Genomic DNA, 115,343 nt, shown 5'->3' on the forward strand with positions numbered 1-115,343 from the left:
TCTGCCTCTTCCAACAGGGAGTTAAAGTCAAGCCATTCGCCGGCATCAAAATAAGTATCACAAAAAGAGCACGCCAAATTGCATTTAGCTAATCGAATAAAATAGGCAGGATGCCCCCGAAATGGTCCTTCTCCCTGTAAGGTAAAAAAGCGACTGGTAACAAAGAGCTCATCGGATTTCGCGTCCTTAAAAAAAGATTTGCCTACTTTGTCATTCAATCCGAACATTAATTCACTTTTCCTGTATAAAATTTTTTCATATTATACTCTATTGCGTTTTAAATGGTAGACCGGATTCGCATGTGATGTAGGTTGAGCTTGGCCCAACTTACTCGATACAGGATTGTGATTAAGATAAAGTTGATTTTACCTCGTTTCATTTTTTAAAGATTGAATCAACGCGAAACGTTCAATTAAATTGATTTTTTCTGATGCTAATTGATATATTTTTGTAATTGTTTCCTGGCTAAGTTGATGAAATATCTGTTTTATTTCATTTTGTTGTGGCTGGGGTATGGGAGCATAACGATGTGAGCCAAGAATTTTTTTCATTGAATTTAAATCAATAGAATCAAAACAATAAAAATTATTGCGCGTATAAATTTTAAGAGGAAATGAGGCTTTTTTTATTTCAGAATTAAAATTCAATTTACGAAAAGACGGTTTATTCAAGTCAGGGCAATTTAATTCTTTATACCGTTTTATGAAGTTGATGCGATTGACATAGAAGAAATCTTTTGAAATTCCGCTGAGTTTCCTGTTTATGATAGAACAGTTAATCAAGGGAAGGCCAAAACCTACATAATTAATAAACAACAATTCAAATACACTTTCAATGTAATGCTCCATTTTGCGCTCATGATGGCTGAGCAATGCTTCATGAATAAAATGAAAGTCTAGCCCCTTCCAGGGTGCGGTATCATAATGTAGATACCAAAGGATATAATAAATTCCATCCCATGGTGAGGTGTAGTATCGCTCCGCTATTTTATTTTGTAACTTCCGAACCTCATGAACCAGAGAAGGGGTAATTATATATGGAATTCTTGGCTTTAAACAAACCGCCATGCCATTTGTTTTGTTATCACGAATGGCGAGTAACTCAATATTATGCACAGCAATCCTTATAAAATAGAGTAAAAATATCTTAAATAAGGGAATAACATTTTGAAGTTTAGTAAAGAAAATAGTGTTTTTCAAAAATTAAACACTTTTTTTATAAAATCCTTGTTTTTATGTTGCTCTTTTGACCCCCAATGATTTGCGTTTGGGGTATCAAAACACAAAAAGCAAAATGAGATAAGCTCATGTTGTCGACCTGGGTTACGATGGGAGATCCCTTACCCCACCTGGGGTGACGGCTAACTATTTTTGATAGCTGGAAACCAGTCGTATATTTATTAAATTGGGAATATGCTTCAATTGATCGCACAGCTTGGGTAGTTCTTCTTTGGGACCTGATATATCAATAAGGTTCACGGCAATTGGTCCACGGGATTTATTTTCCATTTGTTCAATATTGTATCCAAGTTTTGATATGTGCTGAGTGATCTTACCCATAGCCCCAGGGGTATTTTCATTAATCGCCAGTAAGCGGTAACAATTAGATACTTGAGTCGTAGAGAGGGATATATTGGGAAAGTTGATCGAATATTCAATGATTCCATATTCTAAATAATTGCAGATATTGCGGATCACCATTTCAGCCGCACTTTGCTCCGCTTCCTGAGTACTTGCTCCCAGATGGGGAAAGCATAAGACATTAGGGTGTCCTGCCAAATTAATGGTTGGAAAATCGGTGATATAGCCCATGAGACGCTTACTGGTCAATTGTTGTAAAATTGCTGCTTCACTTACTATTTGTTCGCGTGAAAAATTAAGTAGAAGTGTATGAGGTTTTACGAGGGCAATATTTTCCTCGTTGATTAAATGAGTGGTCGCAGAATTTAAAGGGATATGTAAAGTAATAATATCTGAATGAATAAGCAACTCATTCATATCCATTACTTTTTCAACTCCAGGCATCAATGCAAGTGCATTAGTTAGGGTCATATTGGTATCAAAACCTAATACGTTCATTCCTAAAGCCAGTCCAGCATTAGCTACTTTAACACCGATATTACCTAATCCTATGACGCCTAGCGTTTTACCTGAAATCTCATGCCCAATAAATTTCTTCTTTTTAGTTTCTATTTCTCGATTTAATAATTGATTGTCCTCTTTTGACAATTCGGTAATAAAAGTGCGGGTTTCATCTAAATGCCTATAGCCCATTATCATGGCAGCCATCACCAGTTCTTTGACGGCGTTGGCGTTTGCTCCAGGAGCATAAAATACTGGAATACCCAACTGGGTAAGAGCCTCGACAGGAATATTATCCGTGCCTGTGCCAGCGCGGGCTACTGCTTTTAAATTTTTGTCAAACTGATGATCATGCAATTTATGGGAACGCACAAGAATAACATCAGGATCAATGGGGTTAAGACCTAATTGATAAAGGTCAGGATGAAATAAACTTAAGCCTTGCGGCGATATATTATCAAGAACCTGAATAGTAAACATGGTCATTCCCCTTGATCAAAACAACAGAATTGTAAATATCTGTAAGTCCTTTTTCATAATAAGCATAGTCTTGTGACGATAATTGATTCAACTCGTTTTGCGTCAGCCCCAAAGGAATTATTGGGTAAAAGCTTGTAGAGCAAATATAAAAATTGGAATGCTTTTTCACCCACTCTTTGGGGCTTAGTCCAGCAAAACCAATAAATCGGGTAACTGTTTCTCGAGCCTCCCAGTCACTGACTCCATCCCCTACTAACAAGGAGTGTTCACCAGGCTTCAGTACGGAGGCGATTTCTACAGTTTTACCATTGCCTTGGGTCATATTGCTTTGTTCATCAAATCCTTGATAGTTCCCTTTTTCATCAAAATAAACGTCTACGGCCAGCACATGACTTGGAGGAATTCCTAACGTTTGGGCAAATGGAACCACTGCCGCTTTGATCCCTGCGGAAATAATATAAATTTTTTTATGTAAACGAAGCAATAATTGAATGAGATCCTGGGCTCCAGGAGCTGTATGTCGTTTATAGCATTCTGCCAGTTCCTCTACTTGTTTTTTTGTGGGTTGAACATAGGTCAATCGCTGTCGATAATCATCGAGTGTCATCCCGGTTTTTCCCATGCATCGTGCTGTAATTTGGTGTACTTCTTTGGCGACGCCATTCATCGTTGCCAGCACATTAATCCCCTCAATAAGGGAGAGGGTACCATCACAGTCAAAGAAAAAAGCATCAATAGGGACGTTTAAAGCCCAGGGATTTCTATTATCCATGAATAAGTTCCCCTTATTTTTAAACGTTAATTCAATTACTTAATAGTGACATAGATGTACTATAATCCATTTATTAAGGAGATTTCAATTTAGTTGATACGCGCCAATGCCTGGAACGTGTTTTGAACCTATAAAATAGACCCAGGGAAGAGTGCTTTATGTTAGAGATACTTACATCATTTATCATATCGCTTTTGATTGGTTTTCTGATCGGTATTGAGCGTGAGCGCAGCCATCCGGAAGGCGCGCAATTTATTGGTGTCAGAACATTCACCTTATTATCAATTCTCGGAACTTTAATTGCCACCCTTAACCAACCCGGGCTTACGGTGACTGCAAGTGCTTTTGTGTTTGCCATCTTACTGCTCAATTATTTTCAAATCAGCGCGAATCAGCGAAAGAACAGTAATATTGGTGCTTTAACAGAAATTACGGCAGGACTGATTTTTTGTCTTGGTTATATGGTGCCTCGCTTGCCTTTAGTAGCAATAACCCTGAGTGCTATTATCTTACTCATACTGATTGAACGAAAAAGACTTCATCTCTTGGCGCGGAAAAAATTCAAGCCCCATGAAATGGAAACGGTCATTGTATTGGTTATTTTTACTTTGGGTATTTTGCCGCTTCTTCCTGATCGTACGATTGATCCCTGGCAATTTTTTAATCCAAGAGCTTTTGGTTTATTGATTGCAACGGTCGGCGGGATTCAACTGTGTGGCTATGTGGCCATTCACCTATTTGGTGAACGTCTTGGTATCCCCTTAAGTGGTTTTCTGGGCGGACTAGTTTCGAGTACTGCTGTTTTTGCCCAAGTTCACAAGACCTTAAAGCGATACCCTCAGTCAGAACACGCTATTTTAGCTTCTGGTTTGCTTGCTACAGCGGCAATGCTTGTCGATGTGATTATTATCATTTTTGTCGCATCACCTGTCTTACTGGTTTCAATTCTTGGACCGCTCATTGCAATGATAAGCACAGGAATCCTATTTGCAGTCATTTTGCTTCATCATCAAAAAGAGGAAAAACATAATGTTATCTTATTAGAATCTCCCTTGAATTTATTATCTATTCTACGTACTTCAATTCTTATTGGGCTATTGTTAGTACTTGTAGCGATGGCGAAACGTATCATTTCCATCAATGGAGTTTTCTTGATTTCATTTCTGGGAGGGCTGCTTGAAATTCACGGTATTTCTTTAGCAACGGCCTTACTTTACTTGGGGGGAAAAGTGCAAATCGATCAAGCATGTTGGATGCTGTATGCTGCGATCGGAGCGAGTTTTATATCTAAAATAGTGCTTTTATGGAGCTTAACACCAAAGCGCTTTGCCTTACAATCTACGCTATTATTACTCGGAATGGTTCTCAGCGGTAGCCTCGTCTTTTGGTTTATATCCTGAGTACAAAAAGTCCCATTTTCCCTTTTTTAAGATTTTGAGTTTTCTGTACATCCTAAGCTCATTGACTAACAAATCATTGAACAAGTCTATACTTGAAATAATGATAGGTGCAGGAAAAGGAATACTCATGAATACCTATACCGCAGACATTCAACATCCGGTGACAATTCCCAGTAAAAATGTGTACCTGAATGGATTTTTATTTATCCCTGAAGAAGCTCAGGGACTGGTGATTTTTGTGCATGGAAGCGGAAGCAGTCGATTCAGTAGTCGTAATCAGTATGTGGCAAGTACCTTGAATGAGGGAAAATACGCGACCTTGCTCTTTGATCTGCTTACATCACAAGAGGACATCATTGATAATGTAACTCGTGAATTTCGTTTTGATATTCATTTATTAGCCTCTCGGCTTATTGATGTCATTCATTGGTGTACCAATGAATTAGCAGCATACCATTTTCCTATCGGTTTATTCGGGTCAAGCACAGGAGGTGGGGCAGCACTTGTCGCGGCAGCACAGGAGCCTAAGTGGATCCATGCGATAGTATCCCGAGGTGGCAGGCCTGATTTAGCCAGAAATTATTTACCTCAAGTCAAAACACCCACTTTACTTATTGTAGGGGGGTATGATGATGAGGTTATTGAATTGAATCAACAAGCGGTGTCCCAGATGAATTGCACTACCGAATTGAAAATAGTTCCTGAGGCAACCCATTTATTTGAAGAACCTGGAAAATTAAGCGAGGTAGCGGATCTGGCAAAAAAATGGTTTGACCAGTATTGTGTTGGATAAAATAACGTCATACTGCTCCGCAATCCCGAGCACGTTACGATGGAGATTTCTTGTGACGCTGAGATGCGTGATTTGAGGAGGCTTTTATGAATAGGGACGCGTTACAAAAGTTAATTGATACACTGGATAATTCAGTAATCCCTCTGGAAGCCCAAAACGAAAACTATGATGCGGTGCTAGAGCAATTAGCAAATGCTCGTTTTGTGATGATTGGTGAGTCAACCCACGGAACGCAAGAGTTTTATCAAGCACGCATTAAAATATCTCAACGTCTTATTAAAGAGCATGGTTTTATGGCAGTTGCGATTGAAGGGGATTGGCCTGATGTGCATCGTGTCCATCGTTATTTACAAGGTGAGGGAAGCGTCACTTCCAGTGAGCGGGCTCTGGATAATTTTCAGCGTTTCCCGGTTTGGATGTGGCGAAATACTACTCTTCCGCCCTTTTTGAGTTGGTTGCGTCAATACAATGACCAGTTACCAGCCGCTCAAAAAATTGGATTTTATGGCCTTGATTTGTACAGTTTAAATTCCTCCATGCAAGCAGTCATTGATTTCCTAAACAAAATCGACCCTGACGCAGCACAACGTGCAAAGCAGCGTTATGCGTGTTTTGATCATTTGAATCAGGATCCGCAAATGTATGGTTATTTAATCAATGCTGGAATCAAAAAGGCTTGCATCCATGAAGCAGTAGCCCAGTTAGTTGAATTACAGCATCGTGCGTTTGAATACCTGCACCGTGATGGGATAGCGGTTGAAGATGCCTACTTTTTTGCAACTCAAAATGCCCGGTTGGTGAAAAATGCAGAAAATTATTATCGCTCCATGTTAGAAGGAAGGGTTTCTACCTGGAATATCCGCGATCAACATATGGCAGAAACACTTAATGTGTTAGCTGATCATTTAGAAACCCGATTCAATCAACCGGCTAAAATCATTATCTGGGCACATAACTCACATGTGGGTGATTCACGGGCCACTGAGATGGGGGAGCGTCAGGAGTTTAACCTGGGGCAATTAGTACGAGAACAATATGATACGCATTCTTATTCTCTTGGGTTTTCGACTTATGAAGGCACGGTTATGGCTGCATCGGATTGGGGGCTGCCCGGAGAGAAAAAACAAGTACAGCCTGGGTTACCTGGAAGTTATGAGGAATTATTTCATCATCTAAAATACAAGAGTTTTTTCTTAAATTTATTAGATAATGAGAAACTCGAGCATTATTTAAACATTCCTCGTTTACAACGTGCTATAGGTGTGGTTTATCTGCCGAAGTCTGAACGTTACAGCCATTATTTTTTTACACAATTGCCTTATCAGTTTGATGGATTAATTCATTTTGATAAAACGAGTGCGTTACATCCTTTAAGCCAGGAACAGTTGATGACGCAATGAATGTTGCAGTTAAAAATCCCCTCACCCATTTGTGGGAGAGGGGTAGGGGTGAGGGTTCATTAATTGTGATTAATATCCTCATCCGCCTTGACGGACACCTTCTTCCCGTGGAGAGAGTGTTTCATGATAGGGGTTTTGTGCTGTAGCAAGGCTTCTATTCAATTTTCCTTAATATTCAATGCAACTAAATCCTCTTCATTCAATGTTTCTTTTTGCAATAACAAGGTTGCTCCTTTCTCTAAAATCTTGATGCGTTTTTTTATGATGGCCACGGCATTATCAAATGCAGATTGGATAATTTTGCGAACGGCGGTATCAATCTCACACGCAGTTTCTTCGCTAAATTCACGCTCGTTATGGGCTATAGGTGATTCCAGGAAGGTCGTGTGTTCTTTCTGATAGGTTACCGGTCCAAGTTCTTTATCCATCCCATAACGCATCACCATGCTGCGGGCAATATCCGTTGCTTTGGCGAGATCATCTGCTGCTCCAGTTGAATAGTGGCCAAAAATTACAAATTCAGCTGCTCTGCCTCCAAGAAGAACCATCATCTTATTTTTTAATTCTTCTTCGGTCATGAGATAGCGATCTTCAGTAGGGCGTTGAATGGTATAACCCAAACTGCCTATTCCGCGCGGAATAATTGAAACTTTATGCACTTGATCGACATTGGGTAAGGAGAGTGCGATTAACGTGTGGCCCATTTCATGATATGCCACCGCCTTACGTTCCTCAGGATTGAGCAAGCGGTTCTTTTTTTCTAAACCGGCTACAATGCGTTCTACAGCGTTAGTAAAATCATCCATACTCACCGAGTCGGCATTATGACGCGTGGCAAGTAAAGCCGCTTCATTAACCAGATTTGCTAAATCAGCACCAGAAAAACCAGGGGTTAAGGCTGCAATTTTTTCAGGATCAACATCCGGGGCTTGTTTTATTTTCTTCAGATGGACATTCAAAATCTCTATGCGGCCTTTTTTTTCAGGACGATCCACCAGTACATGACGATCAAAACGTCCGGCGCGTAATAATGCCGGATCAAGAATTTCCGGACGATTGGTTGCGGCAAGTAGAATTAATCCTTCACTGGCGTCGAAACCATCCATTTCGGACAACAACTGATTTAACGTCTGTTCCTTTTCATCATGCCCCCCAGTAACATAAGCACCACGAGCTCTCCCCAAAGCATCCAGTTCATCGATAAAAATAATTGCAGGGGCTGTTTCTCGGGCATGCGTGAAAAGATCCCGCACTCGCGCTGCTCCAACGCCAACAAACATTTCTACAAATTCGGATCCATTAATTGAAAAAAATGGCACTCCAGCTTCACCTGCTACGGCGCGTGCAAGCAGTGTTTTCCCTGTTCCGGGGGGCCAACTAAAAGCACTCCTTTAGGGATGTGAGCCCCTATACGGGTATAATGTTGTGGATTTTTGAGAAATTCGACCACTTCCATAAGCTCGGCTTTGGCTTCATCTACTCCTGCAACATCTTCAAAGGTCACATGCGTTTCTTTTTCCATATACACTTTGGCTTTACTTTTCCCAACATCTAAGACCCCACCAGCAGCTGAGCCCATACGTTTTAACAAAAAACTCCATAGTGCAAAAAAAAGCAGTGCAGGAATAATCCAAGATAACAGCAGGGTTATCCATTTATTTTCAGCTTGCCCATTAAATTTTACCTTTGCAGCTTCCAGAGTGGATACCAGAGAGGGATCATTAATACGTACGGTCGTGATTTGTGGTTCTTGACCACCATATTTTTTTATTTCATTTAATTTATCTTCAGGGAGTAAGCCTACCAAACCTTCAGTTTTCACATTTGCGGTAATGTAGCTTTCATCCAGTAGGACATTATCTAACTTATCTGCTTTTAAAAGAGTGATAAAATCGCTGTAAGCAATATTGACAGGATGTGAGGCGAAAAAAAAGTTCTGGAACAGGATGAACATCCAGAAAATCATCAGCACATACCAGAGCGACTGCCATTGTTTGTTTTCCACACGCCCCCCTGATTTAAGACTATTATTAACTCTTGCTAAATGAGTAGGAAAAACAACTGGTTTCATATAAGTATATACTAATGGAGAAATGATCATATTCTCATTGATATTAACAATTTCGTATTTTCTTATGCGGTCATGATTTCAAAAATTGATCAATCTCATTTTATCCCACCACTGTTTCATGCATCTTAATGCTTAATTATATAAAATACTCTTTATGTTGAATATATGATCTAATAGAATTATAATTAATCTAATGGGTTTTTATTTGGGCATCAATTATGGAAGGAAAAGTAGATGATAAGGTCGTTCCACCGAGTACGCCGAAGTATGTTCTAGATTATCCTAATAAAGATGATATTTCTGTCTTTTTCAATTACGTGAAGAACGAAAGCGCGATGGCAGAAATTTATTTTGAAAATGAAGATGTGGAAAAATTAGAGGATGATACGGTTGAGCTATTTAACAAAAATGGAAAATTGCTCCATAAAGATGGCAAGAGATGTGATTTAATGCTTGTTTTGCGAGATAATGGCAAGGTTATTGGTTTTATCGAATTAAGGCTAATCCAAAATTCAGAAGATATGTCCCAATTATATAGTCTATTTGTAAGTAAAGATTATCGCTGTAAAGGACTTGCTAACTTCATGATGGTGCTGGCTTTTAATTTTTTCGTAAATACAAGGCAGACGCAAATGTCCGTCAGTCCAACAGCAGACTCCCTTGCCGTTTATAATAAATTTGCTTTTTATCCACCAGATCTTGATGATATTGGGATAAGCGACTGGTTTCAAAAAACAGAGAAGGAAAGGCTTGATGAGTTAGAAGACTCACCTTCCAAGTATCTTCTATTGGATTTAGGAAAAGAATCCTGTAAGCACGCTTTTAAAAATCATTGTGCCAAAGCTTTGCAAAATGTTCTCAAATTTGAGATGTCGAAAAATTTAAAAGAAGATTTAAACATTAATGTATTGGGCTGGAGAAAAAAAGCAAGTGCCCCCACTTTATTATCGAAAAGTGATTTGGCAGTTTTAAGTACCCCGGAAGCTAATAAAAAAAGAAAAGCCGAAGTCGAAGTTGTAGTTGAAGAGGATATTCAATCTGAAGCGGCATTAGCTTCAGGATCTGACAAGAAAATCCGGTGAAAAAAATAGGTCATCAGTAATGCCTCAATTTGATATTTTTTTCGGGTGATGTCTATTGTCAGTATAGACCTGTAATTATTCCAGCCCTTAGAACATCCCAATACCATATTTGAATAAATAACTGTGCCGAGGTTGCAAGCAACGTTGCTGATAAGGCTATCCCATAAGCTGCTGCCAGATTATCTGATTTTCCAAATCCAATAGTAAGACCCACTGTTGTTCTTATAAGAAGCCAGTTAGCAATCCCCGATATCGATTTGTCCTGATCTTTCAGATGAGGTCTGTATAATGCGTAATCTGGGTAGCTATCTAACTGAATTGCCTGACGGGCTTTTCCAATGCCTAATCAAGTAATCTGGTGTATTCGGTCCTCGTTAATACTTGGAGTTGAGGAGTCTATAGTACTTGTAATTCCTTCAGTAACAATGGAGATTAACGGTACTAAATTTTTTTCAGCACAACACGCTAATTTTTTTCTTGTTTTTTTATATTCTTCCGAGTAAAAAACTGCGGCATCATTATGTTCATAACAGTCAAGTAACCATTGCAGGTCATGTCGCGTTATTGAAGAAAAGAAAAGCAGATTTGGCCAAGATGATGTTCCTAATAAATCAATTTGTTCCTTTAGATGAACTGCAATTTTTGCCCTTAATTGATTGACCAGTGAGACAGGCGTTTTTTTTTCTTGAGCAATTTTATAGAGGATAATGCATTGATTCTGGTTCATTAACGTAATTAATCTATTTTGCAAGTGCTCATTCAAACTAAAAAATAATGTTTGATATTTTTTCTCGGTTAACCAACGCTCCTCTTTGGCCGCTACACAAAGACGCAAGAGATAACGCCCTTTATCTTCATCCGCAGTGAGTGGGTCATATTCATCGAGTAGGAGCAATTGCCTTAATGCAGTAAAGAACTCAAGTACTGCATCGGGTGAGGGTCGATTTTCCTTGTTCTTTTCGCCCATTTGCAGAATAAATTTTTTTATCAGCTCACAAATAAATGGGCTCGGTTTGTTATCAAAATGCTCAAAGAGACCTTCGCTACAAAAACCAAGCTCCCGAAATGCCCTAATGAGTTTATCTGACTTCATATGTGGATTATTATTTCTGAATTCAATTATTTTTTTTAGGGGATTTTTCGCACCAAAGACACTCAATAAAAGCGGTGCTAATGCAAAAAAATCACTCGATTCAGAATAGTCGCCTTGAAGTATTTCACAGGCGATATGTTCAGGAGTCCCTTGAGGGATTTGCGGTCTTCGAATTATGGGTTTGGCATAATCGAGATCCAAGTAAGACACCTCAAATTTATATCTTTTTTCTTCAGCATCCATGATGGCATTCATTTTTATTTTGACATTCTCACCATGGATGTCACCATGAACAATGGGAGGGCCGCTGGTATTGTTATAATGAAGGTGGTTCAGTCTTAGAATTAATTGCCAAGACACATCGACCGCTTGAAAAAAAGTTAATTGATTTAGTTCCGGATTGTCGCTGGAATCTGGGTAAATATGAAACCCATCAATATAATCCATGATAAGCACATCCCGGCCTTCGATATTTAAGAGCGCTTTCTGTGACGCATAAAATTGAAAAGGAGACGGATGTTGTCTGTCGTCATAAAGCTTTATTGATACCGGCTTTTTTTCATCAATGATAAGCTCTTCTTTATTAACGCGCCGCGGTTTGAAATCAATAGGCTCATTGTGGATCAATGTACATTGATGTCCCATATAAACCGAATGGCCTAACTCCTGGGAAAAATCACAGGCATAATACACCACCGTTCCATTGAGTTGTGTCACTGGAAATAAGGTAAAGGATGATGATTTTTTATCTTTTCCTTTATTGGTCATTAATCAATATGCCTTTTAGAATGTGGATGAATCAGGCGCTTTTGCCATTCGCCATTTTGGTTCAATCTTATTTATAAACCGTCTCCATTTAACCATGATATTTTAGTTTGTTCATGAAATAAATCGAACTTATTGTCTATAATAATGTTTAGATGATTATTATTTGGTCTTGTGTACTATACTTTACCTATTCCTGGATCAAAAAAATAGTCATTTTTCTCATTTTATGCAATATGCGGTTGCATTATTTTTACAAACCGCTTAATAGTTCGTTAACTATAAAGGGGTATGATTAAAGTATGATCTAATCGAGTGCATGTCAAACACCTGTTTTGAACATGTACTTCTATCATAAATCCTTAGGGGGAGATGATATGTTTTCTAAAAGTACTGAACCAAATCAACGAAAATCACTCATAAAAACAAATCACTTCGCAAAGGCGTACACTGAAATCAGTAATCAATTGAATGGACTCGAAGTGGGTACTTCACGAGAAAACAGTTTAAAGAGACTGAATCAAGAAATAATCAAAATAAAGAAGGATGAAACATTATCTGATGATGCCAAAATTGTTGCACTCCTGGATGTTTTTGTGAGTGAATATGCTCTGATTTCAAAATCTTTTGGTGGCTCAAATAGTGGCTTAGGTAAGTTTATTAGACAATTTTGTGCACAAAATTTTGGTGTCAAGTTAGGTCCTGAATCAACTATTTATATCAAATCAGATGGTTTGATAATGCAAATCTTAAATGCTCAAGGTATAAAATCTTCAGAGAAAGACAGTTTATTACCACCTATTCGAAGGAGAGCAACTGAAGTGGGTCATGTCTCGAAAAGTGCTCCAGTGCTAGGAAAATACGAAGAACCAAAGCCTAGAGTCAGTCCTTCGTTAGATCATGTCGAAACGTCCCGAGAGCAAATAGGCCAATTTACCTTACGTAAAAATGCTGAATTTACTCGATTAGGCAGTATGTTTGGCGACAAACAATTCTGCTATGCAGAAAAACCGAGTGGAGTAGAGCCAGGATTTAGGGCAATTGATATAGATGAATTATTTTTTCTAGAACTGGATAAACTTTTATCTCATGATCGTTTGCCATCTATTCAACAAGTTCCAGATGTGCAAAAACTCGAAGACTTGAAGGAACTTTTGAGTAAAGAAAAGGATTTGCACCAAAAGCAAATTATTTTTTCAATTTTTATCAGCAGTCACATAAAAGGACCTCATGCTAAGGGAGTAATGACTCCTTGTATCCAATGGCTTTGCGGTGAAGTGAAAACGGCTGTTGCTAAGAACAATCAGTTAAGCGCCTGGATGTATAAACTGGATTATGCAGAGGGGCAAAAAGACAGAATCAAAGCGAATAAAGAAGCTCTGAGAGAATTTGTTGGTACTCGTTTTGCGGGAATTTTTAGTGCCCAAAATCAAAGGCAGGAAATTGTTTGGATCAATAAAGGTAAAGGCGAAGTTCATGCTGTATTGGCTTGTGGCTGGAAAAATGGATTAAAAGAACTAACTCACTTTCTATATGGCGGTTCTGAGCCTGATTACAATGGTGTATTGGTTGAGGATAAGAATGCAGCAGTTAAGTACTCTAAATATATTTTGGGCTTAGCTAAGAATTTGATTTTTGGTATTGGCGTTGGCGATCGCGATGGTATAGGTAAGGAAGCACAAAATAAAGGTTTTGCAGATGAGGCTTTTTATGGTTTTGACTATGGTAAACCTTATGAAGGAGAGGGCGTAGCAGCAAGTTTAAGTGATGATTTTTCATTTGAAGACAAATTTGCTAAAGCTCCTGCACTATTTAGAAGCTCTTCAACGATTGGTTTTGCCCGTCATTTTATGTATCGAAACTACAGCGTTTTCTATGACACTGCCTTGTCTGAACGCATGGAGGGAGTTCATTTACTCAGAAAAATGATTACTGGAGAAAATCCCAGTGAAGAAGTAATAAATAGTTATCCTGGGCTAAGGGAAGAATTAAAACGAATTCAAGAAAAAACTCCTTCCCCTGAAGAATTGTTAAGTTCCTTAGGAAGGCTTAGAGAGCAAAGCCAGGAGGGGAGCCATTTACAGGCTTTAATCGATGCACAAATTATAGAACTATGCTCAGGGAAACTATCTACTTTTGATTTATATTTTAGTCAAATAAAAATAGATTTAATTGACATGGGGATCAAAAACGAGATGCATGATGCAGAACTTGCTGATTACCTTGAGTTTATTGATGGAATGGCAGCAACTGCGAGGAACAGCAACCAACATATATTAGCCACGTTCCAACAACGAATATTATTAACTGCCCAGGAAATTGATCTGCTTGATCATCTAGAGAAATATTTTTCCCCTGCTTCGGTGATGTCTCATGATGGTGAAGTTTTTCTAAATACGATGCGTTTTGATCCCCCAAGTAGCAGAATTCCCTTTCAATTAAAAAAGGAAGCCAATGGGACTTATACCCTAACTACAACCAATAAAAATATTGCCGGCCAATTCAAGGATGAGTTTGGGCTTGAGTGCAAACAAAGTGACGAGGGATTAAGTTGTAATATCAATGCTGATGCACTGAGTCAACTCATAAAAAATGCAGAGGTAAAGTACCATCAAAAAAGGGATGAATTGTTGATTAGACCCACCTATAAATTCATAACCTTACCTAATTTGCGCGCTGTCCTGAGCCAAGATAATAGGCCTCGAGATCCTAAAGTCGATCTGAGTTATTTATGGCGTGAGGATAACAGTTTGTCTCTGAAGGTCATTGCAAAAACAAAGCAACAAGCAGAGCAAGTATACGATTTATTTGGAATAAGAGTTGCGGTGAATGAAGCACAACTGATTGAAGTTCCAGCTGCGAATCATGCTGAATTTCAAAGACGGATTGAAAAACACTGCGAGCAATTGACGAAAGTTTCACAAGAGATTGAGCTGAGAGATATAGGGTCAAGAGATTCTGTAATTTCCGCGCTATCCCAATCTAAAAAGGAAAGTGTTCCAGCTGCATCGGATAAGTGGAAGGAGCTCCACGGAAAAGAAGAGATGACAATTCCAGAAACTTTATCGCCAACAGAACTATTAATCAAACGTATACAGGAGCTTGAGCTTGAAGAGGGAACCAGGGAAAAAGTTATCAATGTCATTGAGGAAGTCACTGAGCCCAAAATAATTCAACAATTGCTGTCCTACAATAATCAAACTTTATCCGCACCTGCTAATCTCGAAGCGATTAAGAGCGAACGATTTTCAGAGGTGAGAAAGATCGAAGATGAAGATAAAGAGATTGGAATAAGGGCTTCCCAAGCGAGAGTGAGACAAAATTTAAATTAATGATAGGGCTGCTTGCACCAGGTCATAGCTCATAATAATGGTTTGAAAAAAGTGGTTGAAAACCAATACGTTGATACAGATTTAGACCTGCTTTTGATGCTTCTAAAAAGCAGTTTTGTACTTTCAACGCTAAAGCATTTTTTAACGCATAAGCCATCATGGCACTTGCAAAGCCACGCTTTTGAAAGTTAGGAAGTGTGGCTAGATCATCGATGCGGGCAAGATGCCCCTTGACGGTTAATGTCATGGATACAACCGCTTCGCCTGCGAGGAATCCCGAAAAATGGTAAATACCTTTGCATTTTTTCAATGCCTCGGCATGTCTTAGAGTATAAATCTGAGTAATTTCCGGGGTTGATTGAAAACCATGAATCAGGGGAATACTCCAGGTATCTAAATCGTCATTCATTAATTTAAATTCAAGTTCGACGTCAGCAGCTTGCAGATTATTCGACAAAAGATCAAATACCATCCCCACACCGGTATCGACTAATTTATAATCTGGAGGTAATCGACATTCGTTCTTTGATAAACCAGGTGTTTTTTCAGGAATGATCAGTGCCCAAGGTATATTTTTTTGGGTGAAGTATGATTTACATTGCTCCAAATCTTTTAAAAAGTGCTCATTGATTTGGATGACAAAAGCAGGATTAAGCCCTGATGCAAGTACTCCGGTTTCAAATGCAGCTATTGTTTGATAATCAAGATAACTTAAGCTTACGAGAGAAAAAAAGTGCTTTTCAATTTCATGAAAATCATTAATCAGTTGCATTAAAATAGGCCCAAGCAGTAATTTTTGCTGCATTATAACAAACTATCAACAGGATACTATGCATCATTGGGTCTTAATTTTTTGTAATCATTTCGCTGACTGTCTGCTGCGAATAAGCAGGACAGGTATGGACGCATTGCGAATAACTCCTTCTGCAACGCTGCCTAATAACAAATGCTGAAAACCTCGTCGACCATGAGTTCCAACGACAATCAAATCGGCTGGCCATTTTTTTGCTGCTGCAATAATTTTATCTGCAACTGTTTCTTGCGCTGAATCAATTTCAAGTAATTGTGCATCACAATCTGCACTGCGCTCCCGGGCAATTGTTTGCATCTTGCTCAAAAATTTGTGGCCGTATTCTTTAAATGAAGCTTCCAGTTTTTCATAATCTACTCCGGTTCCTACAAATGGGGCATAAAACTCATTGGTTATATGCACAATGAGTAATTTTGCATGATGTATTTTGCTTAACTCAATGGCTTCATTGAAGGCATGCATTGATGTATCACTGTCATCAATCGCAACTAAAATTTTTTGATACATTTCTATTTCCTTATAAAAGTAATAAGTTCTACTCAACTAAGCTATCTTACCTATAATCTAGAGTGAAACATAGATAGAATGATTTTATTATAACCTGAGTTTTTCTGTCCTTTATGAAAAGGCTATTCTATATATAAAGAAATAAAATGAATTATTTTTTGAATAAAAACGGCATGAGGCAATAATGACTACGAATTCCGAAATTCTGTTTACCCCATTTAAATTGAGAGACCTTACTGTAAAAAACCGTATCGTCATGGCTCCACTCACACGAAATCGTTCAATACATGGAATTGATACTCCTTCAGAACTGAATGCCACCTACTATGCACAACGTGCAGACGCAGGTTTAATCATTGCTGAGGCAACACAAATTTCTCCTACTGGCAAAGGATACGCTTGGACGCCTGGAATCTATTCTCAGGAACAAATTGCTGGATGGAAATTGGTAACGGATGCGGTTCATGCACGTGGCGGGGCAATTTATTTGCAACTTTGGCATGTAGGAAGAATTTCACATCCTTCTCTTCAACCAGGAGGTATTGCTCCCGTTGCTCCTTCTGCTATTCCAGCAACCGGACAACGCACATTTATTGAAAATGGCACCTTTGTCGAGGTTGGCGCACCACGTGCATTAAAGCTAAGTGAAATTCCAGGTATTATCGAAGATTATCGAATTGCTGCAAGGAATGCAATTTTAGCTGGGTTTGATGGGGTTGAAATTCATGCTGCGAATGGATATCTCATTCATCAATTTTTGTGTGATGGTACCAATCTTCGGACTGACCAATATGGCGGTTCGATTACGAATCGACTGCGTTTTGCATTGGAGGTGACCAGTGCGGTTGTTTCTGAAATTGGTGCCCATCGAACAGGAATACGCATTGCACCAGTAAGTCATGCCAATGGCGTTACCGATACGTCACCTGGAGCCGTTTTTTTTCCCCTTGTCCAGGAGCTGAGCCGATTCAATTTGGCTTATGTCCATGTTATTGAAGGAGAAACTCAAGGACCACGCGACTTTTATGGTTTTGATTTCCATGCATTACGAAAAGCATTTGATGGTCCCTGGATGGTGAATAATGGGTATAATTTAGAAATGGCAGTTGAAGCGATTGCAAGTGGTTACGCTGATCTCATTGCTTTTGGACGGTATTTTATTTCCAATCCTGATCTGGTAGCGCGATTTAAAAGGAATGCACCATTGAATGAATTGGACCGCACGACTTTATATGGAGGTAGTGGAAAAGGATATACTGATTATCCCTTTTTGCAGTGAAACTCAATCAATGAAGATGAAATAAGATGATGCTCAAACAATTGCTACTGATTCTCTTTATTTTTATTTTAATTTTCGTATTGTCTTTTTCATTACAGCGTTATTTCATTTATTTTCCATCCTCGGAGCAGCCTGATCGGAACGCTTTTGAAGCAGAAGATATGCAACTCATTGAAATTCCTGTTGCCCATGGATTGACTTTAAATTCTTGGTACAAACCTTCTGTGGATAAGAAACCGACGATACTTTATTTCCATGGCAATGCAGGTCATATTGGTTATCGTATGTATTTGGTTCGCCAATTTTTATCAGAAGGTTTTGGCGTGTTATTGCTCGAATACCGCGGATATGGTGGCAATCCTGGAAAACCAACCGAATCCGGTTTGTACCAGGATGGTCGAGCAGCCATGAAGTTTTTACAGCACCAGGGAATCGAGACCGAGAATATCGTGCTTTATGGCGAATCATTAGGAACTGGGGTTGCGACACAAATGGCAACAGAATTTCCGGTATGTGCTCTGGTTTTACAGTCTCCTTATACGTCTTTCACCGCGCTGGCTCGATTTCATTATCCTTGGTTATTCATGCCATTAAGGGATAAGTATGATTCTTTATCACGTATTCAAAAAATTCATACCCCTGTTTTAATGTTGCATGGGAAATTGGATCAAATTGTGCCTTATGAGCAAGGTGTTGTTCTCTTTAATCATGCCAATCAACCTAAAAAATGGATTGAATTTTCCGATAAAGGACATCAGGATTTATGGAGTCCCCATTTCGCCCACAGTGTAATGCATTTTATTAATTCTTATTGTGTTCCTACAAAATAAGGGTTATTTCCGTATATATGTGTGTCCATGACCGTGTCCGAAGAAAATAGTAATTATGTATGGTGCGAATTTTTCGGGTTGCACCATTACAAAAGTATCAGTGGTCCTTCCCTCTCAATTAATGAACAAAATATTTACAAGAATCCGTTTATCGATTAAGATCTCCTATAGGCTTCATGGGACGCCTATACCCACGAAAGAGGATCTCACCCTGGTTATTAATTGATTTATAATTATTCATTAACCTTTTTGTTGCTAGAAAAGTGGGTGTCTGGCAGAGAGCAAAGGGGATTCACATGAATAAACCACATACTTCATTTCGCGTTGAAGAGTATAAAATTCAAGCGTCTATTTTATTAAAATCGTTGTATTCTACAAATCACACAATCGCTCAAAAAGCGGCTCAACGTTTTCAAAATTTGCCTGAGTTTGGCAATTTTTCTCTTGAGGAACTAAGAAACGCGAATGTGAAGCGTAAACATGCACTTACAGTGATTGCAATGGGAACGGGTTTTAAATCCTGGAGTGATTTGAAGTGCCAATTGCCTTTTATTCGTGGCGGATTTTTGAATCATTGGTTTGCCCATTATGCGGAAGCTAAAATATATCAGCGCTCACAAGGAGGCTTTTTATTGCCATTTAAAAATCAATTTTTTATTTGTGATGCAGACTACATCCGCAATCTTGGTTTTAATCCCGAGGATCAGGATTGGAACTCTATTGGCTATGACTGGGTGAACCCGGAAAGTAAGGCAGCATGGCAACGATTGTATAAAAAATGGATGGTCATCCAGCAACAAGGATAAAATATACGAAAAATCCCCTCGCCCACTTGTGGAAGAGGGGAAGGAGTGAGGGTTCATTAACCACAATCTATAACCTAATCCGCCCAAAGGGCATCTTCTTCCCCAGGGAGAAAAGATATTACACTTCACTGAATATCAGGGGCCCCTCTTGCAGTAGGAAAAAAAATTAACATAGAATGGATTTATGTTTCCCTAATTGGAGGTTATGGATGAGCCTGAAGCACCTAATCGCTTCTTTTATCACCTTTTCGTTGACTCAAGGATTGGCTTTCGCACAACCAGAAACTAAGGTATGTGATGGCAGTATCCATAATCCTTGTATTGTAGAAGATAGTGAGTTTTCCTTTTCTCCATTAAAATGGTTTCGTGATGCCTCCATGATCGCCGCCGCATACCAGGGAAACACGCTAGGTATTAGAGATTTAGCGATTTCTGGTAGTGAGGAGCCAAGTGAAAAGGGGTGGAAAGATATCTCTGAGTATATTGCCAGGCAAGGGAGGACAAAAGTGTTGGTACTGGATTTACGTCAGGAAAGCCATGGTTATATTAATGGAAGAGCGATTACCTTAGTGAGTGAGTACGATTGGATAAATCGAGGAAAAAGTAACGCCCAAAGCCTTACAGATCAAGAAGATTGGCTAAAGTCATTAAGAGCTCAGAAAAAGATAAATGGCGTTTTATCCTCACAACAGTTTGCAGCTAAGGAATACTCCAGCGGCAAAACCATTCCTGTTAAAGTAGTAAAAAATGAAGCGGATTTGGTTTCTCGATTAGGTTTTGATTATCGCCGTTTATATGTTACTGATCATGCTGCACCATCTGATTCAGAGGTTGATACGTTTTTGGAAATAATAAAAAATGCTTCTAAAGATACCTGGTTTCATCTACATTGTCGCGGAGGAAAGGGGAGGACCTCGACTTTTTTTGTAATGTTTGACATGTTAAAAAATGCAGATAAAGTAAGTTTTGAAGAAATTATTGCACGACACGCCTCAATACCTCCCTATTATAATTTGTCTGAAGTGCATCGGGGCGATCCTTTCCTAACCCCTTATTACGAGCAAAGAATTACTTTCCTCTCTCGTTTTTATCAGTTTGCACAACAGTTCTTAAAAGGATATCAAGGAACATGGAGCCAGTGGAATTCAGAAAGTGCTGATTCTGATAAGGTTTAGCCAATTGAACATATCGGCCCTCATCCGCCCTAACGGGCACCTTCTCCCCAGAGGAGAAGGGAAATTGGGGGCAAAAAAATATCCTCTCTCCCGTTCCGGGAGAGGGGTAGGGTTGAGGGAAAAAATGTGCCTAAGCCTTTTGGGTGGAAGTTGTATACCATTTTTCCCCTAGGATGATTTGCTCCCACCACACGTTCATTTGAGCTGCGTTCATTTCTTGCCATGGAACAGGGTGCAATACTAAAGCATCCGCCATTCGTTTTGATAACGCATACATAGCCAGGCGTTTGGGGAGAGAATCTTTTTCCCATGCAGAAATTGCTTGTTGGAAATCTTCGGATTGCTTAAGGTGTTCACTAAGACTCAGTGCATCCTGAATCGCTAAGGAAGCACCATTTCCCACATGAGGCCGTAACACCGCACTTGCATCACCCAATAAAAGTGCTCTTTGGGTGATAAGGCGATTGACACAGACATCCACAATTTTTTGCATAAAAGGACTAGGGGTATCGAAAATAACTTGTGCTGCAATCTCAGGCAATTGGTCTCGGGCTAATTGATGTAGATGGTGTTTCGCTTGTATAGAAAAGTCATTTAAAGTGGTTGAACCTAAATTTTCCAGGTCTTTATGCGTTAATTTTTCATAAAATACCCAGTTTAATTTATTGGTTTGATGGTGATATACCGGATAAGTTAATAAGTGACCCTTATCAAAACAATAGTATCGTGCTTGATCGTTGAAAAAGTTTTTATTTTTTAGCCGCTCAAACTCTACGGTCCCTCGCCATGCTACATAACCTGAATATTCTGGCAGTGTATTGGTGATCAACGTTCTGCCTATAGATTGTACACCATCAGCAAATACAATCAAATCAAAGCGTTCTGTTTCACCAGACGCCAAAGTAATTTGGCCACCCAGTTCATCAAGTTGTACCCCGATGACTTTAACTCCTTGACGATAGATCGAATCAGGGATCCTTTTTCTGAAGTTGATAAATAAAGTGTCCCAATGCAAACTGGCCATGGAAATTCCCTGTTGCCATAAAAATTTCCCATGAACTGGTTCATTCGCTGTTTTGCAATAAAAACTACGCATCGTCAATGTATGGGCTAATGTGTCTTGATCAATAAGATTTTGGGCAATTAAATGATTTAATAATTCAATAGAAAGTGTAATCCCTGCTCCGCGAGACTTTAAATCATGTGCTCGCTCAAAAACCGTGACTTCAAACTGATCTTTCAATAATAAGGCCAAGGCACAACCTGCTATAGAACCTCCAATAATAGCAACGTTCAATGTAATCCCTTCTAAGAAATTGAATGAATGCGAGGGATTATATAAAGTAAACCAACAAAATCAATAAAGAGCGATTAAACGCACCGCTGCTTCAGATAAATCAACAATTTCATGGGAGTGTTGACGCATTAAAAATATTCTCAACAATGCGGGGATAGAAGATTCATGAAGTTCTGCAGGAGTAGAAATGAATCCTCGTCAGGTTTTCGTTATTGAGATACCAGGTGGAGGGATATCCAGCTTAAAAATGAGCCACAAAACGCAGTATCCCGTTAGTGCCTTGAGCTCGATTTCTAGCATCTTGCTCAGAATACACATTTAAAAAGACAAAGTGATTTTTGGTCAGACTGTATACCATTCCTGGGCCAATCGCCCACACACTTTCCTTGCGGCCAGGAACCCCAACACCATTAACTAGGGTGTCGGTAATTTGATTGAAAAAGTAGCCATTTACGCCCACAGTAAGCTTCTCGATGAGTGCATAACCCACCGCAATGTCCCCAAAAACAGCTTGTCCTGCCTGAGTGGAATGGACATTGGGACCAAAGGACACATTGGGGCTATGATTCACACCATTCCACAGATAATGCAGTCGTGCGGAAGTGGACCATTTAGGTGTCATCCAAAAGGTAAAAGCCCAGTAAGGATTTAAAGACCAAAAATGGCTGCTGGGATTAATCGCGTTGATGCTGCTGTATCGTCCAATGGGCATAATCACGTCCAGGTCTAGACGCATAACAAATAAAGGCCCTCTTCCATCTTTGCGCATAATCGGATCAAACTGCAGTGCAGGGCCGATCCACAAATCACCTGGACCACTCTCAGCTTTTAATACGGTGTTGTCCAATCCATCTCGTACCTTGGCATTGACTACCCAGGGTAGGAGTGTGGATAAACCTAAGTTAGCACCGAAAATTTTTTTTGTAGACACATAAATAAATTGGGTCACATTCGCAACAACGTCAAGATCGGTGCGGGGCAGAGGCAATTCATTGCCATTTTTGTCGTTAAAACGGTTGGACGTGTAGTATTGAAAATAATCCTGGAAGTAAAAACCGGGTCCTGAAGGCGGACTTCCATCATAGAAACTGGTATAACCCAGATTCACAACCGGTTCATCGTAAGCCAGGGCTGATGATGCGACTAATAGGATTGCTAAGCTAAAGCAAGAATGCAGTATTCCTTTCCATTGCATAAAAACGCCCTTTCCGAATCTGTCCTTAGAATATATTAGATCTTCACTATTCCGCTGAACCCAGCAGAATTTTACTTTGATGCCTACAGCACAGGAATTGTGACATTAATAAAATTATGTCCGATTTCTTCAAGAAGAACAATATAAAAAAATGACTTTTTCATAAAAATCAAAGAGTAACCTTATGAAGTTTTTGCAAACATGGTGGATTTAGCATAGCACACGAATTATCTTATCTTTACAGTATAAGATGAAGCTTTGAACAATAAGTAAAATAAGTTATCTAACCCGTACTATACTAGTAAAAGGTGTATAAATCAGGATTAAATATGAAAAAAGTGGTAATTGGTATTAAACGAGCTAATTCAACAGTTAATGTCACGGTTACTTTTGATGATGATCCATTTGAATTACTTGATGAATCTAATAAACCAAAAAATGCCGATGAAGAAAAAGAACAACTTATATTACTTGCTCAATCCATTGTCGCAAATAAAATAATTGGGCACGAGATAAATTTAGACCCCGATATCAAGAATCAAGAACTACGAACACATGTTTTAATTTCAGAAAAAAAAGAGGGTGGATTACAAGTGAGATATACTACTCCTTTCGGAATATCTGTTCTTGAAACACCAACAAGTTTGGAGGTATTACTTACAGACAAAGTAGGAAAGGTAGAGTTGACCAATACTTATGGAGAGATTCCCACTCTGCAAAAATTGAGCCTGTCCCAAATTCCTGAAACACACCTTAAGATGCTTCAAGAAGACAAAAAAAGAGCAGCCATAGCTAAAAAGGAAAGAGACCTTGCCAAACAAAAAAAAGATTTTCTCGCAAATGGGCCCAGCGAAATTCCTAACCCTGCAGTATTTCCAGTGCCCAGAAAAACAACAGCAGAAAAAGATATCGACTTGAAAAATGCAGTTGAAAAATTGAGTGCGCTTTACGGAAATGAAAGCCAATTAAATCCAATTCTTAAGCAAATAGGAGCTGTTGAAGAAGAAATTAAGACATTGGAAATAGAATTAACTGAATTAAAAAAGAAAGAGGCTTCATTAAAAGACGCTATGAGCGAGGGTACAGTAGCGTCATTTGCGCAAACTCATCTACAAACATCAAAAAGTGAATTAGAAGAAACACGAAAATTGCTTGAAAATAAACTATCCACTTTACGTGCAGATTTATCCAGAGCAAAAAGCTCTTTTGAGAACCATGTTAAAAATAACTATGCCCTGTATGAAAAATTTGAAAATGGGCAAGAGTTCACCAAACAAGTGATGCTTACCGCACTTTATAATGCAGCACTTGATAATTACAAAGAACTCCTTAAAGACACAAAAGGACAACCAGAAACTCGTAAAAAAAAGGTCGAAGCTTTCAATAAGCACTTTGGGGGGATTGCAATCGTTGATGATTATGGCAAGGTCAATCCCATTGAAGAGACTTATAAATCTTTCGCAGATACAACGCTTTCAGAAGTAGTGGCACTGGCTAACGAGGTAATAAAAGTTACCGAACCTAAATTCATTGAAACACGGTTAATAGAGGCTAAAGTCCATTGTGAAATTCAATATTCGAAACATTTTAATAACCTTATTTATAAGGATCAAACACAAACGACTCCGTTTATAATGGAAAAATCTTTCCCTATTTTTGGGACGCTGCAAAAGATTAACATAAATACAAAATTTGACACCGATTGGGACAAGCCTATCCAATCTGCATCAGATCCTAAGCAATTAAAAGCAGAGGAGTCAAAAATTCCAGATAAAAAGGCTATAGAAGACTCACAGTCTCAGCTTAAAAAAGCACAAACTCAATTAACTGAACTAGAGCAAAAAGTTAGAAATTTTCAGCGATATACAGCACTTAAAGCTGAATTAGAAGCAAAAGAAGAATTAGCCTCAAAGCAAAAAATACAGCTCGATAAAGTAACCGAGTCCTTTAACAAGGCGCGCGATTCCATTATAACCCAAATTAAAGACCAGCCTGTAGACGTTCAAAAATACGTACTGCAGAATATTAATCCACAATTAGCGAAATCTGTTGTTAATGAACTGCCTGAAGCGAATAAAAAGTTTTTGATTACAGTGTTACCTGAGTTAACTAAAATCCCTGAAAAATCAGAGATCGAACTTTTTGCCGAAAAATATGCTGTATTAGCTAATGAAATTGCAACAGCACGTAAGAACTTAAATCAAATAAAAGAAAAAGATATCCAGGTTGAACAGTTAAATCAACTTCGGTCTGCATTAGATAAAGTTAATGAAAGCCAGCTTGACGCGAGTAACTTGGAGAAAGTCCTAGAGCAGAGCCACACCTATACCCAGAACGATTTAGCAGTGGATGGCTTAATATTTCAACAGCAATTAACCACTGCAAAGAAAAGACTCGCGGAACAAATTAAAGACGTTGAGGAAAAATTTGAATCGATAAAACAAGCAAATAAGGAATGGTTAACGATATTTGAGAGCAAACGACAATCGCTTATTAATATAGAGTCCTCTTTTAAGGAAATGGAGTATCAACGCGATCAATCTGAGAAAAATAAAGAAGAATTACAACGCCTGACTGAATTGGCCACACGCTCGTATATGAACATACTTAGCGAATACGAACAAATTAATGAACGGATAAAATTGGCACAAGGAGCGCAAACAGTTGAGCAGGCAGTGATATTAGAAACACGCCTAGCCGAAGAACCGAAGGAAGAAATTGTAACACCACCAACCGATAATGTATCGAAGGATCAAAATGAAACCCCACCAACGCCTAACAAGGGGGTACTGTCTCCTAGCACGCCTAAGACGATAAAGGACCAAATTATGCAAATTTATAATGAATATTTTGAAGAAGTTAAAAAGGAGACTGATAACTTATCTAAAAAAGAACCTTCGCAATGGCAGGAACTTTTCAAAGAGAAAAATGCAGAAGGGAATCTTGAAGAGTTTAAAGCAAAATATCTTAAAGATAAAGAAAGTGACATTAAAGAAGAAAAAGCGGTTGCTGCACTTGACAAAATAATTAAGTTAATTGAAAAGACTGAATGGAAGACAGGATTTTTGGGAAGTAAATCAAAAATTAATATCGAAGGCAAAGAAACACCTGTTCCCAATCATATTTATGAAATTTATAAAAAAGCCATAGAAGGTAGAGATAATCCTCAACAGGCTGATAAGGCTATGGAAGCAATAAATGCAATTGCGACAAGAGCAAAATCTCATTCGGTTAAATTTGAATTTTTAAGAAAAAGAGATGAGCAAACTAAGGAGGCATATGACGCAATTGAAAAACATAGTAGCCCTCCTAATCGACCTTGAACAATTAATGTTCCATATCAATCAATGAGTAAACCGCGTGGAAGTTTGTTCAAAAGTGGAATGTTCTGCCTTAAAAAACGGTTGACTCGATTTTTCTTATTGCGCATGTAGCTTTTTAGAGTTAAATGGTTTTTTTTGCCCTTATGGTACTATAATTGAAATATATGTATAAAAATAGGGCTAATAGCATGAAATCGGTTGTAGTTTCTATTGAACGGCCTGGTAAATTTGTAAGTCTTCCAATCGTTGTTAATGTGACGGTTACTTTTGATGATAATCCATTTGAATTTCTTGATGAACGTGATAAACCAGTGGATCCAACTAAAGAACTCGAATCCATTGCCCAATCCATTGTAGCCCAACAGATAAATAGTGGAGAATTAAAGTTATACGATGGGCAACAGGAATTACGGACCCATGTTTTAATTTCAGGAAAAAAAGAGGGTGCTTTTCAAGTAGACTATACCGTATCTGATGGGATACTCCGTCATAACATACCGCCTGTCGAACCCAACACATCTCTTGGTAAATCAATTCTTGAATCAGCACTCGAACAGAAATATACAGCTGCCCAGTGTAAAGTTAAAAGTACTTATGGAGAACTTGAAGAACAGCAAACCTGGAAGCTTCCTGTTATTCCCGAAGCTATCTCTAATTTGATGCAAAGGGATAAAGAGAGAGCAGCCAAGAATAAAAAAGAACGAGATCTTGCTCAAGAAAAAGAAGATTTTCTTGCAAAAGGGCCGAGAAAATTTCCTGACGCCGTTGCGTTTCCAGCAGCTATAAAAATGATAAAAAAAGAGGATGTCTATCTGGAAGATGCAGTCAAAAAAATGAATGCATCTTATGGAACAAAGAGCTTATTGGAACCTACTCATAACCAAATAGTAATCATTGAACAAGCAATTGAAGGCTTAGAGCAACAATTAAGTAAATTAAAAAAGAGAGAATTTGCACTCAATGAGGCCATTAGTCAAGACCCACGTGTTGCCTCATTTTCACAAGACAATCTTCATGCATCAAGAAAAGAATTACAAGAAACACGAAGGTCACTTGAAAATAAAATATCCGCTTTAAGAGTCGAATTATCTGCAGCAAAAAATTCTTTTGAGGAACATGTTAGTGATAAATATTCCCGATATGCCAATTATGAAAATACCATCGAGTTTACCAAACAAGTAATGCTTGCTGCACTTTATAATGCGGCAATAGATTACTACAAACAAATCCTTGATGAAACAAAAGACAATGTCGAGAAACGTAAAGAAAAGATAAATGAATTCAATGAAAGTTTTGCAGGAATAGCAAAAATTGATGAATATGGCAAAGTCAATCCTATTGAAGACACTTATAACAAATTTGCTAAGGATTCTCTCAAGGAAGTAGTCACATTTACTAATGAATTATTAAAAAAATGCAGTACAGGTATTTCATCCCGTAAAGTAGATGCTATTGAGGCACAGTTACAAAAGGCCAGCCAACATTGTGTCGATGAATATAAAAAGCATTATGGTGACATGGCTTATACCGATACAAAACAAAAAATGCCTTTTACCATGGAAAAAAACCTATTGAAACGACTAAAAAATATCAGCTTAAATGTGCAGTTTGAATCTGGTTTAGAGAATGCGGTCCAAGCTGCATCGGATCCTGTTACTTTATCCGGTGAGTGGTCAAAAATTCCGAAAGGAGACATTATAGTAGAGCAGCGCTCGATTCTTGGAAAGGCACATACCGACTTGACCAATCTCGAACATGAAGTCAAAAATTTTCAACGATATTTAGCACTTAAAGATGAATTAGAGGCAAAAAAAGCATTAGCCCTAGAGCAAAAACATCAGATTGAGGCAGTAACTAAGTCTATTGATACGGTACGCCAAGCCATTACCGGTGAAATTACAGGCAAGCCGGTGGATGTTCAAAAATATGTCCTTGAAAATATTGATCGCAATTTAGCAAGATCTGTTTTTAACAGCCTTCCTAAAAAAGAGAGAGAAGACTTAAGTGAGGTTTTACCACTTGATAGGATCAATGCATTTCCTGCAGAATCTGGAATCAATATGCTTGCCATGAAACATGGAACATTAGCTACTGCAATTAAGACAGCAGATACGATCTTGACTCAAATAAAAGAAGAAGACATTCAGGTTGAACAGTTAAATCAACTTCGGTCTGCTTTAGGTGAAGTCAGAAAAAGCGCACTTGATCAGGGTAAGTTGGACAAAGTCACACGCCATAGCAAATCCTGTGCTGAGGATAATTTATTTGTACAAGATTATCTGGCATTTGAAAAGCAACGAGCAGATGCACAAGAAAATCTAGGGAAACACATTGCAGATGCAAGGGAAAAATTTGAGATGCTAAAACAAGAAAATTTAAGCGAGACCCAATTATTATTCGTTAGAACAGTGTTAAATAGCCTTGAAGAAATGGTGGATTCATTTAAAAATACCCAATATGAACGCAATCAAAGTGAGAAAAATAAACGAGAACTCCAACGGCTCACCGAATTGGCAGAAAGCTCGTATAAGAAAATACTTAGCCAATACGAACAAATTAATGAAAGCATAAAATCGGCAAAAAAAGAACAACCTATAGCTCAGCAACCAGAGATATCCCCTGAGCATCAGAAGAAAAATGAAAAACAACCCCCATCTCCCCCTACCCTAAGGAAGGAAGAGGAGCCAATCGCTGAAAAGAGGAAATTGCATCAAAAGCCGCCATCAACAATAGAGATCAGAATTATAGAGATTTATAGAAAATATGCAGAAGAAGTAAAAGGGGGGATTAGCAGACTAGCTTCAGAGCCGGAACAGAAACCATTAAAAGATGAACTTTGGGAAAAATACAATGCTCAGAATATGGCAACTTTTAAAGAATTTGAAAAAGCATATGATCACGACCCAAAACTAGTTATTAAAAATGCAAATGCTGTTGTTGCACTTAGCGAGATAAAGACGCTAATTGAAGATACGAAGTGGAAGGTAAAATTAGGACCCTTGACAGGAAAAGAAATCGAAGTGGATGGTAAAGCTAAAATAGTTCCCCCCCATATTTTTAAAATTTATGAACAAGCTAAATTCGGCATGACAGATCCCCGAGAAGCTGCCACGGCGATGATAAAAATAAATGAGATTGCTACAAATGCAAGCTCAGCTAATTTCTTTAGAAAAGCACTAAGGGACAAACAAACTACAAAAGCATATGAAACAATCATGGAGCACAGTAGTCGTACGAGTCGTGCGCCTGGCTAGCTGATAAAGAGGATGCATGAAAAATAGGTGCAATAACTTGAACAAATCGCCTGTTTTTAGATTGCTCCAAAACAGTTTAACTGTATTTTAATCCATTTCTTATGTATTATTTTTTGCAAGATCTTCCCAATAAATAAAACATACAGGAGGTAACCATGTGGCGTAGAGGTTATGCACACACTTTTATTGCTGTATCCTTGGCTTTATCGATTATTCCGTCTTTTTCCTCTGCGGCACAAATAACTCATCTTCGCGGGCAACGTTATTGCGAGATTATTTACAGTAAAAATCTGATGGACTATGCTGTTTACAATACAATAGGGCTCAATCATTGCCCACCAGAACTCTGGGATAAAATAACCCTTGAGGACGTGAAAAAAGAAGTGGGTTCTCCCCATGTCCATCTTAATGGTCCTCGCTATTGGATGATTGATGGAATGCAGAATTCCGAGCTAGTGAGTACCAAGATTAAGAAATTTAATGGACTGGCCATGCGAGAGGCTGGCGTAATTCATATCAGTTTAAAGGACTTATTAGTAAAACCTGCTTATGAACAACGAAAAGTAGCCCGTAAAACAACTTGGATCTATGATGCTGGCAAACCTGTTTATGAGCTCATCGATCCCCAAGGTAATGTATTTGTGATGCAATCCTTTAGTGTTCAAAAAATACCTCAAACGCAGCAATCCCTTGCTGAGCTGGGTTCAAAGCTTACTTTACCCAAGAATTGGAAATTCAAAATGGGGATTATTAAGAGAGAAGAAACGGTACAAGCGATTGATAATATGGCTGTAGTGGTTCAAGATAATTTTTTAAACACTTATCAAAAAGCAACACATGATCTGCTGACCGATAAAGGAATCTTATAATGGTGATTGCTTGGTGATTTAGAGTATAGGGCCAGTTTATCTCCACGCTAGAATTTCTGGTGATTTACGAGGTACCACCGGGGGGACACTTGCTGGAATACCTACTATAATTGGCGCAATTGCTGTGATATCAGAGGAAAGATTTAGTTTTGTTTTCCATTCAGGAGTATTGAGCGCTGAAACGGCAAGACCAATAACACAGGTGCCTAGTCCTTGGGCACAGGCAGTCAGCATTAAGTTTTCAGCAGCCAACCAACAATCGGCGGCCACAAAAGGGCCGTGGTATTTGCTATAAATAACAATCAGCGTAGTTGCATTGTAAAATGCATGAAAATCAGGATTATTCACGAGTTCTTGCAGATGCCTCATTTGTATTTTGGGATAATTATGGGCTTCAGTATAAATCAATGCTTTCACGCTGTTGGATAACTGATTTAGGGTATCCTGGTCTTGAATGACAACAAACGACCACGGCTCTTCATGCATGGCCGTTGGCGCTTGAACTGCAGCATCAAGCAATGAATTAATGACGGCTTTGTCTAGTTTGTCTGCGGTGTAATTACGTACGGCACGACGCTTATAAATTGCTTCAATTTCACTCATTAGAGGTTTTACTTCTTTATTTTTTGAAGTAGCCATAGTTTCCTCCATTTACACTTCATAATCCATTGGGTCACGAATCATATATTTTCGTTGCTACTATTTCATTTTGGAGTTTGTTTTGATTGTTTTTCCTGCAATCATAAAAACTCCTTTTCCCAGATGATGAATGGTGGGTCGATGTTCTTCTGTTTGCGTCATCCCCGCCTTTACCACTTCAAGAATAAAGAAATTATATTTTTTCACCAATTGCTTATCGATAATCTTGCATTCAAGAGGAGCAAAACATTCATCTACCAAGGGCGCATTTATTTGTGATGCTGTTGATGGTGTGAGATGAAATGCTTTAAATTGATCGATTTCTGATCCAGAAGTGTTGCCACAGGCTTCCACTTGCTCTATTAAACTCATTGCAGGAATGTTGATGACCCATTCTTGGGTTGTTTTTAACGTATGAAAAGAATAATTATTTTCACTCATCACACAGCCAATAATGGGAGGGGCACATTCCACCATCGGGTGCCATGACATGGTCATGATAATCTTCATTGCCTCAAGAGCGGTTGAGACCAATACGGCTGGTTCAGGCTCTAAAAGATGATAAACCTCTGCTAGAGAATAGGGATGTTTTTTCATAACACCAAATTCCATTTATAGTTCTTAAAGTCTGGTTCATCTTCTTACTTTGTCAAGTTCAGAGGAGCAATTCGTTCATTATCCTGTCTTAGCGGAGCGGTCTACCAGGAGGGAATCCTGCTGCGCTGGGATGAAAGATAATATGAGTAAATAGAGCATTGAAGCAAATCCTCGCACTTTATGGAGAGCATCAGGTTTGCTGAGCGGTATTCAGAGTGACATTGCGATGTTATATTTTGTAAAAAATACTCAGCCTATTTGGAGAATGAGGATGCGCTATCTGTACCCTGAACCCATAAAACCTGGAGATACCATTGGGCTGGTTACGCCATCAAGTCCCATGATTCCTGATTTGCTGGAAGTGGGTATTTCCTATCTGGAGCAAAAAGGTTTTCAGGTGAAGTTAGGCCAACATGTGCATGCTGTCGATCGGTTTTTAGCTGGTGAGGATGAGTATCGGGCTAAAGACATTATGGATTTTTTTATCGATGATGAAGTCAAAATGATTATGGCTATGGGCGGAGGTTATGGATCACAGCGAATAGTCCCTCTTCTTGATTATGAACTCATCCAATCTCGACCCAAGCATTTAAGTGGATTTAGTGATACTACGGCCTTACAAGCTGCTTTATACAAGAAAACGGGATTGGTTTCTTGTTCTGGTTTTGTATTTGGTGATTTGGCAGCAGGTAAACTTGACTCTTTAATTGAGCAGACTCTTTGGGCATGCCTAAAAAATGAGGCATTTCAAATCAAAAAAGGACAAACCATGCAGCCTGGAATGGTTAAAGGGCGGTTGGTGGGTGGGAATTTAGAGGCTTGGACTTCATTGATGGGGACACCTTTTCAACCGGAAGTAAAGCACTGTATTTTACTACTGGAGGATGTGGAGGCGGAACCTTATCAAGTAGACAGTCGCCTCTCCCAATTGGATTTAGCTGGGGTCTTTACACAGGTTGCAGGGGTTATTTTTGGTCAATTTGCGCGTTGTACTGCAAAATATTTTCCCAAACGAGATGGAACGGTAGATGACGTGATTGAGGAGTGGGCGTTACGACTCAAAGTCCCTTGTATTAAAAATTTTCCTTATGGACATTTTCCCAGGCGCTGTGTATTACCTCTTGGTAAAGAAGTGCTTTTGAATGCAGAGCAATGCACGCTCTCAATATTATAAAAAGAGGCTTATCAAAGCGAGTGTTTTATTGTACAATAAGTGTTAATATTGGTTATTTTGTGGGATGGTGCATGTCGTTTGCTGAGACAGTAAAAAGGATTAAAGCGGAGTCCGTTCAGTCTGAATCGAATCAATACGTACCCCCTGAAGCACTCTTTTTATCTCTGGAAAAGCTTTATTTAAAAGAAATTAAGAAGCTCATCATACAATTAAATGACTCGCAGGGTGCACAATCCAGTCAAATATTAGCCCAAATCCACGAAACAGATAGACTGTATCTTGATACCCGCGGAATGGAAATTACAGCCCAAGTCTTATTCAGTCGTCATGGAGAATGCGATATGTTGGGACAAAAGAAACTGGGCTTAAGTCCTAATGCAGCGATTTCAGAAGAGGCTGAAAAAAACATGGCCACAACCAATCAGTTCAGTGGTGCTTTATTATGTTACTCCTCGCAAGAACACCCTCCATTAATTGCTGTCTCGCCAATGAATCGAGCCATGCAAACTGCTGGTTTAGTAATTCCTCAAGAAATTAATAATGCAGACATAAAGGTTTTGCCTTTTTTAACAGAAAACAGTGTTTCACCCTCTGGCTTTGATGTTCGTTCGATAGCGGATATGCAGGAGTTATATGATCAGCTTTCTTTTTGGACCTCTCCGTTTAAAAAGCTTCTTTTAAAACTGTGCATCTGGACACATAGTGATGAGGACTTTAGCCCGCTTTATGAGAAAAGAAAGAGTGCTGCAGAAAAAATAGAGAAGCATGGCAAAAATAAGATTCTCTCTGATGGCGATAAACCCGATGTTTGCCAGGACCTAAAATACCATGGTGACAAAATAAGCGAAACTAAAGCGTTGATTAATGGTGTGGCTCAACGAGATTGCTGGTTGTTTGGGCATGGAAAGAATTTCAGAGCTTTTTTTCAAGATGTTTTTGCTATGGATTCTGCTTTTGACTATGGAGAAACGCGCAGAGTTTATAAGACAAAAATCAACGAAAAGACTTCATTGTATACCCCTCCTTATGTTTTGGTCATTAATCAAAAAACTGGAAAAATAGAAGGGAAATATACCGGTAGGGCGGCTATACCCCTGCAAAAAAAATCAGTCGACTCTGATTATGCCTCCTCATCTGAAGAAAAAACTATTCCCGATGCACCAACGGCGATGTCTCAACTTGGGACCCCTGTTATACGCGAAAGTGGGACCTTTGAAAAACGAGCGCTGGAGAATCCGGCACGGGTAGAAGAAAGACTAGACCCAGAAAAAGAAATTGAACGTTATGAACGAAGCCCTCTGATCAGTACAAGTAATTAATTTTTATTCACCACGGAGAGAGATACCTCATTTGCTAGTGAGTATTAGATATTTAAAAAGGGATGTCTTGGTTCGATGAGATTTACGTTTTAATGCAATAAATGCTAAAGTGTTTCAATAGATTCTGACTTGATAAACGTAAACTTGAAAACCATGTTTGATGCAATTATTTTTGATTTTGATGGGGTTATTTTAGACAGTGAGCCCATTCATTATGACGCATATTGTCAGGTACTTAAGCCATTAGGAATAACAATTAGTTACCCTGAGTATATGGAACATTACCTGGGTTTATCCGACAAGGATATGTTCCCTAAGTTACTTCGCAATAAGGGACTAAATTTTTCCAAGGTAGAAATTCAACGCTTGATTCAGCAAAAAACACAAGCTTATACGAACATTATTAATAGGTGTGACCCATTACCACTGATTGTAGACTTTGACCAGTTCCTCTTTAAAATTGCCCCTAAGGTAAAAAAACTTGCTATTTGTAGTGGTTCCAGTCGGGGTGAGATAACCACAGTACTTTCCAGAGTAAGACAAGGAAAATTGCATGCATATTTTGATACGATTGTTACCGCTGAGGATGTGCAGGCCGGAAAACCTTCACCCGAAGGATATTTATTAACTGCTCAACGTTTAGATGTTGTTCCTGGACGATGCTTGGTTATCGAAGACACACCCTATGGAGTAAAGGCCGCCAAAGCAGCAGGGATGCAGGTAATTGGTCTGATGACCAGCTATGATCGCCATCAATTTTTAACTGCAGATCAAGTCATTACTGGATATAGGCAATTATTGGCGAGAGTTTGGTAATCGGTCGAAAATACAGTTGCAAACACCCAGGCTACAATTCAGGAATCGCTCTATAGATTCGCTAACCAGTCTTCATGTGTTAATGCAAAACGAAAATGATCACACCATATACCATTTATTTTCAAGTATCTTGGTGAAAATCCTTCTTTGAGAAACCCATTTTGGGTGACTAAATGTATGGATGAAGCATTGGTGGGTTGGATGTTTGCTTCGATCCGGTGGAGCTTTAAGTTTAAAAAAATTTCTTCTAAAACCAATTTTAATGCCTGGCTCATTAAACCTTGGCCCGCATAGGTTACCGATGCAAAATAACCCAAATAGGCGCTTTGAAACACGCTTCGCACGATCTCACTGATGTTAAACACGCCAATTATGTCTTCGTTTTGATTTAATGCCAAATAACACCGGCGATCTTCTTGCAAGGATTTTTGTAAATAACTTTGAAACTCTTCATGGGTTTGTGGTGCGCTGACAAAAGGGTAGTGAAAATCATGGCTTTTTTGCATGGTCAGGAGAAAATGAGCTTCATCGAGCTGATTTAATTGACGCAGATGAATCGTATTTTGCTGCATGTATCAACAAGAAAGTTTGGAAAAAAGTAATTTTATCATAATTATCAAAAAGAGTTTATGGGGTTTAAGTAGATGAACAAATGTTGGTTCGGAATCAGGGATGGTCTCAATTTGAAACGCCCCATCATTTGAGATAGAATCGCGCAAAAAAATAACAGGGACTGTAACCATGCCGCTCATTGTTAATTTATCTTCCATACATGCTTTAAAACCAATAAATACCTGTGTTCGGTCCTTTGAAGAGCTTTGCGATCACTATTCGACCGGTTGTTTCAGTTCGTGTTCGAGTTTTTTTCAATCATGGACAAACTATGCCTGGCTTATGTATCAATTGGGTAGGAATGATTCTAAATTAATTCAGCCTTATCGGTTAGGGATGCTCAGCACCGAGCAATTTCTCGAGCGGTTACTGCACATTTTTTCTTTTCTTAAAGAGGCCACTCCTGAGTTGGGTGAACTGGAGCAGCTGATGAGTAAGCAGTTGTATTCTAAAACTTTTGCAATGATGCTCTTGGAAAATGCTTGGAATTCGCAAATTGGTTGGGATGAAACAAAAGCTGATTATCTTCCTGCATTAATTCGTGAAGCAGAACGAAGTGATTTAATAGTACAGGGAGCCTCACATGGATCGGCGTCTCAGCCTAAAACGGACCCTATTTATTTCATAGCCAATACCAATGAATTGCATGTGTTACAGATTCTTAATATGTTGCGAAAAGAATACCCATCCCTCAATTTTTATCGGGATGTTGATGTCAGTATTAAAGAAGATAAAACCCCAGTTGAAATTGCACCAGGCATTTTTCTTTGTTTGTCCTATCGTTACCAGCTGTTTAAAACACAAGATGAAACCCAAGCGATGAATCCTGGTTCAACCATGTCACTACTGAATTATTTGGTGACTAAACAACTTAAAGATACTCCGGCTTCTGAGATTCGTGTGATTAGCCAGCATCAAGCTGATTTGGTTGAAGCACTGCGCGTGGGTATTGATGCAGATCATATGTATCAGGCAGATGATTATTTTTCAGTACACACTTTAAATTTGAAAAAAACGAATTAAGTCGATGCGTAGCTTAGGTTTAGGTATCGTATCATCCTTTTTCCTCATGGGGAGTTCAACGAGTATGGCGATGGATATAGTTACTGTAGAGCAGCCTGAGTATCGTCAGGTTCTAAAAGATAAAGCTCAGGAAGTTGCGTTTCCTTTAAGTCAAGCAGATAAAGATTTAATTGTTGCCATGAAAAGTAAATTACATGGATTGGGGGGCGTGGGGCTGGCTGCACCTCAGGTTAATGTTTCGCGAAGAATCATTGCGATTTATATTCCTGAAGAGGCGACTTTACTACGGGATAATGTGAAACAATTCTATCCGATGCATATTATGATTAATCCCAGTTACGAACCGGTGGCAGGCTCTGGAATGAATTACGATTTTGAAGGGTGTTACTCGGTTTCCAGCAAATCTGGAAAGGTTCCTCGTTATGAGCAAATCACGGTCAGCTACTATGATGAATCAGGCCAGTTTCATCAACAAATTGAAGAGGGATTTTATGCGCGGGTTTTACAGCACGAAATTGATCACTTAAATGGCTTTTTAATTCTTGATAGGCTTACTCCTGATTGCATCCAAGGTACTCTCGAAGAAATGATGGCTTTGCGACGAGCATCGTTGCCTCCAGAAAAAAGAATTATTTTTGATCAGGTCATGGCGAGAAAAGCAAAAAAATAGCGGGGTAGTGCGTGTAAGAATGTCAAAAAGGTTGATTTTCTAAATCATTTTTCCACGAGAATAATCAGATTTACTCTTTAGTAGTTCGGCTAAATTTTGGACAGGTAACTGCGCTTTTGCCTGTTGGTAACCCGCGTCGATAATTTCTTTAAATTTTTTAAAGTCCAAAATTCCGTAATTGTCTACTTTTAAAGTAATACCATAATCTGCCATGGCCATCATTTTCGCAGTATTTTGATGGGAGCTTATGGTTAACAGCCGTAGTACTAACTCACCTAAATTAATGGGGAGTATGGACTCTTTTCCCATAAATTTATTGTAAAGCAATTTCCAACCAGAAAGTGAGTAAGGCAATGGGGACATTTTGAACGATGTGGCATTATTAACATTAGAGGCAATAATTTTGCTGCTATGTGAATACTGCCGCATGACATCAGTGGGTATATTATTGAGTACACCTCCATCAATAAGTAGCTTATCGTTGAAAGATACTGGGGGGTAAATAAAAGGTAGAGAAATACTGGAGCGAATTGATTCCCATAATAGACCTCTATCATGAACATACAAATTTTTGCTGACCAAATCTGTTGATACACAAAAATAGTTAAGCCATAAATCTTCAATTTTACTGTGTTCACCATAGAGTTCGATCAAACTGTCTGTGGCTCTTCTTCCGGTAGCAATTGCAATATAGGGGAAGGTAAAATCAATCTTAGTGCCTTTGATCAAATAATCTTCGACCAATTTCAATAGCTCAGCCGAAGAATACCCCATAGCAAAAACGGCAGCGAGCATTGCGCCCATACTTGTTCCAGCGATATAGTCTACGGGTATCCCTCTTTCTTCTAGCAAGCGATAAACGCCTATATGAGCAAGACCTCGAGCACCACCACCGCTCAGTACCAGAGAAATGGTATTGTCCGTTAAGATACGCATCATCCGTGAAATACCAGCTTCTGTATTGCTTCGAACATGGAAGTGGGTATTTACCGCTCGTTTTTCTAGCCAAGCTTGAGTATTGTGAGGTGGGGTTGCAGCGTGATGCATAAGCACTAATACACTACGTTTAATAAAATTATGTTGGGAATGTAATACATATTGTTCTACTTCAGATAAATCAGAATTATGTTCTTCTGCGAGCGCTAAGAAAGCGATTGAATCGGCTTGACGTATGCAAAATTTAGTCCAGTTTGTTATTGTTTCATCAGCGAGGTAAAAAATAAAAGAGTATTCTTTTTCAAGTTGGTCAATCCATAAAATTCCTTTACTACTCATAGTTCCATTCTCATCCAGAAAGTTTTTTTTATTTTTCAAATAACTACTCGTTAATAAAAGAATTTTTTCTCCATAAGAAAAACGGAAAATCATTTCTTGCAACTGAAATTCGAGGTCATAAATTGGTTTTATAGGAATCAGGGCGATTGATTTATTACGAGAGTCCGCAGGCTGAATCCCTTGCAGTGAGTTAGTCAATCGTTTAATCGTGAATTGAGTTATTTTGTTCAAAAGTTCCGGATAAGATTTGCATAATTTCAAAAAATTGCTCTTGGATAACTTTAAGATAATGCTATCTCGTAATGCGTATACGTTGGCTGAGCGTGGTAAGTCAGACAATAGAGCCATTTCACCAATTATTGCCCCTTCATGTAATTCCCCTTGATAAGTCACATTCCCTTCTGTATCCGTGACTTGATAATAAAGCCGACCCTTAATTAGAATGTAAAGATCATTCATATTTTCCCCTTTTCGAATCAAGAGGGAATCGCCAGTTTGAGATTCTATTTCTAAAACACGAGAAAGTTTTAAAAGACAAGCTTGACTCATTAAACTGAAGGGTTCATGCTGCTTAATGAATTCATAAATTTCATTTGAGGTAAATAAGGGTGCATTCATAATCTATCGTTAAAGCAGTACATATTTATTCTGATTATAGACAATTGTAGCGATTACGAGAGGATTATCTTTAAAAGGCCCAGATTTCAGCATGTTGTTCGACGCAAATTCCCTGTTCTGATGTGGAGAACCTTCTCGAAATTGATAATACGGCATGGGAGGCTTTGAGTATGGAAAACCATTATTTTTCAAAGGTAACTTGACAAAATTAAATATTACTTTCTAAAATGCAAGTGGCTAAATTATATTTTGCCTATAGCATATTTAACTAACTCTAAAAGGAATTAAGTAAATGAACAAATTACAATTAACAGGCGTTGCTCTTGCAATTGGTGCTGCTTCAATGTTTGCTATTGCTCCTGCTTTTGCTGCTGATGCTGCTTCTGGTATGGTTAAATGCCAAGGTGGTAATGCATGTAAAGGTCAAGGCGCTTGCAAATCTGCTAACAACGCTTGTAAAGGACAAAATTCTTGCAAAGGCAAAGGCATGAGCGAAATGTCTAAAGAAGATTGCCAAAAAGCTGGTGGTACTGTTGTTGAATAATTTCCACTGAGCATTGCGTTACTCCAGGCATGTATTGCGTGCCTGGTTTCAAATTTTCCTCGGATTTGACCTATGGACACCCCAAAATATAAAGTGACCCCAAAAATGCCTTTTTTAGGTTTTGGTTTGGGATTACGACCTGATTACTATGAAGAAATCTTAACGCAAAAACCTAATTTGGATTGGTTTGAGATTCTTACCGAAAATTATATGGTTCCGGGCGGAAAACCGCTATATTATCTCGACCAAATACGAGCTCACTATCCTATGGTGATGCATGGCGTGTCTCTTTCATTAGGTAGTATGGACCCTCTGGATGAAGAATATTTAAAACAACTGAAGGAGTTAGCGGCGCGGGTCGAACCGGAATGGATTTCTGATCATTTATGCTGGACTGGAGTTAACGGAATCAATGCTCATGATTTATTGCCTATTCCATATACGCGTGAGGCAGTAAACCACGTTGTTTCACGAATTCAGCAGGTACAGGATTTTTTAGGACGTCCTCTTTTAATCGAAAACGTTTCCAGCTACCTTACTTACCAACAATCGGAAATGTCTGAATGGGAATTTATTCTAGAAATTGTAAGGCAAGCGGATTGTTACATTTTGCTCGATGTAAATAATATTTATGTCAGCTCTATAAATCATCAATTTAATCCTATGGATTATATTTTAGCTATGCCTCCCGAACGTGTAGCTCAGATCCATTTAGCCGGCCACTCGAATCATGGAGATTACATTATTGATACCCATGATGCCCCAGTCATTAAACCCGTCTGGGATCTTTATGCAGCCACATTGCAACGTCTTGGTCCCATATCAACGATGATTGAACGAGATGATAATATGCCTCCTTTTGCTGAGTTGCTTGCGGAAATAAATCACGCACGACGAATTGCAGAATCCATTTTGGTTGAAGAGGTGCTTGTATGACCCAGCTTTTGCAGTTACAAGATCAATTTCAAAAATTTTTATTATCAGAAGACTTTGAAATCCATAATTCTATTGTACAAACTGAAATGGTTTCCGTGGATACTCGCTTAGGTATTTATCGTGATGCTTATAGACTCAGGCTGATTGAAAGCTTGAGCACCAATTTTCCCACCTTATATTCTTATTTAGGAACTGAAGAGTTTAACAAGTTATCAACTTATTATATTGATGCTCATCCTTCTTGTTATCGTTCCATTCGTTGGTATGGCAACTTATTATCTGAGTTCATTCAGCACAATTACCCACAATATCCCTATTTGGCCGAATTGGCTGATTTCGAATGGAGAATGAGCCTGGCTTTTGATTCTGCTGATGCACCGGTAGTGCGGATTGAGGACATGGCTGCTGTTCCGCCTGAAGCATGGGCAAATTTACAATTTGTTCTTCATCCGTCCCTGCAACGAATCAATTACTTTTGGAATACAATTCCTCTTTGGCAAGCCTTATCTCATGATCACGAGTTACCTGAGTTGCAACAAAATTCGGCTCCAATTCCTTGGGTTTTATGGCGTGCACCAGAATATATGCTTCGATTTTACAGTATGTCTGAAGAAGAGGCTTGGCTTTTGGATGGCATATTACAGGGATTATCCTTTGGTGCTCTTTGCGAGGGGCTTTGTCAATGGGTCAATCCCGAAGAGGTAGGTATGAAAGCTGCTTCTTATCTCAAGGGGTGGATTCAACAGGGTATGTTGTCGCAATTACTGATTGCCGATTAGGACCTATTCCCATTTCTACTATCTTGGCCAAACTGTCCTGATTTTCTGTGCTCCGATGCTCACATACTGATGTATGCTGCGCTTCGGTGCTCTAAAATCAGGCCATTTTGGCTCAAGCTAGCGAAATGGAAATAGGTCCCGAAATCTTGGCCAAACTGTCCTGATTTTCTGTGCTCCGATGCTCACATACTGATGTATGCTGCGCTTCAGTGCTCTAAAATCAGGCCATTTTGGCTCAAGCTAGCGAAATGGAAATAGGTCCCGAAATCTTGGCCAAACTGTCCTGATTTTCTGTGCTCCGATGCTCACATACTGATGTATGCTGCGCTTCAGTGCTCTAAAATCAGGCCATTTTGGCTCGAGCTAGTGAAATTTCAGGCTATATTTTATTTTCGGCTAGGCTCGTTTGCGACTCAACAATGTAACAATGGGTGGTAAAATAGAAATAAAAATAATGCCATAAATGACAACGGAAAAATTTTCTTTAACTATGGGGATTGAACCCAGAAAATAACCTAAACTTAACAGACTAGCAATCCAAATTAAGGCGCTAATCAAATTGTAGAGTGAGAAATGAACCACTCGCATCGTTCCTATACCCGCAACAAAGGGGGCAAAAGTGCGTATGATTGGAAGAAAGCGTGCAAAAACTATCGTTTTTCCCCCATGCTTCTCATAAAAAGCATGTGTTTCCTGCAAATGCTTTTTATTAAGTAACCAGGATTTATCAGTAGAAAAAATACGCGGGCCCATTAGACGCCCCACTAAAAAGTTGATTTGGTTCCCTAAAACTGAAGCGAAAAAAAGCAGTAGGAATAGAATGGAAATATTTAATGGATTTCCAGATTGGGCTGCAATACTTCCGGCAGCAAAGAGTAAGGAATCTCCCGGTAGAAAAGGTGTCACAATAAGTCCAGTTTCACAGAAGATCACTGCAAATAGAATAAAATAGGTCCAAAATCCATAAGTTGAAACAATGGCATTTAAATAAACATCAACGTGAATTATATAATCAAAAAAATTGTTTAAATGCATTTTATATTTGAAGTTAAAATTAAATAGTAAATATTCTTACATACTTATTTCTTAAATAATATAAATTTTATATTATTTAGAATTTAATCAGTTTTCCTTTCTATAAAATAGACCATTTATAAGAAATGTGTCGTTTAAGAAGAATTCCTGCCAAGGAAAATGGAAAAAATGTAAAAATAATAAGAAATCATATCTATGAAAACTTTATTCCATCTCGCATTCCCAATTCATGATCTTGCATCCGCAAAAGATTTTTATCATCATAAATTGGGTTTTTCCCTAGGGCGTGAATCAGAGCATGCCTTAATTTTAAAATTTGGTGATAATCAAATTGTTGCACATAAAATTGATACTCTTCCTCCAGTCCAAGAAGGTATTTACCCTAGACATTTTGGCCTGATTTTTCTTGAACGACACGAATTTGATGCCTTCTGGGAAAAAATTAAAAGGGCACAAATACCCTTTGAAATTCCGCTAAAAATTCGATTTAAAGGGACGCAGATTGAACATCAATCTTTTTTCCTGAAAGATCCAAGCAATAATCTCCTGGAATTTAAATACTATTCTTTTGACTCAGCAATTTTCGGTGAACACGATTTTAAAAAAATTGGTGAAACGTCTTAGGAAAGGGTAAAAAATACCTCTCCCGTTCGTGGTAGAGGGGCAGTGTTGCGTGTTCATTAGCGCAATCAAATGCTTCATTCGATCGATGTTCGCCTCACTGTTGCTTCCTTTATTTCAAGTGTAACGAGTGCGTTGCGCCGCAGCGAGGAGATCCTCGCCATGCTCGCGATGGCGAATAGGGGGAAGGGAGATTTATTACTCAGTAGCAATATAAGAAATTGGCTGTACCTGTGGCGAACGGGCAAAATCTGCCGGCGCAATAAAGCCATCTTGATTATAATCTATAGTAATACCAACCGATTTATAACAAATGGCTACATACTCAGAACAAATAAATGCATGCGGCGAGGTCACCTCGGGGCTCGTGTTGTCAAAGCCAAAAGCATCCATTCCTATACGAGCAGCGATTTTAAGAATTTCCTCTGTATTATAAGGGTAGCCAAGTAGATCAACGGCTTGCTTTGATAAATTGGTAAGCGAGTTAGTTGGAAAATCCTGATAACCTGCCACCATTAACCTTCCAGGATATCCCTTCCCACTCCCGTTATAGTTACGCACATAACTGCTTAGAGGAACAGTGCGTACTCCAATGGTTTCAACACTTTCCATGACCATGATGCGATCAATGGCTTCTAGACGTACAATAAATGCAATATGACTCCAAACACTGTTCGTTGCTCCTTTAATCATCGAAGACATTAAAGAATTTCCGGATGCAAATAAAAGGTTGCCCGTTTTTAAAGTATCTCTTATTTGATCATAACTACTCGTGTTTACATTAGGAAAATCTTCTCGAGGAAAACTATCCATAGTTACTCCAGAAATATAAAATGACCTTTAATATAGCTTTTGTTGATGCATTTTAAAAGCAATAGCCCCTGTATTTGAGTTTCTCAGGTATCTATAGTTACGTTGAAGAATACTTTTTCTAATCTTACAATACATTTTTATAAGTTCGGATTTTTAGCCAAGGATTTTTGTGCGTTTCTTATTCCCTTTCGGTTTGTTCTTAAGCGCCATTCTTTTATTTAGCATTCAACCTATGGTTGCAAAAACCTTGTTGCCTTTTTATGGAGGAACGCCGGCAGTTTGGATTTTATGCATGCTATTTTTTCAACTGATCTTATTGTTTGCTTATGGATATGCTGCATTGCTTAGCTTTTTGAATAAAACTTTTTCATGGCGGTTGACACACAGTGTACTTGTTATTTTGAGTTTTTCAGTTTTTCCTCTTTTATTTAAACCTGTGAGTTTTAATGATTCTCCAGAGTGGAGTATTTTATTTGCTTTGTTAACCCAATTGGGATTGCCCTTAGTGGTTATTGGTGCTTCAGCACCTTTATTACAGTTTGCATACAGCCAGACCAAAGAAAAAGGGGCTGCTGATCCCTATTTTTTATATTCTGCTTCGAATCTGGGAAGTCTCTTATCTTTATTGCTTTATCCTTGGGTAATCGAGCGATTTATTGGGCTCAAAAATCAATACTATTTATGGAGTATCATCTACGTACTCTACGTGGTTATGTTATTTATTGTTCTCTATGTTCCTCGATATCAACCGTTGGAAGAACAAAATCAAAGAGTTCAAGAGTGGCATTGGCAAAAAATAGGCTATTGGATTTTTTTTAGTTTTGTTCCCTGTAGCTTAATGCTTGGAGTGACTCTATATATTACTACGGATATCGCAGCAACCCCTTTATTTTGGGTATTGCCTTTGGCATTGTATCTGCTTACTTTTGTACTTATCTTCACGAACAAACCTTTAATTTCATGCTCATGGATAGCACAAAACAGTATTTTTTTTCTCATTTTTCCAATCATTGGCTTTATTTTAACTGCAAGCCAAATAAAGGTTTGGCAAAGTATTGTGTTTCATTTGTTAAATTTTTTTATTTTAGCATTACTCTGCCATGGCCAATTGTTTTTAAGCAGGCCAAAACCACAATCACTCACTTTATTTTATTTTTGTTTGGCTCTTGGTGGCGTATTAGCCGGATTATTTAATGGAGTTTTAGCCCCCCATTGGTTTAATCAGGTGTATGAATATCCTTTAGCAATCTTACTCAGTTTATTTGCTTTGCCTCAACGGACAAAAAAAAGCGGTTGGTGGCTTCCTCTAGTGGTACTGGTTCTTTTGTTATTTCATTACCTCATCCTTGATGTTCATTGGCCAGGAGGTTTTACCTCATTTCAAATGTGTGCTCTTCTGGCGTTAATTTTGATCATTGTTTGGCAAAAAAATAGAACCAGTTTAATCCTGTCTTTATTGATTTTATTTGGGTTTATTTTTTCACCCTTATTACAGGATGAGACTATTTTAATACAAGAACGTGATTTTTATGGAGTAAAAAAAGTAATAGTTAAACAAGGAACACATGCCTTAATCAATCAGTCTACAGTGCATGGATTGCAAGTTATGGACGAGAAAAAACCTAATGGAAATAGTTCTTATTATGGAGCAGTTCGTCCCGTAGTTGATGCCATGCAACAACAAACAAGTTCTTTGTCAGTAACCGTCATTGGCTTAGGTATTGGGACGATGATTTGTCAATTTAGAAAAGAGGATCGTATTAATGTAATAGAAATTGATAATCAGGTCATCGAATTGGCAAACAATTCTTTTCTATTCACCTACTTACGAGATTGTCCTCCTCAAGTGACCATTATAAAAAATGATGGAAGATTAGCTGTAGAACAATTGCCCGATCATTCCCAGAACTTGTTAATAGTAGATGCCTTTAATTCTGATGCAATACCAGTACATTTATTAACTTTTGAAGCATTTACTTTATATAAACAAAAAATTACCAAAGATGGTGGGATATTAATTAATCTAAGTAATCGGCATTTGCAATTATTGCCTGTGATCAATGCTGCAGGCAGGTCTTTAGAGCTGATGGTATTTTATATAAATAATAAAGGACTTCCGGCATTAGCTCAGTTTGATTCGGAGTGGGCTTTTTTGACCTTTAATGAAGCTCTTGCTTTTCAATTGATGAAAGGGACCAATTGGCGGTTTGATGCAAGTAACGAACAGTTCTTATGGACCGATGATTATTCTAATCTGATTCCATTATTAAAGTGGTAATATTGTTTTTAGCCTAAGATATAGCAACTGTCTTGAATTAAAAATTTAAGACAGTTGCTGCAATATTAAAGTGCATCAATGGACAAAAATTAATAAGTTACACTTCAGCTAAGTTGCCTTTGCTTTCTAACCAGACCTTTCTATCACTGGCGCGTTTTTTATTTAACATCATATCCATAATTGCTTCAGCCCCTTGTTCATCGTCCAAAGTTAATTGAACCAGGCGTCGGGTATTAGGATCCATCGTTGTTTCACGTAATTGAATTGGATTCATTTCACCTAAACCTTTAAATCGTTGAACATTGGTTTTTGCTCGAGACGTTTGAGCCAAGTGGTTGAGGATACGATTTTTCTCCTCATCATCCAGTGCATAATAAACTTCTTTGCCTGCATCAATTCGATAAAGAGGGGGCATGGCAACAAATACATGACCTGCCTGAACTAGAGGTTTAAAATGACGTAAAAATAAAGCACAGATTAACGTAGCAATGTGTGCGCCATCTGAATCTGCATCAGCGAGAATACATAATTTACCATAACGCAATCCGCTCAGATCGGATGAACCAGGGTCAACCCCAATAGCTACTGAGATATCATGAATTTCCTGCGACGCTAAAACTTGTGATGAATCCACCTCCCAGGAATTAAGAATTTTTCCACGTAGGGGTAAAATCGCTTGGAAATCTTTATTACGTGCTTGTTTTGCAGAACCTCCTGCTGAGTCTCCTTCTACTAAAAATAATTCAGCTTGACTGAGATCAGTGAGCAAACAATCAGCCAATTTGCCAGGGAGGGCAGGGCCTTGACTTACCCGTTTGCGTGCTACTTGTTTGGCTTGTCTTAACCGTTTTTGCGCACGATCGATTGCTAAAGAGGCAATGGCCTCACCTTGATTGCGATGTTGGTTGAGCCAAAGTGCAAAAGCATCTTTAACCACATTACTGACAAATGCGGAAATTTGACGGGAACTCAAACGTTCTTTAGTTTGGCCTGCGAATTGGGGTTCTTTCATTTTAACGGATAGGACATATTGGCAAGGTTCCCACAGATCATCTGCAGTAAGTTTTATTCCTCTGGGTAGTAGATTTCTAAGTTCACAAAACTCTGCCATCGCATCAAACAAGCCAGAGCGTAAGCCATTAACATGGGTACCGCCTTGAATCGTGGGGATTAAATTGACATAACTTTCACTGAAACCAGTGCTTCCCCCATTGGACCAAACCAAGGCCCAGTCAACCGTTGCTTCGTCGCTTTTGAATTCGCCTGTAAAGGGCTCCTCAGGTAAGTAATCTCCATCAGGTAACGATTGATTTAAATAATCAATAAGTCCCTGCTCATAGCACCAATGCATTTCTTCATTGCTTGTTTTATTGACAAAAGTCATGGACAAGCCAGTGCAGAGGACCGCTTTTGCTCTGAGTACGTGCATTAAATGTTTTACTGAAATACGGGTAGTATCAAAGTACTTAGGATTTGGCCAAAAACGAATAATCGTACCTGTATCTCTTTTTTTAGTAATGCCTGTTTCGTTTAATTCGCATACTTTGTCGCCATTGGCAAAAGACATTTGGTAAATAATTCCATTGCGTTTGATGGTAACATCCAGACGATCAGAAAGTGCGTTGACAACAGAAACACCCACCCCATGTAAACCACCTGAGAAGCTGTAATTTTTATCAGAAAATTTGCCCCCGGCATGTAATCGAGTCATAATGACTTCCACACCACTTAAGCCTAATTGCGGATGTAAATCTACGGGCATTCCACGACCATCATCTTCAACCTCAATAGAACCATCTTCATGGAGGGTGACACGAATATGGCTTGCAAAGCCGGCCAATACCTCATCGACACTGTTATCAATTACTTCTTGGGCTAGATGGTTTGGACGCGTTGTATCGGTATACATGCCGGGTCGTCGTTGAACAGGTTCGAGTCCACTTAAGACTTCAATTGCTTGGGCAGTATAATTTTCTGACATGGGTATTTCTCTAATAAAAGTTATCTTTATTTTACCATACATTATGATACAGTAGGACGAAAGACGAATATTCCTTTTGTAAATCTATTATAAAGAGCCTCTATTCTGCAACTGACAAGTAAAGACTCTTGGGAAAAAGCCATATTTGGTGCATCTTGAGAGAACATGATTCCCCTAAACAGCGCAGCATAGATAACTATGTGGGCATTTTAGGAAATCATTTTCTCTCAGCCTGACTCCAATCTGACTTTTTCAGAATATTATAAATACCTGGATTTATTAAATCATATCCGGGAATGAGTAGGGATGCTTTCCTGGATTATGATTAATCTGGGTTAAAAGAAAATATATGCAAGAGACAAGTGCTGAAATTCATCAATTATCTGTAGTTTTTCAAGATCACCATCGAAGGGTCTCAGCTTTGGATGAGATCAGTTTTAATTTACATCCTGGTGAAACCCTAGTGTTGTTGGGGGAGTCAGGTTGCGGTAAATCGCTAACGTCTCTTGCCTTGATGCGCCTATTACCTAAATCAGGTGTTTATGGAGTGAATAGTCAAATCCACATCGATGGACAAGACATTCTGGATTTACCAGAGCACATGATGCGACAGTTGAGAGGCCGTAAAATCTCAATGATTTTTCAAGAGCCAATGACTGCGCTTAATCCGGTGATGACAATTGGAGAACAGCTGAGAGAGGCGTTGTTGCGATGTAACTCATTTACCCCCCACGAATTGCATGAAGCATTACTGTCCTTACTGCATGAGGTAGAAATGCCTCAGCCGGAGGTTAAAATTCATCAATACCCACATCAATTGTCTGGTGGCCAGAAACAACGCGTAGTCATTGCTATGGCTTTGGCATGTAAACCAGATGTTTTGATTGCGGATGAACCAACAACTGCTTTGGACGTAACCATTCAAGCACAAATTCTTTCTTTATTGAAGAAAGTACAACAAACCCATCAGATGAGTTTACTGCTGATCACCCACGATCTTGGAGTACTGAGAGCTATGGCCTCTCGCGTATGTGTCATGTATGCAGGGCAAGTAGTAGCACAATCTTCTGTAGATGATTTTTTCTCGCGCACCAAGCAACATCCCTATGTACAGCAATTATTGGCTTCGGTGCCCTCTATGGCAAAACGCGAGGAACGCCTGTCGGTTATTCGTGGATTTGTACCGGCTTTGGATGAAATGCCTTCAGGGTGTCGTTTTCATCCACGCTGTATTTATTCATTCTCGCGATGTCCAGTAGAGGAACCGCAATTACAAGAGCAAGATGGGCGGTTGGTACGCTGTCATCTATATCCTGAGAATGATGAATTACCTCCTTTGCAAAAAAATAAAATCATCTGGAGTGGAACTGCTACGGAAGCAAAAACGATCCTTACTGTGAAGGATTTATCCGTTGGTTTTATTCAGAAAAAAGGGCTATTCAGTCGTCACAAAACCTTATTTAAAGCCGTTGATGGTCTTTCATTTCGTCTACAACAAGGAAAAACATTAGCATTAGTAGGGGAGTCTGGTTGTGGTAAAACAACGACCAGTCGTGCTTTATTGCGTTTATTACCGATTTCTGGAGGCGATTTATTTTATAAAGAGCAGGATGTGCTGGCATTAAAAGGGCGCTCATTAAGGGAGTATAGAAAAAAAGTTCAAATTATTTTTCAAGATCCCTTTTCCTCTATGAATCCGCGGATGACTGTGGGTGAAATAATCGCTGAAGGCATGCATGCTCAAGGGATGAAGCATTCCTTGATTAGTGCACGACAAAAAAAACTGTTGAACCAAGTTAATTTGCCTGTCAGCAGTTTACATCGTTATCCCCACCAATTTTCTGGTGGGCAAAGACAAAGAATTTGTATTGCTCGAGCTTTAGCTACAGAACCTGATATTTTGATTTGTGATGAACCAACGAGTGCCCTGGATGTTTCGGTTCAGGCACAGATTCTTAATTTATTAAAAGAATTACAACAGGATACAGGTATTTCTTATTTATTTATTACCCATAATATGGGCGTTGTTTCCTATATTGCTGATGAGGTATTTGTGATGAAAGATGGTGTGGGTATTGAATTTGGAAGTTGTGAAATGATTTTTAAAAACCCTAAAGAAGTTTATACACAACAGTTATTAAACGCCGTTCTCGATGTTTTTTAATCAATTTTTCAATCCATTTCTAATTTTCTTTAATATTTTATTTATTAAAAGTGTGATATATTTGAGCACTATTTGGATAATAAAGTCTTAGTATTTATTATTTGGGGGACCTGGTTACATGAAAATCACTGTGGGCGAAGATAGTTTTGATAAGGTCAAGGATTTTACTACCCACTTGGAAGTTACATATGAGCAAGATAAGCTCATTTCAGGAGAAGTAACGGTCGCCTTGGAATGTGACGCATTTTCTCAAAAACATTACGAGGAATTACTTGCATTTCTTTTAAGCCCAGAGCGTTCTCGAATTTACAAATTCGAATTTCCCCCTCACCAGTCGCAGTATCAATTAGCTTTTGATAATGCCTATTTGTTCAGTAAACGTCAAAAATTTCATTTTGAATTCCAACAACAAATCATAGAGTTATCAAAGTCACCCATTCAACCTTATAGTCCTAAAATACGAAAAGCCAAAAAAAATTGGGTTGAGGGTACAAATAATTCGAGTATTGGTTTACAGCTTCAATACCAAATTCCCCTTGAGCATCAGCATCAACAACAAAAAGCGACTCTCAGAAAGCGAAAAAATAATGAGGCTCCATATCAACATCCTGAAATAAGCCCTTTATCACTCGCCCCTGAGGTCCCTCATCAAGATGTGCGCCACATTATTGGCTCGTACCAACAATTTATCTATTTAAAAAAAGACTCAGAGTCCATTGAGCGGTATAAGGCAGAATTTGACTCTTTACTGAGTGAAACGAGTTTACCCGGGCAACGCCAGGCAGCTTTTATTTTTTTTGTATCTAAGCTAGCAGAACATGATGCACCAAAATTGAAACGCATAAAAAGCTTGTTAGAGGTTTTACCTTTAACTGATCGTAACTATCAAGGCCTTGCTCATGTGCTCATTCATACTGGAGCTGACGGAGTTTTACTTTTATTGCAACAGATTAAGACATTACATGAAAAGGAATTTTTCAAGGATTTTGATGCGTTATTTCTCGATAAACCGGAACACTATCTTGCATTAATGTCTCCTCAAGGTTTAGCAAACCTGAAAAAATTGAGTGAATTAAGCAGTGAACAGAAAACATGGTGGCTTACTTTAGTTGCTCAACATAAAGCAACAGGAGCTCCAACTGACTTTAATGATTTATTTGCAGCTTATAACTATTTCTTAGAGCAGTTGGAGAGCAAGAACCTGAAGTTACCCTTCTCCTGTACTTTAAAAAATATCAAACACATGAAGTCTGCCTTAGATTGCTTGCTGTTCGTTATAAATAACAGTGGCGATCCGGAAGAGCAACTGAGGTATTTAGATAGATTAGATGTTCGCAGTGCCTATTATGCCAGCCGTGATTATAATTATCAGTTGGTATCACGGCATATGAATTTAAGGGCTGATGTCGATGACGAGATTCCAGATTATTCGACTCCTACAATGCCTAGGGAAGTGAGTGACTGGCTGACTCCTGTTGATTGTTCCTATGAAGAGTTCATCACACGTTTTTATCGTTTTATCGGGACACAAGAATCGGCATTCAGTCTGGATGTCTATCAAAAAATTGAACGAGAAATAAGTAAAAATAATACTCTAAATAATCAAAATAAAGCGCTATTACTCAATGTCGTCATTTTGTTGACCACCGGTCAACGTGGTGTTACACATACTGAATATCCTGATACGTCGATTAAAAAACTAGTCGGCAAATTGATTGCCACAGCTGAGCAGTTTGATGAGGACTTGCAACATGAATTATCCACGTTAATTTCAGGTATCGCAAAATCACTGGCGCTTCAAAACTGGGAATCAATGCCTACGGCGGATGAGTTGGATTCGCTTGTTGATGTCCTGGTACACCTGCAAAAAACAAAAGTCCAAGCTCCCGACCAAGCACGTCATGAGTTTCAAAAGGTGAGTGCTCTCGCTTTAAGTTTGACGGCTGAATTTGGTGATGTGGCCCGATTGGTTCTTGATCATTATAAGCGACGTTTGGCAATGGAGCAGGCCAATGTGCCCATCCAAAAATTTTCTTATACCAATTTGCTCAACCATTTAGTTTCATCCTCTAAACTGGCTAGATTTTTGCCTGAACTTTTTCAGGAACAACCTCAAACATTATCCCGGATTGTTGTACTTTTTTCCTTATTGGATGATGAAATAACGAAAGTAACGCAACAAGATGCAGAAGATAGTGAGTTTGAGACTAAAATAAAAACGCTTGCCTATGCGGTGCATGCGATGCAAGACGATCGTAGAGAGCAGTTATTATCGATTCTGGCCGATATTAACATAGAAGCTTCTTATCGCCTGCCTTCTCTAGAACAACTCATAAAAACTGTTGATTCAGTCAGGAAAGCTGATTTTACTGAAGTGGAAGATCAAAAAGCAAGTATTCTTGAAATAGTACACACGGAATTGCCTGAGTTAAAAATAGGCAAAGAATCGGTTAATGAAACAGCAATCGATTTTTTTAGCCTGATGAGACAAAACTATGAGCAATGGCAACTCGAAAAGAAATTGGCTGCGTTACCAGAAAAAATAAAAGGGTATCTGGAGCCCTGGATGGATGCACATAATCTCGTGTTGTATTATTTGTGCCTTCAACCGTTTAGTCCACGAGCAGTTCTCAATGCTTTGGCTGAAGAAGAGCAAGAAGTTAAGAAATTATTGAGCAGTAGAATGTTTTCTTGGACTTTATCTGGGTTTCCTCAAGCAACAATACAAATGACGGATGTCTTGGGTGATGAATTTTTTCCTGAGCAATCTTTTTTGACTGCGCTGCAACCAAGAATAATGGCAAGTTTACAATCCTGCTTAAGCGCTGCTTTAAAATCGTTGCAGCTATCCAATAAGGAGCTTGAGGATTTTCTATTAACACACATTGAAGAATTAGATACCGATCTTTCAATCGATGAGCGGTTTCTAGAATTGAGGCAGCGATTAGAAGACGCGAATGGTTTGATTAATTCACTCACCCGCATTAAAAATAAAAACAGTATCGATTTTCGTCGTTGTATTTCAGCATTAGCTGATGAAATCAAGCCCAAAGTACCAGGAAAAAAAGCGCTTACTGTAGTCCAAATACAGACTCTATTGGATACCCTAAGTCAAGACGAGCCACTTTCAGTTGCATCTCCTCTAGCAATAATATGCAAAATATTAAAAGATGCACCGGGATATTCTGGAAGACAATTGCATCAGGTTTTGAGTGAGATTAATTATTTAACAAATTACCGCGGAATTTTGGGTGAAGAAGCGTACGAATCTTTATTGCGTTGGTCCTGCACTTATAATTTAACGCAAAACTCTTTATTTCCATTGAAGAAAATAATCGCTCTTAAATCTTTAGCTGGGGTGGATGAAAAGCACTCTAACGCTTTATTTAATGCGTTAATTGAAGTCATAAAAAAAGCAGGTCCTGATGTTGATGAACAATTACTAAAAACAATGGTTGAGAAAATTACATCAATTACTCAGGCTAAAGCAAAGGTACCTTCACTGGTTCCTACGCTTATTTTATTAATGAAAACTTGTACCAACGGCAAAGAAAAGACGTTTCTTAACTTAGTTGATAAGTTAAACGGTATGGACGATTCTGATTTAAATATCTGCTCAAAAATATTACTTATATTCGGTGAGCGTGCAACAGATAAAAACATTCATCGCTTATTAGAAGTGCAAGCAAGACTTGAATTAAATCAATACAATCTAAAGAAACTGGCAAAATTATTTGATGCACCACCTTATCCGGAGATGGATGGTTTTATCCATGCCTTAAATGGGTATGATTATGAGCTGATGGCTTATATCGATGCGTTGGATAAAGATCCAAAATCAGCTCGTGCGTCAAAAAACAATGAATTTGGTATGATCATAAAGGATAGCGAGCAAATTCTTGATGAGCAATTTGACAGCTCACAAATCATGCGAGTTATCGGCAATATTCGAGACAGTATTGAGGGAACGTCTTTAAGTAGCCAGGAACAGTATGATCTAGCACAACAAATTACCTACATCAATGCTATAGGTAGAAGTAAACCATTTACGCTGGTTGTAGGGGATGATCCCTCAAAGCAGGCCATCCTCAAATACGAGAATTTAACTCGAGTCAGCCGTGATGAGTTACGTGACTTTTTCTATATACTCATTGACACCATAAGAAGACCTGGTCTTGATGCTCAAGAAAAATTAAAAGCCCAGGTAAAATTGCTTGCAGTATTACGTGAACAGTATTTCCGGGCTACTGGAATATTTGCAGATACAACGCACCTTATTTCCGTTTTAGTCTCGCTTAAAGGCCAGCAGAACAATATGCTGATGGAAGTTGAGACCGAGGAAGCTGATGTCAGTGCAACATTACTTGCTGTCATGCAGTGGGTTGAGGCTGAGGGTGGAACCATTGATGTGTGCACCGCCAACCGAGATAGGGTGACTCATGATGATAAAGGGACTCAAGATTTTTTGACCTCGCTCGGTATTGCTTCAGGCCGGATTAGCGCGGATTCCCCTAAAGGAACGTATCAAGTGGGTGGGATAAATTATTCTACTGTAGGCGATTTGGCTTTATACCGCTCTCGAGCCAAGGTTGATAATGAACATTTAATCGCTTATAAAGACGGTCATCCTGTATCAAGTAATTTAATTCTTTGTGGTTCTGATTTTTCAAAATTAAATCAAAAAACGATATATCATCTCGTTCAAGCCGATGAGAATCATTCCTATGCCTGGATTTATCCACTTGTCCATGCATTTATTCATCAGCAAAAATTTAAAACTCTACGTCAAGGTACAGTTTGGAGTGAGGGTCTGGATGTCGAACGGTTAAAAGAATTTTTGGACCGGCATACACCAACAGGTCAGCATAAGGTGCAGTTAAGCTCCATACCTGATGAGCAATTGAGTTTATGGATCAATTCAGCTATAGAGGCCCAACGTTTAGTTGAAGGAGAGGATTTTGTTATTTCAGCTTCTGACACTGCAGTCCATTCTGCTATTCCCTTGAGCCAAAAAGAATCTCAAGAAGGTTTTACCTATCTGATCCATCAATTTCTACATGTTCGACTACAACAGGAAAATCCGGATTGGGAGTTTACTATTGAGCCGGAGATGCGTTTTGTCGATTCAAGTTCAACCAAGGATTTGATTGATGATTATAAAAAGCAGGGTCGTATTATTGCGCTTTCTAAATCCGTAAGTAAAAAGGATGAGTTAGCCGAGCAATGCAGTCAGTTCGGCATGAATGCTCAGTTTGTAATCTCATCGCAACCAAAAAATAAACATCAAGAATTAGCTAAAAAAACTAAAGAGGGTACTGTTGAGCGTTATTACACTCAGAAGGTTTCTGAAATACAGAATGTTGTTTTACAACAATTCCAAGAATGGAAAGAGTTTCTGCATCTTGTTTATCCTAAAGCTGAATGGAGAACTCTGGATGTTGAATTATTGAAACAAAGAGAGGATTTAATTCTTGATTTGAATAAAAAATGGATTGATTGTCTGGAACATACTGATCCGCAAAAAAAATACCCAAATCCCTATGCTCGTTCGGATGTCAAACAACACCAGCAGAGAATGATTTTGGATCATGCGGTGCTTGCTTATGAAGGCGCTGTAAATTTGATTTGGGTGCAGAAACGGGCCTTTCTTAAAGAAAAAGCAACGCCAGTCATTATAGAGGGCTCAGTTAATGATTTGCGTTGTAAATATTTGGGCGGAGTGTCATTGCATGAGCAATTGAAGCTAAGTCGAATAGCAGTACGTGAAAACAAAAAACAAATGCTGGTGGAGAAGAAAAAAGCACATCGTTATCTCCTGGCCGGATTGGATGTCAATGGAGCAATGTTGCGATTTGCCGATGGTAATGTCGATTCATATCGTAATGATTTTGCTAAAAATCAGGTGGTTTTATTTGCTGCAGATATCAAGCGTATCATAGAAAATAATCCTTATTTAAATAAAAAGGTGCGTTCCATATTGCTTGCTCAAGTTGCCCAGGCACAAAATTTTGATAATCTCATTGTTTGTTTGCGGGATTATGCCAATAAATATTTGCCTGAAGAGCAATTTACTGAAAAATATGCCATGCAACCCATAATTCATGAGATGTTGCGCGTATTTAAAGAAGCAGATCTTGAAGAACCAGATGAACTTCAGAATTTAAAAACAATTTATTTGGATAACGTTGTCGTAGAACTGGTCGATGAGTTGGAAACGACTTTATCTTGGGCAAAGATAGAAAATCGTGGCCTAGGGTATTTGCTTGAGCGCTCTACCGCTGCAGCTGCTGCAGAAGCTATATTAGATGCAGTGCAGCAATTAAAAGAAGCAAATGATCTTAATGGGAAACAAATTGCAATTAAGAATTTGTATAAGGTATTAGCACAACAAGAATTGCAGCTTGAAGGATTATGGATATTTCCTTTTTTGGGGCATAAAAATACACGTACCTTAATCAAAAATACTTTGGCGACTCTTGATGGGTTAACGGCTATCGGTTCAGGCGAAAACGAACTGGATGCTGATTTTATTCACCATAGCAAAGAAGAAGCCCTTTATGACGTAATGAAAGAACAATTGAATACTACGTTTGACGTTTTGGAATATGAAGATTCCAGCTTACCTGGAAAAAATGAATGGAAACTGATTAAAAGGGCATTGGCGGCAATGCAAACTGAAAATAATACAATCTATGCTTTTTATGAAATGTATTACTTTCTCTCAAATAAAGTAGCAGAGCTTGCTGAAAAACATTCTCCATTACAAACGCCAGTCGCCCATTTGCGCGGAAAGGTTCGCAGTTTGTTCGAGAAATTTAGTCAGGAGCATAGGGAATTACTTAACACGAGTAAGTACCTTACATGCAAAGCTGAGAATCTTAAGGGTAAACTGACTGGATTAAACGGATTTAATGTAGACCATGTGACACTTAAAAAAGGACATAATGGTTTTAGTGATTATTTTGATTTAGTGATTGAAGGTTCTGGCGCCCATGCTTTATTTGATGATTTTACCAAATATAATTCACGTGCGAGCGAGTTAACTAAAGAGCGAAAAGCTCTAGAAGTAAAGCTAATCCAAGCCAATGTGCAAAACACTCTGCTGGAGCAATTGATAAAAGAGCAATTACCGCTACTCAAATTTAAAGGAAAAATTACAGCTACTAAAGAGCTATTTCCGAAGCAATTTCAAGATCAGGTCAATGATATTCTTGTTTTAAAAGGTTGGGTTGTCGATCAAAAGCCTGGGGACTTGAGTTCTTTTCCTCAAAACATTCGCAATAGTTTTCTCGACAGAGACTTAGTCAAAACCCTTGAGTTTCCTGACTTAAAAGAAGAAGAAATTGAAAAAATTCAAGATATTATATTGAAAATAGGACTTAAGGATTTGCGTGAGCGAATCGTTGAAGGGATGAAAACGAAATCTTTAGTGGGTAAGATTTATTCTTATGCATCAAGTTATGTTTTTACCCCAGAAACTATGGATGATTGGCGTATCGAATTTAATTACCTAGTCAACAAACCTACCGTAAATTTAGAGAGTGTTTTTCGTTCTCAAATTGAGAAAAAGCAGAGTGAGCTTGCCAGTCAACTTGAGCAATTACGGCAAAAAACTGCGGATCAAGTTGAGTCATTAAACCAACAAATTATTTTCCTCAATGAAAAAATAAAAGAGGAAGAACAAAGAGGTAGTGTTTATGTCAAGCGCATTACTCATGCGGCGGATCTTTTTGAATTTGAAAAGCAACTCATGACGTTTAAAGCGGTACAAGTAGTGAATTTACCTCATCAAGAGAACCCTATACCTGTTGTGCCACAAGAATTGAATCATTCATCTCTTGAAATAGTGCCATTTAATATATAAACAGAGTAGCGCTGTACCTGGCGCTATGTGTTTTAAAAACTGCAACTATGTGGTTATTATCAAAAAACTTCTATAATTCGCTCCTTTGTTGTTCAAATATTGAACTATACTCAGATCTAGGAGATGTCTGATTTGGAACAGCAATGTTATCCCGTGATGTAGTAACAATCATTGATAATATCAGTGAAAAAATTGAAACAAATAACTTCGAGTCGTTAACATTCGAAGATATTAAAAATGCATGTTTTATGGTGATGGGCCATATAGAACAGTTGAAAAAAAGTAACCTTGTTTCTACAGGAGATAATTCCAAAGAAAAGGAACTGATTGCTTATAAACGTACGGTGATGCACTTAGTCGAGTGGCAAGCACGATTTATTGAAACGAAGAAACACAATGTATTAGGGAATTACATAGCGGATTTAATTTTTTTACGAGAAATGATTTATTCAATACCTGATGTATTAGGTGAGGTATATAAAGAAAAAATAGAAAAAATTAACTTTTGTATTTCCAACATGCTTGTTTTTATTAATAAATTTAAAATCAAATTGAGTGAAGCCAACTGTTTTGATGTTGCTTTAATAGCACATACCCAATGTACCCATGAGATTACTTTTCTATATTCCAAATTACTCGAAATTCATCATACTGAAAAAATGCGTTATTCTGTGCTTATTAAAGGATATTTTGAAGCGATACAGGAAACTTTTGATTTTTATTTTAAAGAAATCACCTATTTTCGTGACCTTGAGATTACCAACGCTAAATGTTTAAGCTATTGTGTGATTAATTATCTTCCTAAAAATGTTCGACACTAAAGTGTTCTCCCCTCCGTCATCCCGCGTGTAACGAGGGATCTCCCCAGGGTAACCCGACGCTACAGCATGATAATCCCTCACTTTGTTCGGGATGATGCAACAAGGAGAAGGGCTTTCATCCTCTGTGCTGAGTTCTTTAGCTCAGTCGCTGTGTCCCCTGTTCAGTCATTCTTTTGTTTACCAATGAATCCGCAATTGACTCAATTTAAATCAGTGAGGCAAAAAAATACTATACTTAGATAAAATATGAGCAGGGTGTTGGGCAATGGGAAGCATTCATCTATCACCGGATGAACATTTAAAAAGAGTAATGGGCAATCCAAGTGATGCAATTTTAAAACAACATGAGTTATCTGAAGCAACGTATCCTCTTTTGGTATCTTATCTAGGATGGCTCAGAAGGCTTAATGGGGTTCAAAATAAAAACGATGTGATTCGTCAAAATGAACAGATTTTTAGTGAATTTATTCATTTATGCGAACACAATCTACTTTTTTTTCTTACGGTTACGGGGCGTTTTGATGTAATCCGCAAACTCTTTGAAGATAAGGATTTATTTTCGAAAGAACGTGCATTACTTGATGAGATAGAAAAAGAGCATGCTAAGGCAGCAGCAGCAAAACTCCAGGATTTTGTGTACGTACCGAGAAAAAAAGAATCTACAATCCTACAACAGCCTGAGGAACCTAAGCCTCATCGTCTTCCTGCATCTGAATGGGAAAAATCGCTTTATGGTCTAACAAATATGGATTTGTATCAATATTATGAAGAGGAGATGAAGCGCATTACCTATGTTCATCATATGAAACACATTAAATTAATGGATACCACTTATGAGGAACATATGACCTCAATGCGCAAGGCATTAGACCTAATCGTTGAAGATGAGCGTATTAATGAGGTAAAAAAACAAAAGGCAATTGCCATTTATCAGAGCATCATGGCAAAAAAAGAAGAAATGGAGACCGAATTAAATCATCTTCTCCCTTTAGCTACAGAGCAATCCGATGTAGCGATGCTAAATATTGAGATTATTGAAAAGCACCGTCAACTTAAAGAGGAAAAACTCAAAGAGGTTCAAGAAATTCTTGAGCAATTTTTTGAAGAAATGCGTGATGAGTCGCCACAATTAAAAATAATATACGAGGAGCATCAAGAGAACATCCAAAATTTTAAAAAGGAAAGTCAAACAATTCAGCTCCAGTGGGAACAGGAGATGCAGACTCTGTCTACTCATTATGAAAATGCGCGTGTACTTGCTTTAGAGGATATAAGTTCGAGTTTGAACTCTATCCTTGATGAATTGAAAAAATGTCCTGTCGATGAATTGGATAAAGAGCAAGTAAGCCGGTTAGATGCCGGCATACGTCAATTAAAGTTATATAAAGATGGGCTAAAAAAAGCAGAAGGTTATGAGGCAACCCAACTTTTATTAAGTCAATGCAATAAAGAATTAGAAACCATCGCGGGTATTGTTCAACCGGTATTACCAGAAGATGTAAGAAAACGTTTTGAATTGAATGTCAATTTAATGAAGCAGATGATTGCTGCAGCACCCAAAGAGGGTGCGGATTTTATGATGCTCACCTCAGACAGTTCTTCTTTAAAACAAAAAAATCCTGATGAGGGTCCCATAATTTCTAATCCTACTATGGATTTAACTGAAGAACAGCAAGTCGAAAGACAATCTCACATATCTGACGTAGAACGCCTAAGTATGGGGAAGCCGCAAGCTACAACTCCCAAGGATGAAAATCCTCAAGCCGCTCCTTTGTCAGCAGAGAGAAAAATTGAGGTAGAATCCCTCATACCTGTTGTTGAGCATAGCAGCGAGATGCCGCAAGCTACAATTCCCAAGGATGATGATCCTCAAGCCGCTCCTTTGTTAGCGGAGGGAAACATGGAAGTAGAATCGCTTATGACTGTGGTTGAGCATAAAACCGTGAAGATGCCGCAAGCTACAACTCCCAAGGATGATAATCCTCATGCCAATCCTTTGTCAGCAGAGGGAGAAATTGAAGTAGAATCGCTTATGCCTGTTGATGAGCATAGCAGCGAGAAAATGTCTCAAGATACCTTGCCTGATGACAAAAAGCTGCAAGCGACCTCTCTGCCTGAAGAGCAAAGGATTGAGGCGAAATTAAGTACACCCGAACAGGAGATTGATCAAAGCGAAAATCAGTCAATCGCTGCTGAGGAAAATCCACACAACGTCCATCGGTATCGCTTTTTTATGAACTCCGTAAGAGATGGGACAGAATTCATTACCTTTGATCCGGAAAAACAGCGCCATTATGAATCCATGTTAAAAGAATTATCCAGTATTTTAAAGGAATTGCAGCAAGAGTATGGGGCCGAAGTTTTAGCGAAAATACAGGAGATTGAAGTTCTAATTAAAGATGCAAAATCAATAGGATTTGACAGGGCGAACCCTTCTCATATTCAAAAAATTTGTGATGCTTGTGATTTAGGGATAGATTATGAGCCTTTGGATCATGTAAAAGATAGTCTTTCCTCAATAATTCAATTAAAAAATAATCCCCAAAGTAGTGTTGGAATGTAATACTTTTTGTGCAACAATTGATTGACTATATCACAGCATGCCTTTTTTTTGGTATAATATGACCTATTTTTTAGGATAGGGAGAAAAATATGTCACCTCAAGAAGAATCATTATGGCAAGCTGTGGCTGAAAAAAAATACGACGAAGTAGAAAAACTGATTACGAAACATCCTGAATTGGTGAATGCAGTAGATACTAATGGAAGGTCACTTCTCAGACGAGTTGTTCTTGCTGTTGTACCACCATTAGATTTGATTCGGTTTATTGCAAAACAACCTAATCTTACTTTTGAAAATCAAGGTTCTGGGGCAACTCAAACAACAATTGGCGCAATTTTATCTACTGGGCGCTCGAATATTCTTGAACTTTTTGCAGAAGATCCGCGCATTATTATGGAGGGTGATAAATTAGCATACGTCACTGCCAAGAAAAATATGGAACATGCGAAAGAAAGCAAGCGTGTTGATTACACAAAAATGTTTATGATCGTTCGTGATGCCACAATTCGGCATGCAATTGCGACGGATGACGCGGTGTTACTGGAGCAATTACAACAAGCAGGGGATAATCTGGCTCAAGAGTTAAGTGATGGAACTCTTCCTGTTCGTCTCATTACTAAAGAAAATCCCGCGCCTAAAGCGAAATCGTGGTTTCAATCTCAAATTGGCAAAAAAGAAACGAGTGTTGCAACTCATGCGGACTCTTTTTTCAGCCATACTGCTGAGATGCAGAAAACAAAGGAAAAAATGGAAGAGCTTAATCGCGGTAAGGCACAGGCTGAGATGGGCTTATTTGGTAAAACTTATAACGGTGCCCTTGAAACTATGGGAAAAGTAGCGTCTTACTTTAGTTTAACCAATTAAATAATTTGCTGTCTGTCAAGATAAGGCCGCATTTCCAATGAAATATCCCCTCTCCGACAAGCGAGAGAGGGGAATTTTTAATGATTTAATTTGCTCTATAAAAACTAAGGAATCATTGTACTGTGTGGTATCAACGCGATGTGGAGGGTTTCACACTTCGTCTATATGTGCAGCCTGGTGCCAAAAAAACAGAAATTGTAGGCATTCATGAAGGAGCACTTAAGATCCGTTTAAATACGCCACCCATTGAAGGTCGTGCCAATAAGGCATTGTTGCAGTTTGTTGCACAGCTTTTTAAAGTACCTGTAAGACAAGTCACCTTAAAACGAGGAGATAAATCCCGGCACAAAACAGTTCTAGTTAAGGGGACTGTGGTAGAGCCTGATAATTTGCTTTGAATCATGACCCAAATTTTGCGATAGTAAATGAAGTCATGAATAAACGCTTAATCCTATGAAAATCGAACAATTTGCTCTTACTTTTAATACCCAAGGTCGTGGAACTGAGGATATTACCGCAGAAGTAGCGTCTTTTCTCTCAAAAACGACAATAAAGCACGGTTTATGCCACTTATTTCTCAAGCATACCAGTGCCTCTTTAATCATTTGTGAGAATTATGATCCCCAAGTTCGTAGGGATCTGGAAAATTTCTTAGTCCGCTTAGTGCCTGATGGCGATCCTCTTTTCAAACATGTCATTGAAGGAAAAGATGATATGCCCGCACATGTTCGTACTGTCTTAACTCAAAGCAGCTTGACTATTCCGATACACGAGGGGAAATTAGCTTTGGGTACATGGCAAGGAATTTATCTTTATGAGCATCGATATCAACCACAACAACGCCATTTGCTTATTACTGGTGTAGGAGACTAGTTCAATTTTTGGTATACTGTAAGTCTTTGAATAGGAAAAATATGAGTTCACTACCTCAATGCCCTAAATGTAATTCAGAGTATACTTATGAAGATGGAAATCAATTGATTTGTCCGGAATGTTCTTACGAGTGGGCGAAAGATGCCCTAGAGGAGCAAAGCCAGAATGAACAACGCATTATTAAAGATGCGCATGGGCAAGTTCTCCAAGACGGAGATACAGTTACCGTAATTAAAGATTTAAAAATCAAAGGATCGTCACAGGTAGTCAAAGTTGGCACAAAAGTGAAGAACATTCGCTTGGTCGAAGGCGACCATGATATCGATTGTAAAATTGAGGGTATTGGTGCCATGAAATTAAAATCTCAATTCGTTAAGAAGGGATAAATGGAATGCATCAGCCACTACACATTACTTTTTTATTTTATGAAGGAATGACCGCTCTGGATGCAATTGGCCCTTATGAGGTGCTTAGTCGCTTACCAGAAGTTGTAGTGCACAGAGTGGCCTTGAATCAGGGACCAGTACGTACTTGTTCCGGGCTTACTCTGATTGCGGAGCATGCAGTAAACGAGATTTCGCATACTGATGTGCTACTGATTCCGGGCGCAGGTAATGCGACTGCATTGCGTGACTGTTCTGAAATACTCACGTGGATTAAAAAAATTCATGTAAATACTTTATGGACTACTTCAGTGTGCACTGGGAGTTTGATCCTTGGGGCAGCAGGAATTTTATCAGGGATTAAGGCAACAACCCATTGGGCAGTGATGAATCGGCTAAGCCATTGGGGAGCCATACCCACTCATAAACGATTTGTCCTAGATGGTAAAATCATTACTGCCGCAGGAGTATCGGCGGGTATTGATATGGCATTCTATCTTGCTGCGAAACTTACCGATGCAAACATTGCACAAAGTTTACAACTTGGTCTTGAGTATGATCCTGAGCCTCCTTTTAATTCAGGATCACCAGACAAAGCATCCAAAGTGCTGGTGGAATCACTTCGTGAACGTTTAAAAAACAGATTTGAACCAGAGTAATTAGGAAATTCCTCAGCTTGGGCTAAAGTGCTGCGTTTTCGAGCACCGAAACGCAGCATATTCGAAGTTATGATCTACATATCTTAGGGTAGTACATAGATTATCAAAGCAATTAATCCGGCGATGGCAATTATTGGATGAATAATTACTACTACTTTCGGAATCGGTTTCCCTTTCTTAGCAAGTGATACGAAGGTTAATCCTCCTAATGCAGCAACAATTAAGATGATGAAGCTAGCTCTAAGGATTAAAGCCTGTCCTGTCATAAACGAGAGCATGTAGACGATTATAATGACTAATCCTAATCCTGCACAAATTCCATGGAGGGTTTTCGCTAATTGATTAACAGGCCTATCCTGTAGTACCGCTGTTAAAAGAAAGAGGCCACAGAGTGCTGCAGCAAGAAATAAAACAATAGCAAGTATTAACATAAAACCTCCTGTTTAAAAAAATTATCTTGCTTAGTAAGATTGTAGCTCTTATTAGCGCCAAGAAATACGCTAATGAAGCTTTAATCCAGTTTACCACTGCGTGTAATCTGGTCTACCCACTTAGAGTTATTTTGTAGCTTGGTATCGCTTGAGTTCAGCAAAGCACCATCAAGTCACTGCACACAAAATTGTCATCGCCCCAGGGGGCGATCTATTTCTAAGCGAACCTAAACTAAATCAAGGATGAATTCCCGTCTACGCGAGAATGACCCTGTTACTTAATTCAACCACACCAAGACTGTTACTCAGGTGTCACATAATTTTGTTTTGGTTTAGGAAGATCGATGAGTTCATTTTCCAGCGTCTCTCCTAAAGTATCTTTTTTCAGGGTGGGAGAAAAATTGATGCCCGGAGCCGGATTTTTCAGTGCTTCGGTTAAACTGATAAATTTATATCCATTTTTTTGATACATTTCCAAAATATCGCCTAATACATAACTATTTAAAAGGTTCGCATGAATTAATAATATTTGTTTTCTGCCTTTACCCTCTCTCTCTGCTCGTAATGTTTGCTTCCATATATAGGCCAGATAACGCGGTTTTATTTTTTGAATGTAATTCACTCGTGAGCGATAAGGGACTTTATAAAGCATTTCGTTAAAGTCAAAATCTTTAGAATCAATGGTTACGGGGGCAATCGTATAATTATGCTTTTTAAGATAATCAAATACTTCTTGTTTTTTACCTTTATTGCCTTCCGCCAGATAGGGATAACGGAAATATTTGGGGGTGGTCATTATGGGGGTAAGAATTTTATCCGCCCGATCAATATCAGCAATATATTTTGATGCGCTGATTTGATCCAGGTCATAATGTGAGTATGTATGATTACCTAACATAAAACCTGCTTTGCGAAATTGTTCTAGAAATTCCCATTGACCCTTTTCTATAGCCCCTGCAATCACAAAACCAATGACTGGAACATTATATTTTTGGAATGTTTGCACAATTTCAGTAAAACGTTCGGTGGAGCGCTGCCGATTTCCTGGGGTATTCATTCTTGAAGCAACAAGAGGTAGGTCATCCATAGTAATCGCAATTTCTTTTTCATCAGCAAAACAAACCGAAGAAAACAAGGCCATAAAAAGAAAAAATAATTTAAGCATCGATATTCCTTATCAAGTTCTAATCACATGGATGGTACCATATTTTGATGAATACATTAAAAGAAGATGAGGCAACTGTAAACGTTATGATTTAATTCTTTGTGGATCATTGTTCCTATGAAAACCCAGGTTCGGGTTACGACATGAAAAGAACAGATTTGCCTGGCATGATACACACCCATCTCCCGCTAAAGGGAGAGGGGTAATTATGTTCTAAAAATTTTTACATTGATACACATAAAGTGCGTATTCCTTATGTTTAAAAGGATAAGTAGGGGTAGGTAGCTTTTGACATTGATCAAAATATTGTTCCAAGCAACTTGACCTGTCATACCGATCAATATACATCGCTTCTTTTAATGTTTTATCTGTAATTCGTTGATTGATCTCATTGCCCCATAAAGCATATTGATTTTCCTCAGTACCACAACCTAAGGTATAAATGTTGGGTTTATTATGCAGGAAAAAAAGCATGCGTGCTTCAAACCAGCCTGAAGTAAGAATTGTGTCTGGTAATTGAGGGTATGATGCATTAAATTTTTGAATTAAATGATAAAAAACAAGTTTTTTTGAGTTGAGTAAATTAAATTTTGAGGTATTGTCAATTAAAACAAAAATACTGTATACGGCATAGGAAGCGATCAAAACCATTGCCAATTTTTGGTAATGAAATGTGGTGAGTCCATATCCCAATAAAAGCGCGCTGCTGATTAAATAAGGTGTAAGCCAAAAATCTCTAATCTCCGCTTTGGTTGCTGTATATAAGTAAAAACAGAGGAAAGTGAAACAAACAATCCGGCATAACTTCACCATCAGTGCTTTTTTCTCATCCAACTCTGTATTTCGCACAAAAAAGGGCGGAAGCAGCATTATATTCAAGGATGGAACAAACGAGTTAAAAAAGGTTTTGATTGTATGGGAAAAAGGGGACGTTGCATGATTGAGTTTATGGGTGGTTAACTGGTAAATAAATGATTGCCAATGATTTTGATAATTCCAGAGGATAACCGGACTAAAAATAATAATGGCAAGAAAAATAGCAACATAAAAATGTTTTGTTTTAAAAATTGAGCGGTACGGAGTGGAAATTAAAAAAATGAGTAGTGAGAGTATTAAAACAATGCCCGTGTATTTGGATAACATCATGAGTCCGGCACTGATCCCTATAAAATAGAGATCTCTTGTTTTATTCGTATGGATAAATTTTATCGTGTAATAAAGGGTTAATGCCCAAAATAAAGTAAGAGGGGTGTCGTAGGTAGTTTGTTTCAGAATATCGAGGGTGACCAGCGGTGAAAAGAGCCACGACAGCATGGCGATGCAGCTTGCTTCGTGGGATAAAAAAAAGCGGGCGCATTTATAAATAATGCCACATGTGACCGCAGTTATGGTAATGCCTACAAAACACAAAGCAAAGAGATTATGGCCAAATAATGAAGTTGAAAGCCTAATAAAATAAGCAATCATAGGAGAGCCGTCATAATAGGATAAGGCGAGGTGGCGGCTCCAATCCCAATAATAATAAGTATCAAGCGACAAGATGTTTATTGGTGCTATCAACAGTAAAAGGATAAAATAAAGAATGAGATAGGGATAAATTTTTTGCAAATTAAAGAAGTCCCTTGAAATTACCATGCTTTTAGACATATCGAGTCTATTCCTTCCAGTTTGGACATGGGATGAACTGCCCCCTGCCGATTACTAAACATGAACAGCGCTACCTTTAATGACTATGAACCAATTTTTCTGCCCATATATGACGAGAATAAGCATAGTAATTTAATAGGGACATTAAACCTATGCCTGCACCCATGATGATATTTTCTCGCAAGGGTCCCTCACCAAAACAAAGGATACCAAACCGCAGCCAAAAACTTTGCAGGTTAATAATAAAAACTGAATAGAGGGTAAATAGGAGCAGACGTTTTAATTTTAACGACCAAGCTGTTTTATTTTTGTTACCAAATGTAATTTTATTATTCAAAATGAAATTATTAATGATTGCTGCACATACTGCAATTTGTGAGGCTTGAAAAGGAGAAAATTGAAAATATTCACGCAGTATATTATAAGTAACAAATTGTACTGCGATACCCAAAGAGCCGACAAGGCACATTTTTAAATAGCGTTTGATTTCATGATATCTTAGTGTGAAAACAACGCGTAGTGAATCAACAATGCTGTTTTTAGGTAATTTGCTGTATCCTTCATTTCGATCTATAAAATCAATGGGATATTCACGAATTTTTGCTTTGTTTTTATGCAAAAGCCATAGCAGTTGAATTTTATACGCATAATGATTCGTCAGGAAGCTTCGCGGTAGAATTTTTAAAAGCTGTTGTCGTCGAGTAGCCCGAAAACCGCTGGTAAAATCCTTATACTTAGGGGTAAGAACGGCTCTAGCCACATAATTACCCAAGATAGAGAATAACTTGCGATGTAATTCCCAATCCTTAGGAATGCTACCGCCTTTTACATAACGGCTGCCTAATACACAATCACAGGTTTGCAACATGTCCAGCATAGGGAGAATATACTTGGGCTGATGGGAAAGATCTGCATCAAATTCAAAAATAATATCAGCATCCAGAGAGGTTAAAGCATAATTCATGGCTTGCAAATAAGCAGAGCCAAGCCCCGATTTTGTTGGTTCGTTGCATAAATGTAAATTTGAATAATTATTTTGTAATGCAGCAACGATTTGTTGGGTGTTATCTGTAGAGTCACTATCAAAAATTAAAATATGTATTTCATACCGCGCTGTTGTTTCTACCGATGCAAAAACTTGTTCTATTGTCGTTTGAATAACTGACGCTTCATTATAGGTTGGAATGATAATAACTACTTTCTCTTTTTTTGATGAATTCATTTCGTTAAAATCAGATGAATTACTTGCATCAAGAATCAACTTTATATCTCGGATTTATGGACATTTGGGGAGTGAGTGTATCAATTAGTTTTTAGAAAAAAAAGGGGGTACTTCTGTTCTTAAATTTTTTTCCTTGATTTCGAATTTGCAGCATTTTTTCCATTTTTTAACTTTTTTTTTCAGAAACTTAACATTATTGTTTTAAGCTGTTTTTGGTAACTCGTAGTACAATTGAGCCATTCATCTCACTTCACCTGAATGACTTTTTATGGGAAAAACAAAAATAAGTCTCATAAAACATACTTTTTTTAATAATTCATTTAAAAAAATTGATTTTTCTTTTAAAGAAGATGATTTTAATTTGGATCGATTAAAGTATGAACTTTCATCGTTATATCAAATAGTTGCCTCGAATAAATCTCTTTGGAATGAAGAGAATTTTACCGTGCTTTATTTGTGCTTCCTGTGCGATTTGTTGATTTCTTATTACCAATTGGATTATGTTGGTTCTGATTTGGAGAAATTTAAAAAACTTCGTAAAGAACTCGAAACACTTTATAAGGGAGTCCCTGCGCAAAAACAAAAATCGATTGATGGTCTCCCTGAGTTTATAGTAGAGAAAATAAGGTCGAATTTGTCTTCGTTCACCAGTATTTCTAAATTGCGCAAATATTTCGGCAATATCAATACTTTCCGGTCCCAATTTTCTTATAGTCGCGGTTTCGCAAATTATGCAATTATTTATCTTCAAAAAAGTTCTTTTTCTGAAATAATTCAAGATATTAATAAATTACTTGGTAATCAGTACAGCTTTATCGAAGGGATGAATTTTTTAAATAAATCTCGTGAAGCCATTACGGATTTGGGTATTTTTCTCTACGCACTTCGTTTTCTTATCAATATGATTCTTGTGATGAAACATATTATTGAGTCTGCAATAAGTGATGAATTATCAACAAAAAAAGTATTGCAGCAAGAACTGGAAAAGCGTGGCTTTACTATGGCGAGTGATTTGGTGTGGGCTGTAGTAGGGTTACTTACTACCTATAATCAGTTTTTTCACATTGCAGAATCAGCTGCTTCAGTAATCACCCTTGCATTTCTAACCTTTGACACGCTTTTATATTTAGCCCAATGGCTTTTCGAAGCCAGCCAATATCAGAATCGTTTACATGAGTTAGAGGCGCAACTAAGAGATGCAACCCCTTTTGAACGCGCGGTGATTCAACGACAAATCGATGTGTTAAATGACGAATGGGAGGCGCAATGCACCTATTTTGCAATCAACATTCTTGCTGCAAATTTAATTGCTACCTGTTTTGCCATCAGTTTGTTATGCACAGGCCCACTGGCTTTGGCAGGACTTGCATTGTTTAGTTTGCTGGGTAATGCCATGTATAATACTGCGGAAGAATACAAAAAATATCAAAAAACTTTAATTGCGGTACGGCGTGAATTGGCAAATGGTGCAGTTTTAGAGGATGAACATCATCACCAACTGTTACAAAAATTGAATGCTGAATGCGACAAAAATTGTCTTGAATTTTGGAAAACCTTAGCATTTAATGTGGGAGGAATCGCTTTTATCATCACTGCAGCCGCAGCATCTTGGCCAGTTGCTTTGGGTTTAACCTGTCTCTATGTGGCTTATCGATTATACGATGTGTATCAAAAACAGCTTAATGCTAAGAACGATACGCCTCAAGATATTTATCGTCTTTTAAATCAGGAAGAATTGGAACAAACCACTTTGGAATTTGCTTACAACTAGGTCTGTTTTACAATTCGCTAGCTTGAGCCAAAATGATCCGCCTATCGAGTACCGAAGCGCAGCATAGATCGAGTATGTGAGTATCAGAGCGCAGAAAATCAGAGCAGTTTGGCCAAGATAGTAGAGGTGTAAACATCCCTACAACATTACAGCAATACCCACGTTAACATAATGCGTAAAACTACCTAAATAATTGTATAACTGTTGGCCTCCACTAAGATTCAATATGGTATTGGGAAAAACAAGAAATAGGATTCCCCCATCAAAGTTGTAGCCAGCACCTTGAGTCGCGCTAATTTTACTTTGACCGTATAGTTCTATATAAAGGGAAGTCCTGGAATTCGGTGAGAAACCTAGAGAAACATCAGGATTAATTGTGTTAAAGTAATTGCCTCCACTCAGTTTAGGATCACTGAGTCTGCTTACTCCAAGTTGTCCGGTAATGCTAAATTGATCATTAATTTCATAGTATGCAATACCATTGAACGTTATACCCCAGTGATTGCTGCCATAAGCAGCACTCCCTGTTGGCGTATCGGCAATTCCTTGCAGCGCGAAGACCCAATTTTTTTTGGAGCTGATTGTGTGTTTTAAACCAAAGCGCGTGTCGGTAGTACCTGTTCCAGGAAAACTTTTTTGGTCAATGTAGTTGGGTGGAAAAACAAAAAATTCATTATTTGCTGGTAAACCAATGCGAATATCTGCATTCGGAACATTTTGTTGGATACCAGCATGATCAGGTAGTTGCTGATCAATGTAGTTTAATTCAATGAATACCTTTTTAAATGGTGGGGGACAAGGGCTATTTACATTACTCGGCGAGCTTATAACATTTAATATATCAGAACAAATATCATTATCGGCAACTGCAGTGAGTGGAGTTGCACTAAGAATGCAAAAAACAATTTTAATTAATGTACTTTTCAAAACTCATTTACTCCATTAAATATGCAATAAAAAACTATTCCGTGCATTCAGAGATTTTTATAACAGTTTAGGATTTATTTATATTTCCACGTCAGCCCGATGACGAATACCTGATATCTATTACAAAAATACCATCTAAACTATGTATATAAAAATATAATTTTAAGGAATAGATTATGGCTGTTACCACAGGATTATCTGGAAATGAAATATATTGTTTACAGCTTAAAAACTACTCCCCTGGAGCTATAGTTGTTGGAAATAGTGTTCATTCTTTGGGAGTTATAGGCAGTGTCGGTTCTGGTTTTAAAGCGATATTAGGTGGTGAGTTAACGCAGATTACTTCACTTATAGAAGAGGGTAGGGAAACCGCATATAAACGAATGTTAGAGGAGGCTGCTAGGGAAAATGCAACAGGAATCACTGGAGTCACCAGCCAATTAATAATGCATGGAGCCAATATTGAATTTTTATCAATAGGTTCGGTGATTTATGCTGACAGCGGAGCAGATAAGAACAAGTTTTCAACTTCAGCAGATGGGCAGGAATTGTATGCCCAGCTTGATGCCGGGTACAAACCAATTTGTTTTGCTTTTGGCAATGTAGCCTATTCTATGGGCTTAGGTCGAGGGATAATTGGCAGTTTAAAAACGTTGGCTCGCGGTGAAATCAAGGAGTACTCTGATATTTTCAATAAAACCAGGCACTTGGCCTTAAATCGTATTATCGCCCATGCGCGACAATATAAAGCAAATGCAGTACTGGGTATTAAGACAACCGTTTTGCCGTTTGGTGGGGTTAGTGAAATGCTGATGATAGGCACTGCTTCGCAAAATCCGCAATTAATCACGGCTATGGATAATGATGTAGTTACTAGTGACATGACGAATATTGAAATGTGGAATATGGCGCGTTTAGGTTACGCTCCTATGAAGTTACTTTTGGGCACATCGGTTTATTCTCTGGGATTAGTAGGTGGAATTACCTCGGCAATTAAAGCATTTGTCCGTGGAGAAATTAATGAGCTGACGCGTTTGATTTATCAAGCCCGTGAAAATGCCTTGGCAATTATCAATGAAGAAGCACAGGCCATAGGGGCAGATGATGTAGTGGGGGTTAAAACCTATGTGTATCAATTAGGGAATGGCTTAATTGAGTTTCTGGCCATAGGTACTGCCGTTAAGAAGACCAACCGTACTCAAACTGAAACAGAACAATTGCCGCCACAGGCAATTATTGTCGATAAAGATACTTTTTATGATTCAACTAACTTAAACAGCCTGGCGGTTAATGTGAACACGGGAAGCAAACCGCTTAATAGAGGAAATTTATCTCTCTTGGCTCCCTTATTGATAATAATCGCTTTAATAGTCATTCAATTTCTTATGAGGCGATAACTTTCTTGTTGTTTGTTTTTTAGCTCATACTTTCTAACATCTTTTGATATTATAAGCTATTATTCAAACACCTCTAATCATAAAAGGAATGAATCATGTCAGAAAATTCTATGGGACAATTCTGTTGGAATGAGTTAGCTACTGCGGATATGCACAAGGCGAAAGAGTTTTATAGCAAAGTACTAGGCTGGCAATTTAAAGAAATCCATTCTGACGAGACGATGACTTATACCCTGATACAAACCAAAGATAAGGATGTTGGTGGTATGTGGCAAATTCCTGCAAATCAACAAAAAGAAATACCCCCACATTGGATGGCTTATATTCTGGTGAATAATGTTGCAGATACTCTGGCAAAATCAAAGCAAAATGGAGCTCATGAGGTAAAAGGAGTCACCCAGGTAGGCGATATGGGTAGTTTTGCAATTATTAAAGATCCTACAGGTGCTCACATCGCATTTTGGGAAACTCATAGCAAGTAAAGGTTTTCTTATTGCAGCTCGTTTAAAAATTCTCCTCCCTCATGATTTAGGGAGGAGTACGGTGAGGGGCACTCAGTTATGCCCTTATCCGCCCTAAAGGGCACCTTCCCCTAGGGGAGAAGGGAAATCTCCTAATATTGAATCCAATCTTGTTCAGGTAAATTTTCCATAGGTAACAGTTCATACGTTTTAAAGACGTCCCCATCTCGAGATAAAAGAATTGCTATAGGGCGGGTTTTTTCAAAATGAGCAAAGATAATCATCATCATTACAGTAATAGGCACTGAGAGAAACATGCCTAATATGCCCCATATCGCACCCCAAACTGCTAATGCAATTAAGATTACTAAGGGACTTAGATTCAATGAATTACTTAAGAAGCGTGGCTCAATCAAATTCCCGACAATAAATTGAACTGCGCCTAAGCCCATGATGATTTCAGTAAAAGCAATCCATCCAGTAAATTGCACAATTGCAAGTGAGGCTGGGAACGCAATAGCGATAATCGCGCCAATATTGGGAATAAAATTCAGGAAAAAGATAAGCAGAGCCCAAAATTCTGCGAAATCTAATCCAACCCACTTCATAATGATCCAGCTGGCAATGGCGGTGCTAATGCTCAAAATGGATTTCAACCCCAGATAGGTCTGCGTGTTATTTACAATGTGATTAATGATGTTGTTAATCAGCAGACGTCCTTCTAATGTAGGGAACAACGCATCGATTTTTTTTAGGAAAAAATGCTGCTCCACAAACAAAAACGCCACATACAATAAAATGAGTACTGTTGAACTTGCTAAAGTAGTGAACACTCCATAAACATTAACAATAATGGTTTGCAGATTTAGGGTTTTGATCATGCCGTTAATACTTGCTAACAGTTCAATATGAAATTTTCGATCAATGTCATTAGAAATGGTTAATAAATGTTCTTGATAGCGACTTGAAGCTGCGATGACATTATTAACATTATTGGTAATGATATTAATAAAAACAAAAACTAAAACAGCAACGATTGTGAATGCAAAAATCATACTGAGCCAATTGGGCAGAAGGGCGCCTAACCTGGGTATTTGCTGAATGATGTTACTGATAGTATTGAGAAGATTCCAAATAAAAACTGCAATGACCAAAGGAATCAGCACGTGGCTGCCTACAATGAGAAAGTAGCCGACTATCCATATGATAATTAATCCGGATGTAAAAAGAACGATGCGGCTCATGGGATCACTCCTAAAAAATGAGTTGGCTGAGCTGAGTGGGGTTTATTTCAAATACATCGCGCATAAGACAATTCCTTTTGAAATTTTTTAATTCCCCTATATTAGCACTGTTCGATTAGGATAAGAATTTAAAAATAGAGATTATAAAATAAGGAAGTGATTTACTCGTAGCCTGGATTAAGCGAAGCCGTAACCCGGGGTAAGTCCATATAATTCCCGGGTTGAATTCCATTTCGCTGCTCTCAAGCTACAAGTAAAATTTTTTATCTTAGAGTTTCATTGAGAAGCAGCTGCATGGGTCATCCTCAGAATCGCTAGGAGACTTTTTGGGCGTGAGAGCGCTTTTTGTAGTGTTAAATTGTTGTCTAAAATCCTCTTTTAAGCCAAGTGTGCTTTTCTCCGGTTCACATAATGGCTGAAACCCAATATATTCCACGATGGCATTGATGTATGCTTTGAGCTTATTCCAAATGCCAGGAGCTGCCATTAAGGTTGGCTCGTAACTTAAGATAGTTGTTCGGCATTCTTCAGCAAATTCTCGACAGCAAAACGCGTATTCGAAGATATTCATCGGTTGCTTGGTGTTTGCGTTGAAGGTTTGCTGTATTTCATCTAACCTAGCATTGAGTTGTAGTAACGCATTGATGATGTCTTTAGAATGGTTTTCTTCTGCTTCAGCTTTTAATTCAATCCTTAAATCATCAATTGAAGTATATACTTTGGGCTTCTCTGAAAAAGCTTTTTTTAATCCTGCCCTCGCTTGAGCTACTTTTTTTTCACCCCAATTCCACTTAAAAAATGCCATGTTTTCACCTCATTACTTTACATTAAAAATTTTATCTTTCGTTATTGCCAAGAAAAGGTAGCTCACTTTAGCACAAACAGATCTTAAAATAACAGTTTTTTTCAAAAAAAGAGCATTTAAAGGTTTTTAAATAATCTAATGGATTAAAAAACAATCAATTGCCTTGGCTACAGGCCCCGGTTTATCCATATGTACATGATGCCCCCCGTCAACCTCATAAAGCGTACAATTTTCTATGGCGCGCATTCTTGCTTGAAAAATTTCTTCAGGATAAGGTACCCCCTGTTTGGCGCGAATGAGACACAATGGCGCTTTAATCGCTTGCAACATCGCTCTTAGTTCATCCTCAAATGGAAGGGTCGACGCGACGCAATGCAAACGTTTATCAAAAGTCCAATGCCAGCCCTCTTTATTTTTTACGGTACCGCGCTCAACTAAAGCTTCAGCGGCTTGATAACTAATGGAACCAATCTTCATCCGATCGTGGATGGCAGCAATACGATCAGTAAACAGCGTTCTTTGTTGGGGGTTATAGGATAAATAATGTGCTGCATCGTTTTGTAAGTTTGTTATCGCGTGCTCAATAAAATTGACCTTGGGTCCCAAAATATCAAGAAATATCAACTTTCCCACGCGCTCAGGTTGGGCAATCGCAATGGTTGTGGCCAGCAAAGAGCCTAATGAATGGGCAATGATATCAAAATGCTCCCATTTTAATGCTTTGATGAGATGGAACATCAACAAGGCATCATTTTTCCAATGCGGCATAACCCCCGGAGGATAATGGCTGGAAAATCCGGTACCTGGATAATCCACCGCAACAAGCTGTCTGTCAGGCAGCAATGGTGCCAAGAAATCAAAGCTTGCCGCATTATCCAGTTTGCCATGCAAACACAAAACAGGGTTGGGTTTTTCGGGATGCCAAATTTTTAAAGCAAGTGTAAAACCCGGAACAGGGATAATTCGTTCGACATAATTGTTCATAAATGCTTAGGCAAACATCTTTGAATTGGGTGTGGTGATTTTATATAGTCTAAACACTGGCTTATAGTCCAATAGGTGTAAAAAAAACGTAATAATATCGTAAATTATCATACTGTAGCCCGTATTAGCGTAGCGTAATACGGGTTTCTAAGGCCCGAAAAACCTCATCACCAATTTGTTGAGTATTCATTTCTTCAGTATTAATACACAAATCACAATGCTCCTGAAAATCGAATCGCTTTAACCAATGAAGTGCTGATCCTTTTAATCGATCGCCCCTGGCTGCTTCTCTTTGCGCAATCGTTGCCTCAGAAGCATCAAGATAAACAAATAACACGCCATAACTTTCTAAAATCTCTTTATAACTTTTAAATTCATCAATAGTAGTAATAAAGGAATCTACAATAATATTGAAGCCTTGTTCGGCAAGAAGCTTCAGGACATTCGGTATGGTTAAATAGAGTTTGGAACACAATGCCCCAGGGATGATTTCGTAGGTTCCATCGGCATATTGGTGCGCATAGCAGATATCATTGGGAATACAAACTTGCGGATTATCAGGATGGAGCCCCGCAAATTTATCCCCCAGCATGCCCAAATACCCATCAGTAATAAAGCTGAGCCAGCCATCACCAAGCCTACTTTGTAATTCATGACATAGTGTTGATTTGCCTGAAGATGAAGTGCCACAAACTATAATAATCATTTTTTTACCTAATAAGCTAAAGTCGATGAAGGTTTAAACTGGGATTGTGTGGTAATTTTAAATAGGCTGCAATTGTTTTCTATTGATTAGGGACTGTTTCCATTGTCTTGAACATACGGTCAGCTTATGAGCTACGATGCGCAGATTTTTTTGTAGGTTTGCTGACCTGGACTTGGTTTTGCTAATGAGCAAACAATGCTAAAATATGCTTCATTATTCAATTAATAAGCAGAGCATGCTCCATGTTAGAAAAATATTTGCAAGCAGGTATAAATTATAATAGAACCGAAGATACTTTAGAGCTGGGACTTGGATTAGCCAAGCAAGCAGAAATGGATAAAACTAATTTCGATTCTGAGATAATACAAAAAACCAAAAAAAATGTTGAAAATATTATTTCGGAGTACAAGAAAATTCATGTGGGATCCTCATTATGGGCTACCAAGCAAACCAAATTAATGGAGGAATTAAGGAAAACTATAAAGCCGGTACAACCAGGATCTGATGAATCTGAAATAGATGAGAGCATGAGATTACGTTACACCTAAGAACCGGTTGGTAATCCTATAAGAGATAGGAGAAAAGTATGTCAAATCATCTTTCAATTCGTCCTGAAGATATATTGCCGGATGGAGTGGATACTGCATTAATCGATGGCAAAAGCGTAAGGAAAGGAACAATTGCGGCGTTTTTAGCGAATGCCGATATTTTTGAGCATCCAAACAGCACAGACAAGCAAAAAGAAGAGGCAATTAAGGCAATGAATGAGTTAGCGCCAGTAGTAATTGCTGTAGGTTTGCATCGACATGTTGTATTTAAAAATAAGGAAATCGAACAAATTCTTGTTGCGGCTGAATAATAATTAGGGGGACAACTATCTAAATTGTGCCTCAGGGTGGAGATCCCTCGCTGCACTCGGAATAACGAGACTGAGCGGAGAATCTCAAAAAAGGATACTGCTATACGGCAGTAAGATCGCCTATACTATGTATTGAATTTGCCCATTTATCATTAATTTCATGAGTTCGACAAAGCATCAAAGCCTCACTTGGGCACATCCGCTCGTACAGGAATGGTTTATCCAAAAAGTAGGTGAACCCACAGAACCGCAAGAGCAGGGATGGCCCTTTATTTTATCAGGAAATGATACCCTGATTTCCTCGCCTACGGGTTCAGGAAAAACTCTGGCCGCATTTTTAGCGTGCTTAGATGGTTTAGTACGTAAGGCAATATCAGGAAGTTTGCAGGATCTAACCGAGATTTTATACGTTTCACCGCTTAAAGCACTGAGTAATGACGTGCAAAAAAACTTACTTGTACCCCTTCAGGAAATTACTGAATTAGCCAAAGAGCGTGGTATTTATTTACCTGAAATTCGTGTGGCTGTGAGAACAGGAGATACTCCAACCAGTGAACGTCAAAAAATGCTCAAGCAGCCACCACATATTTTAATCACTACACCGGAGTCTTTTTATATTTTACTCACTGCAGAAAAAAGTCGTGTTAATTTAGCGGGTATCCATACAGTGATTGTCGATGAAATTCATGCTTTAGCAAATAACAAACGAGGTGCGCATTTGGCGTTATCTCTCGAGCGCTTGGAAGCACTTACCCTTAAACCATTCGTTCGGATTGGATTGTCTGCTACTCAAAAACCTTTAGAAACGGTAGCGCATTTTTTAACTGGTGCTAAAAAGTCCAGTGTGAAATTAGTCAATATAGGACATGCACGCCAATTAGATTTGCAAGTTGTTGTTCCTGAAAGTGAGTTAACCGCTGTTGCCTCTAATGAGATGTGGGATGAACTATACGACAAAATCGCCACTTATGCCGGTGAAAATCGTTCCACTTTAGTATTTGTAAACACTCGAAAATTGGCGGAGCGGGTTGCCCATCATTTGGAACAACGTTTAGGCGAGCATAAGGTTTTGGCCCATCATGGGAGCCTATCGCGAAAACTAAGGCTGGAAGCAGAAACAAAATTAAAAAAAGGCGAACTCCAAGTATTAGTTGCCACCGCGTCTTTGGAGTTGGGAATTGATATTGGAAGCATTGATTTGGTGTGTCAAATTGGATCACCACGTGCTATTGCTACCGCATTGCAACGAATCGGTAGAGCAGGGCACTGGCATGCAGCCATTTCTAAAGGACGTATTTTTGCCACAACACGTGATGAATTATTAGAATGTGCTGCTCTGGTTTATGCAATACGCCAAGGTGATTTGGATCAGTTGATTATCCCGCAAGAGCCTTTAGATATTTTAGCGCAGCAAATCGTGGCCGCATGTGCCACCCAAGATTGGGAAGAGAACTTACTCTTTCGCTATTTTAAAAAGGCTTACCCTTATCACCATCTAACATGGGAAAAGTTTGATGAACTTCTTACGATGTTGTCTGAGGGAGTTTCCGGATCACGAGGACGCTATGGCGCATATATTCATAGAGACCAAGTGAATCACATGATTAAGGCACGGCGCGGTAGTCGACTGGCAGCGATTACCAGTGGGGGCGCCATCCCGGATAATGGTTTGTTTACTGTTATTGCAATGCCTGATAATGCTATGGTAGGCACTTTGGATGAAGACTTTGCTGTAGAGAGTAGTCGCGGTGATATTTTTTTATTAGGTACGAATTCCTGGAAAATACTTCGTATTGAGAATGGGCGTGTGCTCGTGGAAGATGCTCATGGTGCACCGCCTAGCGTGCCTTTTTGGCTTGGTGAAGCTCCCGCACGAAGCATTGAACTATCACAACACGTTTCGCATATGCGTGAAAAAATTAGTAAATTGTTGCCAGAAAAAAGTCCACCAATTGTTGATATAAAGCATCACCCTGAAATTAAGACTGCCATTCAATGGTTGATGAGTCATTGTGGCTTAGATGATTGCGCTGCAGAACAATTATTAGAGTATGTCCGTTTAGGACGGCAAATTCTCGGTGCGGTTCCGACACAAAAAACAGTCATTGCAGAACGTTTTTTTGATGAAAGCGGCGGCATGCAACTAATCATCCATGCGCCTTTTGGAGCCCGTATCAATAAGGCTTGGGGATTGGCTTTACGCAAGAAATTTTGCCGCTCATTTAATTTTGAATTGCAAGCCGCGGCTACTGATAATGGATTAAATATCTCTTTGGCAGAACAACACAGCTTTCCTTTGTCGGATGTTTTTCATTTTTTACATACTAATACCTTAAAAGACGTTGTTACCCAAGCGGTGTTGCAATCCCCTTTATTAGGTGTGCGCTTTCGTGCTGTCGCTTCACGATCCTTGTCACTATTACGTTTTCGTGGCGGTAAAAAAACGCCTCCCAACATTCAACGGATGTTGGCGGATGATTTGTTGGCGGCTGTATTTCCAGATGCAGCAGCATGTCAGGATAATTTGGGGGGGCGGGATGTAGTGTTGCCTGAACATCCCCTTATCGAAGAGACCATGAAAGATATTCTAACAGAAGCTTTAGACATTGATGGCTTAACGGAAGTGATCGATGCTATTGAATCCAAACACATTAAGTGTCTCGCGGTTGATACTCCAGTACCTTCTGTATTTTCTCATGAAATTTTAAATGCTAATCCTTATGCATTTTTAGATGATGCCCCTTTAGAGGAGCGACGTTCACGAGCAGTAGAAATGCGTCGTGTACTCCCTGAAGCATTGTTGGAAGAAGTAGGTAAGCTAGACCCCAAAGCGGTCACCGAAGTTCAGGAACACGCTTGGCCAGATATCCGCTCTGCAGATGAATTACATGATGTACTGCAAACAGTGATTGTTTTTCCCGAAATGATTCACTTATCTGAGTATCAAGCAACATTACCCATTTGGAAAAAATATTTTATTGAATTGCAACTCGAAGGACGAGCGGTATTAGCTACGGTTACAGGCAAAAATTATTATGTCCCTGCTGAAAAAAAGAAGACTTTTCACTGTATTTTTCCACAAGCACTATTTAGCAACGAAATGGTTGATATTGAGGAAAAGTCATGCACACAAGACGAGGGTATCTTGAAAGCAATTCGTGGCTGGCTTGCGCATACAGGACCAATCACTCAAAAGACACTCGCTGATTGTTTGCAACTTTCACCCTTGGATGTCGAACATGCCCTATTAAAATTGGAAGCGAGTGGTTATCTATTGCGTGGGAGCTTTCGAGCAGAGTGTGCTGGTGATATCGAATGGTGTGAACGGCGTTTGTTAGCACGGATCCATCGTTACACTACAGAATCGTTACGTAAACAGATTAAACCCGTTACTCGAGCTCAATTTATGGCCTGGTTACTCAAATGGCAACATGTGGCAAAAGGAAATCAATTACGTGGAGAGAGTGGACTGTTGGAGGTGATCAAGCAACTTCAAGGCTTTGAGCTTGCGGCTAATGCATGGGAATCGGATATCTTTCCTGCACGAGTACACGATTATGATCTGTTGATGTTAGATAAACTGTGTATGAGTGGTCTTGTCGGTTGGGGGCGTGTGTCCCCTCATCCTTCGATAGCCGTTGGGGACGAAGAAACGAAGAAATCAAGACGTTTATCCCCTAGTCGAAATGCACCGATTACGTTTTTTGTGCGAGAGGAAGCCGATTGGATTCCACCACATGCACTTGTTGATAATATCGAAGAGGTGGAGAGCTTAAGCCATCCTGCACGCAATATTTACCAATTTTTACAAAAATACGGTGCTTCCTTTTACGCGGATATCGTGCGTGGTACGGGAAATCTGAAAGTAGAAGTAGAAAATGGTTTATGGGAATTGGTAGCAGCGGGTATGGTCACAGCAGACAGTTTTGATAATGTACGCACCCTGATTAGTACAAAACGTAAATACAGCAGCCGACATCGACGGAGACCGTTGTTTCCACTGAGTACGGGACGTTGGTCTTTATTGCATGTGCATGCGCAAGCAGATCAAGAAAAACGAGTGGAAGCCGCATGTCGGATGTTATTGAAGCGATATGGAGTGGTATTTCGTGATTTGCTTGTGCGCGAGAAAAATATTCCACGTTGGCGTGATTTATTGATTTTCTTGAGACGCCTTGAATTACGTGGTGAAGTACGAGGTGGTCGTTTTGTTGATGGATTTTTAGGCGAACAATTTGCTTTACCTTATGCTGTAGACTCTTTGCGGGCGATGCGAAATGAAGAAGTGGATGAGATGCCGCAAATCATTTCATCAGTAGATCCTTTGAATTTAGTGGGAATTGTATTACCAGGCGATCGGGTTTCGGCAGCAATGAAGTCGGAGATTCGCTTGGTTGGAGGAACAGTGACTTTGTAGATTCGGTTTATGGTTAGGCTAGGCTATTAAGCTCAGCGGTTGGCATAAAATCCCATCTTCCGATAGGCAGGGTGGAGGTCAATTTATAACACCCTCATCCGCCCAGCGGGCACCTTCTTCCCCAAGGGGGGGAGGGATGTTTTATGAGTGTTCAACTCCATGTTGATTGGATGTGTGGGTGCCAATTCTGAGCAGCAAACAGGAAATCATAGTTGGGACTTTTAGAACTCATTTTTATATTTTTTAATGAGTTCATTGCGTTTTATTTTAAGTTGTTCACTTAAACCTACCCGATAGGTGCTGGGGGTATCATGCCGTTTGTATTCTTCAGGTAGTTGACTCAATCGTGTTCTACTGTATTCGGCGATTTCCAGTAAGGTTTTTGATGGCATAAGCCGCTTGCCATGTTCCATGACTTTTTGCAATAAAGGTTCTTGCCGATAATGATCGTGAGATAATAATTGCTCCATTTCAAAAGGAGCATAGACTTTATCTAATTTCGTCTCATCCATAAGTCCAACAACGTCCATGCCTAAAAAGGCATCTTGATGCACTAAGCGAAATACCTGTTTTTTATAAGGCAAAGTGATTTTTGTTGTTGATTCAGAAAGTTTAAGTCGTGGTTTTTCATTGGCAAAAGCCAGTTTATATACTCCATCTAGAGCAGCATCTGGGGCGCCGATAACCAAATTTGTACCCACACCAAAAATATCAATAGGTGCTTTTTGTTCACGCAGGGTTTTAATTTTCGATTCATCTAATTGATTGGAGGCAACTATTTTTACATAATGCAAACCTGCTTCATCCAACAGGTGTCGTGATTTTTTTGCCAAACCTGCCAAATCACCACTATCTAGGCGAATTGCATGCAATCGATGCCCCTGTTGCTCCATTTCTTTGCCTATGCGAATCGCATTAGGTACACCGCTTTCCAGGGTACTGTATGTATCAACAAGCAGGGTACAATTATTAGGCCAGATTTCAGCAAAATCACGAAAGGCAGCTAATTCACTGTCATAACTTTGGATGAATGAATGAGCCATAGTTCCAGAAATAGGGATATCATAATCACGTCCTGCACAGACATTACTTGTGGCATCAAACCCACCAACTATCGCCGCACGACTGGCAAAATACCCTCCCGGGCCTTGTGCTCTACGCAAACCAAAATCAACTAATTGACAATCTCCTGCAACGTGTCGTATTCGACTTGCTTTTGTCGCGATAAGAGTTTGAAAATTGAGTAAATTCAAAAGAATGGTTTCAATCAGTTGCGCCTCGAGCATATTGGCTTCTACGGTCACAATGGGTGCAGTAGGAAAAACGATATCTCCCTCTGATAGAGCGTAAATTGTTCCATTAAAGCGAAAGGTTTGCAGATACTCAAGAAACTCAGGATGCATCCCTTTACTTGTTAAAAAATGAATATCAGATTCATTGAAATGATAGTTTTCTAGTATTTCCAATAAATCTGCTAAACCTGCAAAAACAGCGTATCCCGAACCGAATGGAAGTTTTCTAAAAAAATAATCAAAGACAGCATTAGTATTTTGGTGGCCTTTCAAAAAATAAACCTGTGCCATCGTTAATTGATATTGATCGGTATAACTTCCGGTAAAATCAAACATTTTTAGTAGACATCCTTCGTATGCAATAAAATACTGTGCAGTGATAACAAACTGATTATATTGCCATAATAGTTGCTGAAATACACTTCCTGTAAAAGTTCTAACACATAATTACTCTGAGTTAATAGGGGAATAATGATGTCTTAGCGGTAATCATAAGGGCGGTGGCAGGCTTGTGGCTAATCCACGTTTTAAGAAAATAGGCTGAGTTGTTGTTAAGCATTTGAAAAATTTAAAATAAACGACATACGCTTAGAGTTTAAGAAAATGTATATTTTGTCATCCGTTTAACTAAAATGTCAGTCATTTGAATTAATTGTTGACTAAAACCCAGCATCCTGTGTTAGATTTTAGTTCATGAAATTGATCGTAGCCCAATGAGACAGGAGGTAAAGGATGAAGGTCGGCGAGTTTAAACAGCAGGTTATAGAGCTTAGAAGCAATATCGATCCATTAAAAACGCCTTCAGAGGTTCTTGGCCTCATCTCCAAATTATCTGAGCTATTCGAGCCGCTTAATGACCAATTTGATCTGAATTCCGACATGATGGTTCCTGTGAAAGAACTCATGAATCAATTCTGGAATTTGGTTATTCGTAATATCCCTTGTGAACAAAGTGAGCAATGGAATACTGCAGCATATGTCATGCCTTGGCTTACTTTACAACAATCCTTGGTGAAAGTTGGTTTAATGAATGCTGATTTTCATCATCCTATTTTGTATGAAGAATTAAAAAATCATTTTAATCGTCTGTCAGTGACGAATGACTCATTGAAGATTACCGAGCTTATGCCCTTATTGATTCGTGCGAGTCGAATGCTCGGCTATGCTGAGGTGAGTCAACTGGGACATTATCCATTTTTCAAATTGAATGAGAAAATTAGTGCGAACAGGCCACAAGAAATTGAGAAACTTGAAGACATCATGTTTCTGCTCAGGTCCATTTTATATTTAATGTATAAATATTGTACTTTGAAGCAACTCGCATTAATCCCATCCTTGATTTATTTTCGTTATCCTACGACAGATGAAGAGCGACGTTCTGAATTGGCAATTTTTAACTGGCTTACTCAGCACACTTTGGAGTGTACTCAATTTTTCAGTTCTCATGATGATTACATTAATATGCGCTCGATTAAAGAAATTGATGCATTGCATAATGCGGCTCATTTATTACCTAAAGAGCGTAAAAATTTCCTTAATGCGACGAATGAAAATCGTTGGATTTATCTTTTTACTCACCAATCCAGAGGTCGGCCTGCCTTTTTAGAGGAACAGGATGCCTCGGTAAAAGAAACCCTTCGTTTATTGAGGCAGGATTTTAACAGCCAAAAAGATAAGTCTTTTACAGCGATTTGGGGTTTTGCCTTCTTGGTCAAAATGCAAGCACGAATTCTGTCTCCTAGTGAGGCAAAAATTGTCCATGCTGCAACTTATGCCTTTTGCATGGAAAAATATATTGAGCTGTTTAATTTCAGTGAGGACTCCAAAAATTCGTTTTCAGTACATTCTGAATGGGAGTCAGTAAAATGTCAGGCCGCAGAAAAAAGAAAATTAGCGGCAATTAATGGCCAATCAGTGAAATTGGGTTTTTTTGAAACCTTAGCCGTAAGCCAGGGGCGATTAAAAAAATTAATTAATTTTCTTGAGGAGAATCAAACATCCGATTCAGAAGATTTTAGCTCCTCTGGGGAAACTCCCTCAATGAGCAATTGAGTAATCGCGCATGGGGTTTTCCCATGTTGTGATGTTTTTCTGAAGTATCATTTAGACTCATAATTATTTTTTTCATGGGTTACAGAGCTCTGTTCTAAAAATTTATAAATCAACGCTGTTTGCAATTTGAAAACAATTTTTTATCTAAAAATTATTCTACTTGAAATTTGCTTTTCCATATTGAGTAACATATATTTATTATTAACTTATGTACCTTAAAATCATTTTAAGTGATTAAGAAAAGGAGTTCTTATGCGTGCCATTAATAAGCTTTCTCTAGCCACAATGTTAGGTGTTTTGGCGGTATCCCCAAGTGTCTATTCTGCAGATGCATCTGATATTTCGGGATCCTATAAATGTTCCTATCATGATCCATTTACTACTCCTAATGACGGAACTGAAACGGTCGTATTTAAAAAAAATGGGGATGTTTATAAAGTTTCAGGTATTCCTACCGGAAGTGTATTTCCATATTACATTGGTAAGGGAATATTTAATAAAGATGTTCCTAATGCAATTGGCTACATTTTTTGGCAACCTAAATCTCCAACGGTAACAACAGTCCAAATTTTCACAATTAAACCCGATGGCTCTTTGGATGGTGTTTTTGCAGAAAGCAACAAGGATAAGGGTGGTACTGAAACGTGCACCAAAGTAACGCAACAATAGAATTAACGCGTATAAAGGTGATTATGAGAAAAGGAATTTATTATGAAAACTGTGATTAAGAATGTTTATTTAGTTACTGCATTATCCCTATCAACGATAACAGCTTATGCAGATAACACAAGTACAAGCAATTCCAATACCTCGACAAGCAATACTGGTTCCACAACAAGTAATGCAGGTACGGCTTCAAGTTCAAGTAATAACAGTACTTCTTCTGTGCTGGGGAATTATCAATGCCAACGTACTGACGCTGCAAATAATACGGTCTCTTATCCTATGAGTATTACCAAAACAGGCGATACATTTACTTTAGAATGGGATACTAGTGCTGGTGATCCGGTTCTTTATGGTACCGGTGTTATGCATCCTAATTTAACGAACGTTATTTCAGCTTCATTCTGGGATCCTAGAAAGCCTGATACAATAGGAATTCAAATGATTGAAGTGAAGCCAGATGGTTCATTGCAATCCAATTGGGTATTGCAATCTGACAACACGCTTGGAACAGAAACGTGTACTAGAGGCAAATAACTAGGTAGTAGACGTTGTGTAATCCAAAAAAGGAAGGGTTACTTTTTATCGTAACCCTTTACTTTTTATACCTTTGTTAAAGCAATCGCATAATTATCCGATATTTCTAAACTATTTATCCAACAAAGTCCTGTTCCGTAAGGCTTTTTCATCAAACAGTTAAAGAATTCATAATTTATTTTTCATTTTATAAAGCATAATAGCGAGTGGTTCTTTGAGAAAATAACGTGAAAAATATTTGTGTTTGGTCCAGCATAGGCTATTTACCGCGGGCGAGCTGACTGCATCAAGATGAAATTTTTGCGCCACTAAAAGAGCTCTGGGGGCATGAAAAGGTTCAGTCACTAAGATTATGGTTTTCAAATGATTTGCTTGAACTATTGGTTGAGAAAAAAGAAGGTTTTCATAAGTAGAAGTTGAAGCAGATTCTAGCAGGATATCTTTGGCGGGCACTCCTAATGATAGGGCAATTTCTTTCATTGTGTATGCTTCATTTGTTCCATCTTCCCTATCGTTACCCCCTGAAAAAAGAAGTTTGGGTGCATAGTGAGCTTTATATAAATCAACTGCGTGTTTTACACGAGCTACAAGGCATGGATTGTATGTGTTAGCCCAATAAGCTTTAGCACCAAGAACTAAAATAACATCCGCTGTTTTTTTCTGATCATGTTCAGCGGTTTTAATAATATAAACAGCCAAAATCGAATAAACAGCAAGCAATGAAAACAAAACCAGAATACCAATTTGTATGAACAGCTTCATAAGTCGCTCAATAAGGGGGCTCATTTTAAAAAAATAATTTTAACAGATTATGAGCAGGGATTCATGAAACAAAAAAATCCTATGCCCCAGATGGTTTGAGAGCGCATTAACTGTGAAACAATTTGCTTGTTACTTCTTAATGATGTCAATCCCGCCTGAGCAGGAAAGACATCAATTGAGATCACACGGATATTCTTTATGCAAAATTCTGCTATGTACAAAAGTGACGATACCTCGAAGAAATCAGTCTTTATGATTAGTAATGTTGATGGTAGTTTGGATTGGGTGCTCCATTTTCTACTATAACGTAGTCTCTCGGTGGCACCCATCGATGAGCATTTTTCCATCTTGAATGATGATGGTGGTGGCGAAAATATTTGAACCGTGGGTAATCATCATGTGAATGATAATAAGCAAAAGCTGTAGTGGAAAATAAAGCGGCTGCGCCTATCACGCTGCACAGCAATAATTTTTTAATCATTTGATTTCCCCTCTTAGATTGTTATCTGAGGCTAGTTTAAATAACGAATGTAACAGGGTTATAACAAGACACGTTGTAATTGTAACAAAGTTGTTACAAACGCCGGCGCCAAGAACCGCCATACCGGTGGCAGCGAGATGTCTTTTTAATAACGCGCTGTTGCAGTATCGCGATCCTCGTTATGCCCAAGACAACGCCTTATACCATAGATAAGTGACCCTTGGACTGTTCTGATTCAATACGAGCTATCTCTTCGTTTAAATCAACTTCTTCGCTTGGTACCCTTGGGATGACACAATTCGCTATCCCTTTCGATAATAAATGAACAGCAAAGGGGCTAAAACATCCCATTACAATGATAGTGGCAGGTATTGTAACGAGGAAAGTAAATGTTGTCGAAGCAGATACCCCGCTTGCACGCAGAATGTAATAGACACCAATATGGACCCCGCCACTTAAAGCTGCCATAGTCAGACTGGCACATTTTCTATAACAAGGGTCACTATCAAGACGAGAAGAACAGTTGTCCACTTTCTGTTTTCGTTCATTCACATTCGACCAATAAACTTTCTCATGCTCATTAACCAGCTTCTGCACACTAGGATTAATATAGCGATTCTCAATTTCAGCGGGTAATTTTTTATTATTGAATAAAGTAAAAAAAAGATGAGGATTTGTTTTATTAATTGTCTGAGCCGCCAGGGTGGCTAACTTAGGAACCTCTCTTGATGGAGATGGTTGTTTTTCAGATATATTTTGCTCTGGCATGCATTGACCTTATTTTTATCCAATAGAATCTATTATATAACAATAAGTTAACGTGTCATTATTTTGTTCAACATTTTAAAAAAAATTATAATAAAAATAGGATTTTCCTGGTCAAAATGACTTAAGCTAAGGGGGTAAGTACGAACATTGATTTCGGAATAAAGTTTGAGGATAAAAAATGACGAATTTTTTTCTGGGGATGCGCTACATGGTACAAGGGATTCATCATCTTTTTACGCCTGGATTGAAGCGTTTTATTCTCGTGCCGTTAGCAATTAATTTTATCATGTTTGCGGGCATGTTTTATCTTATCTATCATTATTTACTTCCCTATGCTTATCACTATCTTAATCAATTGCCTTCGTGGTTAAGTTTTCTCAGCAGTGTCTTTTTTGTTCTTTTTATACTGAGTTTTTTCTTAATGTTTTTATCTTTTTTTACTGTATTTTTTAATCTAATCGCCGCTCCTTTTAACGGCTTACTCGCTGAGAAAGCTCAAAATTTACTTTTTGGCAGTGCCATCCCTTCCTTATCATTTTCTAAAATGGTACTTCGTAGTATAAAACGTCAAGTTGAATTTCTTGGTTATTTTTTGCCTCGTTTTTTACTCATGGGTATTTTATTTTTTGTCCCTTTTATCCAACCGATTTATCCATTCTTATGGTTTCTCTTTAACGCATGGATCCTGAGTATTCAATATCAAGATTTTGCTATGGATAATAATTTGATTAGCTTTAAAGAAATGCGTAAGAAAGTTGCCAACAATAAAATGCTTTCACTTGGGTTTGGTTTGTCTATCAATCTAAGCAGTTTTATCCCCTTTTTAAACATATTAAGCATGCCTGCAGCAGTTATCGCGAGCACGATGCTGTACTGTAGATTCAATAAATGTTTGCTAAAGCATAGTCCAAAAGGTATTAATTAAAACGGCTCTGCACCCAATGGCGCATCAGTTACCTATGCGTGCCCGGATAATGTATGTGTTATCTTTTCGGGCACCCATGAGTTTGCGTCGTTTTTAATAAGCTTGAACTACAATTTTTCCTACTGCTTTTCCTGATTCAAGTAATGCATGCGCTTTATCAATGTTCTCAAAATAAAAAAGATGTGGGTCAATAAGTGGTTTTAAATGTCCCTCATCCGTCAAGCGTGCAATTTCTTTTAAAATATTGCCATGACGTTCACGTTGTTTATTATGCAATAAAGGCAATAACATAAAAACGGCGTGCAAGCTCGCTGATTTGGCATGTAAATGCGAAAGATCATGGGTTGACTTAGCTTGGATGCTGGCGACATGGCCATATGGAGCAACAGCCGCTAATGATTTTTCAAGATTTTCGCCACCAACCGTATCAAATACCACATCGAATCCCATCCCTTTAGTCAGTCGATTAACATAATCTTGGACTGATTCAATCCGGTAATTAATCGTCTCTTTAACCCCTAGTGATTTCACAATGTCTGCTTTATCTGAAGAAGATACCGTAGTATATACTTCAGCCCCAGCCCATTTTGCCAACTGAATTGCTATATGGCCAACTCCGCCAGTGCCTGCGTGAATTAATACTTTTTGTCCCGATTTGATTTTAACCTTTTCAAATAATGCTTCCCAAGCCGTGATTGCAACCAGTGGCAGTGCAGCAGCTTCTACCATACTCAATTCTTTGGGTTTTTTCGCAATGAGCTGGGCATCAGCTAGCATAAATTCTGCCAAAGCGCCACTTTCGTTGAGAAAGCCACCAGCACATCCATAAACTTCGTCACCAACAGAAAACTCAGTGACCTCATCACCAACCTCTTCAACAATGCCTGCTACATCACTATGCAGGATTGCTGGGAAGGGGGGAGAAATATGGGCGTATTTTCCAGATCGAACTTTACAGTCAACCGGGTTTACGCTAGTTGCTACAACTCGAATGAGCACATAGCCGGGTTTAATTTGAGGTTTGGGAAGTTCAATCGTTTTAAAGACTGAAGAATCACCAAAAGATGATATCGCTTGTGCTTTCATGGCGTCCTCCTAACTTGATGCAGCAGATATTTTTCTTAAAAATTATGAAAAGAATAGAATAACCTTCATACAAAAATATCATTTTAAGAAAATAAGCGGGTAATTACCAGAACTGATCACTCGCTCTTTTCTCAAAATATTAGTGGTACATAACAGATTGGATTTTTTTTGAGCGAAATCTACACTTATGGTATTCGTTGAGCATAGACCTTATGATGAATGAAATGCAAAAAGGATGGAAAAACATGTGGCAGACAAGAATGGCTGAACAAATAGGTTTAAAATTTCCAATTATTCAAGCGCCTATGGCTGGTGGGGCCACTACGCCGGAACTAGTTGCTGCGGTATCTAATGCGGGTGGCCTAGGTTCATTGGGCGCAGGATATATGAGTCCCCCTGAACTGCGGTCGGCTCTAAAAGCAATTCGTGAATTAACGAACAAACCGTTTGCCGTTAATCTTTTTATTCCTGGGAAATACCATGCCACAACAGCTCAAATTCAGGAATCATGCAACGATATTGAACAATCCTGTTCTGAGTTAAACATACAAGTTGAAGCGCTTGCGGAACCCTATGCGCCGTCCTTTGAGGAGCAAATAAACATTCTCATTGAAGAAAAAATTCCGGTGTTTAGTTATGCATTTGGTTTATTGGATGCAGAATGGATCGCTCAATTTAAAAAAAATAATACCTTTTTAATTGGTACAGCTACAACACTAGCAGAAGCCCATGCACTTGAAGAAAGTGGTATTGATGCGCTTGTTGCCCAAGGAAGTGAAGCAGGGGGGCATAGGGGGACTTTTATCGGTAAAGAGCAAGATGGTTTGATTGGTTTGTTTTGTCTTGTACCCCAATTAGTCGATCAAATAAAAATTCCCATTATTGCAGCGGGTGGAATTATGGATGGAAGAGGGATCATTGCTGCATTTGATTTAGGTGCTGAGGGGGTACAAATGGGAACTGCATTCCTCAGTTGCTTTGAAGCCGGTATTCCTGATATTTATAAGCATACTTTACTGACCCAGCAGCAGGATAATACGGTACTTACTCGTGCTTTTTCTGGAAAATTAGCACGAGGGATTCACAACCAGTTTATTGCGCGAATGGATAAAAGGAAAACAAATATTTTAGACTATCCGATTCAAAATGCTTTAACAACAGCCATGAGAAGAAAAGCAAAGGAACAAAGCAATATTGATTTCATGTCCTTGTGGGCAGGACAAGCTGCTCCACTTTGCAGAAGCATGCCTGCTGGTGAGTTAATTAGCGCTTTGGTGCTCGAAGCAGAGGCGTTGATCTCTGTTAGATAATGACACCCATGGTTTATCCCAAACCTAGCGAGGGATTTCTTGCTGTAGTGTGTTTTTAGGATGCGGTAATCCTTCATCGCTCTCCTGGCATGGGGGAGGCAATGAGAGTCGAATTAAAACCAGCTTCTAAGTTTCATTTTTTATTTTTTCATAGAGATAGTCATAAAATGAGGGTAGCGCCGCTTCCATAGTCGGCTGATAAGGGCCAGTTTGATTCTCACCTTGCTCATAGAGGGCTTTTCTTCCTTGCTGAATTTTAATACATATTTCCTCATCTTCTTGAGCGGTTTCAATATAAGCGGCTTGTGCTGCTGCACATAAAATGGGATTAGATAACCAAACATCTTTGGGATGAAAAAACTCTACGCTATTGATACACTGATCGACGCCTACTGGTGAAATCGTACTAATGACTAGCATATACGGATAGTATTCAATCATAATATTGGGATAATAAGCTAACCAAACTGCACCATATTTCGGTAACTCATTATGTGCTTGGCCTAATAAATTATCTTGGTACACTTTAAAATTGGCAGAACCTGATTTTGATAAATCAGATTGTAGGCCCACATACTGGATGGAATGTCCATCATTAATCGACCATTCGAGTTGACGCACATCGACCAATCGCCTTAATCCGTTATGAAAAAATGGGATGTGATAATCATCCAGATAGACTTCCATGAATATTTTCCAGTTAAAGGAATAATATTGCTGTTTTGCCTGCGTGAATACATAATCAGAAAAATCAAATAAGGCGCTTGCTTTCGCATCAAAGGCGTTTGCTTCTATTTTATTGTTGCCTCTAAATAAAAGTCCATTCCATTCACTCACCTGATCTTTTTTCAAGTTAAAACAGGGTGTGTGTTCAAATTGTGGCGCATGGACCAATTCACCTTGTGTATTGTAGGACCAACTGTGAATGGGGCAGCGAATTCTTTTTACATTTCCTGAATCAGATAAGATTACAGCTTGACGATGTCTACAAATATTGGAGAGTACACTGATTCCTTCTTCATGACGAATCAGCATTTCTTTATCGTTACTGCGTTTCAAGACATAGTAGTCATTTAAATTAGGTACCATGAGTTGGTGCCCGACATATTCAGGGCTTTGTTTAAAAATATATTCTTTTTCAAGTTGATAAATCAATGGATCAAAATACCAATTGACTGGGATGGGATGATATCGATTCATAATACAATAGCTCCTATACCTAATGAGTAAATAGGCTACTTGTTTACTCCCAATAAATTGTTCATGTACTTTGCTCTAGAATCCCTATAAACAAATAATTCGCGTAATACCTAAATTATAGCCTCATCTAAAAGTATTTTTTATAATTAATTCAAATTCGAACAAATGATTCTGGATAACCTGAGTAGATGTCAGACTGAATCTTAACTCGATAACATAAGATTATATTTGTTCTAATTTATTTAATTAGGCGATCCGATGGCCCGTGTTTGTCCGCGGGTTGCTGGAGAGTGCCCTAAAACACTAGTCCCCGCCAACACGTCGTGGAGGCGGGGCGTAGGCCGAGATGTGATTTAAAAGACAGCTTACAGCCAGGATTTATTGGGAGCACTTTGCATTTTGAAGGCAATATTAAATTGTGAAATCACTTATGGATTCTTTACTCTCTTCCAATATTAAAACATTATCTGATTGTTGGAGCTCTACTAAAATAAGACCATCAGTGGCTAACCCTTTTAAAACCATCGATGAAAATTGAATTTTTCCATTCTGAATATCGACAAGTCGGTTCAGCAGTTCCTTGTATTTGTTGGGTCCTAATTCATAAAGCTTGCTTGTTTGAGTGCTTGCTTCCATAGATTTTTTAAAAATTTCCTCTACCGCCCATAAAGGTTTTTTTTCTCCTATTGCTTTATCCGCTTTTTCTAAGCACCAGGCAAGATAGTCAAGTCTATCCCCAGCTTGAGTGGGTTTCGCATACTCTTTATCCTTCTTTTCTTTTAAGCTTATTTGTATCTTTGCCATAGCTATTCCTATATCTATTGTTAACAAAAAACACAACTCGATCATCTATGATCCAGTTAGATCGATTGATTTCCTTTAATTCAAAAAAAATAATAATGTGGTCAATATGTTATCTTAATAAATAAAAAAAGAAAGCCTGTTTCGATAAATTAACTCGATGGTTCTATAAGGCAAAAAGACTTCAGCAAATAGGCTATCAATATATAAATGGGGCTTTAATTTTGTGTTGTTGCTTGAATGAGGCTGTACTAATCCGGTCTACCGCATCTATGATGCAATGCGTTGTCTTTGGATTACGGATTTAGATAGATTTTTCAATTATTCTACGGTAATCAATGTCGATAATTCTCTTAGTGCAATAAAAAATATAGTGTAATCAATACTGGAACTACTAAGCAGCATTTCCATTAACTTATCCCAACGTTGATGAATAAAGCTGTTTTTGGCGAACCAATAGGCGATCAGCTTCTCAGAGTCCAATTTTTTTTGGTCATTTTTTAAAATGACAATGGTTAAGCGGCGTTGTAAGTTATCCAGTTCATCACGTAAGGATAATCGAGCCAGACTATTCCAATGACCTTCCCGAGAATCGTTACCAATTTGATCACGGAACCAAACCAAACTAAATTTACTGCCTACTTTAAAGTAAACTTCGGCTGTTCGGACTAGATCAAATTTATTTTGGGTTGCAACTTCCACTACATTTAATACGGTATACATAGCGCGAGTAGCGGCAATTTTTTTCGCAGCTTTTTCGGATAAACCGATTCCCACAAATTGTGTGACAATCTTGTCAAGATATTCTCTGGTGACACCAGCCATTAAATCGGGGATTGATTTTTCAAGTTTGCTTATTGATTGGCTGTAATGGGCAATATTATTAGCAATTCCGCCTTCAAGTCGTCGATGATGTAAAAACCAACGAGATGCCAAGTTCATTAATTGCCTGACGTGATGAAGTAACTCATATTGGGTTTGCACGGTGACCTTATAGTTCAGTGATTCAATTAATTGGTGTACGTCATCTATTTGATATGCTTTTGAAGCAATAATATAGGCACGGGCAATATCTGCTATCGATTGTCCTGTTTCTATTTGCATGCGGTACATAAAGGTAATGCCCATGCTATTAACGATTTGATTACTGAGTTGGGTGGCGATAATTTCACGTCTTAGCCGATGGTTTTGCATCGAATTGGCATACATTTTTTTGAGGAGTGAAGGAAAACCTGTTTCCAGGATGGTTGCAAAATAGGGATCATCGGGTAAATCAGATTTTAATAATTCACCAGTGATATAAATTTTTGTATAAGCCATAATTATAGACAATTCGGGCCGCGTCAGTCCTTGGCCTGCCGCCTTTCGGTCCAAAAGGTGCTTATCATCAGGAAGAAACTCAACATTTCTATCCAAATGGACTATTCCTTCCAGTTCTTTAATATAAGTCTGGTATAAGCCGCTATATGTTAGAGAGTTCGTGGCCGAAAAACTCAAGACCAGTGCTTGGTTGTAATTGTCTTGCAACACCAGCTGCGCAACCTCCTCAGTCATTTTGGTCAGCAATTGATTGCGCTTTTTCTCGGTAAGTTTTCCTTGGCTGATTTCTTTATTCAGTAGAATTTTGATATTGACTTCATGGTCGGAGCAATTTACGCCTGCTGAGTTATCAATTGAATCGGTATTAATCAGGCCACCTGTCAGGGCATATTCAACCCTTCCAAGTTGGGTAAATCCAAGATTGCCACCTTCTCCAACAATTTTGCAACGCAATTCATTACCGTTGATGCGGCAAAATTCATTGGTCTTATCACCAACATCCGCATGCGATTCAGATGAAGCTTTTACATAAGTGCCAATACCTCCATTAAATAATAAATCAACAGGTGCTTTTAAGATTTCCCGAATCAATTCGTTTGGTGTTAATGAATCCTGTGTAATCGCAAGTGCTTTTTTTACTTCCGGTGTGATGGCAATGGATTTACTGGATCGTTTGTATACCCCACCACCTTTGGAGATTAATTGAGGATTGAAATCTTCCCACGATGAGGTGGGTAAATTAAATAAGCGCTGGCGTTCTTCAAATGTTTTCAGTTTGTCAGGATTAGGGTCAAGAAAGATGTGACGATGATCAAATGCCGCGAGTAAAAGAGCATGAGGGGTATAAGTTAGGCCATTCCCGAATACATCACCACTCATGTCTCCAATACCAACGACCGTAAAATCGTGTTCTTCGATATTGATATCCAATTCGCGAAAATGGCGTTTAATGGACTCCCAAGCACCACGGGCTGTAATTCCCATTTTTTTATGATCATAGCCTGCTGATCCTCCAGAGGCGAAAGCATCTCCAAGCCAAAAATTAAATTCTTTAGAAATCGCATTCGCAATATCGGAAAAGGTTGCTGTTCCTTTATCTGCGGCTACCACCAAATAAGGATCGGCATCATCATAACAGACTGTATTGGGGGGGGAGACAACACGGTCATTTTCAAAATTGTCGGTAAGATCAAGTAAGCCTCTGATAAAGGATTGATAGCAATAAACTACTTCTTTTTTTATCTGCTCACGATCCAGCATGCTGAGTGATTTTTTTAAAATAAAACCTCCTTTGGCTCCAGAAGGGACAATCACCGAATTTTTTACTTTTTGCGCTTTCATCAGTCCAAGAATTTCGGTACGGAAATCCTCTGGCCGGTCTGACCAGCGAATACCGCCACGTGCTACTTTGGCACTGCGCAAGTGGATGCCTTCAAACTCTGTTGAATATACAAAAATTTCATATAGAGGCTGCCCTGGGGGTAGATCTGGCACTTTGGAGGTATGGAGTTTAAATGATAAATAATTTTTGGGGACGCCATGGGAGTCTAACTGAAAATAATTGGTTCGTAGTGTTGCTTTGATTAAAGACCAGAAATATCGGATGATGTGGTCTTCGTCCAAGCTGGTAATCCCATCGATATCGGCTTGGATTTCAGATTCCAAATCCGCCATTTTCTTTTTGCTTGCAGTATTTTGTTTCAGACCAAATTTTAAATAGAAAAGCTGGATCAGTTTTTTGGCAATCCCGGCATATGCTGCAATCGTTTTTTCTATATACTGTTGACTAAAGCGAAAACCAATTTGTTGCATGTACTTGGCATAAGCACGAATGATGGCTATTTCTCGCCAGGATAATCCTGCCCCTAAAACCAGCTTATTGAAACCGTCGTTTTCACAAACCCCGAGATGTATTTTGATTAAAGCTTCATTAAAAATGCTATTTACCTGGTCCAGGGTGAGTAAATTGGCATGGGCATAGGACACATTGAAATCACCAATCCAAATGAATTGATTTGGGCCAATGGCGATTCTATAGGGTCTTTCGGTATAAGTCCGTAATCCCATGTTTTCAATCATCGGTAAGATATCAGATAAGGGGATCGAACTGCCGTATCGATAGAGTTTAATATGCAATGGATGTTCTCCCCGAGTCAATTCGTAGAAAACTATCGCTAAAGGGTTCTCTGGCGTTAAATTATCGATTTGTAACAGATCGCCTATTGCTTCTTCTACAGTATGTTGCTCACAATAGCTCATTGACAATGCGGGGAGGTATTTTTCCGCAAATTGTTTCCCTTTTTTAGGACCCAATTTTTTTAATAGTGCTTGATGCAACTGATCTTTCCATGAGTTTTCCATTTTTAAATCTCACCAAGGTTCAGTGTAATTATTCACTAAGTATAGGCCATGAAAATCGATTGCATGTAATGACAAAATATGAGGATGAGATGCTTGGTTTTATACCCTATTTTCTTAAGTCTGTTTAAATAATAAACGTGGCTTAGTTGTTTTCTCGAAAAGTGAAAAATTTATGCCCTAGATAACTAGTAAACGTAGGGAAGACTAGACCAAATAAGTGCGCTATTTCTCGAGTGAATGACTGAATACCCAGATCAGGTAAAACATAATCAACGAGCAATAAACTAATAAACAAAGTTTGTATCATCCCAATTAAATTAACTAAAATAAAAAAAATAATGGAGCGTGTAAAAGTCTGTTTGCTGTTCGTAAATACAAAAAATTTTCCAAGAGTAAAGCCTGCAACCATCCCTGTAATATAAGCCAGGAGAATTGATGTTGAAAAACTGAAGGTATAGTTATAGAGAATTCTACTACAGAAATTTACTGCGAGTGATATGGCTCCTGCTATTAAAAAAACAATAAATTGTTTTGATCTAAAATAATGAATCACCACGCATTCTCTCTTCAGTTTTTGGACTTGTTGAAAGTATGTCTAGCTCTCTATTGACCTTTTAAGTGCACGAGATTTGATTTTTTTCATATCACAAAAACCCAAAATAGTCCTTGATCACCGTTTATTGGATGTTTATAGGAAGGAGGGCGCGTTATTGAGTAAAATTATTTTTTGTTAAATCCGCCCCAAATTTTCTTTCCTATCCAAAAAACGATCAAGAAGATAAAAGCCCATAATAAAAGCAAGGGTAAAAAATAGACAAAAAACTCAATTAAACCGTAGGTAAAATGACGTAACTGATCGACTAAAGCATGATAGGAGTCAATGAATGCTTCTGTAATTTTCCATTGCTTTTGCTCTGTTGTTTGAATTATTGGATTCATGCTCAAGTTAATATTTATCAATGAATAAGCCACAGATTCTTTGTAATATTTAATCTGTCCTTGGAGCACATCGATTTGTCCTTGGATCTCGTTTAATTGTTTGAACACGCTAAGAACATCCGATGTTTTTGTTGCGTTGGCCATAATTTTTGATAATTGCTCTTTGGCGGTTTGCAGGTTACTCAGTTGACTTTGTAAATCGACAAAGTGTTGCGTGATGTCTTCGCCTGTGACTGATTCTTGAACGACTTGGGTTGCAAGTGATTTCAAGGTACTTAAAGCATTATTCAAGCCTTGAGCAGGTACTCTTATACTGATATTTGCAGAGGTAGTTCCTGTGACATTGTTATCTTGAGTTAAATTCGAGCTAACGACGTAGCCACCGGAGTTCTCTGCTAATTGAGTGATTTTTTCCATGGTCGAATTAATGTTATTGACTTGCAAGGAAATATCCGCATTGCGAATAATCATACCCCGCATCACATTTTCTGATGCTTGGTTGCTATTAGATGGGGTTTTATTACGCATCATTGCTATGGGGGCGCTCGGAGTCCCAACTACGGCTTGCATGGGTTCAGGACTTCCTCCATACATTGTAGTGCCAGCTCTACCAAACCATTCGGAAACAAATAATAATAGAGACAGTGTGCCAATAAATGCTAAAAAATAAAGGATGATTTTCTTCATTATTTTTCTGCTCTACACTATGAATCATTTAAAGTGTGGCAAAGGTTTCTTGAATTGTAAAATAATTAATCCAAACGTTCAGAAGATCTCATTGTAGATTGTGTTTCATATCAAGAGCTTATGTTGCGGATTTAAAAGCCACATCATTTATTTTCGCTGATCACAAAAAGCGACGCAGACTTGATGTTCTCTGACTTCGCCTCCACAGGCAGAATAACATGCTCTATAAGTCGATTCACATTGACAGGAACTATTGCAGCTGCTGCTACGATCAAAATCAGTTATCGTTTTAGTGATAGGCAAACCCATTCTTTTTTGATCTTCTTTATATTGTTTGTATTCAAACATAGCGTTTTGCTGTGCCCTCATACGGCAATTTTCATTGTCTACTCGACAACTTTGTTGACAGTCATTTTTACCTTGAATGCATTGGGCCGTACACATTTTTGCTACATCGGATTTTGGCGGAACAAAACTGTATTCTGTGTTATAAATAGGACCACAGGCGATCAACATGCTCGCTAGAACCATAATAGAAAAAATAAAGAATTTTTTTAACATATGATCCTCTTTTTATGTGTTATAGGGGTGCAATTGTTCTGGCAGTGTGGTCATGATCATCTTGCTTTGCGACAAACGGATACAGAACAAACTGCGTTATTTTAGTGGCGCTTAGTTAAAAAATCAAGCAGAAGGCTCGGCAAGGATGCAGTGAGACACATAAATGTAAACAGACTTTGTTACCTTTGTTACTCTTTTGATATATAATTAACCAATTTATGATCGTTCCTAATGATCAGATATCCAATAATTATTTTAATTTAGAACAAAATCCATGGACATCTCATTTTTATTTGGTTTTTTTAACTGGTTGTTTCACTACTGCTCTGGGTGGCTGGCAAGTACAAAAAATCATCAACAATAGAAAAAATAGTGCCACTATAAAGAATAAAAAAATACTGGATTTAAACCGACTTTTTCATGAGTTCCCCCATTTTATGAGTACTATTAAAAATGATATCAATAACTCGAGTCATCAGAATGTAAGGGAGTTTTTTGTAGTGGATAAAGATGCAATATTAAATTCGTCTGTTCCCCGTTTTCGATATGAATTGTCTGCAGAGATTCTTCCGGCTTTAAATAGACTAGAAGAATTAGGATACATAGAGAAATTAAAAAACAATTGCCTTCACTATAGAATTGAAGAAGAGTTTGTCATGCAACTCCAATCAATAGCTATAACTTCAAAAGAATAAACAGCCTGTTTGCAGTTCTTCTCACTGGCGTGTTGGTTTTTATTGATCTTCGTGATACAACTCACCATAGCTCCCATTAAGTATTTCTGCTTCAAACAAAAGGATTGTGTGCATGATGAGAAAAGTGGTCTTCATTTTTTCGCTTTTATTGAGCGTCATAATTTCCCCTTTATTTGCAAAAGAAAAAATTAAAATTTCGGAACTACAAAACAATGAATGTGTCGAAACGATTGAATCACGTGTCAGCGATGGTGGTTTATTTTTAGATCAATGCCATATTCATGATCGTGATGTGCAAAAAATTCTTTCCTTTCTCAACGTGCATCCAGAAATTACCCGTCTAAGTATATCTGATAATCAGATTGGCTACCAAGGTGCAGAATTGCTTGCTACTACTACTCATATTCGTTATCTTTTTCTTACTGGAAATCGCATCGGCTCACTAGGAGCTGAGGCATTAGCAAAAAATACCTCTTTGGTCTATCTTCTTTTAGGAGAAAATCATATTGGTCCCTATGGAGCCGAGGCTTTAGCAAATAATACCACCCTGATTTTTCTTTCCCTTGATGGCAACCCCATAGGCACTTCGGGGGCAAAATCTTTGGCAAAAAACAAGACGTTAACTCATCTTTCTCTTAGAAAAAGTCATATTGGTGTTGCAGGTGCGCAGGCTTTGTTCGCGAATGAAACGTTGAAAAGTATCTATCTGGGAAATAACCGTTTAGGTAATGAGGGGATCAAGTTTATTGATAGAAATCAATCCATCAACTTTATTGATCTGGAAGACAATAATATTGATAAGGATGGGGTCAAGACCATAGCAAGAAAAACCAACTTGTTCTATCTCAATCTTGATAAAAATCCTTTGCACAATGAGGGAGCTGCTGTTTTAGCTCAAGTTCACATGCTGGAGTGGTTATCGATTGCGGGGTGCGGTGTCGGTATAGAAGGAGCTCAAGCCTTATCGGCACTCAATCATCTGACTATGCTTAATATCGATAATAATTTCATTGGTGATGAGGGTATTATTGCTTTAGCAAAAATGAGCTCACTGAATAATTTATATGCAAATGATAATCTTATTGGTGACGAGGGAGCAATAACCTTAGCCAATGCGACGCAGATGCGAAATTTGAGTTTGCGTGATAACCACATTGGTGATGAGGGTGCTTTGGCCTTGGCTGAAACCACGAGTTTGTATACTTTAGATGTAGGTTTTAATCAAATCGGTGCCATTGGTGTTAAAGCATTAAAAAGTAATGAGGTATTGGCTTATTTGAATACTCAAGGAAATCCTGGGGATGAATAGCCTTCGACTGTGCACATCGCCGAAGGCTATTTGAGAAATTTGACTTAAAATGAAATGATTATTTTAAGATAAAACACATGAAGTTTCTTTCTCTGGTGTATGATCGAGTTCAAGTGGTTGCTCCAATCTTTGCTGGGTTTGCTTGTTTGCAAAAAAGAGCATATCCGTTGATGTGAATTTTTTTTGTTCTTCTACCTCTTTTTTCTCTGGGGAAGAGAATGTGCTTACATCCTCCTGATCATTTCGGTTTTCTCGAATATGTTGCTCTAAAGTGTTGCGTTTAATGAAATGCCACCTTACAAAACCATCACAACAATCGGTTTCAATGATTCTCAATGTTTCAGCTAAGGGAAGGCATAAAAGGTGAGGGAGTGCAAACTGCAATGAATGAAAAGATGCTCTAAATTCATAGGCACTGACATTTATAGCGATTAACTGATTATTTTCTGTGAACCAGGCTTGTCCATTCGTGATGCATTGAGCATAACGAAAATCTTTTTCTGCTGCCAGATGGGCATAAGCAGGGATATTATTCTCTGAATTTTCAGGTCCGAATGGACCAAAAATTAACTTATTTTGTGTTGTTAATAGAAATTTTACTGTTTTTATATTGAGTAAACCAGCATCCAGATGACCTCTAGAACAATCAGGATCATTAAGTAAATCATTAAGCTCTTTGATGTTCCTTGCAATCCACTTCGGAGTCTCTATTTTAAGATCAGGAGGTTCATGTAAAGGATTCAGAGAAAGAAAACCAGGTTTCATCGGTTTAAAAATACCCAATATTTTCTCAGTGTCATTTTTAAATCCAGATGAGCCTTTTCCCGTGTGCAGCATATTTGTTCTCCAAGATAGCTTAAGTTTAAAATAGATTGATTATTGGGATGCAAGGAATGGGGTGTAATCATTTTGTAGCCCGGATTAGCGAAGCGTAATCCGGGATCTTTTTGCCATCATGAGATGACGAGCCATGTATTTATTTTGCGACCAATTTAACTATTGCATCAATTGCTCTATCCAAGCTTAATTGCTGCATTTCGCCGGTAGCACGATTTTTATATTCCACGCAATTTTGCTCCATGTTGCGCTCACTAACAATGATCCGATGGGGAATACCAATTAAATCATGATCTGCAAACAATACGCCTGCTCGCTCATTACGATCATCAATTAATACATCAACTCCTAACTCTCTTAAACGTTCATATAAAGCATCGGCTTGCATTTTGACTGATTGTGATCGGTGTCCATTCAAAGGAATTATGACCACTTGGAATGGAGCGATGTTTTGAGGCCAGATAATTCCTTGTTCATCATGATGCTGTTCAATGGCTGCAGCAACCACACGAGTGATACCTAAACCATAACATCCCATCAACATGGTTTCTAATTGGCCTTGCTCATTAACTACTTGAGCGTTCATGGCTTTGGCATATTTATCACCTAATTGGAAAACGTGACCCACTTCGATACCACGGCACGAGAGAAGTGTTCCTTTACCATCTGGACTAATGTCACCTTCTTTTACGTTACGTAAGTCATAATCAAGATATTCACTAATGTCTTTATCCCAGGCAGCATATTGATAATGCTTGTCTGCTTGATTGGCGCCACAGATAAAAGAATCCATAGCCAATGCATGATGATCTGCGATTACAGGAATCGATAAATTGATTGGTCCGAGTGACCCAATAGGTGCTTTCAAAGTTTTTAAGACGGTTTCTTCATCTATAAATTGTAGTGGAGAATGGACTAGAGGATGTTTTGTTGCCTTGACTTCGTTCAGTTCATCATCGCCTCTTAAAACCAAAGCCACCATAGGATGTTCTCTTCCTTTTACAATCAAAGTCTTGACGGTTTGATTGCTTGCTACACCCATGAATTGTGCTACTTCTGCTATGGTTTTTTGATTGGGGGTATCTACTAGAATCATTTTTTGTGTAGTAGGGGTAGCTTTCTCCGGCCTTAAGCTGGTCGCTTGTTCAATATTAGCTGCATAATCCCCTTTATCACTGTAGAAAATTAAATCTTCGCCAGAATCAGCGAGTACCTGGAATTCATGAGATGCAGAACCACCAATAGCGCCTGTATCGGCTTCAACAGCACGATATTTAAGCCCCATGCGATCAAAGATACGGCAATAGGCTTGATACATATCTTTGTAGGTGGCTTGCAGACTTTCCAAATTTAAATGGAATGAATAAGCATCTTTCATGATAAATTCACGTGCACGCATCACACCAAAACGCGGTCTGATTTCATCGCGGAATTTAGTCTGAATTTGATAAAAACTTGCAGGCAATTGTTTGTAGGATTGTAATTCATTACGCATGATGTCAGTAATTACTTCTTCATGGGTAGGGCCAAAGCAGTACTCCCTGCCATTGGAATCTTCCATGGTGAGGAGCTGTCCGCCAAAGGTTTCCCAACGTCCTGTTTCTTGCCACAGTTCAGCAGGTTGTACTGCCGGCATCAGTAATTCCATAGAATGGATGCGGTTCATTTCTTCGCGAACTATTTGCTCTACTTTACGTAATACCTTTAAACCCAATGGCATCCAGGTATAGAGGCCTGAGCCCAGCTTACGAATCATTCCTGTTCGCAGCATCAGTTTATGGGAAACGATTTCCGCATCGCTTGGAGTTTCTTTCAGAGTTACTAAAAACCATTGAGATGCACGCATTTGTACTCCTGAAGTCGTATTGTTCTTGTGTTGAAAGCATTATACAGAAGTTTTTGTTCAAAAACAGATGAATTAAGTGGTGAAAGGGAAGCATGTTGGTCCTTGGCCCAACAGGTCCTGAAATGTGATTGTGCATAAGCTTGGGTTGGGCCAAGGCCCAACCCAAGCAATGATTCGTAGGTTATATTTTGATTTTAGATTCTTTTAATAGCGCATTTAATTTAGAGGCTAAATGCTCATTGTTTTTTCCACCAAGCTGGTTTAATTCATGCGCGTAATTACTATAATGCACTTTGCCTGTTTGAACATTATAAACGGCACCAACCATCGCAATGTCATTTTTCTCTATCATCTGATGCAAAATCGAACTCCGCTCATAAATTTTTTGAATGGTATTGGCAACGTTCAAATCAGTGACATTGTTCACGAAGGTAGTATTCTTACTGTGTCGATTGGTATCAGTTTCATTCTCGGCATCGATTGCGGGCTTGATTTTATCGAGCAATTCGGTAATGTGCCCTTTTTCAACCCCGTCACATGCTGATTGAATGGCGCCACACCGTGTGTGGCCAAGAACGATAATCAGTTTGACGCCTACGACATTACACGCATACTCAATACTCGCCAGAACATCATTGTTTACTACATTCCCAGCAACACGCACGCAGAAAATATCACCAAAACTCACATCAAAAATGGTTTCAACAGGTACCCTGGAATCAATGCAACCAAGAACAATCGCAATGGGATGCTGTGCTTTGGCTGTATGTTTAATATCCAGTTGGTTTGAACGGTGAATTAAGTTGTCATTGAGGAAACGTTGATTTCCTTCATACAGAATATTTAATACTTCTGCTGGAGATAGGTGCGATTGCACATCGTATGTAGTGACGTTGATAAAATCAATGTAATTATGGATCTTGTAATGCTCTTTAAATCCAATCATATTCAAAGCAATTTTTTTATTGGGAGCTTGTTCTTCCTTAAACTCTTTTAAAAGCTCTGAAATTTCTTTATCAATGTACTGAGTGTAACGTGCATCAATAATTAATTGTGATTCTCTGGGGATCGAATCAAGTTCAGCAACCAAGGCAGCTTTATTAAGAAAAGTCATTTGTTGGGGGAGCACCAAGCGGTTAATTTCTCCTGTGGGGTGGATTTCCTTCAGGATATTTATCCGCGCCTGGCTATTTGATTTTAAAATATAGAATAAGCTGACTGCTAATCCAATTAATATCCCTGTCAATAAGTTAAAGACAATAATACAGACCACGGTGACAATGAATGGAATGAAACGATCGCTACCTTGAGCAAAAATGTTACGGTAAATGGACGGTTTATTCAGTTTATAACCGGTATAGATCAGAATGGCGGCGAGTGAGGATAAGGGTATTTTATTTAAAGTGCCTGGGATTAACATCACTGCAAAGAAAATGAAAAATCCATGCAAAATAGTAGATATTTTGCTTGTGGATCCCGCTTGAATATTAATGGATGTTCGTACAATCACTGAAGTAATAGGAATTCCACCAATTAAACCCGCGGTCAGGTTGCCAACCCCTTGAGCCACCAATTCGCGGCTTGTGGAGGGATGGAGACGTTTTTTATCCAGTTTCTCTCCCGCTTTAAGGTTCAATAAAGTCTCAAGCGACGCAACAATGGCAATGATGATCGCATAAAGATAGACTTGCGGATTAGCCAGGGCAGACCAATTTGGATATTCCAGTTTACTCAACAACTCATGGAAGTCATTGGTGTGGGGAATATTGACGAGCTGAGGTGAATTCTGGACCAGGCTTGAATCAGTCCAGATAAAGAATTCATTGAGTAATACACCCAAAATGACCACGAGGATCGGGGCTGGAATCTCTTTCAGTATCTTATTTTTCGTCAAATCAAAATAAATTAAGGTACTTAATGAGAGTACCGTAATCAACATTGCTCCAGAATTGAGATGATGGTACAAAGCAAGAATAGGACTTAATGTAATTTCCTCAGTGGTTTCTAACAAATGGGTTTTAAGCTCGTTGAAATCTGCAGAAAGTGTGAATGCGAGTGGTAATTGTTTGATTATTAGAAGAATCCCTATTGCACAAAGCAGACCCTGAACTACGTTAGAAGGGACATAGTCCGCTACAAATCCTGCTCTTAAACTTCCAATTATGACTTGAAGTAAACCTGCAAGTGCCAGCGCAACTAAAAATGAGTTGAAGTCTCCAATATGAGCAATAGCTGCGACAACGACAGCTGCCATACCTGCTGCAGGTCCGCTGACACTGACATGTGATCCACTTAGACATCCAACAACAACTCCGCCAATGATTCCACTTAAAATTCCAGAAAAAAGAGGTGCGCCAGAAGCTAAAGCAATACCCAAGCATAATGGGATGGCTACAAGAAATACGACTATCGCTGCAACAAAGTCAAATTTAAAATATCTCCTCATATAAATTCGAAATTTACGCGAGTCAACGGATGTATTTGCTAGCATGGAGTAAGTTCCTCTATTAACAAAGAAAATAATATAGCCAGAGAAAAGTAATTTTAATTTTAGACTATAGTGTTATTTATTAAAACATCATTGTAACAAAAATGTTAGAAAAATGTTACGGTTTAGTTAAGAATTGTAATCTATGTTATCTTATTGCTGTTTGTGAATGCATCATGATTACTTATTGCATGTATTGCTTGAGTTAAAATTCAGACTTTCGTGTGGGGGCTACTGCCTTTAAGTGAAGAAGCTCTAGAATAATTGGTCATGACCGTACCGCCATCCATCCGTGATCTTATCATGACTCAAAGAAAGGATTTGCATGACAGAGGCTGGAATTGGCTACGGAGATCATTCGCTGCGCTCTGGATGACGATGTGTGGGATCTTAAAGCCCTTAATTGATTGGCAGGCAGGGCCAGGGAGAAACTATGAAGATAAAAAAAACCTGGGTTAGGTTTCGTCTAAACCCAGGCTACCGAGTTTACTCTTCAACGAGGTCGAATTCTTCGGTACTAAAGATTTCGTCGGTATTGGTTACTTGATTGGTTATTAAGCCATCCTCAAGATCTCTAAAATTCCACATACTTTGATCCATAAGCTGGCTGGGTTTAATACTTTGCAGTGCATGCAGAATATTGCTTGGGACCTTGGGATTTTCCTCTGCAAGCTGATTAATTAAATGCGTAACTTTTTTGCGCATTAAATTTTCTTGTGACCCACAAAGAGTGCAGGGGATAATGGGATAGGATTGCTCCTGTGCAAAAGTAATAATGTCTTTTTCTTGAACATAGCATAAGGGTCGGATGACTATATGCTTTTTATTATCGCTAAGTAACTTAGGTGGCATTGATCGAATATCACCATTGTATAAAATCGACATCATTAGGGTTCGCACCAAATCATCACGATGATGGCCCAGGGCGATTTTGTTAAAGCCATTTTCCTCTGCATAGCGATAAATAATACCCCGTCGTAAGCGTGAGCATAAAGAGCAGTAGGTTTTACCCTCAGGAATTTTCTCTTTCACAATGCTGTAGGTATCGCGAGTCAGTATTTCATGAGGAATAGATCGATCGGCAAGCCACTGGCGTAATGCGGAATCATTCCATCCTGGTTGAGCCTGATCCAGGGTAAACGAAAAGAGTTCAAATTTATTACCGGATCGTCGGCGTAATTGATCCAGGATCGTTAACAGTGTGAAAGAGTCCTTACCACCTGATAAACAGACCATCACACGATCTCCACGCTGGATCATATTAAAATCTGCAATGGCTTTGCCAGTATAATGCAATAATTTTTTTTCAACTTGAGAAGGATTGGACATTATTAAAAACCTAATGAAAAGTAGTTATTTAGTGGTTTTGTTTTCAGCCGGGAGCAATCCGTTGACCCTGGTTGTTTCTAACCATGAATTGATTAATTCGAGATCGTTTGCGTTCAATGTTCCGGCCAAGTATTTTAATGTTAAAACCGCATTAATCAAACTGTATTGGTCATTAGCCAGTTGATTCTGGGCTTCAAACAAACGCTGTTGGGCATTCACCACATCCACCATGGTGCGTGTCCCTACCTCAAATTGGGCTTCCGTACTTTCCAACGAGTTTTGTTGCGAAATTACGGTTTGTCTGTCCGCTTTTACTTTGCTAATTCCATCAGTAATGGTATTAAATGCGATGCGGCTATTTACGACTACGTCCCTATAGGATTGCTCCACCCGTTCACTGGAAGCCTGAAAACTATGCTGTGCTTGTCGTGTTTGCGAACGTACTAATCCACCTTGGAATACAGGGAAGTTTAAAGCCACGCCGACAGTCGATAATTTTTGGTTTGCGGGCAATAAAGGATTCGATGAGTTTACTTCGTTTGTTGTCTCTACGGTGTTACCTTGAAGCGAAATCGTAGGCCAATTCCCTGCAGAAAGCGCTTTCATATTTTCACGAGCCACTTCAAGATTGTATTTTGCAGACAGCAACTTGTAGTTTTGCTTAAGACCGGTATCTATCCACTGATCAACAACATTAGGCTCTGGCTTGATTAACGGAATTTTACCATCACGTAGAGGAGCTATGACTTCATAAACATGATTGGTCAGTTTTCTTAAATTTTCGCTTTGATTGATTTGGTTGTTTCGCGATGCAATCACTGTTGCAACCGATTGATCATAGGCTGCTTTTGCTTCATAAACAGAAGTGATTGGATCAAGACCTACTTCAAAGCGTTGTTTTGCTTGCTCATACTGGCGCATGTTAGCGCGCTTTTTTGCTTCAGCGAAATTTAAAGTATCTTGAGCAAACAGTACATCAAAATACGCTTTGGCTGTTCTAAGAATTAAATCCTGAGCTGCATCATTGAAAACAGCCTGTGCTGCTTTTACGGATGCCTTTGCTTGTTGTACCCTTGCCCAGGCCTGATAGTTAAAAATAGCCTGAGATGCAGAAACTTGCCACGTCCTCGAGTTATAAGTGTTATCTGCAATGGTAAAAAGACCATCGTTTACATGAAAAACGTTTCGCGTTGCTTGGGCTGTAATACCAACTTGAGGAAGTAATGCAGCACGGGCTTGAGGAAGAGCTTCTGCGCTAGCCATGTATGTATCATACGCATTCTTGAAAATAGGATCATTTTCGAGGGCTTGATGATAGATATCCATTAGGTCTGTGGCAGCAAAGACGTGCGATGACAGACCTAAAGTCATGAGATAGCCGAACAGCAATTTTTTCATTAAACTAATTCCTAAAATACAAATTCTTTGGGCTTTGATTTATCAATCAGGAGAGGAATATTGGTTTCAAAAATGATTCGGTCATGCCAATGCTCCTCATGATCCAATTCATAGAGACGACCCTGCATTACAGGAGATTTTCCTTCAATAGCAAATAACTTGCCTCCAGGAAGAATTTGCAATCTTTGGGTCTCATTGATTTTTTCTACTGCGCCAGTAAATATAACCACATCATAAGGAGCACTTTCTAACCAGCCTTGGCTGGCATCCCCCGTGATTAATTCCACATTGTTGCAGTGATGTTTTTTTAATTGATGGGCTGCATGGGCGGTAAAATCAGCATAATAATCCACGCTGATTACTTTTTTACACAACTTACTTAACAATGCGGTGAAAAATCCGCTGCCAGTACCTATTTCCAATACTGTCTCATGACCTTGTAAATCAAGTGCTTGCAGAATTTGTCCTTCTTCCAAAGGAGTCAGCATGCGTTGACCATGATGAAGCGGTATTTGCATATCTGAATAAGCAAAATTTACAAATTGTTCAGGAACGAATTCATGTCTGGCCACCAGTTCATACAAATTGAGTATGGATTCGTTTAAAACATCGCCAGTTCGAAGTTGTTGCTTGACCATATTAATGCGTGCGCTTTGATAACTCATTTGCTCTACCGTGTTGATTGTTTTAGGTTAAGATTGACTATTCATTTGCCAAAGTCATCGCTTTGCAACTTATTCGCGGTGTTCCACATTTGAAAATTTTAGGATTCCACAGACATGCTGCGAAACGAGGTGGCAAAAGCGAATTGTCAACACACTTTTAAAACTTTGGCACAATCTTAGCAAAAAAATAGCGCATGTGCTAAGAAATAATGTTTGAATCCCAAATTTCGTGGTGACTCTGGTTAAAGTTTGCTATGATCCGCTATTTTTAATGGTTTTCTAAAATAGATTGTCCCTTATTTTCGATACAGCACTAGGGGTACCGAGGTATTGTGGCGTTTAACGTATAGGAGAATACTGTGCTTGAGCAATTTACTGAATATTTGCAAACTGAAATAGAGACACTTAAGAAAGAAGGCTTATATAAAAGCGAACGTGTTATTTCCAGTCAGCAACAAGCTGCTGTCACAGTAAATCATAAAGAAGTCATTAATCTTTGTGCAAATAATTACTTAGGCTTGGCTAATGATCCCCAACTGATTGCTGAAGGGCAAAAAGCATTGGCTCAATATGGCTATGGTATGGCTTCAGTCCGTTTTATTTGTGGTACACAAACGCCTCATAAACAACTTGAGCAAAAAATCAGTCAATTTTTAAGCAAAGAAGATACTATATTATATTCTTCATGTTTTGATGCAAATACCGGTCTTTTTGAAACTTTATTAGGTGAAGAAGATGCGATTATCAGTGATGCATTAAATCATGCCAGTATTATTGATGGGGTGCGGCTATGTAAGGCTGCGCGTTATCGATATGCGAATAACGACATGAAGGCTTTGGAAGAGCAATTGATTGCTGCTAAAAATGCTCGATTTCGTTTAATCGCTACAGACGGTGTTTTTTCGATGGATGGAATTTTGGCCAATCTTCCAGCAATTTGCGAATTAGCCGATAAATATGATGCCATGGTTATGGTAGACGATTCCCATGCTGTCGGTTTTATGGGAGAAACGGGACGTGGAACTCCTGAGCATTTTGGAGTAAGTGACCGCATTGATATAATTACCGGTACTCTAGGCAAGGCGCTAGGGGGGGCATCAGGTGGTTATACCGCAGCAAATCAGACCATCGTTGAATGGTTGCGTCAACGTTCCAGACCCTATTTATTCTCAAATACTTTGGCCCCAGTGATTGCGCATACTTCCTGTGTTGTTCTCGACAATTTAATGAAAAATAATCATTGGGCTGAAAAATTAAAGCGTAATAGCCGTTATTTCCGTGAAGGTATGACCCAGCTAGGATTTAATCTAATCCCTGGGGAACATCCAATTATTCCTGTTATGTTAGGGGATGCGAGCCTGGCAGGACGCATGGCAAACCGTTTGCTCGAGCTCGGTATCTATGTGGTAGGTTTTTCTTACCCTGTAGTTCCTAAAGGTTTAGCTCGAATTCGTACTCAAATGTCCGCAGCACATGAACTACAGCATTTGGATAAAGCCATTGAGGCATTCGAAACGGTAGGTAAGGAGTTTTCTGTTATTTAAAGCAACGCCGTCTTCTCTTAACTTTTACAGAGATGATCTTATTTTGAGGTACTTTTATGAAATCATTAGTCAAAGCGAAAAAGGAACCTGGCATCTGGATGGAAGAGGTCGCTATACCTGAATATGGCGTCAATGATGTATTAATTAAAGTTAAAAAAACAGCAATTTGTGGTACGGACATACATATTTACAACTGGGATGAATGGGCACAAGCGACTATCCCTGTACCCATGACCGTGGGGCATGAGTTTTATGGTGAAATTGTTGCGGTAGGCCAAGAGGTGAAGGGACTTCATGTAGGCCAACGAGTTTCGGGTGAAGGACATTTGACCTGTGGTTTTTGCCGAAATTGCCGCGCAGGCAAACGCCATCTTTGCCGTAATACTTTGGGCGTGGGCGTCAATAGGCCTGGATGTTTTGCAGAATATTTATCCATACCTGCCACCAACGTCATTGTTCTTCCGGATAATATTACTGGAGAGCAGGCTTCAATTCTGGATCCCTTTGGTAATGCAACGCACTGTGCCTTGGCTTTTGATGTAGTCGGAGAAGATGTATTGATTACTGGGGCTGGACCTATTGGTATTATGGCTGCCGCTATAGTCAAGCATATAGGTGCACGTCATGTCGTTATTACTGACGTCAATGATTACCGCTTGGATTTAGCTCGTAAAATGGGAGGCATTCGTGCGGTAAATGTTAAGTATGAAAAACTGTCCGATGTCACTGCAGAACTAGGAATGCTCGAAGGTTTTGACGTGGGTTTGGAAATGTCAGGAAATCCCATGGCTCTAAATGACATGATGAAGGCAATGAATCATGGTGGGCATGTAGCTTTGTTAGGTATTCCTCCTCAAGAAACAGCGATTGATTGGAATCAGGTTATTTTTAAAGGGTTAGTGATCAAGGGTATTTATGGTCGTGAAATGTTTGAAACATGGTATAAAATGATTGCCATGTTACAAAGTGGATTGGATATTTCACCGGTGATAACACACCGTTTTCCAGTTGATGACTACCAACATGCATTTCAAATTATGGCATCAGGTCAATCAGGCAAAGTCATTCTTGAATGGTAGATATTGAATTGCAGTAATGTACATTAAAGTTATATCGAGTATCATTCTCGGGTTATGGTTGTGTTCTACTGCTATTAAGTTAAGAAAAATACCCTCTTCCATGTATGGGAGAGGGGAAGGGGTGAGGGCATCATCAGCGACAATCAATACCCTCATCCACCCTAGCAGGCACCTTCTCCCCACGGGGAGAAGGGAACTTTTACTTGACGTGCAGTGCGATGATGCCTCTACCCAAGCCACAAAAGCAGTTTTAAAAAGACGGAGTAGTTATGTCACAATATATTTTTACCATGAATCGCGTCAGCAAAATTGTTGAAAATCAGCGGTTTATTTTAAAAGATATTTCATTAAGTTTTTATCCTGGCGCTAAAATCGGTGTTTTAGGATTGAATGGTTCTGGTAAGTCCACTTTATTACGCATCATGGCGGGTGTTGATACTCAATATGAGGGAGAAGCAAGACCACAACCAGGAATTAAAATCGGCTATCTAGAGCAAGAACCCCAGCTCGATCTGAATAAGACTGTACGCGAAGTTGTCGAAGAAGGCGTGAAGGAAATGAAAGATAAACTTGCGCGCTTTGACGAAATCAGCATGCGTTTTGCAGAGCCCATGAGCGATGAGGAAATGAATACGTTACTTGCAGAGCAAGGTGAATTACAAAACGAAATTGAAGCAGGTGGTGGCTGGGATTTAGACAGGAAACTTGATGTGGCTGCGGATGCATTGCGCTTGCCGGAATGGGATGCCATTGTGGGGCAGTTATCAGGAGGTGAGCGTCGCCGAGTTGCTTTATGTCGTTTATTACTTTCCAATCCTGATATGTTGCTGCTTGATGAGCCAACAAACCATTTGGATGCAGAATCTGTCGCTTGGTTAGAACATTTTCTTGAAGGTTTTCCTGGAACAGTAGTTGCGATTACCCACGACCGATATTTCTTGGACAATGCTGCCGAATGGATATTAGAACTGGATCGTGGCGAAGGCATTCCGTACAAAGGCAACTATACTTCCTGGCTTGAGCAGAAAGAAGCACGCCTGGAGATGGAGCAGAAACAAGAAGACGCACACCAACGTGCGATTAAAGCGGAGTTAGAATGGGTCCGTACATCACCTAAAGGACGTCATGCTAAGAATAAGGCACGTCTAGCCCGATTTGAAGAAATGAATTCTAAAGAATTTCAAAAACGTAATGAAACCAATGAAATATATATTCCACCAGGTGAGCGGTTAGGTGATTTGGTTCTCGAAGGGGAAAAAATCAAAAAATCGTTTGGTGATCGAATCCTGATTGATAATTTAGATTTTAAACTTCCTAAAGGGGGTATTTTAGGAATTATCGGTCCGAATGGGGCAGGTAAATCTACCTTCTTAAAAATGATTACCGGTCAAGAAACTCCTGATGAGGGTACTATTCGTATTGGTGACACAGTGCAATTGGCCTATGTTGACCAGCTACGTGATGAATTGGATTCCAATAAAACGGTATGGCAGGAGATTTCTGATGGTCATGACATCATGCAAGTAGGCAGTTTCCAAATGCCTTCCCGTGCTTATGTTGGACGTTTTAATTTTAGGGGTACTGATCAACAAAAGAAAATGGGTCAACTTTCTGGGGGAGAGCGTAACCGCGTCCATTTGGCAAAATTACTAAAGAGTGGCGGGAATGTTTTATTACTTGATGAGCCCAGTAATGATTTGGATGTAGAAACTCTGCGTGCTTTAGAAGATGCGATTCTCAATTTCCCTGGTTGTGTGATTGTCATTTCGCATGATCGATGGTTTTTAGATAGAATTTGTACTCATCTGATGGCTTTTGAGGGTGACTCACAAATTAC

The 115,343-nt window shown here is 38.7% G+C and carries 91 protein-coding genes (2 of these 91 only partly in view); 47 read left to right on the forward strand and 44 right to left on the reverse strand.

Annotated elements, in window-relative coordinates:
• The 4 genes from EL022_RS07205 to EL022_RS07220 form a co-directional block, all read right to left on the reverse strand.
• Positions 1-227, reverse strand: the beginning of a protein-coding gene (locus EL022_RS07205; RefSeq protein WP_028382343.1) for a 7-carboxy-7-deazaguanine synthase QueE. Its footprint begins 649 nt before the window's first position; only the first 227 of its 876 coding nucleotides appear in the window; its start codon is at positions 225-227; its stop codon lies off the left edge, out of view.
• Positions 228-365: 138 nt separating this feature from the next.
• Positions 366-1,115, reverse strand: coding sequence for a hypothetical protein (locus tag EL022_RS07210; protein WP_028382342.1), 750 nt, complete (start codon positions 1,113-1,115; stop codon positions 366-368).
• 249 nt (positions 1,116-1,364) lie between these two features.
• Entirely contained in the window at positions 1,365-2,561 is a 1,197-nt protein-coding gene (locus EL022_RS07215; RefSeq protein ID WP_028382341.1) for a 3-phosphoglycerate dehydrogenase family protein, read from the reverse strand.
• The gene (locus tag EL022_RS07220) at positions 2,539-3,333 is read right to left on the reverse strand and encodes an HAD-IB family phosphatase (RefSeq protein ID WP_028382340.1); all 795 of its coding nucleotides are present in this window, start codon (positions 3,331-3,333) and stop codon (positions 2,539-2,541) included. Before EL022_RS07220 ends, EL022_RS07215 begins: the two co-directional genes overlap by 23 nt.
• 158 nt (positions 3,334-3,491) lie before the next feature.
• On the opposite strand from EL022_RS07220, the gene EL022_RS07225 reads away from it, so the two are divergent.
• The 3 genes from EL022_RS07225 to EL022_RS07235 all read left to right on the forward strand — a co-directional run bounded on the left by EL022_RS07225 (position 3,492) and on the right by EL022_RS07235 (position 6,926).
• The gene (locus tag EL022_RS07225) at positions 3,492-4,733 is read left to right on the forward strand and encodes an MgtC/SapB family protein (protein WP_028382339.1); all 1,242 of its coding nucleotides are present in this window, start codon (positions 3,492-3,494) and stop codon (positions 4,731-4,733) included.
• 127 nt (positions 4,734-4,860) lie between these two features.
• Positions 4,861-5,526, forward strand: coding sequence for a dienelactone hydrolase family protein (locus tag EL022_RS07230; RefSeq protein ID WP_028382338.1), 666 nt, complete (start codon positions 4,861-4,863; stop codon positions 5,524-5,526).
• An 86-nt stretch (positions 5,527-5,612) separates the two neighbouring features.
• Positions 5,613-6,926, forward strand: a complete 1,314-nt coding sequence (locus EL022_RS07235; protein WP_028382337.1) for an erythromycin esterase family protein — start codon at positions 5,613-5,615, stop codon at positions 6,924-6,926.
• A 158-nt stretch (positions 6,927-7,084) separates the two neighbouring features.
• On the opposite strand, the gene EL022_RS16820 is transcribed toward EL022_RS07235, so the two are convergent.
• Positions 7,085-8,245 (reverse strand): ATP-dependent metallopeptidase FtsH/Yme1/Tma family protein, encoded by a 1,161-nt coding sequence (locus tag EL022_RS16820; RefSeq protein WP_277873330.1) that lies wholly within the window; start codon positions 8,243-8,245, stop codon positions 7,085-7,087.
• 14 nt (positions 8,246-8,259) lie between these two features.
• Positions 8,260-9,027 (reverse strand): ATP-dependent metallopeptidase FtsH/Yme1/Tma family protein, encoded by a 768-nt coding sequence (locus EL022_RS16825; RefSeq protein WP_277873331.1) that lies wholly within the window; start codon positions 9,025-9,027, stop codon positions 8,260-8,262.
• Between the two features lie 188 nt (positions 9,028-9,215).
• On the opposite strand from EL022_RS16825, the gene EL022_RS07245 reads away from it, so the two are divergent.
• Entirely contained in the window at positions 9,216-10,079 is an 864-nt protein-coding gene (locus EL022_RS07245) for a GNAT family N-acetyltransferase (protein WP_081776914.1), read from the forward strand.
• 58 nt (positions 10,080-10,137) lie between these two features.
• Here the strand turns inward: EL022_RS07245 and EL022_RS07250 are convergent, their stop codons facing one another.
• Together EL022_RS07250 and EL022_RS07255 are read right to left on the reverse strand one after the other, a co-directional pair.
• Positions 10,138-10,419: a KUP/HAK/KT family potassium transporter gene (locus EL022_RS07250; RefSeq protein WP_126325146.1), complete on the reverse strand. Its 282-nt coding sequence runs from the start codon at positions 10,417-10,419 to the stop codon at positions 10,138-10,140.
• 6 nt (positions 10,420-10,425) lie between these two features.
• Positions 10,426-11,940, reverse strand: a complete 1,515-nt coding sequence (locus EL022_RS07255) for a protein kinase domain-containing protein (RefSeq protein WP_028382335.1) — start codon at positions 11,938-11,940, stop codon at positions 10,426-10,428.
• Positions 11,941-12,314: 374 nt separating this feature from the next.
• On the opposite strand from EL022_RS07255, the gene EL022_RS07260 reads away from it, so the two are divergent.
• The gene (locus EL022_RS07260; protein ID WP_028382334.1) at positions 12,315-15,269 is read left to right on the forward strand and encodes a hypothetical protein; all 2,955 of its coding nucleotides are present in this window, start codon (positions 12,315-12,317) and stop codon (positions 15,267-15,269) included.
• 22 nt (positions 15,270-15,291) lie between these two features.
• On the opposite strand, the gene EL022_RS07265 is transcribed toward EL022_RS07260, so the two are convergent.
• Together EL022_RS07265 and EL022_RS07270 are read right to left on the reverse strand one after the other, a co-directional pair.
• Entirely contained in the window at positions 15,292-16,074 is a 783-nt protein-coding gene (locus tag EL022_RS07265; RefSeq protein WP_241972267.1) for a GNAT family N-acetyltransferase, read from the reverse strand.
• A gap of 54 nt (positions 16,075-16,128) precedes the next feature.
• Positions 16,129-16,587 carry a universal stress protein gene (locus EL022_RS07270; RefSeq protein WP_028382332.1) on the reverse strand — a complete coding sequence of 153 codons (459 nt, stop codon included), beginning with the start codon at positions 16,585-16,587 and terminating at the stop codon, positions 16,129-16,131.
• Between the two features lie 184 nt (positions 16,588-16,771).
• Between EL022_RS07270 and EL022_RS07275 the strand changes: the two genes are divergently transcribed.
• The 4 genes from EL022_RS07275 (at position 16,772) to EL022_RS07290 (ending at position 20,677) form a co-directional block, all read left to right on the forward strand.
• Positions 16,772-17,866 carry an alkene reductase gene (locus EL022_RS07275; protein ID WP_028382331.1) on the forward strand — a complete coding sequence of 365 codons (1,095 nt, stop codon included), beginning with the start codon at positions 16,772-16,774 and terminating at the stop codon, positions 17,864-17,866.
• Between the two features lie 29 nt (positions 17,867-17,895).
• Entirely contained in the window at positions 17,896-18,696 is an 801-nt protein-coding gene (locus tag EL022_RS07280) for an alpha/beta hydrolase (protein ID WP_028382330.1), read from the forward strand.
• 296 nt (positions 18,697-18,992) lie between these two features.
• Positions 18,993-19,502, forward strand: coding sequence for a hypothetical protein (locus EL022_RS07285; protein WP_028382329.1), 510 nt, complete (start codon positions 18,993-18,995; stop codon positions 19,500-19,502).
• A gap of 209 nt (positions 19,503-19,711) precedes the next feature.
• Positions 19,712-20,677, forward strand: a complete 966-nt coding sequence (locus EL022_RS07290; RefSeq protein WP_028382328.1) for a phosphatase domain-containing protein — start codon at positions 19,712-19,714, stop codon at positions 20,675-20,677.
• 130 nt (positions 20,678-20,807) lie between these two features.
• Here the strand turns inward: EL022_RS07290 and EL022_RS07295 are convergent, their stop codons facing one another.
• Both EL022_RS07295 and EL022_RS07300 read right to left on the reverse strand, forming a co-directional pair.
• Positions 20,808-21,974 (reverse strand): FAD-dependent monooxygenase, encoded by a 1,167-nt coding sequence (locus tag EL022_RS07295; protein ID WP_028382327.1) that lies wholly within the window; start codon positions 21,972-21,974, stop codon positions 20,808-20,810.
• A 241-nt stretch (positions 21,975-22,215) separates the two neighbouring features.
• Positions 22,216-23,169 carry a SphA family protein gene (locus EL022_RS07300; protein ID WP_035901223.1) on the reverse strand — a complete coding sequence of 318 codons (954 nt, stop codon included), beginning with the start codon at positions 23,167-23,169 and terminating at the stop codon, positions 22,216-22,218.
• Positions 23,170-23,498: 329 nt separating this feature from the next.
• Between EL022_RS07300 and EL022_RS07305 the strand changes: the two genes are divergently transcribed.
• From EL022_RS07305 to EL022_RS07315, 3 genes are all read left to right on the forward strand, one after another.
• On the forward strand, positions 23,499-26,492 hold the full coding sequence (locus EL022_RS07305; RefSeq protein WP_028382325.1) for a hypothetical protein: 2,994 nt from the start codon (positions 23,499-23,501) through the stop codon (positions 26,490-26,492).
• A gap of 188 nt (positions 26,493-26,680) precedes the next feature.
• Positions 26,681-29,746 carry a GumC domain-containing protein gene (locus EL022_RS07310; protein WP_028382324.1) on the forward strand — a complete coding sequence of 1,022 codons (3,066 nt, stop codon included), beginning with the start codon at positions 26,681-26,683 and terminating at the stop codon, positions 29,744-29,746.
• A gap of 155 nt (positions 29,747-29,901) precedes the next feature.
• Positions 29,902-30,615 (forward strand): hypothetical protein, encoded by a 714-nt coding sequence (locus EL022_RS07315; protein WP_028382323.1) that lies wholly within the window; start codon positions 29,902-29,904, stop codon positions 30,613-30,615.
• Positions 30,616-30,651: 36 nt separating this feature from the next.
• On the opposite strand, the gene EL022_RS07320 is transcribed toward EL022_RS07315, so the two are convergent.
• Both EL022_RS07320 and EL022_RS07325 read right to left on the reverse strand, forming a co-directional pair.
• Positions 30,652-31,254 carry a nitroreductase family protein gene (locus EL022_RS07320; protein ID WP_028382322.1) on the reverse strand — a complete coding sequence of 201 codons (603 nt, stop codon included), beginning with the start codon at positions 31,252-31,254 and terminating at the stop codon, positions 30,652-30,654.
• A gap of 60 nt (positions 31,255-31,314) precedes the next feature.
• Entirely contained in the window at positions 31,315-31,866 is a 552-nt protein-coding gene (locus EL022_RS07325; RefSeq protein WP_241972268.1) for a flavin reductase family protein, read from the reverse strand.
• A gap of 256 nt (positions 31,867-32,122) precedes the next feature.
• Here EL022_RS07325 and EL022_RS07330 point away from each other — a divergent pair, with 256 nt between their 5' ends.
• The 3 genes from EL022_RS07330 to EL022_RS07340 all read left to right on the forward strand — a co-directional run bounded on the left by EL022_RS07330 (position 32,123) and on the right by EL022_RS07340 (position 35,160).
• The gene (locus EL022_RS07330) at positions 32,123-33,025 is read left to right on the forward strand and encodes a S66 peptidase family protein (protein WP_028382320.1); all 903 of its coding nucleotides are present in this window, start codon (positions 32,123-32,125) and stop codon (positions 33,023-33,025) included.
• A gap of 71 nt (positions 33,026-33,096) precedes the next feature.
• On the forward strand, positions 33,097-34,344 hold the full coding sequence (locus EL022_RS07335) for a histidine phosphatase family protein (protein ID WP_051544508.1): 1,248 nt from the start codon (positions 33,097-33,099) through the stop codon (positions 34,342-34,344).
• Between the two features lie 153 nt (positions 34,345-34,497).
• Positions 34,498-35,160: an HAD family hydrolase gene (locus EL022_RS07340; protein ID WP_028382319.1), complete on the forward strand. Its 663-nt coding sequence runs from the start codon at positions 34,498-34,500 to the stop codon at positions 35,158-35,160.
• Positions 35,161-35,210: 50 nt separating this feature from the next.
• On the opposite strand, the gene EL022_RS07345 is transcribed toward EL022_RS07340, so the two are convergent.
• Positions 35,211-35,732: a GNAT family N-acetyltransferase gene (locus tag EL022_RS07345; RefSeq protein WP_028382318.1), complete on the reverse strand. Its 522-nt coding sequence runs from the start codon at positions 35,730-35,732 to the stop codon at positions 35,211-35,213.
• A 169-nt stretch (positions 35,733-35,901) separates the two neighbouring features.
• Between EL022_RS07345 and EL022_RS07350 the strand changes: the two genes are divergently transcribed.
• Both EL022_RS07350 and def read left to right on the forward strand, forming a co-directional pair.
• Entirely contained in the window at positions 35,902-36,795 is an 894-nt protein-coding gene (locus tag EL022_RS07350; protein ID WP_028382317.1) for a hypothetical protein, read from the forward strand.
• A 64-nt stretch (positions 36,796-36,859) separates the two neighbouring features.
• Complete coding sequence (gene def, locus EL022_RS07355; RefSeq protein WP_028382316.1) at positions 36,860-37,465, forward strand: peptide deformylase; 606 nt, start codon at positions 36,860-36,862, stop codon at positions 37,463-37,465.
• Between the two features lie 39 nt (positions 37,466-37,504).
• Here def and EL022_RS07360 read toward each other — a convergent pair whose 3' ends face one another.
• On the reverse strand, positions 37,505-39,358 hold the full coding sequence (locus EL022_RS07360) for a cyclic nucleotide-binding and patatin-like phospholipase domain-containing protein (protein ID WP_028382315.1): 1,854 nt from the start codon (positions 39,356-39,358) through the stop codon (positions 37,505-37,507).
• A gap of 292 nt (positions 39,359-39,650) precedes the next feature.
• On the opposite strand from EL022_RS07360, the gene bufA2 reads away from it, so the two are divergent.
• The 3 genes from bufA2 to EL022_RS07375 all read left to right on the forward strand — a co-directional run bounded on the left by bufA2 (position 39,651) and on the right by EL022_RS07375 (position 41,617).
• Positions 39,651-39,902 (forward strand): BufA2 family periplasmic bufferin-type metallophore, encoded by a 252-nt coding sequence (gene bufA2, locus EL022_RS07365; protein ID WP_028382314.1) that lies wholly within the window; start codon positions 39,651-39,653, stop codon positions 39,900-39,902.
• Positions 39,903-39,974: 72 nt separating this feature from the next.
• Complete coding sequence (bufB, locus tag EL022_RS07370; protein ID WP_028382313.1) at positions 39,975-40,838, forward strand: MNIO family bufferin maturase; 864 nt, start codon at positions 39,975-39,977, stop codon at positions 40,836-40,838.
• Positions 40,835-41,617, forward strand: a complete 783-nt coding sequence (locus EL022_RS07375; RefSeq protein ID WP_028382312.1) for an HvfC/BufC N-terminal domain-containing protein — start codon at positions 40,835-40,837, stop codon at positions 41,615-41,617. Before bufB ends, EL022_RS07375 begins: the two co-directional genes overlap by 4 nt.
• Positions 41,618-42,013: 396 nt before the next feature.
• Here EL022_RS07375 and EL022_RS07380 read toward each other — a convergent pair whose 3' ends face one another.
• The gene (locus tag EL022_RS07380) at positions 42,014-42,652 is read right to left on the reverse strand and encodes a DedA family protein (protein ID WP_028382311.1); all 639 of its coding nucleotides are present in this window, start codon (positions 42,650-42,652) and stop codon (positions 42,014-42,016) included.
• 195 nt (positions 42,653-42,847) lie between these two features.
• On the opposite strand from EL022_RS07380, the gene EL022_RS07385 reads away from it, so the two are divergent.
• Positions 42,848-43,276, forward strand: coding sequence for a VOC family protein (locus tag EL022_RS07385; protein ID WP_028382310.1), 429 nt, complete (start codon positions 42,848-42,850; stop codon positions 43,274-43,276).
• A 195-nt stretch (positions 43,277-43,471) separates the two neighbouring features.
• Here EL022_RS07385 and EL022_RS07390 read toward each other — a convergent pair whose 3' ends face one another.
• Positions 43,472-44,086: a YiiX/YebB-like N1pC/P60 family cysteine hydrolase gene (locus EL022_RS07390; RefSeq protein WP_028382309.1), complete on the reverse strand. Its 615-nt coding sequence runs from the start codon at positions 44,084-44,086 to the stop codon at positions 43,472-43,474.
• A 169-nt stretch (positions 44,087-44,255) separates the two neighbouring features.
• Here EL022_RS07390 and EL022_RS07395 point away from each other — a divergent pair, with 169 nt between their 5' ends.
• Positions 44,256-46,364, forward strand: a complete 2,109-nt coding sequence (locus EL022_RS07395) for a spermidine synthase (protein WP_241972269.1) — start codon at positions 44,256-44,258, stop codon at positions 46,362-46,364.
• 97 nt (positions 46,365-46,461) lie between these two features.
• On the opposite strand, the gene parE is transcribed toward EL022_RS07395, so the two are convergent.
• The gene (gene parE / locus EL022_RS07400) at positions 46,462-48,345 is read right to left on the reverse strand and encodes a DNA topoisomerase IV subunit B (protein WP_028382307.1); all 1,884 of its coding nucleotides are present in this window, start codon (positions 48,343-48,345) and stop codon (positions 46,462-46,464) included.
• A 349-nt stretch (positions 48,346-48,694) separates the two neighbouring features.
• On the opposite strand from parE, the gene EL022_RS07405 reads away from it, so the two are divergent.
• From EL022_RS07405 to EL022_RS07445, 9 genes are all read left to right on the forward strand, one after another.
• The gene (locus EL022_RS07405) at positions 48,695-50,509 is read left to right on the forward strand and encodes an ABC transporter ATP-binding protein (protein WP_028382306.1); all 1,815 of its coding nucleotides are present in this window, start codon (positions 48,695-48,697) and stop codon (positions 50,507-50,509) included.
• A gap of 118 nt (positions 50,510-50,627) precedes the next feature.
• Positions 50,628-58,373 carry a hypothetical protein gene (locus EL022_RS07410; RefSeq protein WP_035901220.1) on the forward strand — a complete coding sequence of 2,582 codons (7,746 nt, stop codon included), beginning with the start codon at positions 50,628-50,630 and terminating at the stop codon, positions 58,371-58,373.
• Between the two features lie 143 nt (positions 58,374-58,516).
• Positions 58,517-59,194 (forward strand): hypothetical protein, encoded by a 678-nt coding sequence (locus EL022_RS07415; RefSeq protein ID WP_028382305.1) that lies wholly within the window; start codon positions 58,517-58,519, stop codon positions 59,192-59,194.
• Positions 59,195-59,459: 265 nt separating this feature from the next.
• Positions 59,460-61,757: an MICOS complex subunit MIC60 gene (locus tag EL022_RS07420; protein ID WP_028382304.1), complete on the forward strand. Its 2,298-nt coding sequence runs from the start codon at positions 59,460-59,462 to the stop codon at positions 61,755-61,757.
• 89 nt (positions 61,758-61,846) lie between these two features.
• Positions 61,847-62,620: a hypothetical protein gene (locus tag EL022_RS07425; RefSeq protein WP_028382303.1), complete on the forward strand. Its 774-nt coding sequence runs from the start codon at positions 61,847-61,849 to the stop codon at positions 62,618-62,620.
• A gap of 122 nt (positions 62,621-62,742) precedes the next feature.
• The gene (locus EL022_RS07430; RefSeq protein WP_028382302.1) at positions 62,743-63,018 is read left to right on the forward strand and encodes a DUF167 domain-containing protein; all 276 of its coding nucleotides are present in this window, start codon (positions 62,743-62,745) and stop codon (positions 63,016-63,018) included.
• A gap of 55 nt (positions 63,019-63,073) precedes the next feature.
• Positions 63,074-63,493 carry a secondary thiamine-phosphate synthase enzyme YjbQ gene (locus EL022_RS07435; protein ID WP_028382301.1) on the forward strand — a complete coding sequence of 140 codons (420 nt, stop codon included), beginning with the start codon at positions 63,074-63,076 and terminating at the stop codon, positions 63,491-63,493.
• Between the two features lie 41 nt (positions 63,494-63,534).
• The gene (locus EL022_RS07440) at positions 63,535-63,879 is read left to right on the forward strand and encodes a zinc ribbon domain-containing protein YjdM (protein ID WP_028382300.1); all 345 of its coding nucleotides are present in this window, start codon (positions 63,535-63,537) and stop codon (positions 63,877-63,879) included.
• A gap of 5 nt (positions 63,880-63,884) precedes the next feature.
• On the forward strand, positions 63,885-64,535 hold the full coding sequence (locus EL022_RS07445; RefSeq protein ID WP_028382299.1) for a DJ-1/PfpI family protein: 651 nt from the start codon (positions 63,885-63,887) through the stop codon (positions 64,533-64,535).
• Between the two features lie 83 nt (positions 64,536-64,618).
• Here EL022_RS07445 and EL022_RS07450 read toward each other — a convergent pair whose 3' ends face one another.
• The 4 genes from EL022_RS07450 to EL022_RS07465 form a co-directional block, all read right to left on the reverse strand.
• Positions 64,619-64,966, reverse strand: coding sequence for a hypothetical protein (locus EL022_RS07450; RefSeq protein ID WP_028382298.1), 348 nt, complete (start codon positions 64,964-64,966; stop codon positions 64,619-64,621).
• A 301-nt stretch (positions 64,967-65,267) separates the two neighbouring features.
• Complete coding sequence (locus EL022_RS07455) at positions 65,268-66,131, reverse strand: polysaccharide deacetylase family protein (RefSeq protein WP_028382297.1); 864 nt, start codon at positions 66,129-66,131, stop codon at positions 65,268-65,270.
• Positions 66,132-66,344: 213 nt separating this feature from the next.
• A complete protein-coding gene (locus EL022_RS07460) occupies positions 66,345-67,778 on the reverse strand; it encodes a glycosyltransferase family 39 protein (protein WP_081776913.1) in 1,434 nt (477 codons plus the stop codon).
• A gap of 76 nt (positions 67,779-67,854) precedes the next feature.
• Positions 67,855-69,039: a glycosyltransferase family 2 protein gene (locus tag EL022_RS07465; RefSeq protein WP_028382295.1), complete on the reverse strand. Its 1,185-nt coding sequence runs from the start codon at positions 69,037-69,039 to the stop codon at positions 67,855-67,857.
• A gap of 229 nt (positions 69,040-69,268) precedes the next feature.
• On the opposite strand from EL022_RS07465, the gene EL022_RS07470 reads away from it, so the two are divergent.
• On the forward strand, positions 69,269-70,771 hold the full coding sequence (locus tag EL022_RS07470) for a hypothetical protein (protein WP_028382294.1): 1,503 nt from the start codon (positions 69,269-69,271) through the stop codon (positions 70,769-70,771).
• A gap of 138 nt (positions 70,772-70,909) precedes the next feature.
• On the opposite strand, the gene EL022_RS07475 is transcribed toward EL022_RS07470, so the two are convergent.
• The gene (locus EL022_RS07475) at positions 70,910-71,698 is read right to left on the reverse strand and encodes a transporter (RefSeq protein ID WP_028382293.1); all 789 of its coding nucleotides are present in this window, start codon (positions 71,696-71,698) and stop codon (positions 70,910-70,912) included.
• A gap of 176 nt (positions 71,699-71,874) precedes the next feature.
• Here EL022_RS07475 and EL022_RS07480 point away from each other — a divergent pair, with 176 nt between their 5' ends.
• Together EL022_RS07480 and EL022_RS07485 are read left to right on the forward strand one after the other, a co-directional pair.
• Positions 71,875-73,095: a heavy metal-binding domain-containing protein gene (locus EL022_RS07480; RefSeq protein WP_028382292.1), complete on the forward strand. Its 1,221-nt coding sequence runs from the start codon at positions 71,875-71,877 to the stop codon at positions 73,093-73,095.
• Between the two features lie 95 nt (positions 73,096-73,190).
• A complete protein-coding gene (locus tag EL022_RS07485) occupies positions 73,191-73,577 on the forward strand; it encodes a VOC family protein (RefSeq protein WP_028382291.1) in 387 nt (128 codons plus the stop codon).
• Positions 73,578-73,708: 131 nt separating this feature from the next.
• Here EL022_RS07485 and EL022_RS07490 read toward each other — a convergent pair whose 3' ends face one another.
• The 4 genes from EL022_RS07490 to EL022_RS07505 form a co-directional block, all read right to left on the reverse strand.
• Complete coding sequence (locus EL022_RS07490) at positions 73,709-74,800, reverse strand: AI-2E family transporter (protein WP_028382290.1); 1,092 nt, start codon at positions 74,798-74,800, stop codon at positions 73,709-73,711.
• A gap of 268 nt (positions 74,801-75,068) precedes the next feature.
• The gene (locus EL022_RS07495) at positions 75,069-75,605 is read right to left on the reverse strand and encodes a hypothetical protein (RefSeq protein ID WP_126325150.1); all 537 of its coding nucleotides are present in this window, start codon (positions 75,603-75,605) and stop codon (positions 75,069-75,071) included.
• Positions 75,606-75,740: 135 nt separating this feature from the next.
• Positions 75,741-76,589 (reverse strand): alpha/beta fold hydrolase, encoded by an 849-nt coding sequence (locus EL022_RS07500; RefSeq protein WP_028382288.1) that lies wholly within the window; start codon positions 76,587-76,589, stop codon positions 75,741-75,743.
• A 124-nt stretch (positions 76,590-76,713) separates the two neighbouring features.
• Positions 76,714-77,295, reverse strand: coding sequence for a phosphotransferase-like protein (locus EL022_RS07505; RefSeq protein WP_058387500.1), 582 nt, complete (start codon positions 77,293-77,295; stop codon positions 76,714-76,716).
• Between the two features lie 242 nt (positions 77,296-77,537).
• On the opposite strand from EL022_RS07505, the gene EL022_RS07510 reads away from it, so the two are divergent.
• The 3 genes from EL022_RS07510 to EL022_RS07520 all read left to right on the forward strand — a co-directional run bounded on the left by EL022_RS07510 (position 77,538) and on the right by EL022_RS07520 (position 82,571).
• Entirely contained in the window at positions 77,538-77,843 is a 306-nt protein-coding gene (locus EL022_RS07510; RefSeq protein WP_028382286.1) for a hypothetical protein, read from the forward strand.
• A gap of 38 nt (positions 77,844-77,881) precedes the next feature.
• On the forward strand, positions 77,882-78,154 hold the full coding sequence (locus EL022_RS07515) for a hypothetical protein (protein ID WP_028382285.1): 273 nt from the start codon (positions 77,882-77,884) through the stop codon (positions 78,152-78,154).
• A 160-nt stretch (positions 78,155-78,314) separates the two neighbouring features.
• A complete protein-coding gene (locus tag EL022_RS07520) occupies positions 78,315-82,571 on the forward strand; it encodes a DEAD/DEAH box helicase (RefSeq protein ID WP_028382284.1) in 4,257 nt (1,418 codons plus the stop codon).
• Between the two features lie 221 nt (positions 82,572-82,792).
• Here the strand turns inward: EL022_RS07520 and EL022_RS07525 are convergent, their stop codons facing one another.
• A complete protein-coding gene (locus EL022_RS07525; RefSeq protein WP_028382283.1) occupies positions 82,793-84,199 on the reverse strand; it encodes a nicotinate phosphoribosyltransferase in 1,407 nt (468 codons plus the stop codon).
• 396 nt (positions 84,200-84,595) lie between these two features.
• On the opposite strand from EL022_RS07525, the gene EL022_RS07530 reads away from it, so the two are divergent.
• The 3 genes from EL022_RS07530 to EL022_RS07540 all read left to right on the forward strand — a co-directional run bounded on the left by EL022_RS07530 (position 84,596) and on the right by EL022_RS07540 (position 87,115).
• Positions 84,596-85,915, forward strand: a complete 1,320-nt coding sequence (locus EL022_RS07530) for a hypothetical protein (protein WP_051544507.1) — start codon at positions 84,596-84,598, stop codon at positions 85,913-85,915.
• Between the two features lie 252 nt (positions 85,916-86,167).
• Positions 86,168-86,584 (forward strand): hypothetical protein, encoded by a 417-nt coding sequence (locus tag EL022_RS07535; protein ID WP_028382282.1) that lies wholly within the window; start codon positions 86,168-86,170, stop codon positions 86,582-86,584.
• A 42-nt stretch (positions 86,585-86,626) separates the two neighbouring features.
• Entirely contained in the window at positions 86,627-87,115 is a 489-nt protein-coding gene (locus EL022_RS07540; RefSeq protein WP_028382281.1) for a hypothetical protein, read from the forward strand.
• 168 nt (positions 87,116-87,283) lie between these two features.
• Here EL022_RS07540 and EL022_RS07545 read toward each other — a convergent pair whose 3' ends face one another.
• Together EL022_RS07545 and EL022_RS07555 are read right to left on the reverse strand one after the other, a co-directional pair.
• Entirely contained in the window at positions 87,284-87,877 is a 594-nt protein-coding gene (locus EL022_RS07545; protein WP_028382280.1) for a YdcF family protein, read from the reverse strand.
• 679 nt (positions 87,878-88,556) lie between these two features.
• On the reverse strand, positions 88,557-89,126 hold the full coding sequence (locus EL022_RS07555; protein WP_028382278.1) for a hypothetical protein: 570 nt from the start codon (positions 89,124-89,126) through the stop codon (positions 88,557-88,559).
• Between the two features lie 178 nt (positions 89,127-89,304).
• Between EL022_RS07555 and cysZ the strand changes: the two genes are divergently transcribed.
• Complete coding sequence (cysZ, locus tag EL022_RS07560; RefSeq protein ID WP_028382277.1) at positions 89,305-90,051, forward strand: sulfate transporter CysZ; 747 nt, start codon at positions 89,305-89,307, stop codon at positions 90,049-90,051.
• Between the two features lie 93 nt (positions 90,052-90,144).
• Here the strand turns inward: cysZ and EL022_RS07565 are convergent, their stop codons facing one another.
• A complete protein-coding gene (locus tag EL022_RS07565; RefSeq protein ID WP_028382276.1) occupies positions 90,145-91,137 on the reverse strand; it encodes a zinc-dependent alcohol dehydrogenase family protein in 993 nt (330 codons plus the stop codon).
• A gap of 245 nt (positions 91,138-91,382) precedes the next feature.
• Here EL022_RS07565 and EL022_RS07570 point away from each other — a divergent pair, with 245 nt between their 5' ends.
• Positions 91,383-92,447 carry an NAD(P)H-dependent flavin oxidoreductase gene (locus EL022_RS07570; protein ID WP_028382275.1) on the forward strand — a complete coding sequence of 355 codons (1,065 nt, stop codon included), beginning with the start codon at positions 91,383-91,385 and terminating at the stop codon, positions 92,445-92,447.
• 126 nt (positions 92,448-92,573) lie between these two features.
• Here EL022_RS07570 and EL022_RS07575 read toward each other — a convergent pair whose 3' ends face one another.
• The 6 genes from EL022_RS07575 to EL022_RS07600 form a co-directional block, all read right to left on the reverse strand.
• Positions 92,574-93,647, reverse strand: coding sequence for an aromatic ring-hydroxylating oxygenase subunit alpha (locus EL022_RS07575; protein ID WP_237761239.1), 1,074 nt, complete (start codon positions 93,645-93,647; stop codon positions 92,574-92,576).
• 411 nt (positions 93,648-94,058) lie between these two features.
• The gene (locus EL022_RS07580; RefSeq protein WP_028382273.1) at positions 94,059-94,451 is read right to left on the reverse strand and encodes a hypothetical protein; all 393 of its coding nucleotides are present in this window, start codon (positions 94,449-94,451) and stop codon (positions 94,059-94,061) included.
• A gap of 318 nt (positions 94,452-94,769) precedes the next feature.
• Entirely contained in the window at positions 94,770-98,129 is a 3,360-nt protein-coding gene (locus EL022_RS07585; protein ID WP_028382272.1) for an NAD-glutamate dehydrogenase, read from the reverse strand.
• A 142-nt stretch (positions 98,130-98,271) separates the two neighbouring features.
• Positions 98,272-98,682 carry a GtrA family protein gene (locus EL022_RS07590; protein WP_028382271.1) on the reverse strand — a complete coding sequence of 137 codons (411 nt, stop codon included), beginning with the start codon at positions 98,680-98,682 and terminating at the stop codon, positions 98,272-98,274.
• Between the two features lie 167 nt (positions 98,683-98,849).
• Complete coding sequence (locus EL022_RS07595; RefSeq protein WP_028382270.1) at positions 98,850-99,755, reverse strand: DUF4349 domain-containing protein; 906 nt, start codon at positions 99,753-99,755, stop codon at positions 98,850-98,852.
• 147 nt (positions 99,756-99,902) lie between these two features.
• Positions 99,903-100,316, reverse strand: coding sequence for a hypothetical protein (locus EL022_RS07600; RefSeq protein WP_028382269.1), 414 nt, complete (start codon positions 100,314-100,316; stop codon positions 99,903-99,905).
• A 218-nt stretch (positions 100,317-100,534) separates the two neighbouring features.
• Between EL022_RS07600 and EL022_RS07605 the strand changes: the two genes are divergently transcribed.
• Complete coding sequence (locus EL022_RS07605) at positions 100,535-101,011, forward strand: hypothetical protein (RefSeq protein ID WP_241972270.1); 477 nt, start codon at positions 100,535-100,537, stop codon at positions 101,009-101,011.
• A gap of 112 nt (positions 101,012-101,123) precedes the next feature.
• Entirely contained in the window at positions 101,124-102,320 is a 1,197-nt protein-coding gene (locus EL022_RS07610; RefSeq protein WP_028382267.1) for a leucine-rich repeat domain-containing protein, read from the forward strand.
• A 63-nt stretch (positions 102,321-102,383) separates the two neighbouring features.
• Here the strand turns inward: EL022_RS07610 and EL022_RS07615 are convergent, their stop codons facing one another.
• The 6 genes from EL022_RS07615 to EL022_RS07640 all read right to left on the reverse strand — a co-directional run bounded on the left by EL022_RS07615 (position 102,384) and on the right by EL022_RS07640 (position 110,883).
• Positions 102,384-103,157 carry a hypothetical protein gene (locus EL022_RS07615; RefSeq protein WP_028382266.1) on the reverse strand — a complete coding sequence of 258 codons (774 nt, stop codon included), beginning with the start codon at positions 103,155-103,157 and terminating at the stop codon, positions 102,384-102,386.
• 139 nt (positions 103,158-103,296) lie between these two features.
• A complete protein-coding gene (locus EL022_RS07620) occupies positions 103,297-105,003 on the reverse strand; it encodes a proline--tRNA ligase (protein WP_028382265.1) in 1,707 nt (568 codons plus the stop codon).
• A 181-nt stretch (positions 105,004-105,184) separates the two neighbouring features.
• Positions 105,185-107,494 (reverse strand): bifunctional SulP family inorganic anion transporter/carbonic anhydrase, encoded by a 2,310-nt coding sequence (locus tag EL022_RS07625; protein WP_028382264.1) that lies wholly within the window; start codon positions 107,492-107,494, stop codon positions 105,185-105,187.
• A gap of 483 nt (positions 107,495-107,977) precedes the next feature.
• Positions 107,978-108,820, reverse strand: coding sequence for a tRNA 2-thiocytidine(32) synthetase TtcA (gene ttcA / locus EL022_RS07630; protein ID WP_035901214.1), 843 nt, complete (start codon positions 108,818-108,820; stop codon positions 107,978-107,980).
• A gap of 24 nt (positions 108,821-108,844) precedes the next feature.
• Complete coding sequence (locus tag EL022_RS07635) at positions 108,845-110,218, reverse strand: TolC family outer membrane protein (protein ID WP_028382262.1); 1,374 nt, start codon at positions 110,216-110,218, stop codon at positions 108,845-108,847.
• Positions 110,219-110,229: 11 nt separating this feature from the next.
• Positions 110,230-110,883, reverse strand: coding sequence for a protein-L-isoaspartate O-methyltransferase family protein (locus EL022_RS07640; RefSeq protein WP_028382261.1), 654 nt, complete (start codon positions 110,881-110,883; stop codon positions 110,230-110,232).
• 359 nt (positions 110,884-111,242) lie between these two features.
• On the opposite strand from EL022_RS07640, the gene EL022_RS07645 reads away from it, so the two are divergent.
• The 3 genes from EL022_RS07645 to ettA all read left to right on the forward strand — a co-directional run.
• On the forward strand, positions 111,243-112,427 hold the full coding sequence (locus tag EL022_RS07645) for a glycine C-acetyltransferase (RefSeq protein WP_028382260.1): 1,185 nt from the start codon (positions 111,243-111,245) through the stop codon (positions 112,425-112,427).
• A gap of 56 nt (positions 112,428-112,483) precedes the next feature.
• Positions 112,484-113,506, forward strand: a complete 1,023-nt coding sequence (gene tdh / locus EL022_RS07650; RefSeq protein ID WP_028382259.1) for an L-threonine 3-dehydrogenase — start codon at positions 112,484-112,486, stop codon at positions 113,504-113,506.
• A 269-nt stretch (positions 113,507-113,775) separates the two neighbouring features.
• On the forward strand, positions 113,776-115,343 hold the 5' portion of the coding sequence (gene ettA / locus EL022_RS07655; protein ID WP_028382257.1) for an energy-dependent translational throttle protein EttA. 106 nt of this gene lie beyond the right edge of the window; only the first 1,568 of its 1,674 coding nucleotides appear in the window; it begins with the start codon at positions 113,776-113,778; the stop codon falls past the right edge of the window.

It is taken from the genome of Legionella cherrii, assembly GCF_900635815.1.
Lineage (GTDB): Bacteria > Pseudomonadota > Gammaproteobacteria > Legionellales > Legionellaceae > Legionella > Legionella cherrii.

Excerpts from the sequence above, each read along its gene's own strand:
- EL022_RS07215 (WP_028382341.1), bottom strand. The coding sequence starts at position 2,561 with ATGTTTACTATTCAGGTTCTTGATAATATATCGCCGCAAGGCTTAAGT.
- EL022_RS07220 (WP_028382340.1), bottom strand. The coding sequence starts at position 3,333 with ATGGATAATAGAAATCCCTGGGCTTTAAACGTCCCTATTGATGCTTTT.
- EL022_RS07225 (WP_028382339.1), top strand. The coding sequence starts at position 3,492 with ATGTTAGAGATACTTACATCATTTATCATATCGCTTTTGATTGGTTTT.
- EL022_RS07230 (WP_028382338.1), top strand. The coding sequence starts at position 4,861 with ATGAATACCTATACCGCAGACATTCAACATCCGGTGACAATTCCCAGT.
- EL022_RS07235 (WP_028382337.1), top strand. The coding sequence starts at position 5,613 with ATGAATAGGGACGCGTTACAAAAGTTAATTGATACACTGGATAATTCA.
- EL022_RS16825 (WP_277873331.1), bottom strand. The coding sequence starts at position 9,027 with ATGATCATTTCTCCATTAGTATATACTTATATGAAACCAGTTGTTTTT.
- EL022_RS07245 (WP_081776914.1), top strand. The coding sequence starts at position 9,216 with ATGGAAGGAAAAGTAGATGATAAGGTCGTTCCACCGAGTACGCCGAAG.
- EL022_RS07255 (WP_028382335.1), bottom strand. The coding sequence starts at position 11,940 with ATGACCAATAAAGGAAAAGATAAAAAATCATCATCCTTTACCTTATTT.
- EL022_RS07260 (WP_028382334.1), top strand. The coding sequence starts at position 12,315 with ATGTTTTCTAAAAGTACTGAACCAAATCAACGAAAATCACTCATAAAA.
- EL022_RS07265 (WP_241972267.1), bottom strand. The coding sequence starts at position 16,074 with ATGCAGCAAAAATTACTGCTTGGGCCTATTTTAATGCAACTGATTAAT.
- EL022_RS07270 (WP_028382332.1), bottom strand. The coding sequence starts at position 16,587 with ATGTATCAAAAAATTTTAGTTGCGATTGATGACAGTGATACATCAATG.
- EL022_RS07275 (WP_028382331.1), top strand. The coding sequence starts at position 16,772 with ATGACTACGAATTCCGAAATTCTGTTTACCCCATTTAAATTGAGAGAC.
- EL022_RS07280 (WP_028382330.1), top strand. The coding sequence starts at position 17,896 with ATGCTCAAACAATTGCTACTGATTCTCTTTATTTTTATTTTAATTTTC.
- EL022_RS07285 (WP_028382329.1), top strand. The coding sequence starts at position 18,993 with ATGAATAAACCACATACTTCATTTCGCGTTGAAGAGTATAAAATTCAA.
- EL022_RS07290 (WP_028382328.1), top strand. The coding sequence starts at position 19,712 with ATGAGCCTGAAGCACCTAATCGCTTCTTTTATCACCTTTTCGTTGACT.
- EL022_RS07300 (WP_035901223.1), bottom strand. The coding sequence starts at position 23,169 with ATGCAATGGAAAGGAATACTGCATTCTTGCTTTAGCTTAGCAATCCTA.
- EL022_RS07305 (WP_028382325.1), top strand. The coding sequence starts at position 23,499 with ATGAAAAAAGTGGTAATTGGTATTAAACGAGCTAATTCAACAGTTAAT.
- EL022_RS07310 (WP_028382324.1), top strand. The coding sequence starts at position 26,681 with ATGAAATCGGTTGTAGTTTCTATTGAACGGCCTGGTAAATTTGTAAGT.
- EL022_RS07315 (WP_028382323.1), top strand. The coding sequence starts at position 29,902 with ATGTGGCGTAGAGGTTATGCACACACTTTTATTGCTGTATCCTTGGCT.
- EL022_RS07320 (WP_028382322.1), bottom strand. The coding sequence starts at position 31,254 with ATGGCTACTTCAAAAAATAAAGAAGTAAAACCTCTAATGAGTGAAATT.
- EL022_RS07325 (WP_241972268.1), bottom strand. The coding sequence starts at position 31,866 with ATGGAATTTGGTGTTATGAAAAAACATCCCTATTCTCTAGCAGAGGTT.
- EL022_RS07330 (WP_028382320.1), top strand. The coding sequence starts at position 32,123 with ATGCGCTATCTGTACCCTGAACCCATAAAACCTGGAGATACCATTGGG.
- EL022_RS07335 (WP_051544508.1), top strand. The coding sequence starts at position 33,097 with ATGTCGTTTGCTGAGACAGTAAAAAGGATTAAAGCGGAGTCCGTTCAG.
- EL022_RS07340 (WP_028382319.1), top strand. The coding sequence starts at position 34,498 with ATGTTTGATGCAATTATTTTTGATTTTGATGGGGTTATTTTAGACAGT.
- EL022_RS07345 (WP_028382318.1), bottom strand. The coding sequence starts at position 35,732 with ATGCAGCAAAATACGATTCATCTGCGTCAATTAAATCAGCTCGATGAA.
- EL022_RS07350 (WP_028382317.1), top strand. The coding sequence starts at position 35,902 with ATGCCGCTCATTGTTAATTTATCTTCCATACATGCTTTAAAACCAATA.
- def (WP_028382316.1), top strand. The coding sequence starts at position 36,860 with ATGGCGATGGATATAGTTACTGTAGAGCAGCCTGAGTATCGTCAGGTT.
- EL022_RS07360 (WP_028382315.1), bottom strand. The coding sequence starts at position 39,358 with ATGAATGCACCCTTATTTACCTCAAATGAAATTTATGAATTCATTAAG.
- bufA2 (WP_028382314.1), top strand. The coding sequence starts at position 39,651 with ATGAACAAATTACAATTAACAGGCGTTGCTCTTGCAATTGGTGCTGCT.
- bufB (WP_028382313.1), top strand. The coding sequence starts at position 39,975 with ATGGACACCCCAAAATATAAAGTGACCCCAAAAATGCCTTTTTTAGGT.
- EL022_RS07375 (WP_028382312.1), top strand. The coding sequence starts at position 40,835 with ATGACCCAGCTTTTGCAGTTACAAGATCAATTTCAAAAATTTTTATTA.
- EL022_RS07380 (WP_028382311.1), bottom strand. The coding sequence starts at position 42,652 with ATGCATTTAAACAATTTTTTTGATTATATAATTCACGTTGATGTTTAT.
- EL022_RS07385 (WP_028382310.1), top strand. The coding sequence starts at position 42,848 with ATGAAAACTTTATTCCATCTCGCATTCCCAATTCATGATCTTGCATCC.
- EL022_RS07390 (WP_028382309.1), bottom strand. The coding sequence starts at position 44,086 with ATGGATAGTTTTCCTCGAGAAGATTTTCCTAATGTAAACACGAGTAGT.
- parE (WP_028382307.1), bottom strand. The coding sequence starts at position 48,345 with ATGTCAGAAAATTATACTGCCCAAGCAATTGAAGTCTTAAGTGGACTC.
- EL022_RS07405 (WP_028382306.1), top strand. The coding sequence starts at position 48,695 with ATGCAAGAGACAAGTGCTGAAATTCATCAATTATCTGTAGTTTTTCAA.
- EL022_RS07410 (WP_035901220.1), top strand. The coding sequence starts at position 50,628 with ATGAAAATCACTGTGGGCGAAGATAGTTTTGATAAGGTCAAGGATTTT.
- EL022_RS07415 (WP_028382305.1), top strand. The coding sequence starts at position 58,517 with ATGTTATCCCGTGATGTAGTAACAATCATTGATAATATCAGTGAAAAA.
- EL022_RS07420 (WP_028382304.1), top strand. The coding sequence starts at position 59,460 with ATGGGAAGCATTCATCTATCACCGGATGAACATTTAAAAAGAGTAATG.
- EL022_RS07425 (WP_028382303.1), top strand. The coding sequence starts at position 61,847 with ATGTCACCTCAAGAAGAATCATTATGGCAAGCTGTGGCTGAAAAAAAA.
- EL022_RS07435 (WP_028382301.1), top strand. The coding sequence starts at position 63,074 with ATGAAAATCGAACAATTTGCTCTTACTTTTAATACCCAAGGTCGTGGA.
- EL022_RS07440 (WP_028382300.1), top strand. The coding sequence starts at position 63,535 with ATGAGTTCACTACCTCAATGCCCTAAATGTAATTCAGAGTATACTTAT.
- EL022_RS07445 (WP_028382299.1), top strand. The coding sequence starts at position 63,885 with ATGCATCAGCCACTACACATTACTTTTTTATTTTATGAAGGAATGACC.
- EL022_RS07450 (WP_028382298.1), bottom strand. The coding sequence starts at position 64,966 with ATGTTAATACTTGCTATTGTTTTATTTCTTGCTGCAGCACTCTGTGGC.
- EL022_RS07455 (WP_028382297.1), bottom strand. The coding sequence starts at position 66,131 with ATGCTTAAATTATTTTTTCTTTTTATGGCCTTGTTTTCTTCGGTTTGT.
- EL022_RS07460 (WP_081776913.1), bottom strand. The coding sequence starts at position 67,778 with ATGTCTAAAAGCATGGTAATTTCAAGGGACTTCTTTAATTTGCAAAAA.
- EL022_RS07470 (WP_028382294.1), top strand. The coding sequence starts at position 69,269 with ATGGGAAAAACAAAAATAAGTCTCATAAAACATACTTTTTTTAATAAT.
- EL022_RS07480 (WP_028382292.1), top strand. The coding sequence starts at position 71,875 with ATGGCTGTTACCACAGGATTATCTGGAAATGAAATATATTGTTTACAG.
- EL022_RS07485 (WP_028382291.1), top strand. The coding sequence starts at position 73,191 with ATGTCAGAAAATTCTATGGGACAATTCTGTTGGAATGAGTTAGCTACT.
- EL022_RS07490 (WP_028382290.1), bottom strand. The coding sequence starts at position 74,800 with ATGAGCCGCATCGTTCTTTTTACATCCGGATTAATTATCATATGGATA.
- EL022_RS07495 (WP_126325150.1), bottom strand. The coding sequence starts at position 75,605 with ATGGCATTTTTTAAGTGGAATTGGGGTGAAAAAAAAGTAGCTCAAGCG.
- EL022_RS07500 (WP_028382288.1), bottom strand. The coding sequence starts at position 76,589 with ATGAACAATTATGTCGAACGAATTATCCCTGTTCCGGGTTTTACACTT.
- EL022_RS07505 (WP_058387500.1), bottom strand. The coding sequence starts at position 77,295 with ATGATTATTATAGTTTGTGGCACTTCATCTTCAGGCAAATCAACACTA.
- EL022_RS07510 (WP_028382286.1), top strand. The coding sequence starts at position 77,538 with ATGTTAGAAAAATATTTGCAAGCAGGTATAAATTATAATAGAACCGAA.
- EL022_RS07515 (WP_028382285.1), top strand. The coding sequence starts at position 77,882 with ATGTCAAATCATCTTTCAATTCGTCCTGAAGATATATTGCCGGATGGA.
- EL022_RS07520 (WP_028382284.1), top strand. The coding sequence starts at position 78,315 with ATGAGTTCGACAAAGCATCAAAGCCTCACTTGGGCACATCCGCTCGTA.
- EL022_RS07525 (WP_028382283.1), bottom strand. The coding sequence starts at position 84,199 with ATGTTTGATTTTACCGGAAGTTATACCGATCAATATCAATTAACGATG.
- EL022_RS07530 (WP_051544507.1), top strand. The coding sequence starts at position 84,596 with ATGAAGGTCGGCGAGTTTAAACAGCAGGTTATAGAGCTTAGAAGCAAT.
- EL022_RS07535 (WP_028382282.1), top strand. The coding sequence starts at position 86,168 with ATGCGTGCCATTAATAAGCTTTCTCTAGCCACAATGTTAGGTGTTTTG.
- EL022_RS07540 (WP_028382281.1), top strand. The coding sequence starts at position 86,627 with ATGAAAACTGTGATTAAGAATGTTTATTTAGTTACTGCATTATCCCTA.
- EL022_RS07545 (WP_028382280.1), bottom strand. The coding sequence starts at position 87,877 with ATGAAGCTGTTCATACAAATTGGTATTCTGGTTTTGTTTTCATTGCTT.
- EL022_RS07555 (WP_028382278.1), bottom strand. The coding sequence starts at position 89,126 with ATGCCAGAGCAAAATATATCTGAAAAACAACCATCTCCATCAAGAGAG.
- cysZ (WP_028382277.1), top strand. The coding sequence starts at position 89,305 with ATGACGAATTTTTTTCTGGGGATGCGCTACATGGTACAAGGGATTCAT.
- EL022_RS07565 (WP_028382276.1), bottom strand. The coding sequence starts at position 91,137 with ATGAAAGCACAAGCGATATCATCTTTTGGTGATTCTTCAGTCTTTAAA.
- EL022_RS07570 (WP_028382275.1), top strand. The coding sequence starts at position 91,383 with ATGTGGCAGACAAGAATGGCTGAACAAATAGGTTTAAAATTTCCAATT.
- EL022_RS07575 (WP_237761239.1), bottom strand. The coding sequence starts at position 93,647 with ATGAATCGATATCATCCCATCCCAGTCAATTGGTATTTTGATCCATTG.
- EL022_RS07580 (WP_028382273.1), bottom strand. The coding sequence starts at position 94,451 with ATGGCAAAGATACAAATAAGCTTAAAAGAAAAGAAGGATAAAGAGTAT.
- EL022_RS07585 (WP_028382272.1), bottom strand. The coding sequence starts at position 98,129 with ATGGAAAACTCATGGAAAGATCAGTTGCATCAAGCACTATTAAAAAAA.
- EL022_RS07595 (WP_028382270.1), bottom strand. The coding sequence starts at position 99,755 with ATGAAGAAAATCATCCTTTATTTTTTAGCATTTATTGGCACACTGTCT.
- EL022_RS07600 (WP_028382269.1), bottom strand. The coding sequence starts at position 100,316 with ATGTTAAAAAAATTCTTTATTTTTTCTATTATGGTTCTAGCGAGCATG.
- EL022_RS07605 (WP_241972270.1), top strand. The coding sequence starts at position 100,535 with ATGATCGTTCCTAATGATCAGATATCCAATAATTATTTTAATTTAGAA.
- EL022_RS07610 (WP_028382267.1), top strand. The coding sequence starts at position 101,124 with ATGATGAGAAAAGTGGTCTTCATTTTTTCGCTTTTATTGAGCGTCATA.
- EL022_RS07615 (WP_028382266.1), bottom strand. The coding sequence starts at position 103,157 with ATGCTGCACACGGGAAAAGGCTCATCTGGATTTAAAAATGACACTGAG.
- EL022_RS07620 (WP_028382265.1), bottom strand. The coding sequence starts at position 105,003 with ATGCGTGCATCTCAATGGTTTTTAGTAACTCTGAAAGAAACTCCAAGC.
- EL022_RS07625 (WP_028382264.1), bottom strand. The coding sequence starts at position 107,494 with ATGCTAGCAAATACATCCGTTGACTCGCGTAAATTTCGAATTTATATG.
- ttcA (WP_035901214.1), bottom strand. The coding sequence starts at position 108,820 with ATGTCCAATCCTTCTCAAGTTGAAAAAAAATTATTGCATTATACTGGC.
- EL022_RS07635 (WP_028382262.1), bottom strand. The coding sequence starts at position 110,218 with ATGAAAAAATTGCTGTTCGGCTATCTCATGACTTTAGGTCTGTCATCG.
- EL022_RS07640 (WP_028382261.1), bottom strand. The coding sequence starts at position 110,883 with ATGAGTTATCAAAGCGCACGCATTAATATGGTCAAGCAACAACTTCGA.
- tdh (WP_028382259.1), top strand. The coding sequence starts at position 112,484 with ATGAAATCATTAGTCAAAGCGAAAAAGGAACCTGGCATCTGGATGGAA.